Consider the following 112107-nt stretch of genomic DNA (forward strand, 5'->3'; position numbering starts at 1 on the left):
CACTGCCGTGCGCCATGCCCTGAAGGCCCAGAAGATCGGCTGCGATGCGGTGTCTGTGGATGGTTTCGAATGCGGTGGCCACCCTGGCGAGGATGATGTGCCCAACTTCATCCTTCTGCCGCGCGCGATGGATGAGCTGGATATCCCTTTCATCGCCTCGGGCGGCATGGCAGATGGCCGCTCGCTGGTGGCGGCGATGGCGCTCGGCGCAGAAGGCATGAACATGGGCACGCGCTTCATCGCGACGAAAGAAGCCCCGGTGCACGAGAATGTGAAGCAGGCGCTGGTTGCGGCCTCTGAGCTCGACACCCGCCTCGTCATGCGCCCGCTGCGCAATACCGAACGTGTGCTGACGAACCCGGCGGTGGAGCGTCTTCTCCAGAAGGAGAAAGAACTCGGCGCGAACATCAAGTTCGAGGACATCATCGAGGAAGTGGCCGGCGTCTATCCGAAGATCATGAAAGACGGCGACATGGATGCCGGCGCCTGGTCGTGCGGCATGGTGGCGGGCCTTATCTATGACATCCCGACCTGTCAGGAACTGATCGACCGGATCATGGCCGAGGCCGAGGAGATCATCACCAAGCGCCTGGCCGGCTTCGTGAAGGGCTGATCGGCGGACGTGTTTCGTTCCAGCCGGCGTTAACCAGTCCTCCGCAGGCGGCGAAATTCGCCTGCGGAGCACAGTCCGCTCGCCTTGCGGGTGTAGACAGCGGCTAATCGTTCCGATTATGTTCTGGGCTCGATTCCAGAGGGCCTGCCATGACGCCTGTGATCACAATTGGGTCTGCCGGGTTTGACCTGGTACACGTCGTCCTGCTGCTGATTGCAGCGGGGCTCGGCGTGTTTCTCTGGCAATCCCGCCAGCGCGGGGATGTCGAGCGCGAACGCCTGATGACCGAACGCAACGCCGCGCAGGACGAGTTGTCGCGCCTGCGCCAGCGCGAGCAGACGCTTGAGGCGGCACGCCGGGACGCTGAGTTGAAGCTCGCGGCGGCAGAGGCGCGCAGCGCCGAGGATGAGCGCAAATTCGCCGAACTCGCCCAGGGCGTTCTGGCGCGGGCCAATTCGATGTTTCTGGAGCGGGCCGAAGAAACCTTCAAACGCCACCGGGAAGGGGCCCAGGGCGAGCTGAAAGAGCTGATGAAGCCTATCGGCGAGAATTTCGAGACCTTCCGCCAGAAGGTGGAGGCGATTGAAAAGGTGCGCACTGAGGACAAGACCCTCCTCTCCGAGCAGGTGCGCGCGATTGCCGAAAGCCTGCACAGAAATACGGCCGAGACCGGCAAGCTCGTGAACGCGCTGACCGCGCCCAAGGGCGGCGGGCGCTGGGGCGAGATGACGCTTCGCAATGTGATGGAGCAGGCTGGCCTGTCCGCCCATTGCGATTTCAGCGAGCAGGTTCACGATGACACCGAAGAGGGACGGCAGCGCCCGGATGCCATCATTCGCCTGCCGGGCGACCGGCAGATCGTGATCGATTCCAAGGTGTCGCTTGCTTCCTATATGGCCGCCACGAATACCGACGATCCGGCAGAGCGGCAGGCGCATCTGAAACAGCATGCGGCCAGCGTGCAGCGGCATGTCACCACCCTGGCCTCAAAGGACTATCAGTCCAATCTCGGCAACCGGTTTGACTATATTGCCATGTTCATTCCGGGGGAGAACTTCTTCGCCGCCGCGCTCGAACAGTCACCCGATCTGATCGAGAAGGCCATGAACCGCTCCGTGATCGTCACCACACCGACGACACTGATCGCGCTGGCGCGGACGGTGGCCCATCTCTGGCGTCAGCACGAGATGAATGAAAACGCGCAGGCCGCCGCCGAACTGGGCGCAGAACTCTACACCCGGATGGGCGTCCTGCTGGGGCATACCGAGAAGCTCGGAAAATCGCTGAATTCTTCAGTCGATCATTATAACAGCCTGCTCGGCTCCATCGACAAGCGCGTGCTGCCGACGCTGCGCAAGTTCGAAGACATGCAGATTGCCCCGCCCGGCAAAGTGCCTCCGGAGGCAAAGCTGATCGAGGCGCGGGCCAACACGCCCGATACGGGCCAGCTGCCGCTTGAAGCCCCGCCAAAGCTGCCGGCGGAGTGATCTCCCGTTGACGCTGCGGCGAGGGGTGCATATCTGACGGTCATGGCTATTCGCGAAATCCTCACTGTACCCGATCCGCGCCTGAAACAGGTGTCCAAGCCCGTGGAGGGCGGCGTCACCGACGACATCCGGGCGCTCATGGATGACATGCTGGAGACAATGTATGACGCGCCGGGCATTGGCCTGGCCGCCATTCAGATCGGCGTGCCGCTGCGGGTGATCGTGATGGATCTGGCGCGCGAAGGCGAGGAGCCCCAGCCGCGCTATTTCGTGAACCCGGAAATCGTCGAGACCATCGAAGAAACAAAGCCTTATGAAGAAGGCTGTCTCTCAGTGCCGGATATTTTCGACCAGGTGGAGCGGCCGGCCCGGTGCAGGATCCGTTATCTGGACTATGATGGCAATCAGGTCGATGAGTGGGCTGAAGACCTCTATGCGGTCTGCATCCAGCACGAGATGGACCATCTCGAAGGCACGCTATTCATCGACTACCTGTCCCGCCTGAAGCGCGACCGCGCCATCGACAAGGTGAAGAAAGCCAGGATCCGCGCCATCCGCGAAGACGCCAACTGATGCGCTTTTTCCGGGACATGCGGTTCCGGTGGTTGTTGGCAGTATTGGTCGCCGCCGTGATTGTATGGCTGGCGGGTGGAGACGGTCTTCCGGCGCGTTCGGGCCTCTGAGCCTCACGAGCTTGCCATCGCCTGGCTGATGGTGTTCCGGTTCCGCCAAGTCCAAGGAGCCTCAAAATGCCTATCCGTATTGCCTTCATGGGAAGCCCCGGCATTGCGCTTGGCGTGCTCGAGGCGCTGATTGCGGCGGGCCATGAGATTGCCTGCGTCTATTCCCAGCCGCCGCGCCCGGCGGGGCGGGGGCAGAAGCTGACACCGACCCCGGTGCACGCCTTTGCTGAGGCGCGCGGACTTGAGGTGCGCACGCCGAAATCGCTGAAAAAGCCCGAAGAGCAGGCCGCCTTTGCCGCGCTGAACCTCGATGCCGCCGTGGTGGTCGCCTATGGCCTTATCCTGCCGCAACCCATTCTGGATGCGCCGCGCCTTGGCTGCCTCAACATGCACGCCTCCATCCTGCCGCGCTGGCGGGGCGCGGCGCCGATCCAGCGCGCGATCATGGCGGGCGACGCGGAAACCGGCGTGGACGCGATGATGATGGAAGCGGGGCTTGATACCGGCCCGGTGCTTGCTTCCGTCCGTACACCTATTACCCCGCAGGATACGGCCGGGAGTTTGCATGACCGGCTGGCCGCCCTCGCCGCAGAGCTTGCCCCGCGCGCGCTGGCGGGCCTTGCCGATGGCAGCCTGAAGCCCTCGCCGCAGATTGAAGACGGCATGACCTATGCCCAGAAGATCACCGCCGAAGACCAGCGCATCGACTGGACAAGGCCTGCGGCCGAGATCGACTGTCAGATCCGCGGTCTCTCCCCGGCGCCGGGCGCCTGGTGTGAGGCCGATCTCGGGCAGGGGCCGGTTCGGCTGAAGGTTCTCCTCAGTGAGCTGACGGATCATGCGACGGTCGCCGTGCCCGGCGCGTTGATCGATGATCGCCTCAGCGTGGCCTGCGGCGATGGCCGCGCGGTGCGCCTGCTGCGCCTGCAGAAGCCCGGTGGCAAGCCGCTTGCCGCGCGCGACTTTCTGGCGGGGTCTCCGTTGCCGGAAGGAACGCAGCTCGGCTGATGGCGTCCGCGATCCGTCCCGCCCGGCCTGCAGATATGGACGCCATCGCGGCGCTCAATGATGCAGCCTTTGGCGGACCCGATGAGGGGGCCATCGTGCGCGTCCTGCACCGCGATGGAGACAGCCTTCTGTCGCTGGTCGCCGAGGTGGGCGGGGAGATTGCCGGCCATATCGAGTTTTTCCGCATCTGGGTGAGTGGCGCGCCGCTGGCGGCGGGGCTCGGTCCGATGAGTGTCAGGCCGGGCCTTCAGAAGCAGGGCGTGGGCGCGGGGCTCATCCGGCATGGCCTCGCAGCCCTCAAGGAGGCAGGCGAAACGATCATTTTCGTGCTGGGGCATGACACGTACTATCCGAAATTCGGGTTCACCGAGGCGGCCGCCAAGCCCTTCAGCGCGCCCTGGTCAGGCCCGCATTTCATGGCGCTGCGCCTGGCGCCGGGCGGGCCGGAAGCCGGCAAACTGTCCTACCCTCCGGCTTTCGGCGGCTGAATGGCCAGTTGACCCGGCGCCCGGCCTTTGGCAGCGGGCTTTGTCATGCCACGTTACAAGCTCCTCATTGAATATCACGGCGGCGCCTATCAGGGCTGGATGCGCCTGCCCGGCCTGCAGACTGTGCAGGGCGCGCTGGAGGAGGCTGCCGCCAAGCTGGATGGTGGGCCGGTGGAAGTGATCGGCGCGGGCCGGACGGACGCGGGCGTTCACGCCACCGGTCAGGTCGCCCATATGGATCTCCGGCAGGACCGGCCCAACAAGGTCGCCGATGCGATGAACTTCCATCTGCGGCCTCATCCGATTGCGGTGCTGAAAGCCGAAAAGGTGGAGGAGGATTTTCACGCGCGCTTCTCCGCCACGGCGCGGCATTACCGCTACGTGATCCTCAACCGGCGCGCAGACCTGACGGTGGACCGCGGCATCGCCTGGCGCGTTCCCTCGAAACTGGATGCCGAGAAGATGCATGAGGCCGCGCAGTCTTTGATTGGCACACATGATTTCTCGACCTTCCGCGACACCGAATGCCAGGCGCTGAGCCCGGTAAAGACGCTGACGCGGTTAGGCGTGGCGCGCTATGGCGAACGGATCGAATTTACCTGTTCGGCGCCGAGCTTCATTCACCGGCAGGTGCGCTCGATGGTGGGCAGCCTCGTGGAAGTGGGGCGGGGGCACCGGCCCGTAAAATGGGCGCGGGAGATACTGGAAGCAGCCGACCGCACACGCTGCGGCCCGGTGGCGCCGGCCGATGGCCTCTTCCTCGAGCGCGTCGATTACGGCGCCGGCTGACGCGAAGGCAATCCTGTGCAGCCCGGTTTTTCGGGGTTAGCCTTCCTCCAGACAAGATGAGGAGGAATGCCAATGGCCATTGATTTCACGATTCCGGAAGACGCAAAGGAAGTGCGCGAGCGCGTGCGCCGCTGGGTGCAGGAAGAGTGCATTCCCGCCGAAAAGGAGATGGCTGCGGGCAAACCTTACAAGGAAGTTCTCGCCGCGCTGCGCACGAAAGCGCGCGGGCAGGGGCTTTGGCTGCCCTTCATTCCGAAGGAGCATGGCGGGATGGGGCTCGGGCCGCTGGCCAATGCCCTTGTGCAGATGGAACTGGGGCAAAGCCATCTGGGCGCGCTGTCGATGAATTCTCAGGGCCCGGACGATGCGACCATGCTGACGCTGCTGGCGCATGGCACTGATTTCCAGAAAGAGAAGTATCTGAAGCCCATCCTGAATGGCGAAAAGCGCGTCTGCTATTCGATGACCGAGAAGGCGGCTGGCGCCGACGCGACCGGCATGCAAACGGTGGCCGTGAAGGACGGCAAGGGGAATTACGTTCTCAATGGCGAGAAGTGGTTCTCTTCGGCGGCGACGGCGGCTGACATCGCGGTGGTGATGGCCAAGACCAATCCGGACGCGCCGCGCCATCAGCAATTTTCCACCTTCATCGTCGAGTTGCCCAATCCCGGCTACAAGATCATCCGCGACATCCCGACCATGGCGGTGCATGGCAAGCACTATACCGAGATGGGCGGGGGCCATGCCGAGGTGAAGATCGAAAACCTGGTCGTGCCCGAAGCAAACCTGCTGGGCGGGGAAGGGATGGGCTTTGCCATGGGCCAGCACCGGCTTGCCTATGGCCGCCTGCGCCACGGCATGCACAATGTGGCCATGGCCCAGCGCGCGCTTGATCTGGCTACGGAGCAGGTGACAACGCGGTCTACCTTCGGCAAGGGGCTGGAGGATCGTCAGGGCGTGCAGTTCATGCTGGCCGAATGTGCCAGCCAGCTCTACATCGCGCGCCTGATGCTGATTCACATCGCCTACAAGGCAGAGAACGGCATGGACATCCGCCAGGAAAACGGCATCGCCAAGGTGTTCCTCGCCAACATGGTTCACAAGGTGGTCGATACGGCCATCCAGCTTCACGGCGCGCTCGGCTACTCGCTCGATACGCCGCTCGCGGCCTGGTATACGCATATCCGCTCCCAGCGCCTCGTGGATGGGCCCGATGAAGTGCACAAATGGATCACGGGCAAGAATGTCATCCGCGCCTACAAGAAGGATGGCACCACGGCGGCGGCGGCAGGCGGAGATATTCTGTGATCAAACTGACCTTCTGTCTGCGGCGCCTGCCGCATCTCAGCCGGGAGGAGTTTCAGCGCTACTGGCGGGAGCAGCACGCCCCGCTGGTGGCCGCCAGGGCAAAGACGCTGGGGATCGTGCGGTATGAGCAGGTTCATGCAGGTTTTGACGCGATGAGCGAGGCCATCCGTGCCTCCCGCAACGCGCCCGAACCCTATGACGGTATTGCCGAAATCTGGTTCGAGAGCGAAGAGGCCATGCAGGCCGCCGGGCGCAATCCCGGCGTGTCGGAAGCCGCGCGCGAGTTGCTGGAGGATGAGCGCAAGTTCATCGATCTTGAAAACTCACCCCTCTGGTACAACTGCGTTCACACGATAGTCGGGTGATCCTCACCCCTCATTCGTACCCAGAGCATCGGCGAGGTCGGCGAGAATGTCCTCGGCGTCTTCCAGGCCCACGGAGAGGCGCACGAGGCCGTCGCTGATGCCGTGTTCGATGCGTTCCTCGCGGCTGTAGGTGGAATGGGTCATGCTGGCGGGGTGCTGAATCAGGGTTTCGGCATCCCCCAGGCTGACGGCGCAGCGGATCATCCGCAGGCGGTTCATCATGGCAATGCCCGCTTCATAGCCGCCTTTCAGCTCCAGCGCGATCATGCCGCCAAAGCCCGGCATCTGGCGCTTTGCCAGCTCATGCTGCGGATGGCTTTCAAGGCCGGGATAATAGACCGTCTCGACGCCGGGCTGCGCTTCCAGCCACCGGGCCACTCTGAGGCCGCTTTCGCAATGGCGCGCCATGCGCAGCTGCAGGGTCTTGAGGCCCCGCATCACCAGCATGGCGTTGAAGGGCGACATGACCGATCCCGTCATGTCTTTCACGCCCACCATGCGCACTTCCTTGATGGCCTCGGCGCGGCCGAGCACCATGCCCGCGACAAGGTCGCCATGGCCGCCGAGATATTTGGTGGCCGAATGGACGACGAAATCCGCGCCAAGCTCAATCGGCCGGGTCAGCAGGGGGGTGGCATAGGTATTGTCGACGGCAACCAGCGCGCCGGCCTCATGGGCAGTGCGCGCGGCGGCGCGGATGTCGACCAGGCGCATGTTCGGATTGGCCGGCGTCTCGAAATAGACAAGGCGCGTCTTCCCGCTGATCGCGGCGGCCAGGTTTTCCGGTTCCCGCAGGTCTACATGGGTGATCTTGATGCCAAAGCGGGAAAGCCCGTCGCGCATGAAGGCAAAGGTGCAGCCATAGAGCGTCTTGTCGGTGATGATCTCATCGCCCGGCTTCAGCAGGGTCCACATCAGGGATGAGATGGCCCCCATGCCTGAGGCCGTGGCGAGGCCGGCTTCGGCCCCTTCCAGATTGGCAATCCGCGCTTCCAGCAGGGCAACGGTGGGGTTGGAGATGCGCGAATAGATGTGGCCCTCCGCTTCCCCGGCAAACAGGGCGCCGCCCGTTTCTGCATCGGGGAAGGCGAAGGTGGAGGTGAGGTGCAGGGGCGGGGTTAGCGCGAAGTCGTTCTTTGCCGGGTCGTATCCGTGATGGATCGCGCGGGTCGCCGGGCCCAGCGGGCGGGAAGCGTCAAAAGCCATGGCAGTTCCTCCTGATCTAAGGTGATCTTAGCAGGAAACCATCGGCGATACTTGCCATATGCGCCCATTACATGCTCATGAATTAGCATAATATGCCAATGAGGTACATTATGGATGCTATAGATGCCAAGATCGTACGGGCGTTGCAGCGCGATGGGCGGCTGACCAATCTTGAATTGGCAGAGGAGGTGGGCCTCTCGCCCTCACCTTGCCTGCGGCGGGTGAAGAATCTGGAGGCGGCCGGCATCATCCAGGGGTATTCGGCGCTGGTGGACCAGAAGGCCTGCGGCTTCCCGATCACCTGTCTGGTGCGCATACGTCTCGCCAATCACGGGCAGGACACGGTGCGGGCCTTCGAGCAGAAGATTGCCGAAACGGACGCGGTGCTGGACTGCTATCTGATGACGGGCGGGGCCGACTATGAACTTCGCGTCGTTGCCCGCAGCCTGGACGATTATGAACAACTTGTGCGCCAGACCATCCAGACACTGCCCGGCATTGCTTCAATTGAAACCAGTTTCGCCTATGGCGTGGTCAAGAAGTCGCGTATTCTTCCCGTCATTGCCCAAAAGGGTGCATAGCGGCCCGCCATGAAAACCTGCTAAGTAGCCCCTTGATGACGCCTCCGACAAAATCCCCCCCGACGCTCCTGTCTGCTGGCCGCGCGCCCGCTTCCCGCCGTCCCGGCAAATGGCGCATTGCCGACATCATTGATGGCCGCGCGCTGCGGGTGAAGTTGACCGCTGCCGCGCTGGACAATCTCGGCAATGATGCTGCGGCCCGCAAGGCGGCGCTGAACCTGCTGCACGGGGCCATGTTCCGGGGCCGCCTGATCGCGCAGGAACGCCTGCAGCAGGGGGCCGATGGCCTCGACACGGCCCGGCTTCTCGCGGCGGTGCAGGACGAGGTGATCCACGCGCTTTATGATTTCACGGTCACCCATGTGCACCGCGCGTCCAACCCGACCGAGGCCGAGCGTCTCGCCATCCTCGCCACGGGCGGCTATGGTCGCAGCGTGATGGCGCCCTCTTCGGACACAGACCTTTTGTTCCTCCGCGCCTACAAGGCCAGCCCCCACACAGAGAGCGTGATCGAATACATGCTCTATGCCCTGTGGGATATGGGGCTGAAAGTGGGGAACGCCTTCCGTACACCGATAGATTGCGTAAAGCTCGCCGCTGAAGATGTGACCATCAAGACCAGCCTGCTGGACGCGCGGTTTATCTGCGGGGATGAGCTTCTGGCGACCGACATGATGGCGCTTTTCCAGAAGGATGCGATCAAGGGCAAGGATGCCCAGTTCATTGCCGACAAGCTGGCCGAGCGCGACGCGCGCCATACCCGAATGGGCGATGCGCGCTATGTGGTTGAGCCGAATGTGAAGGACGGGAAGGGTGGGTTGCGGGATCTGCAGACGCTCTACTGGATCGTCAAGCACATGTATGGCGGCCGCACGCTGGAAGACGTCATGCGCGCTGGTCCGTTTACGGATCATGAGTATGTCATCTTCATCCGGGCGGCGCGTTTCCTCTGGACGGTGCGCTGCCATATGCACTTCGTGACCGGCCGCGCCGAAGACCGGCTGAGCTTTGACCTTCAGCCCGAGATTGCCGCGCGCATGGGCTACCGGGACCGGGAAGGCCAGCAGGGGGTGGAGCGCTTCATGAAGCGCTACTTCCTGGTGGCCAAGGATGTTGGCGGGCTGACCCGCATCCTGGCGGCAAAGCTGGAGGCTGATCACAAGAAAAAGCCCGAAGGCCTGCGCCGTTTCCTGCCGTCCCGCCCGCCCCAGCCATTGCCGGAGGAGGGGTTCCTGATCGAGGCTGGCCGCATCAACATCGCCGAAGACAAGGTAATGGCGGTTGACCCCCTCAACATGATCCGCCTGTTCACCATTGCCCGGCGCGAGCAGAAGGACATTCACCCCACCGCGCTGACGGCCCTGACCCGGAACCTCCGGGGTCTGAACGAACGTGTGCGCGAAACAGATGAGGCGCGCGCGCTGATCCTGGATGCCATCCTCGGCGGCAAGGAACCTGGCCCGATATTGCGGCGCATGAACGAGGCCGGTGTTCTGGGCCGTGCCATCCCCGAATTTGGCTCCATCGTCGCGCAGACGCAGTTCAACATGTATCATCATTATACGGTGGATGAGCATACGCTGCGCGCGGTCGAGACGATTGCTGATCTCGAATATGGCCGGGGCAACACCGCGCCGCTGGCGACAGAACTGTTCGGCCAGATCGAGAACCGCCGCGCGCTCTATCTTGCCATGCTGCTGCATGACACAGGCAAAGGGAAGGGCGACCAGCAGGAAGCCGGCATGCGCACGGCCCGCAAGGCCTGCGAACGGCTCGGCATTCCGGAGGAGGAAACCGATCTCGTCGTCTGGCTGGTCGGTCACCATCTGGAGATGAGCGAAACCGCGCAGAAACGGGACATCGGCGACCCGCGCACGGTGGCGACCTTTGCGCGCCTCGTCGGCTCGCTGGAGCGGCTGCGCCTTCTCTACATTCTCACGGTCGCCGATATCAAGGCGGTCGGCCCGGCGGTCTGGAACGCCTGGAAGGGCCAGCTTCTGGCTGACCTCTATCACAACACGGCGGCCGCGCTGCGTGGGGGGCGTACGGATGAAGCGGCCGTTCAGGCAGAACTGGAACGGCGCGCGGAGAAACGCCGCGAAGCGCTGGTTGAGCGTATCGGCTCTGTGCCGGCCCTGCTGCTGGAACTGGAAACGGCTTACTGGACAGGCTTTGATCCTGACGACATCGCTTGGCATGCCGCCGCCCTCGCCAAGGGCGGAGATGTCGTCACCTCGCGCATGGCGCCCGAAGGCGGCGCCGTGGCGTTGCTCGTCTCAGGCAAGGACCGCACCGGCCTTTTTGCAGACCTTGCCGGCACGCTGGCGCGTCTGGGCGCCAACATTGTCGCCGCGCAGGTGTTCACCTCCAAGGGCGGGCGCATCGTCGACGTGTTCATGCTGCAGGACGCCCGCGGCCTCCCCTATGGCGAGGGCGACGGGCCGCGCCTTGCCAAACTCGAACACGCCATTCTCGGCGCGCTGGATGGCAAGGTGCCCAGCGGCACGGTCAAATCCCGCGCCGGGCGCCGGGAGGCGGCTTTCCTGGTCCAGCCATCCGTGCAGATCCATGAGGACGTTTCGCTGGAATATACGGTGATCGACGTTGCCGCGCGTGACCGGCCGGGCCTGCTGCACGAAGTGGCCGAGGTGCTGGCAGACATGAAGCTCTCGATCCATTCGGCGCATGTCGGCTCCTATGGCGAGCGCGTGTTCGATGCGTTCTATGTGCGCCCCGATGGCGGGGCGGCGACGCTGTCGAAAGCCCGCAAAGAGGCGCTCCGCGAACGTCTTCTTGCCGTACTTTCCCGCGAAGAACCTGAAGGCCCGCACACCCCGGCCCGCAAGCTCAAACGCTCGCGCGCCGTGGACAGCTTCTGAGAATTGGTTCAACCGGGGAAACCATGAGCCTCGCCCGAAACACTGCCGTTCAGGCATCGCTGACCCTGGCGAGCCGTATCCTGGGCCTCCTGCGGGATGTGATCCTGGCTGCCAAGATCGGGGCAGGGCCGGTGGGGGATGCCTGGGCAACCGCCCAGCAGTTTCCCAATCTCTTCCGGCGCATCTTTGCCGAAGGCGCCTTCGCCTCGGCCTTCGTGCCCTCCTATGCCCGCACGCTGGAGGCCGAAGGGCCTGAAGCCGCGCAGAAGGTGGCGCAGGATGCCCTGCGCGTCCTCTTCGCCATGACGGCGGGGCTGACCGTCCTTGCCCAGATATTCATGCCCTGGGTGCTGCTGCTGATCCATGGCGGGCAGGCGGATGATCCGGAGCATTACAATCTCGCCGTGCTGCTCACCCGCATCACGATGCCCTACCTTACCTTCATGGCCATCGGGGCGCTGCTTTCGGGCGTGCTGAATTCGGCAGAGCGCTTCATCCTTTCCGCCGGCGCCCCGACCGTACTCAATCTCTGCCTCATCCCGGCCGGCCTGCTGGGCACAACGCCGGTCATCACGACCCAGTATGCCGCGATTGCCTTCCTGTTCGCCGGGTTGCTCCAGGCCGCGCTGCTCTGGTGGGGTGTCCGCCGTCAGAAGGTCCGTCTCAGCCTGCTCGGCTGGCCCCGGCTTACCCCGGCTGTGAAGAAGGTGCTGCTGCTGGCCGTGCCGGGCACGATTGCGGCCTCGGGCACGCAGATCAACATCATCGTCAGCCAGTCGCTCGCCAGTTTCGAGGTCAGCGCCAAGAGCTGGCTCTATGCCGCTGACCGGCTCTACCAGCTGCCGCTCGGCCTTGTCGGCGTGGCGGTGGGCGTCGCCATCCTGCCGCGCCTCAGCCGCGCCGCGCGGGCAGGGGACGGGGAAGCAGGAAGCCGCACGATGGATGAAGGCCTCGGCCTTGCGATGGCGCTGACGCTGCCGGCGGCGGCCGCGCTGATGGTCGCGCCTGTCTTTCTGATTGATGCCTTCTTCGTGCGCGGCGCCTTCCTGCCATCGGACGCCGTGGCGGCGGGCGCGGCGCTCTTCCATTTCGCCTGGGGCGTGCCGGCCTTCGTGCTGATCAAGGTGCTCGCCCCGCCTTTCTTTGCGCGGGAAGATACCAAGACCCCGATGCGCTTTGCGCTCGTCTCGGTGGTCATCAATACGCTGCTCGGGGCTGGCCTCTTCTTCTGGCTGAAGCAGTCCGGCCAGTTGGGCTTTACCGGCCTCGCCGTCGCCACCTCCACCGCCTCCTGGGTCAATGCCCTGTTGCTGGCGGCGACGCTGGCCCGGCGCGGCTGGTACGTCCCCGGCCCCCGCGCGGTGTCCGGCCTCGTCCGGGCGCTGCTGGCCACGCTGATCCTGTCGGCAGCCATCTGGCTGATGCTGTGGCAACTCCCGGCAATCCAGGGCGCGCTGGGCGGCTCCAAGGAGATCGCCGCCGCTGTCATCGTGCTGGCCGGGGGCTTCATCTATGCCTTTGCTGCCCTGCTGACCGGGGCCGTGCGGCCAGGCGACATCCGGCAGGCTTTGCGCCGCTGATCAAACGCGCTAAAGGCGCCAGACCATGACAGACCAGACCCCCGCCTATACCGGCCCGCAGCGCGTATTCTCCGGCGTCCAGCCGACCGGCAATCTCCACCTCGGGAACTATCTCGGGGCGCTCAAGAAGTTCGCTGACCTTCAGCGCGAAGGCCATGACTGTATCTTCAGCGTCGTTGACCTGCACGCCATCACCATGCCGGTGGAGAAGGGCGCGCTGATCTCGACGACGCGCCAGATCGCGGCGGCCTTCATTGCTGCGGGCGTTGACCCGTCCAGATCGATCATTTTTGCGCAGTCTTCGGTTCTGGCGCATGTGGAACTCGCCTGGATCTTCAACTGCGTGGCGCGGATGGGCTGGGTTGAGCGGATGACCCAGTTCAAGGACAAGGCCGGCAAGGATGCCGAGCGCGCGTCTGTGGGCCTCTTCACCTATCCGGTGCTGCAGGCGGCAGACATTCTCGTCTACAAGGCAACGCATGTGCCCGTCGGCGAAGACCAGAAACAGCATCTGGAACTCAGCCGCGACATCGCCGAGCGTTTCAACCGCGAATATGATGTGCCGGGTTTCTTCCCCCAGCCTGAGCCGATGATCAAAGGCCCAGGCGCGCGGATCATGAGCCTCAAGGACGGCACCAAGAAGATGTCGAAGTCTGACCCGTCAGACCTCTCCCGCATCAACCTTGTGGACGATGCCGACACGATCGCCAAGAAGATCAAGAAGGCCACCACCGATGCCGGCGTCATTCCGGGTACGGTCAAAGAATTGGAGGGCCGTCCAGAAGTCGAAAACCTCGTCGGCATCTTCGCGGCGCTCTCGGGCCGCACCGCAGAGGATGTGCTGGCCGAGTTCGAAGGCAAGGGCTTTGGCGCGTTCAAGCCGGCCCTCGCCGATGTGACCGTGGCGCATCTTGCTCCGATCACGGCGCGATTCCGCGAGATCCTGGACGACCAGGCCGGCCTCGACCGCATCCTCGCAGACGGAGCCGCGCGGGCCAATGCCGTGGCCGCGCCCATCATGGATGATGTGCGCCGGATCGTCGGTTTCTGGCGCCCCTAGGCCGCTGCCGGCTTCCTGACTGCAGAGACATTGCAGCGCTGCCTTAAAAGCGCCGCAGGCGCTGCGCATTGCTTTCGGCTGTGTGGGGAATCACGCCATCCTGTGCGGAGAGTTCTTCTCGCATGGGTGGCGGGTGTAGATTGGGTAGTGCCTCGTAGGCGAGTTGAGGTAGCGGGTCGGGACACCTGCTGCGGCTGGAATTGGATCAGCAGGCGGTAATTTGGTGCCCGAATTTACCACACCGCCCGGTTTGCTGAAATTTCATGCGTAACTGGCCTGTTAATAACGGTTTAACGGCTTCATAAACGGCACAGGATGGACAAATCCACAGCACCCAGGAAGAAGCGGCGTAAAGTCATGGCGGCAGCGGCGGCAGTGAAACTCCCACGAGCTTACGAGGAGCAGGAACACGTTCCCGCCCCCGCCTCAGACCCCAACCACTTCATCTCGCTTGATTATGCCGAGCCCAGCCCGATCATGATCGGCTTCCAGAAGGGCTGGCGCGCGCTGAAACGTATGCTGAAGATCGGCGCGGTGGTGGCCCTCGTCGGCGCCTATCCGGCCGCCGTGGTTCTTTCCAGCTACATCAACGATCGGCCCGTGGGTATTCCGGCCGAGCAGAGCTGGGCCGTGCCGGGCATTGCGGTTGCCATTCACAAGATTGCCCGGGAACTGGAAGGCGCTGGCTGGGCCAGCAATCGCCCGGTCTGGCACCCGCAGGCACGCCTGACGGCGCTGCCCGCCTGGCAGGCCGGCACCACCGAAGCTCTCTCGCAGCATGTGAAGCTGATTTCGGAACTCTCCCCTTATGAAGGCGCGCCGGACAGCGATCTGGCCGCCGCCTCGCGCCTCCTGATGGAAGTGCCCGGTGAGCCGATGCGTCCGCGCCTGACGGCAGCTGCGGAAGCGCTCAACCGGTTCGACACGCGCGCCTCGCGCGGCCTCGCCATGCGCCCGATGCCGGAAGAGATCATGCCGGAGGAACTGGCCCTCTTCGCCGGCTGGGCGGCGGAAGATCGTTCGGCCCTGTCTGACCGGATCAATGCCATTCAGGGAGGCGGCTGGCCTGCCAGCAAGGAAGACATCGCCGCCTTTTACCGCGCCAAGGCCCGCGCCCATGTCGCCCATGAAATGTTCGCCGCCAATGCCTCCAAGGCTCTGACGCTGACGGATACGGCCGTTCTGGTAGCAGCTGACCGGGTGGAAGCGGCCTGGGAACGCGCCGCAAAGATGAAGCCGCTGCTGGTTTCCAACCAGTCGGATTCAGCGGTTCTCACGCCTAACCATCTGGCAAGCATGGCTTATTTCCTTCTGGAGGCCGAAGTTGCCTCGCGGCATCTGATTGCGCTGATGGAGCCTTCTGCGGACGATGAGGTGATTGAGGAAACCTCCGTGGCCCAGACGGACGGGGATGCAGAGACTGCGCTGCCCTGAGCCGCGCTCCCTTGATCTCACCGCGCGCGCGGGCCATGTCAGGGGCCAGACGTAAAAAGGCCTGCCATGTTTATCCAGACCGAAGCTACCCCGAACCCGGACACGATAAAATTCCTTCCGGGTCAACCCGTTGCCGGAGACCGCGGCCCGTTTGACTTCCCCGACGCGGCCAGCGCGCGCATGAGCCTGCTGGCCCGCGCGCTGTTCCAGGTGGACGGGGTGGAGCGCGTTTTCCTCGGCAGCGATTTTGTCAGCATTAACAAGGTGCAGGCCAAGGATTGGCGGCATGTGAAGCCGATGGTGCTGGCCGCCATCATGGATCATTACATGTCTGGCCTGCCGGTGGTCGAAGAGGGCGCATCCGGCCTCTCCGACGAGACCGAGTATGAAGGCGAGACGGCTGAAATCGTGAACGAGATCAAGGAACTGATCGAAACCCGCGTGCGGCCTGCCGTGGCCCAGGATGGCGGCGACATCACCTTCCAGCGCTTTGATCCGGAGACCGGTATCGTCCACCTTTCCATGCGCGGGGCCTGCGCGGGGTGTCCGTCCTCGACCATGACCCTGAAACAGGGCATCGAGAACATGCTGCGCACCTATGTGCCAGAAGTGACCGCAGTCGAGGCAGCGCTTTAAAAGGCGCGCAAAAAACGCCAACGGTTACTCCAACAAGCCGCCTGAAAACTCTAACGAGTGTGCAGCAAAAAATCCGGTCCTGAGCCCGCCCGTCACCGGTGGTCAGTGCCATCAGCAAGGAAGGAACTGCCTCATGGCCCACCCGGTCAACGATCACGCGCTCGACATCATCTTCCGCGATGCCCGCAGCCAGAATGGCTATCTTGACCGGTCGGTACCGGAGGTTCTGATCCGCGCGGTTTACGATCTCGCCAAGATGGGGCCGACGAGCGCCAACTGCTCGCCCGCCCGTTTCATGTTCGTCACCACGCCGGGAGGGAAGGAGCGCCTTCTGCCCTTCATGAGCGCGGGTAACCGCGAAAAGACTGCGGCCGCGCCCTGGACCGTGATTATCGCCTACGACATGCGCTTTGCCGACAAGATCCCCCAGCTTTTCCCGCACAATCCCGATGCCAAGCACTGGTTTGACAATAACACCGAAGAGACCGCCTTCCGGAATGGCACGCTGCAGGCCGCCTATCTGATGCTGGCCGCGCGCTCCCTCGGCCTCGATTGCGGGCCGATGAGCGGCTTCGACATGGCGGGCGTGAACCGTGAATTTTTCGAGAGCCAGGAAGGCGAAGAACAGCACTGGCGCGCCAATTTCATCTGCAATCTCGGCTATGGCGACAAGACCAAGATCATGGACCGCCTGCCGCGTCTGGAATTTGACGAGGGCTGCCGCATCCTCTAGCGGGATCAGATGCTGATCCTTGCCCTGAACACGGCCTTCACAACGATGGAAGCGGCGCTCGTGCGCGATGGCGAAATCCTCGCCGATGCGCGCGAGACCCTGCCGCGTGGCCAGGAGAAGGCCCTGCCGGGCTTTGTCGAGGCGTTACTGAAGGAAGAGGGCGCCGGTTTCGGGGATGTCGGCCGCCTGGCCGTAGTCACCGGGCCGGGCAGTTTCACCGGCCTGCGCATCGGCGTGGCTTATGTGCGCGGCTTGGCCCTGGTGACCGGCGCGCCGGCCGTTGGCGTTACCAGCCTCGAAGCGGCCATCCCTGCCGGCATGGAAGGGCCAAGCCTTGGTTGCCTGATGGCCCAGCGCCGCCCGCCCGACCAGACCTGGTGGGTGCAGGGTATCAGCGAGGACGCGGGCATCGCCCCGGTGCAGGAGGTGGGCCTGGCCGCGCTTTCCGCCATGCTGGAAGGTTTCCATGCGCCCATCTTCATGGACGGCGCCGAGGCGCTCGGCGATCAGGCCGCCAAGCTCGACATCCGCCCCATGCGGCCGAGCGCGGTGACTGCCGCGCTGAAGGCGGCCCGCTTCGACCCGGCCAGGCATCCGCCCACGCCGGTCTATGCCCGCGAGCCGGACGCGACCCTGCCCACGCCGAAAAACTAGGGCGCGCGCGCCAGCCAGGGCTCCAGATCGTCCTGCTGGGCGATCAGGGATAGTCCGTGGGCGATCGATACGAACTGGCTGCCGGTTTCCACCTTGCCGGCGCCGAACTGATCCTCGAAACTGCGCCGCAGCGCCGGCACGAAGGATGTGCCGCCGGTGAGGAACACCCGGTCGATGCCGCCCGCGCCAAGGCCCGCCCGCTCCAGCGCCAGATCGACCGTGGCACGGATGGCGCTGACATCTTCTGCGATCCAGCCATCAAATTCCGAACGCGGAATATCCCGCTCGATATTCAGGCTGCCGGCCTGAAGGCTGAACCGGGCTGTGTCTGCCTGCGAAAGCTGAGACTTCACCTGCGCCACGGCGCGGTAGAGCAGATAGCTGGCATCTGCCTCCAGAAAGTCGATGAAGGCCTGGATCAGGGCCGGTTCATTGGCTGCCTGCACCAGTTTCTGGAGATCAGCATAGTCGCGCGTGTGGCGCATGATGGAGAGCTGGTTCCATTGCGCAAACCGGCTGTAGAAAGACGAGGGCACTGGCAGGGTTTTCTCCCCGCTGCGGAAGGTGCTGTGTTTGCCAAACAGCGGCGCCACCACATGCTCGATGATCTTCTGGTCGAAGGCGTCGCCCGCAATGCCGATGCCCGAATGGGAGAGCGCCTGGGCGCGCAGCTTTCCGCCCGCGGGATCAAACCGGATGATCGAGAAGTCGCTGGTGCCCCCGCCAAAGTCTGCCACCAGGATGGTCGAGGCCTCCGTCAGGCGCTGGGCATAGAAGAAGGCTGCCGCGACGGGCTCGTACACATGGTGGATCGTCTCGAAGCCAAGCCGCTTCAGCGCCGTTTCATAGCGGGTTTGCGCCAGGGCCTCATCCGGCTGGGCGCCGGCAAAGCGCACGGGGCGCCCCATCACCACCTGGGCCGGCCATGGCGCGCCCGACCGCTCGGCCAGACGCCGCAGATAGGCGGCCAGCAGATCCTCGAACTGCCAGTTCTTGTTATGGATCACGGTGGAGACAAAAAGCGGGCTGGCCGCAAATGTCTTGAACGACTGGATGAACCGGCAATCCCCGCCCAGCTCCAGGAACTGGTCGATGGCCCAGGGGCCGATCTCCATCATCGCGCGCGCTTCATCTTCATCGCGCCAGAAACAGAGCACCGAGCGGCAGGCAGAAAACTCCTCGCCGCCATGGCTGAAGCTCATCGCCTCCGTGCTGCCATCGGGTTTGGCGAGGGAGGCAACGCTGTTGGTCGTACCGAAGTCTAGGCCGAGCGTGGAGGTCGCCTGGGTCATCTTGCAGCCTTGTGCTGGGGCAAAGGGCAGGCGACCTAACAGAGGCGGGCATTGCCAATCAATCCTGATTGTCCTTGATCTGCGATCTTTCTGCCGCTTCCGAAGGCTTTTGCCCGATGACTGACCCCATTCGCCGACTGACGCCTGCCGACGCGGCGGCCGCCGCTGCGCTGCATGCGGCGGGGTTTGCCGATGCGTGGAGCGCGGCTTCGATCGAGGGGCTGATCACCAGCCCGAATGTGCTCGCCCTCGGCTGGGAGGAGGGGGGCAACCTCTTGGCTTTCGCGCTGTTTCAATCCTCTGCCGGAGACTGCGAACTCCTGACCATCGCGACGGATCCCGTCCGGCGCGGGCAGGGGCTTGCCGGCGCGCTGCTGGATGCGGCGATCCCGGTGCTCGTGGCCGGCGGCGACAGCCGGCTGCTGCTGGACGTGGCTGAGGACAACACCTCGGCCCGGCGCCTCTATGCCCGGTTCGGGTTCACCGAGGATGGCCGCCGCAAGCGCTACTACACCGCCGGGCGCCCCGCGCCGGTGGACGCGATCCTGATGTCCCGGCCCATCGGGGCGTAGGGGGCGTCTGAAAAGCTGGCCTCTGCCGCCTGCCGGTCTATAGTTCTCACGAACCCGCGAAGGAGGCACACCATGGCAGACGGAAATCCAGGCAAGATCGACATTCCGCCCGAAGTGTTCCGGCTTTACGACGCCTATTGCCATGGCGACCTTTCGCGCCGGGCCTTCTTCTCGCGGCTGAGCGCCTTCGCCGGGGGCGGTATTACGGTCTCGATGCTGGCGGCATGCGTGATGCCCGATTACAGCCAGGCCCAGACGCTGACAGGCGACACTGACCTCATCGAGGAAGACATCACCTACACCACCCCCAGCAGCGCCGGCACGATGGGCGGCTATCTCGTCCGCCCGGCCAATGCCGCTGGCAAGCTGCCCGCCATTCTGGTGATCCATGAGAACCGGGGCCTGAACCCCTATATCCGGGATGTGACGCGCCGGGCCGCCAAGGCGGGCTATGTCGCGTTCGGGCCGGACGCGCTCTATCCCCTCGGCGGCTATCCCGGAAATGATGATGATGGCCGCGCCCTGCAGGCCCAGCGGACGCGGGAGGACATGTTCGCTGATTTCGTTGCCGCCGCCGAACTCCTGCGCGGGCATGAGGCGGTCAATGGCGCCGTGGGCGTCACCGGCTTCTGCTTTGGCGGGGCGATGGCCAACCAACTCGCGGTGAGCCTGCCCTGGCTCAAGGCATCTGTGCCCTATTATGGCGGCTGGCCGGCGGATGAGGACGCCGCGAAGCTGGAAGTTCCCCTCCAGATCCACCTCGCCAGCGATGACCCGCGCGTGAATGAGGGGTGGGTGGCCTATGAGGCGGCCCTGAAGGCCGCAGGCAAGCCTTACGAGCTGCACTGGTATGAAGGCACGCAGCATGGTTTCCACAATGATACCACGCCGCGCTTCAATCCGGAGGCCGCCGCGCTCGCCTGGTCCCGCACGCTGGCCTTCTTCGCGGCCCATCTGCGCGAAAGCTGACAAGGTTGAACTGGACTTTCCCGCTTCGGAAGGGCATTTAGGGGACCATGGACAGACTAGAAAAACTCTGCATTGAGAAGGGCCTCCGCATGACGGAGCCGCGGCGCATCATTGCCCGTGTGCTTTCGGTCGCGGATGACCATCCGGACGCCGAAGAACTGCACCGCCGGGCCAACTCGCTCGACGCCTCGATTTCGCTCGCCACGGTCTACCGGACCGTGAAGCTGTTCGAGGATGCCGGCATCATCCAGGCGCACGACTTCCGCGATGGCCGCGCGCGCTATGAAGAAGTGCCCGCCGAACACCACGATCACCTGATCGATGTGAAGACGGGCGCCGTGGTGGAGTTCCATTCCGAAGAGATCGAGAAGCTGCAGGAAGAGATCGCCCGCAAGCTCGGCTACCGGCTGGTGGATCACCGGCTGGAGCTTTACGGCGTGCCGATTGCCGAGAAGGACAAGGGCTGAAAACGCCCCTGACCTTTCGCCAAAAGAAAAGCGGCCCCGCCTGATGACGGGGCCGCTTTCTGTTTGGGGAAGGGGGCGCGGGGGGCTATTCCTGCGGAACCACCCGGAAGATGCCGTCGAAATCCTTGCCCGCGACATAGAGATAGCCATCCGGGCCCTGAACCACATCGCGGATCGACAGCTCGCCCTTCAGCAGGTTTTCCTTGCCGGCAACCTTGCCCTCCTGCAGATCGATCCGCACAAGGACGAGGCCGTCCGGGCCATTCATGCCGCCGGAGAAGAGGTCGCCCTCCCAGCCGGGATACTTGTCGCTGGTGACCATGGTGAGCCCCGCCGGCGCGATCGAGGGCACCCAATAGGTTTCCGGCTGCACCATGCCTTCAGCGGCGGTTTCCTTGGTGATGACCGTGCCGTCATAGTTCACGCCATAGGTGATCTTCGGCCAGCCATAATTGTTGCCGGGTTTGACGATGTTGAGCTCATCCCCGCCGCGCGGGCCATGTTCGGTGGCCCAGAGCGTGTCTGTGGCCGAGTCATAGTAGAGCCCCTGCACGTTGCGGTGGCCATAGGACCAGACTTCCGGCTTGCCATTCACCCCGTCCGCAAACGGATTGTCCGCGGGGATCGTGCCATCCGAATTGATCCGCACGATAGTGCCATGCGTGTTCTTCGGGTTCTGGGCGTCGGCCATGTATTTGAAGCCCTCGCCGAGGGAGACAAACAGCGCGCCATCCCCGCCAAAGGCAAGGCGCGAACCATAATGGTAAGCCGTGTCGCGGTCGTCCGCCTTGAAGATTTGCTGCACATTCTCCAGCGCGGCATTGTCATCGCTGAGGCGGCCCCGCACGACGGCGGTGGAGTTGGCCGCCTTGGTGCCGGTGGAGAGCGACACATAGACAAGGCGGTTGCTGGCAAAGTCCGGGTCCAGCGCAATGCCCAGATAGCCGGCCTGGCCTTCGACATAGGCTTCCGGCAGGCCGGACACGGGCGTTGCTTCGCCGGCGGCGGCAAAGAATTTCAGGCCGCCTTCCTTCTCCGTGAACAGAAGGCCGCCCTCGGGCAGGAAGGCTATGCCCCAGGGTTGCTCGGCAGGGGTGATGAGTTCCAGGCTGACGCCCTTGACCGCGCCCGGCTCGGCCGGGGCCGTGACCGGCGCCTGCGGGGGCGCTGCAGGCTCTCCGCACGCAGACAGGATAAGGACAAGCGGGCCGAGAGCGGCGAGGCGGGAAAAGACGGACATACCGGCTCCTGTAGAGTTGTGGGTCTGTAAGTGCGCAGGAAATCTGATTGTGGGCAGAGATAGGCCGTTCCGGTCTCTGCGCCAATGAAAAAGGGGCGGCCCCGAAAGGCCGCCCCTCAAGTTTTCAGGCGTGACGCCCGCTTACCAGGACTTCGTGACAGCGATGCCGTAAGTGCGCGGCTCGTTCAGGAAGATGTTGGTGTAGAGGCCCGACGAGTCATCCGTCAGATAGGCGCCGGTGATGGCGGTCTCGTCGAAGATGTTCTTGCCGAACAGTTCGACGCGCACGCCGCTCGGATCGTTGGTGAACGCCAGCGAGACGTTCATGTTATCCCAGCTCGGCAGCTTGTCGCGCGGGGAGTTGTAGACCCGGCTCATGCTGTCGGACTGGCGGTAGTAGTCGACGCGGCCGGTGAGGCCCCAGTCGCCGAACGAACCTGGCAGCCAGGTGTACTCGGCACCGATGTTGAAGGTCATTTCCGGTGCGCCCGGCATGGAATTGCCCTTCAGGTCTTTCGCGTCGCCTTCGATCGGCTGCAGAGCGGTGGCCGTCTGCGTGTTGCCGTTGGCATCGGTGTAGGTGACGGTCACGCCGGTGAGGCCGAGGAGGGCTTCAAAGCCCGCGCGGCCACCCACAGCGGCCAGGTCGCCGGTGCAGAGGTTACGCGTGATGCCGGTCAGGGCCGGGTTGGCCTGGATGGCGCCCAGAACCGTCGCATAGCCCTGCGCAGAGATCACGCAGTTGCTGTAGCTGGACGTGTTCTTGAGAACCACGAGGTCCGAGCGGCCATTGGTCCGGTCGATCACATCGATCGAGTACAGATCACCCAGCTCGGAATCGAGCAGGCCGAGGTTGGCGTTGACCACGAAGGTCGACACCGGGTTCCAGATCGTCTCGATCTCGAGGCCCTTGAGCTTGGTATCGACGTTGAAGTTCACCGAGGTCCGGTTGATGATCTGGGTAATCTGATAGCCCTGATAATCATAGTAGAAGCCGGTGGCGTTCAGCTGCAGCGAGCCATTTGCCAGGGTGTTCTTCGTACCGACCTCGAACGCATCGATGAATTCGGGATCGAAGAACTGGCTGAACAGGTTGGCACCTGCCGGCTGCGGCGGGTTGATACCACCGCCCTTATAGCCCCGCGAATAGAAGCCATAGAGCAGGGTGTCGTCGGTGAAGCCGACATCCGGGCGCCAGTCGAGACCGGCGCGGCCGGTAACTTCCTCGAAGGAAGCGTCGAAGTAGCCGTCGCCGCCTGCATCCGGGGTCTGTCCGGCCACAGGGCGCGGATTGATCGGGCTGCCGTTCTGCGGGCTGCCGGGGCCATAAACGGCGCCAGGGGTGAAGAGATAGGTCGGCACGTTCGCCTGGGTTTTCTCATCCTTGGTATACCGCAGGCCGAGGGTCGCTTTCAGATTGTCGGTGATGTCGTAGTAGCCTTCACCGAAAACAGCCACGGAGCTGAGTTCATAGGGCGACAGCGAGCGGAAGTATTGACCGCCAAGACCGGTAAACGCCTGCTCTTCGAGCGTGCCGCCCGAGTCGATCGGAACCTGACCACCGAACAGCGCGCCGCCAAGGGCGTTGTTGATCTGGGCCAGTGCCGTCAGCGAGTTCGAGATGACGTAGTAGCCATCGGTATTGCTCGAGGCCGGATCAATTGCCTCGAAGTCCATCGCAATGACGCCGAGGTTGAAGTTGAACGGTCCGTCATAGGACGATTGCAGGCGAAGCTCGTGCGTCGTCTGCTCCGAGGTGCCGCCGGCCACGTCAAACGTGCGGAAGAAGTTGGAGGCACCCAGGATCGGATCGTTGACCACACCGCCAGGGAAGAGGGCCTGATAGATGGCCGCGCCCGTCGGCCCGAGTGTGCCGAACAGCGGCTGGCCATTGGTGTTGAAGGCAATCGTCGGCGACTGCTTGTTATAGTCCTCGATGGAGACCGAGCCGCTCTCGCTGTAGCTGCCCAGATAGGTCAGCTTCAGGGCATCGGTAACATCGAATTCGATCTTGCCGGTGATCAGCGTCTGATCGGCATAGTATTGCGGATCAAAGGCAGATTCGATCTGGCGCAGATTGAGGTTGGCCGGCTGGGTGAACGCGTCGCCGCTGAGCAGGCCGGCCGTGATGCCGAGGCCGCCGCCAAGGGTGGCCACCGAGTTCAGGCGGTCCTTCATGCTGTCCAGAGACGTATCGAGACAGCCTTGCGAGGTAACCGTCTGGTCCAGCGCGCTGACCGGAATGCCGGCGAAGGAAGTTCTCAGCGGGCTCTTGGTGCAGAGCTGTTTGCCAGACCGCAGGCGGTTATCTTCTTCCTCGAAATACTCGTAGGAGAGCCAGCCACGCAGACGCTCGGTCGGTTCGGCCAGGATCGTGGCGCGATAACCATAGAGCTCACGGCCGTCAATCGACTGGCCGGTCACGGTGTTGGTGGCGTAGCCGTCCCGCTCGAGATAGTTGCCGGCCAGACGCACAGCAACCTTCTCCCCGATCGGGATGTTCAGCATGCCCTTGATTTTCTTGGTGCCGTAATTGCCGAGCGTGGCCGAGACATTGCCCTGATACTCTTCCAGCACCGGCTTGGCGGTAATGGCGTTGAACACGCCGCCCGTTGCGTTCCGGCCATAGAGCGTACCCTGAGGACCGCGCAGCACCTCGATCCGTTCCATGTCGAAGAATTCGGCTTCGAACAGGCGGTTGGCGGTCAGCGGCACATCGTTCTGGTGAACGCCGACGCCGGCATCGCCCGACTGGGCCACAAGGTCAGCCCCGATACCGCGGATCTTGAAGTTGAACCCGTTGAAGTTCCCCTTGGTGAAGGAGACGTTCGGGATCGACTTGACGAGGTCCGGTCCCCCGGACAGCTGCATCTTGTTCAGCGCTTCCTCATCGAAGGCCGAAACGGCAATCGGAACGTCCTGAATGGACTGTTCGACCTTCTGTGTGGTGACGGTAACGGTGCCGAGGCGCCGGGAGTCATCCGGAGCGGTTTCTTCCTGGGCATACGCGCTACCGAAGAAGCTGAGGGCAAGGGCGGAGGCCCCAGCCAACAAGACGTACTTCGAGTCTGTGTTTCGGCTCATTTCGATTTTTCCTCCCCTCGGGCCGATTATCCGGTCCCGAAAACATTGATGTGTAACGAGCCATCCTCATTGGCGGGACGGCTTCAAGTCCAACACAATGCCATGGCGTGGCGCGTGTCAATTGTCCTGTCCGCTCCAAAGGCGAAAGTCTTCACTTCGGTGTCAAAAATGTAACGCCTTCCGCAACGTAGCCTTGGCCCGGGCGGGTCTCGCTGGTACAGCGGCGGGCATGACACAGCCCTTTTCTTCCGCGCTCGTCCTGTTTTCCGGAGGCCAGGATTCGGCCACCTGCCTCGCCTGGGCGCTCACCCGGTTTGACCGGGTGGAGACGATCGGCTTCGATTACGGCCAGCGGCATGCGGTCGAACTCGCCTGCCGGCCGAAATTTCTCGATGCGATTCGCCGGAATTTTCCGGCATGGGGCGAGAAATTGGATGGCGATCACATAATAGATGCCTCCGTGCTCAAGGCGCTGGGCGCTACGGCGATGACGCATGATGTCGAAATCACCCTCACGGCGGCGGGCTTGCCGAACACCTTTGTTCCGGGCCGGAACCTTCTGTTCTTCACCCTGGCGGGCGCCCTGGCCGTGCGGCGGGGGCATGGCGTCCTTGTCGGCGGCATGTGCGAGACGGACTATTCGGGCTATCCCGACTGCCGCGCCGATACGCTGAAGGCGCAGGAAGAAACCCTCCGCCTCGGGCTGGACGCCGACATCCGCATCGACACCCCGCTGATGTATCTCGACAAGGCCGCCACCTGGCAGCTCGCCCAGGATCTGGGTGGGGACGCTCTGGTCGATCTGATCGCGGAGGAAACCCACACCTGCTATCTGGGCCAGCGCGGGGCGCGTCACGCCTGGGGCTATGGCTGCGGCGCATGTCCGGCCTGCGAGCTGCGAGCCAATGGCTGGCAGCGCTGGCAGGCAGGGAAGGGGAGCGCGGCATGACCTACTCGGTCAAGGAAGCCTTCTACACCCTGCAGGGCGAAGGCGCGCATACCGGGCGCGCGGCGGTCTTCCTGCGCTTTGCCGGCTGCAATCTGTGGAGCGGGCTGGAGCGCGACCGGGAAAAGGCCGTCTGCCGCTTCTGCGACACCGATTTTGTCGGCACCAATGGCGAAGGGGGCGGCAAGTTCCGCGAGCCGGGCCTGCTTGCCGCGCATGTGAAGGCTATCTGGGAGGCGAACGCCTCCGCCGGCGGCCGGCCCTATGTCGTCTGCACCGGGGGCGAGCCCCTGATGCAGCTGGATGAGCCCCTGATTGATGCCCTTCATGCCGCGGGCTTTGAAATCGCCATTGAGACCAACGGCACGCTGCCGGCGCCCGCCTCGATTGACTGGATCTGCGTCAGCCCCAAGGCGAACGCCCCGCTGGCCCAGACATCGGGTAGTGAATTGAAGCTCGTTTACCCTCAAACCGAGCCGGAAGCGCAACCGGAATGCTTTGAAACACTGGACTTTGAGCACTTTTTCCTCCAACCGAGGGACGACGGACCCGGCGTCAGCCATGTGGCGGCGGTGGCGGCCTATTGCTTGAAGAATCCAAAATGGCGACTGAGCTTGCAAACCCACAAACTGACCGGCCTCCCTTGAACGAGGGCCTGAAGGCCGAAGGTCAGATTTTTGAGATCTCGAAGGCGGTGTTCTTCGAGGCAGCCCATTTCATGGGCGGCAAGCCTGAAGGCCATCCCTACCGCTCCGTGCATGGCCACTCCTTCCGCCTGGAAGCGACCGTGGCCGGCGTTGTGAAGCCCGGCGAGCAATGGGTGGAGGATTTCAGCCACCTCACCGCCACGCTTGAGGCGACCGCTGCCAAGCTCGACCACAAGCTGCTCAACGAGATCGAAGGCCTGGAAGTGCCCACCCTTGAGCGCATCTGCCTCTGGGCCGCCGCCGATCTCGGCAAGACGCTCCCCGGCCTCGCCCGCGTCGCCGTCGCCCGCCCCAGCCTCAACGAACGCTGCGAACTCGTCCTCAAGCGCGTTTGACGCGCATTGCCGGGGTTGCATGGGCAGGGGAGGCCGATAAGGTTTCCTCTTGTCGATTCAATGCCTTTGAGGATTGGCCACAGGGATGAGCCTCGACCTTCTCCAGCCGGAAACGGCCGCTCCGCTGATTGCGCAGATTCAGGAGTCGGTCACCCGGCTGATCGATGCGGCCCGTGATGAGCTGAGCTCGCCCGATACCCTCTGGCAGGTCGGCGCGCTCGTGGCGGCGGCGCTGCTGGGATATCTCCTCTCGCGCATTCCCAAGACGATGCTGATGCAGGCGGCGGAAAAGCGCGGGCGGATCGATTTCGTCCTCTTAACCTATCATTCCCTCTCGCGCATTGTCTGGCCGGTTTTCACCGTCATCCTGCTGGCGGGCGCCACTGCCGCCTTCGAGGCCCTGGGCCTCGGCAACAACACGCTGCACATCGTCACCAGCCTGCTGCTCGCCTGGATCATCGTGCGCATCTTCACCGCCAGCATGCGGCGCGGCTTCTGGTCGAAGGCGATTGCCTATTTCGCCTGGGCGGTCACAGCCCTTTACATCGTCGGCTGGCTGCGCCCGTTCACCAGTTGGCTGAATAGTGTCACCTTTCACCTGGGCGAGAATGACGTCTCGCTGCTGCGCATCCTGGTCAGCCTGGCGCTCGCCTGGTTTGCCATCTGGCTGGGCCGGCTGATCGGCAATGTGGCCCAGTCCCAGCTGCGCGGCTCGCCGGATCTGCCTGCCTCGGTCGGCGGCCTCCTGGGGCAGAGCATCAAGATCGGCGTGATGATCGTGGCCGTGCTGATCGCGCTGAATTTCCTCGGCGTGAACATTGCCGCGCTCACCTTCTTCTCCGGCGCGCTCGGTGTCGGTATCGGCTTCGGCCTGCAGTCGGTTTTCTCCAACTTCATCTCCGGCGTCATCATCCTGATGGAGAAGTCGCTGAAGGTGGGCGACTTCATCGAGCTTCAGTCTGGCCTGTCGGGCGTGGTGAAGGAGATCAACTTCCGCTCCACCGTGGTGATGACGAACGACAATGTCGACATCATCGTGCCCAACGAAGCCTTCATCAAGGCGCAGCTGATCAACTGGACGATGACCGAAGCCCGCCGGCGCATTCATGTGCCGTTCGGGGTGGCCTATGGCACATCAAAAGAGCTGGTGCAGAAGGCAGGCCTCGAGGCAGCCGGCAGCGTGCCCTGGACCTATGACGACCGGGGCGAGCATACCCCGCAGGTCTGGCTGGTGAAATTCGGCGAGTTCCGCCTGGAGTTCGAACTGATCGTCTGGCTGACGGATGAGGCCGTGCTGCGCCCGCAAAAGGTGATGGCAGATTATATCTGGGCCATGCATTCGGCGCTGGAGAAGCATGAGATCCATGTCTCGATGCCGCAACGCGACCTGCACATCAAATCACCCGACACGCTCAGCGTGCGGATCGAATCGGGTGATCTGCAGAAAAGCGGCGATCAGGAAAGCTGATGCCGCTGCCGCCTGGAGGGGTGGCGGCAGCGGCGGGACGGCCCGAGGGGTGCGGGCCTAGTCCAGAGCTTTAGCAAACCGGCGGGCAAACCGGTCAGACGCGCGGCTGGCGTCATGCCAGGTGGTCAGGCCAGCCTGGCGGATATCATTCTCGTACCAGTCGTATTCCAGCTCTCCAGCCGGCGCGCCGGCCGCGTCATACGCCACGGCTTTCAGCTTCATGCCGCCAACGCTGACAGAGCGCATCATGTCGAGGCCCGGCTTGTCACCGGCCTGTTTGAAGGTCGGCCGGGAAGGGCGCGCATCCAGGATGGTCACCTCCACCCGCGCCACATCCACACCGGCTTTCGCCAGCTCCCGCGTCAGATCCCGCTCGATCCGTCCGGCGAGCACGTCGCCTTCCTTCTCGCCGTAATCTTCCTGGAGCTTCTTGGTGAACTCCGGCCCGTAGCCGACCGATATTTCGGCCGCCTGCGCGCCCTGAACCAGAACCGCAGCAAGCGCGGCGGCTGCAAAAAGGCGTTTCATGGTTTCTCTCCGGTATTTGGCGGCCAGTGGTGGGGTCGGCCCTGATCATGTTTTCAATATAGGGCAGGGCGGCGGGCGAAAGAAGTCACACACGCGTGAGGCGCTCGCCGTGCGGGCGCGGGCGCTTCACTTCTTCGCCTTCTCCTTGCCCGCAAAGAGATAGAGATATTCGCCATACCCTTTGGCGGCCATTTCGTTTTTCGGGATGAATTTGAGGCTCGCCGAATTGATGCAATAGCGCTGGCCGCCGGTTTCCTTCGGGCCGTCATCAAAGAGGTGGCCGAGATGCGCGTCCGCCCCGCTGGAGCGCACTTCGGTGCGGCTCATGCCGAGGCTGTCATCCTGGAATTCGGAGATGAGCTGTTCATGGATCGGCTTGGTGAAGCTTGGCCAGCCGGTGCCGGAATCGAACTTGTCGGTGGAGGAAAACAGCGCCTCGCCGGAGATGGCATCGACATAGATGCCTTCTTCCTTGTGGTTCCAGTATTCATTGTCGAAAGGCGGCTCGGTGCCGTCATGCAGGGTGACGTATTTCTGCTGCTCGGTGAGGTGGGACACATCATGGCCGGTGGCGGTGGCCGTCTTCGTTTCGCCCTGCGCCGTGCTGACGCCGCAGGCGGCCACAATCAGTGCAGCCATGGCGGCGGCAAGTCCCGTCTCTCTGTGCATGGCGAAAGCTCCTTCTCCAGACATGACGCGCCCGGCGGGCGCCTCGTTTACCTCATCTAGGTAACAGGCGCCCGCCGGGCAAAGAAAGTCACGAGGGTGTGAGGCGTCACACCGTATCGACCAGCACCAGCTCTGCGGAGTTCACACCTTCGAGAGTGAGCGTCTCGCCGCCGGAAATGGCCGCGCCATCCCGCGCTTTCAGCGTCTGGCCATTGAGCACCACTTCGCCGTCCGCCACCACCAGATAGCCATACCGGCCAGCGGGCAGTTCATAGGTCAGCGTTTCTCCGGCCTTCACGGTTGCGCCCAGAACCTTGGCATCCTGATTGATCTGCAGGCTGTCATTCTCGCCGGTGCCCGAGGCAAACACGGCCCATTGGCCAGACCGGTCGCCCTTGGGAAACTGGCGCGCGCCCCAGCTCGGCTTGCCGCCGCGATTGCGCGGAATGATCCACAGCTGGAAGATCTTGGTCACATCATCCTCGGCATTCCATTCCGAGTGCTGAACACCTGATCCTGCGCTCATCACCTGCACATCGCCCGCTTCGGTGCGGCCATGATTGCCCAGCGAATCCTTGTGGGTAATCGCGCCCTGGCGAACATAGGTGATGATTTCCATCGAGTCATGCCCATGCGGGGGAAAGCCGGTATGGGGCTGGATCTCGTCATCATTCCACACGCGCAGCGCGCCGTGGTGCACGCGGGCCGGATCATGATAGCCGGAGAAGGAAAAGTGATAATGCGCGTTCAGCCAGTCATTGCGAAACCGGCCGAGCTTTTCAAAGGGGCGGAGTTCGATCATGGGATGTCTCCTCTCAGAACGTTACGGTTGAGAGGTATATGGGATGTTCGCCGGGGCAGGGCAGACCCTGCGGGGAGATAGCATTCATGCGCGGCGTGCATGAATTGGGCGATTCACCCTTCCCGTTGCCACAACAGGCCCCCTCTCCATGCAATGGGGAGGGATGGGGTGGGGCTGCAAACGGTGATAAGAGGGCCGGAGATGGAGACAAGAATGGCTGCGCCCTTCCGATGACTGACCAGCCCGGTTTTGACGGACACCTCATCCTCGCCCCGGCGGAAAACACCGGCGCACCCGGAGGCGCAGGTCTCCTGCACGCAAAAACCGCCGTCTATCCCGGCGCCCAGCAGGTCACGCTCTGGCTGCCGGCCGATGGCGGGTCGGGCTATGAAACCCTGCGCATCACCGGCCCCGAAGGCGCCCTGATCGAGGAAGGCCCGCTCACCGGCCGCCTCAATGGCCGCGTCCAGATATTGGTGGATACCTACCCCTGGCCGCCCGGTCAGTACCGGATCGAGATCACCCATTCCGGCGGCTGGGCCCACATGCTCGCCCTCCGGAAACTGGAAGCGGGCGTAATCCCGCCGCCAGACCCCTCCCCGGTGCCGGAGCCCTCCAAAGGCCCCATCGTCTACCGCGACGGCTTCGGCAACATTCTTCCGGATACGGATCTTGAGGTGCGCGAAGCGGCCCTGAAAAGAATCGCCGCCCGCTTCTCCCGCCGCCTCGAATTTGAAGGCAACGCCCGCGCGGGTACCATCATCTATATCGACGGCGACATCCGCCTGCGCTTCTATCATGAAATGTGCATCCGCCCGGTGCATTTCAGCATAGATGTTCCGCCGCCGGACAAATGGGAAGCCGCCACCGGCCAGCCCCTCACCGAACGCGACGACATCCTCAATTTCCTCGCCGAAGAAACCCGCCGCCGCCAGGCCCCCAGCCTCAAAACGCTTATCTACGATAACCGGATCGATTTTGTGGAGTAGCGGCAGGAAAGAGAACACCCCTCCGCCATCGTCACCCTCGACGGGCGTAAGCCCGTCTGAGGGCCCATCTCCCGCCCTCTCGCCTTTGTAAAAACGGAGAATTTGGAAGCTGGGCGCTCAGATGGCCTGACGGCCATCAAGCGTGATGAGGTCTCAAACCGCTGACCAAGGCGGCGCCCGCCGCCAACCCGACCTTCCCTGCGGGCGGGGCGGGTTGAGCCTAGTTCTGCAAGACCGCCAGGTCTCGCCGATAGGCTTCCCCGCAATTCTTGACAACGTACCAGGTGGAAACGTCTGACGTCAGAATATCACCCTCTGAAGCTGTCTTCCCATCCGCGGTCAAGCGAAAATGAAATGTGCCATTGACGGTAACAAAGGCGGCGGCGTCTCCTCCTCTGCGAAGGCGATGTGATAAGGTTGCTCCTTCGCCAAGTGCAAATCCAACATAACAACAATCGGGATTGTTCAGCAGAAACTCGTCCACCGTATCGATGGGTATAACTTGCGACCGCTCGCCGCTGGGGCCCGCGCCCATGGGGTAGCCCATTAACGTTTGGGCGACTGCGCTTCTGACCAATTCGTCACGCGTAAGCTTTCGTCCTGTTTCCGAACAAATGCCATTGAAATTGGCTTCCCGCGTCTCGCGCCATTGATAGGTAAAAGCAGCAGCGGAAAGTAATGCCAAGGCTCCGGCTACCGCCCAAGTTGCCGTCAATAGCGTTTGCTTGCGGCGGAGTTTTTCTAACTGCGGATCAAGGCTGGGCGAGGGCATGTCGCGCGTCTCATCGTGTTGCACAAACCAGTCTGTCACGAACACACGCTTGTGTGACGCTGGATAGATTGAACTGAGGTTATATTACGGCCAGGCGCTTTAAGGAACGCGGCCCCCCCCAACACTTGCAACGTCATGTCGGTCACGTACTCGCGTTTGTTGCTGCGTTCACTCCGCCCCAGCCCCTTGCCCTCGCCCCCGCATCTCCCCAGAACAGGGGCCATGCCGTCTCCGCCCACCCTCACTGACGCCCGCGCGCTCTTGAAGCGCGTCTATGGCTATGACGCCTTCCGGGGGCTTCAGGAAAATGTGATTGCCGACACGCTGGCCGGCCGCGACGGTCTCGCCGTGTTGCCGACCGGCGGGGGCAAGTCGCTCTGCTACCAGATCCCGGCGCTGCTGCGCGAAGGGGTGAGCATCGTCGTCTCGCCGCTGATCGCGCTGATGGCCGATCAGGTCGACGCGCTGAAGCTTGCCGGGGTGCGCGCCGAACGCCTCGACAGCTCGATGGATTTTGCCGCCCGCGCCGCCGCGCTGGACGCCGCCGCGCGCGGCGAGATGGACCTCCTCTATGTCTCGCCTGAAGGGCTCGGCAATGGGCTGGCAGACCGGCTTTCGCGCATGAAGGTCTCGCTGATCGCCGTGGATGAAGCCCACTGCGTCAGCCAGTGGGGCCATGATTTCCGCCCCGATTACCGCGCCCTCGGCCGCCTCAAGGCCCTGTTCAAGGGCGTGCCCCGTCTCGCTGTCACGGCGACCGCCGACGCGCGCACCCGCGACGACATCCTCGCCCAGCTCGACCTGACAGACCCGGCCGTGCATGTGGCGAGCTTCGACCGGCCAAACCTGATCCTCTCGGCTGAGCCCAAGGAAGGCAACCGCACCGCCCGCGTCGTCCAGCTCGTCAAGGCGCGTGCCGGCGTCAGCGGCATCGTCTATGCCGCCACCCGCAACGCCGTCGAGGATCTGGCCGACGCGCTGGAGAAAGCCGGGGTCCCCTCGCTTGCCTATCATGCCGGGCTTGAGGCGGAAGTGCGCGCCGCCCGTCAGCGCCGCTTCCTGCTGGAAGAAGGCCTGGTAATGTGCGCCACGGTTGCGTTCGGGATGGGCGTTGACAAGCCGGATGTCCGCTTCGTCATCCACGCCGATCCGCCCAAGACGCTGGAGGCCTATTGGCAGGAAGTCGGCCGCGGCGGGCGTGATGGCGAGCCGGCCGAAGGCGTTGCCCTGTTCGGCCCGTCAGACATGAACCGCTCCCTGCAATGGACCTACAGCAGCGACGCGCCCGATGAGGTCAAGCGCGTCCAGCTGACCAAGACGCGCCAGCTCTTCGCCTTCCTCAATGGCGATGAATGCCGCCGGGCCGCTGTGCGCCGCTATTTCGGGGAAGAGGCGGTGGAGCCCTGCGGGGTGTGCGATGCCTGCAAGGGCGAGCTTGGGGAACGGTACGATGTGACCCGTTATGCCCAGATGGCGGTCTCCGCCGTGCTGCGCTGCGGCCAGCGCATCGGCCGGGGCCGCCTGGTGCAGCATCTGCTGGGCGAGGCAAAGGACGGGTTTGATACCGATCTCTCCAGTCTTTCCACCTTTGGCATCGGCAAGGAACTCTCCCGCCAGGGCTGGAACCGGGTGTTCGATGCGCTGCTCTATGAAGATCTGGTGGCCGAGGGCGGGGAAGCCATGCGCCCGGTGCTGGTCGTGCCGGATGCTGAGGCGGCCAAGGCCCTCTTCCGAGGGGAACGCACCGTCTCGCTCAAGCAGGACCCCGCTGCGGCCCGCCGCAAGACCCGCTCGAAGGGCGCCGCCAAAGTGGCCGTCATGGCAGACCTCTCCGAGCGGGACTTCTCCCTCTTCGAGGCGCTGCGTACCTGGCGGACGAACCTCGCCAAGGAGCGCGGCGTGCCGCCTTATGTCATCTTCCATGACAGGACGCTGGCCGAAATCGCGCGGGAACGCCCCGCCACCCCGGACGCCCTGCGCGAGATCAGCGGGGTAGGGGAGAAGAAGGCGCAGGCCTATGCCGCCGAGGTCGCGCGGGTCATCTCCGAGGCCGCCTGAGGTTCCGAACTGTCCGGATTTGTCCACGGCCTGTCCGCAACTGTCCGGAATTGTCCGGCCCCTGGCTGGGGAATAGTGAGCCGCGTGCCTTGACCCGGCGCCCCTGGCACCGCACCTATACGACCTGAAATCAAAGAGATTCCTTTCCGGAGCCTGCATGACCCCCTTCCGCCTTGACGATGAAGACGAAAAAGAAGCCACTCCCGTAGCAAATCCCGCTGCGCTGGTGGAAAATGCCCTGTTCAAGTCGCGTACCATCCTGCTGACCGGCGGGATCGACTTCAAACAGGCCCGCATGGTCTGCGAGCGGATGCTGGCCCTGTCTGCCGAAAGCGATGATCCCATCCTGCTGATCCTCTCCTCGCCCGGCGGTCACGTCGAAAGCGGCGACATGATCCATGACATGATCAAATTCGTCACCGCCCCGGTAAAAGTGCTCGGCTCTGGCTGGGTCGCCTCGGCGGGCGCGCTGATCTATGCCGCCGCCCAGAAGGAAAACCGGTATTCGCTGCCCAACACCCGCTACCTGCTGCACGAACCCCGCGGCGGCGTTGGCGGCCAGGCTACGGATGTCGAGATCCAGGCCCGCGAAATCATCAAGATGCGCGAGCGTCTGAACAAGATTTTCGCCGAAGCCACCGGCAAGCCGCTTGAGCAGATCAAGAAGGACACCGACCGGGATTTCTGGATGAGCGCTCAGGAGGCTGTGGATTACGGCCTTGTGAACAAGATCATCCGCAATCGCCGCGAAATCTCCTGATCACAACAGGTCTGGCGTTTGCCGGAAGGTAACACTTGTTACGGATGATCGGGCATTAACCTTAATGCCCGGTCCCCGATGCCCGTACGCCTCCAGGAAATTGCGCTCAGCGTGCCGCCCATTCCGTCCTCCACGACGGGCGCGGCGGCTCTCTCCCTCTTCTTGTCCGACCCGCTGCTGTTTGCGCTCCCGGTCCGGCTGGAGACGGGCGAGGACGGGGCGCCGCGCATTGCGCAGGTCACCCGCGCCCGGCTGACTGAGGCACTCGCCGGGCCCAATGGCCGCGATATCTTCGCCGCCCGCCCGGTACATCACCTGATCACGCAGACCCCCGTTATCGCAGATGGCACCCTGCCCGTCGCCCTGATTGCCAAACAGGCGGCAGAGAAGGGCACCAGCGCGCTGACCGATGGCGTGATCGTGATGGAAGAGGGTGTCTATAAGGGCCTCGTTTCTCCGGCTGCGCTGCTGAAGGCGGTGGCCGAGGAAAACACCGCCCGCGCCCGCAGCCAGCAGGCCAGCCATCGCCGCATCGAAGAGATGAAGGCGAAGATGCTGATGCTGGCGGAAGGCCGCTCCCGCTTCCTGGCCTTCATCGGCCACGAAATCCGCACGCCGCTGACAGGCATTCTCGGGGTGGCCGACCTCATCAAGGATCAGGCCCCCACCAGCGAGACCCGGCGCCTGGCGGAGACCATTTCCAATAGCGGCCAGCATCTGGAGCGCCTGCTCAATGACCTGCTGGACCTTTCCCGGCTGGAAGTGGGCAAGCTGCCGGTAACCATGCAGGCTTTCGAGCTGCGCCAGTTTGCCTCTGAAACGCGCGACCTCTGGCAGCCCAAGCTTGACGCCAAGCGCGTGGGCCTGCGCATCGCCGTGGCCCGCAGCGCCGAAGGCCGTATCGAAAGCGATGCCGGGCGCCTGCGGCAGATCCTGTTCAACCTCGTCAGCAATGCCGTGAAGTTCACCGATCGCGGCCATGTCACCGTTCAGATGTCCACCGTTCCGGCAGGGGAGGGGCTGACCCTCATCATGACCGTTGCCGATACGGGCCGCGGCATTTCCGATGCAGACAAGGCGCGCCTGTTTGAAGAGTTCGAGCAGGCCGACGACACCATCGCCGCCACCCATGGCGGCTCCGGCCTCGGCCTCAGCATCGCGCGCGCCCTGGCGCGGCGTCTTGGCGGGGACATCGCGCTGGCTGACAATGCCGGCGGCGGTTGCCTGTTCACCGTCACTGTGCCGGTGCAGAAAGCCGGCCCGCGCCTGGCGGTGGAGAATGCCGCGCCCACAAGCGCCGGGCGGTTTGATCTTGGCGAGATCCTTGTCGCCGAAGACCATGAGACGACCGCCTTTGTCATCCGCGAGGCGCTTGTTGCCGCCGGCTGGCGGGTAGAATGCGTGCCGGATGCGACCGTTGCTGCCCAGCGCATCGCCGTGCGCCGCTATCAGGCGGTACTCACCGATGTGCATATGCCCGGCGGCGGGGCTGAAGCGGTGCTGAAAGCGGCGCGGTTTGGTCCCGGCCAGAACAGCGCCGTGCCGGTCCTTGCTCTGACGGCGGATGGAACGCCCGAATGCCGCGCGGCGTGCGAGAAGCTTGGCTTCTCCGGCCTGATCGAAAAGCCGGTGCGCCCGCGTGCGCTGGTGGCGGCGCTGGCCGATACGCTGCTCAGCGCGCCGCGGGAAAAGCAGGCGAAAGCGGTGTGATCCGGCTTTCCTAGAAAGACCGGCCGATCACCAGATAAGCTGATTGCCGCCCCCCTTCGGAGCGGCCAAAGGCGAGGTATACCGGCCCGAGCGCGGTATTGGCGCCGACATAGACGCTGCCGCCAAAGCGCACATCATCCAGCGAGAAACTATCAGGCTCCGACCAGACCTCGCCCGCCTCGATTGATCCGCCCACGAACAGGGGAACTCCGAAGAGAACATCGTCGGTATTGACCAGAGAGCGGCGATAGATCAGCCGCCCGGCAAGGAAGTTCTCGCCGGCCAGCTCATCCAGCCGGTAGCCCGAAAGGCTGAACAGGCCGCCAATCCGGTAGAGCGTATCAATCGGCGGAGCGCCGCTGAGGCGCAGGCCGCCGGACACCGAAGTCAGTACGGTGTTCCGCCCGAAGGTAAACGCATGCAGGCCGGAGGCGGACATCGTCTGATAGTCTGCATTGTCGCCCAACCCTTCCAGGCCATGCGTCCAGCGCATCTTGGCGCTCACGCCCCGGCGCGGAAAGAAGGGATCGTTGAGCGTATCGAGACCGGCAGAGGCAAACAGGCGGCCCGTATCGATGTCGACTTCATTGAAGGGGCCGGCGCCTTCGTTCAGCTTGGCGCGCCCCGTGCCGAGTTCTGTACCCACACGGATTTCCCCGAAATTGCCAAACTGGCGGCCCGCATCAATGCCCAGCAGACCATAGGTGAGATCATATCCGGCGGTCTTGAAGCCGCGCTGGGAATAGATGTTCACCGGCCGGTTCTCGATCTCCGCGCGCGCGGCAGCAAACCAGCTTTGTTCGGGTTCCAGCAGGCGGAAATATTCCAGACCGAATTCATTGATGTCGCCGATAGTGACGATTGCGCGGATTTCCGAGCCATAGGCATCCAGCGCCGCGCTGCGATAATCCACCGACACGGCCACATCAGACTCGGTGTTGAAGTCGTTCTCCACGATCATGCCGAGCCGCACCCGGCCGGCATTGCGGCGGGAATCTTCGGCCCGCACGATCAGGCCGGTCAGCCCCTCCTGCTCGGCCATCGTATAGTCCACCCGCTCGAACGGGCCGAGGGCATAGATCCGGTCGAGCGCTTCATTGATCTCATCGGTATCGGCCGGCTTGCCCAGAACGCTTGCCATGCGCGTCTCGAGCAGGGACTGGTTGAGGCGGGATGTGTTCTCGATGCGGACGAAGGAGATGACCGGCGGCGGGGCGTCGCCGATGCCGGCATAGCTGACCGGTGGGCGGTCCTTGGCAATCGGCGCAAACTTGTCCCCCAGGGCCTGAACCGACTTCCGGCCGGCCTCAATCAGATCCTTGCCGCGCGTGAAGGCGGCCGGGCCAATCTTGCCGGTGTCGACCCGCACGAGCACATCGCCGGAATTCATTGAGGCAATTTCAGCGCGTTCATTTGCCAGGATCAGCAGGCTGACGGTCTGCGACAGAACATCGACCACAGAGCCGATCTGCTCCTGCTTCAGCAGCTCGTTGGGGGTCCACACCGCGATCACGATATCGGCGCCCATATCCCGCGCCACGCTGACCGGGATGTTGGCGGAAAGGCCGCCATCCACCAGCAGCTTGCCATCCAGATTGAATGCCGGGAATACGCCGGGCACGGACATGGACGCCCGCATCGCCATCGGCAGCTCGCCCGAGCCGATGATGACGGCCTCGCCCGTGGCAATGTCCGTGGCAACCGCGCGGAAGGGGATCGTCAGATCATCAAAGCTCTGCACATTCATCCGCGCCGGGGTGAGCCGGCGCAGTTCCTTCATCAGCGCCTGATCGGAGATGGCGCCCGTGGGCAGGAGAAGGCCAGCGCCCGATACGCCCAGGCTCGCCGTGCCGGGAAAGTCTACCTGCTGCTGCTTCTGGCGGTAGGTGAGCTTGTCGCGTTCCGGCGCCGGGTTGAACACGCCGCTCCAGTTGACCTTCTGAACGACCTCTTCCAGCTCCGCGCCGCTCATCCCGGCTGCGTAGAGCCCGCCGATAACCGCGCCCATAGATGTGCCCACCACGATGTCAGGCCGGATGCCCATCGCTTCGAGCTCCTGGATGGCGCCGACATGGGAGAGGCCGAGCGCGCCCCCGCCGGAGAGCACCAGCGCGACCGTGGGGCGCCGGGCCTCCGTCGTTTCGGCCGTTTCCTGCGCCAGGCTGGTGGCGGCAAAGGCAAACAGGGCGGTGAGAAGGAGCAGCGGCCGGGACAGCCAGCAAGCCAGAGTGCGGGAGAAGGTCTGCGTCATCAGGCGATCCTCTGGCCAGTTGGCTGGCGGCGCAAGAGGGGTCGCCGGCTGGGCGTGGTGGTTCGGGAGAGACTTGAACTCTCGACCTCGCGATTATGAGTCGCGCGCTCTAACCAACTGAGCTACCGAACCTGAACGCCGCATCAGCGAAGGCGCCTGATACACATGGAAAGGGGGGCGCGCAAGCACCCTATCCTGCAAGCTCTGCCACATGGTCTGCAATTGACAGGGATGAGGTCAGCCCCGGGCTTTCGATGCCCAGAAGGTTAATCAGGCCGGCGCTGCCATGGGTTTCAGACCCCTCGATGCGGAAATCGCCCGATGGGGCGCCTCTGGGCACGATCTTGGGCCGCACGCCGGCATAATCGGGGGTCAACCGGTCGACGGTCAGGCCCGGCCAGTAGCGGCTGACTTCGGCATGGAACACGGCGGCGCGGGCGGGATCGACGCGGTAATCGAAGGGCGGGGAGGCGCCCTCGGGCAGCCATTCAGCGTCGGGCCCCACCTTGCCGCGCCCGCCCAGGTCTATCGTCAGGTGCAGGCCCAGCGTGGCGGTGTTGGGCATGGGATAGATCAGCCGGGAGAAGGGCGTGCGGCCGCTTATCCCGAAATAGCTGCCCTTCACGAAATGGGTTTCCGGCAAGCCGGCCGTGTGGGGGCCTTCTATTGTGGCGGCTATATGGGACGCGTAGTGACCCGCCGCATTGACCACGGTGCGAGCGAGGATTGTGGCCGGATTGTCCCCGCCGGTCTCCAGCCGGATATGGCCTGCCTCCACCGCGCCGGAGAGCACCGGCGTGTTGAAGGCAATCGAGCCGCCTGCGTCTTCCAGCTCGCCTTGAAGGGCCAGGAAATAGGCGTGGCTATCGAAGATGCCGGAGACGGGGGAGTGGATGGCGGCGGCCACTTCGGGGTTGAGCGCAGGCTCCATCGCCAGAGCCCCCGCGCCGTCCAGCAGGCGCAGGTCTTCCACGCCATTGGCCTGCGCCCGCGCCAGGATCGCGCCAAGTTCGCCCGCTTCCCCTTCGCCAATGGCCACCACCAGCTTGCCGCAGCGTTTTACGGCAACGCCATGGGCATCCAGAAAGCTATAGAGCATCCGCCGGCCATTGACGCAGTGGCGCGCCTTGAGGCTGCCGGTGGCATAGTAGAGCCCGGCATGGATCACCTCGGAATTGCGGGACGAGGTGTGCATCGCAATCTGGTCTTCGGCCTCCAGCACGATCACCTCGCGCCCCGCCCGCGCCAGCGCGCGCCCGCAGGCCAGGCCAATCACGCCCGCCCCGATCACCACCACGTCTGCTTCGAAACTGTCTGTCATCGACTCTGGGGTTCTTTGCCGGAGCGGTATTGCGCCGGGTTTTCAGCGGTTACATCTCGCTGATCATGAGCTCGGCGTCGAGGACGATATATCTCTGGCGGCAGAGCTCTGCCCCCGGCCCGGTCTCCGGGCGCAGGTGGCGGGCGCTGATGTGCTGGTTCATGGCGGCGCTTATGTCCTGCTCGGTCAGGCCGTTCTGGCCAATCAGGCCTTTGAGCGTTTCCCCCGCCATTTTGCGCACTTCGATGAGAGATCGCACTTCGGCGTTCAGCACTTCGACCTGGCTGGCCGTGCGCACCTGCTGAACCGGGCTCTGGGTTTTGGAGAGCGCGATCAGCGCTTCAAGCTCGTCGATCTTCGGATCGATGACCGGATCAAGCTCGGCATAACAGGTTGCTGCCACATCCCCGCGCCGGCCAAGGCCGGTAGTGAGATAGACCGGGAAGGCGGCGCCATCGCTGAGAAGGATCGGCTGAGCTGACGGCATCGGCGGGCTCGGTGAGGCAGGGCTCGGCGGCGCAGCGGCAGGGGCCTGAATGGGGGGCGCGGGCGCGGTGGCTTTCAGGCGGGGTGGTTCAACCGCCGCAGGGGCGGTCTCTGGCTGAAGCCGGCTGACCGCAGCGGGCGCGGTGAGCGTATCACCCGCCTCGGCGGCGCGTTGATACCATTTGGCAGCGAGGGCGGTATCCGCAGGCAATCCAGCGGCGCCGTTCTCATAGATACGGCCCAGTTGCAGCATCGAAGGCACATCGCCCGCTTCTGCCGCCTGCCTCATCAGATTGAGCCCGCGTGTCCTGTCCCGTGTGCACCCCTGACCGTAATAGCAGGCCTGTCCCTGAACCCCGAGTGCGGCGGCGTCCCCGGCGCGCGCATGACGCTCGATCACCTGCATCTGGCTGTAATCATCATCCAGCCAGGCATCGATGGCGGAGGAAAGTTCCGGCGGCATGGCAAAGGCGGCGGCTGCAAAGGCAGCGCTGGCGAGCAGAGATATCAGTAATTTGCGTCCCATACGGTTTATCTTACCGGCGAGCCACTGCCTGTCCAGAAGAGGTAGCCGGGCGCCGCCGTGATTCGATTGCGGCTCGCCGAAGACCCTGTTTCGGACTATTATTAATCCAGATGCAGGGACGCAGCTTGATTCTGATTGCTTTGGCCATGCTGGCAGCGATGCCGGCCCATGCAGACTTTCGCGCGGCATCAGAAGCGTTCCGCGCCGGGCAGTATGACGCCGCTTTCGCGCAAGCCGCCCTCGAGCAGACACCCGACGCCTACGCCTTCCGTGCGCGGACCCTTCTGGCAAAAGCCATGAGCGGGGAGGGCGATCCGCCGCGCAGCCTGATCGACCAGGCCCTGGCCGAGGCGGAAAAAGCGCTGAAGCTGGACCCTGAACATGAGGAAGGCCGCCTGCAGAAGGCGATCTCCCTGTCGCTGATCCTGCGGCCCATGAGTATCAGCGAAGCCAGCAGGACCGGCTATGGCGAGCTTTCAAAACAGCTTGCTGAAGGTGTGCTCAAGGACGACCCGGCGAATTTCTATGCGCACGGCTTTCTGGCCGTCTGGCATGTGGAAGTCGAGCGCCGGGGCGGTACGATCGGCGCGGCCATCATGGGCGCCAGCCTGAAGACCGCGCGCCGCCATTATGACGAAGCCGTTCGTCTTGCCCCGGAGGATATCGGCCTGCGCTGGCAATGGGCCCGCGCGCTGGCCGCGCTGGACGCGAAGAAGCACCGCGCCGAGATCGAAACGGCGTTGCAGGCCGCTGTGGCCACTGATCCGGCTACGGATCTTGACCGGGTGATGCAGGAACGCGCCGCCCGGCTGCTCGAAGCCGTCAGCCGCAAGAAACCCCGCGATGTGGAGCGCGTGGCGCTGGCGATGCTATAGGGCTGAAGCCCTATTCTGCAGGAACAGCAGCAGCTTCAGCGTGGGCTTCCTGTTCGGAGAGGAAGCGTTCGGCGTCCAGCGCCGCCATGCAGCCCATGCCGGCGGCGGTGACGGCCTGGCGGTAGGTTTCGTCGGTCACGTCGCCGGCGGCAAACACGCCGGGGATGGCGGTTCGCGGCGAGCCGGGCTCGGTGATCAGATAGCCATTCTCCTTCATCGGCAGCTTGCCAACAAAAAGATCCGTGGACGGAGCGTGTCCGATGGCGACGAAGACGCCATGAACAGGCAGTTCGCGGATATTGCCGGTGGTGAGGTCGCGGATGCGCGCGGCGGTGACGCCGAGAGGCTGCTCATCACCCACAACTTCCTCAAGCGTGTGATTCCAGATCACTTCGACCTTCGGATTCTTGAACAGGCGGTCCTGCAGGATTTTCTCGGCGCGGAAATGGTCGCGGCGGTGAATGACGGTGACCTTGGAGGCGAAGTTCGTCAGGAAGAGGGCCTCTTCCACAGCGGTGTTGCCCCCGCCGATGACCAGCACTTCCTTACCGCGATAGAAGAAGCCATCGCAGGTGGCGCAGGCGGAGACGCCGAAGCCCTTGAACTTCTCCTCGCTGGCAAGGTTCAGCCATTTGGCCTGGGCGCCCGTAGAGATAATGACCGAGTCTGCAGTGTAGGTCGTGCCGCTTTCGCCCACGGCCTTGAAGGGGCGGGTTTCAAAGTCGACCGAGAGAATGTGATCGCTGGCGACCTTGGCGCCCATCTTTTCGGCATGTTCCTGCATCTTCACCATCAGCTCGGGGCCCTGGATCTCGTCAAAGCCCGGATAGTTCTCGACTTCCGTGGTGATGGTGAGCTGGCCGCCGGGCTGCATGCCGGTGACGACGAGTGTATCGCGCAGGGCGCGGGCGGCGTAGATGGCGGCGGTCCAGCCGGCGGGGCCTGATCCGATGATCAGGATTTCGGCATGTTGTGTCTCGGCCATCTTCAGCCTCCTTCGCGGACTCATGGGCGGGCTGGCCCCCATATGGGGCCTGAAGGGGCAGGGTTAAAGCGCTCTTGCGCTGGCCGCAAGGCAGCTATTCAGGGGCGGAGACAACTTCCACGGTGGCGTGGGAAACCTTGAACCGGCTGGCTAGGCGCGCCTTCACATCGCGGCGCAGGGATTCGGGATTGGCGCCCGGCGCGGCGGTGACTTCCAGCGTCACCAGGGGCCGCGATTCGGTCAACGACCAGGCATGGACATGGGCAACCCGGGACACGCCGGGGACATTTCCGGACAGATCATGGACAATTTCGGACACCGAGAGACCCGGAGGGGTCCCTTCCAGCAGGATATGGCCAGACTGGCGCATGATGCGCACGCCCGCCACGATCACCAGCACGGCGACGAGGGCGGAGAGGATCGGGTCGGCCGGGGTCCAGCCTGTCCAGAGGATGATGCCGGCCGCGGCGATGGCAGCGACCGAGCCGAGAAGATCGCCGGCCACATGCCAGAGGGCGCCGCGCAGGTTCAGGTCTTGCCTGTCGCCGCCATGCAGAACAGCGAAAGCGGCGATATTGACCAGCAGGCCGCCGGCCGCGACGATCATCATCAGGCCGCCCATCACCTCGACCGGGGCGAGGAGGCGGTGGACCGCTTCCCAGATGATCCAGAGGCCGAGCAGGATCAGCAGCACGCCATTGGTAAAGGCGGCAAGGATTTTCATCCGCGCGAAGCCATAGGAGCGGGCAGGATCGGCCGGGCGCTCGGCGAGTTTGTAACCGATCCAGGCGAGCAGCAGCGAGCCGGCATCGGTGAACATGTGGGCGGCGTCTGCCAGGAGGGCGAGGGAGCCGGAGATGAGGCCGCCGGCCACTTCGGCAAACATGAAGGCGGCTGTCAGCACGGCGGCAATGGCCACGCGGCGGCGGGAGTCGGCGCTGGTCATGTCAGCATGATGGTCATGGGAATGGCCGGCATGGCTGTGATCGTGGCCATGGCCGTGATCGTGGGCATGCGCGCCGGGATCGGCCGGGCAGTCTAGCCCGGTGGCGCTGCTGTGGCCGTGACCATGGGCGTGGTCATGATCATGGCCGGGATCATGATCCTTGACGGCGGGGCTGCCATGCCCCGGGGGATTTGCATGCGGTTTGGTCATCTTGCCCGAGCCAGTGGCGCCTTCCGGCGGGGAAAGCAATCCGTGCGTAATAGCATAACCTTGTTTACCTTGCGTCGTTGTTGCGGCGTTTGTTCTGCTCGTTAGGGTCTTCTCAAAAGAAAATACCTCCGGGGAGAACCACAACCATGACCCTGCCGCGTCTCCGACAATTGGTGATTGCCGCCCGAAGCCTGAGCACCGCTGATCAGCTGGCCGAACTGCTGGGCCTGGGCGAGCCGTTCATCGACCCCGGCGTGGAGGAGTTTGGTCTCGTCAACCGCGTGTTCCCGATCGGGGACCAGTTCCTGGAAGTCGTCGTGCCGACAAGCGGCAAGGCGCCGGCGGCCCGCTTCATCGAGCGGGGTGGGGAAGGGGGCTATATGGCGATCTTCCAGACCGAGGATCTGGCGGCCGCCCGCGCGCGGGTGGACCAGCTGGGCGTGCGCCGCGTGTGGAACATGGACCTCGACGACATTGCCGCGAGCCATCTTCACCCCGCCGATGTGGGCGGGGCGATTGTCTCCATCGACGAGGCGCGCCCGGCGGCAAGCTGGCGCTGGGCGGGGCCGGGCTGGCAGAAGCGGGCAAAGCCGGGCGCCCTGCGCGGCGCGGTGCTGGCGGGGCCGGACCCCGAAGGCATGGCGGCGCACTGGGCCGATATCCTGGCCGTGCCCAAGGGGCGGCGTTACCTGCGCGTGGCAGACGAGGCGGGGATTGAATTCCGTCAGGGGCCGGAGGAAAGGCTGATCCAGTTCCAGATCGCCGTGAAGGAACCGCGCGTGGCGCTGCAGCGGGCGCGCGGCATGAACCTCTGCGTGGTGGACCGCGTGGTGAAGATTGCCGGCGTGGGGCTGGAGCTGGAAGCGGTTTAGAGGGGGCGGGATGCCCGCTGACATCCTTCGACTTCGCTCAGGATGAGCTTCTCGGACGCAGCCTGTCGGAGCTCATCCTGAGCGAAGTCGAAGGATGGCGGGCGCGTGCAGGTTTCAGCCAGCAGATTTGCCCGGACGCAGCGTGGGCTGGCCGGTGTTTGGGGCTGAATTCGGGGTTGGTTAGGCGCTAGGATGTGTCGGTGATGGGCGAGAGGGTGCAGGCGCCCTTCATTCCTTCTCGGGGCATTTGCAGTGCAAACGCTTTTCCCTCAAAGCCCCCGCTTGCGCAGGGGAAGATTACAGCGCGTGCTTCGGCGTTGAGGAAAGCGGGAACGGCGGTTGACCAGATGGGATCATCCCATGCTGCGCGCAGGGGCGTGACTGGTCTGTAGGCAGACGGGTCCGGCGTGCGGTCGCCGAGATAGGCTATCGTGATGCCGCCCCACCAGTGGACGCGGACAAGGGACGGGCCCCGGCCCATGGCGGCGAGCTGTTTGGAAGCGCGGACGAGTTGCCAGGCCAGCATCGGCCAGAACAGCGGGAACACCAGGTCAAAGAACCCGGCGAAATCGGGATGTCTGCGGAGGGCGGCGAGCATCGTCATGAGGCGGAGCATACGCCGGGACGCGGAGGGGGTGGGGAAGGTTTTGGGAAGAAATTTGTAGGGCTTTGTAGGGATTGAGAATTCTGTTCGCAGCAGGGGCGGGAAGTGTTGGATAGGGCGGAAGACCCTCACCTCCCATTGCTTTGCAATGGCCTGCTACGGACGTTTGCAGGGCAAACGCTTTCCCTGCGCAGCCTCTCCCATTTTATGGGAGAGGGGTAAGAGGCGTTGCGCTACCTTAACCCCTCTCCCGCGTTCGGGAGAGGAGGGGCCCGCGCCCGAAGGGCGTGGGAGGTGAGGGCTCTGCCCGTGAAGCCTAGCCTTTCCGTTCCGGGATCTTGTCGTGCTTGGTGGAGGCCATGTCTTCGAGTTCCTTCTCGGTCATGGTCTCGTACATCTCTTTCGAAGCGCCCTGGAGTTTGGATTTGGGCGTCTCGCCGCGCTTGGCACTGAGGGCCGCGCCGGCGGCTTTCTGCTGGGCTTCAGATTGGGCTTTCATGGGGCTCGCTCCTTGCGTTGGCGTGCGTCCCCCCACGGAGGATTTAACGCGCAAGGGCGGGGATGGTTGCGAAGCTATAGTATTGTGAGCGCTTCGTCGTCAGGTGTCATTGCGGCTCGGGGAAAACTTCATCACATTCTTCCATGGCGCTGATTGGCCAATCCGAGTCCATCAAAACTTTTTCCTGAGCATCATTTAGATAAATCAGGTAGTCCGCATAAATTCTTTCTCTGAAATTGTCCAAAGATGCTCGATCATTGAAAGGGATTTCGTCGGGAGCTGGGGTGGATGTAAACGTGACATACACAATGCTGCCTATTCTGTTCGATGCATGCGCCGCTGTTGTGAGGCGCCCCTCAGCTGCAACCCAATAAGCTGCTGTGCATTTGACGCTTGCAGAGTATTTCACCGGGGCAACATCAATCATTGGTTTTATAGTTGCGGCGCTTTCTTTTGACCGAATTTCTATATCTCCGCCTGACGCAATAAAGTCGCTTGCATCGCTTTCAGCGCGCTCTTTCTGCTGTTCCGTCAGCATTTCCCCAAATGGGTCCATGTACTTCCATGCCCAAGCATCTTCGCTCGAGTCGTCGGCGATGACTGGTGTGGGCGCTGGGGGCTCGATTGCTGCTTGTTGTGCGGAACAGCTCACCCCGCAGAGCGCTATGAGGGGTAAGCCAGCAAAAAGAGAAAACTCACGCATCACAGGTGAGGCCGATCACGTTTCACAGAGCCAAAAATGGAGAATGCATTAGACATCCACCTCTGCCTCAAGCGCAAACTCTTCGATGAATTCGCGGCGGGGTTCGACCACGTCGCCCATCAACTTCGTGAAGAGTTCGTCGGCTTCGTCGGCGTGTTCGACCTTGACCTGCAGCAATGTGCGGGCGTTGGCGTCCAGTGTGGTTTCCCAGAGCTGGCTGGCGTTCATTTCGCCGAGGCCCTTATAGCGCTGGATCTTCAGGCCCTTCCGGCCAGATTCCAGCACCGCGCCGAGCAGGGTCGATGGTCCGTTCACGGCAATTTCGCCGCCTTTCTCATGCCGCAGGATGGCAGGCTCGGCATAAAGCTCGCGCAGGCCATTGGCGCGCTCGGTGAGGCGCATGGCGTCCTGGCTGGCGAGGAGGGCGGGGGGCAGGACGGCGGTTTCGTCCACGCCGCGCACCGTGCGCTGCAGGACGAGCGCGCCTTCCACGAAGCGGCCGGCCCATGTGTCTTCGCCTTCTTCGGCGAGGCGGTTGAGGCGGGCGGCGGTCGCGTCTGCCTCCTCCTGGCCCGCGCCGGGTTTCATCGCGCCGGTGAGGGCGGCGTGTTCGATCAGGTCTGCCGGCGCGCGCAGGGCGAGACGGCGCAGGCTGGCGCGGAAGCTCGCTGCCTGGTGGACCTGCTCGCGCAGGTCAGCGCCGGCAATCTGCGTGCCATCGGCAAGGATCAGGGTTTCCCCGCTCGTGCCTTCCTCAATCAGGTAGGCTTCGAGCTCTCCATCATCCTTCACATAGCGCTCGGAGCGCCCGCGCGTGACTTTGTAGAGCGGGGGCTGGGCGATGTAGAGGAAGCCGCGCTCGATAATCTCCGGCATCTGACGATAGAAGAAGGTGAGCAGCAGGGTGCGGATGTGGGCGCCGTCGACGTCAGCATCGGTCATGATGATGATCTTGTGATAGCGCAGCTTGTTGATGTCGAACTCATCCCGCCCGATGCCGGCGCCGAGCGCCATGATCAGTGTGCCGACCTGATCGGAGGAGAGCATCTTGTCAAAGCGCGCGCGCTCCACGTTGAGGATCTTGCCGCGCAGGGGCAGGATGGCCTGATTGTCTCGGCTGCGGCCCTGTTTGGCAGAGCCGCCGGCGGAGTCACCCTCGACGATGAAGAGTTCGGATTTGGCCGGGTCTTTTTCCTGGCAGTCTGCCAGTTTCCCCGGAAGGGAGGTAATGTCGAGCGCGGATTTGCGGCGGGTGAGCTCGCGCGCCTTGCGGGCGGCCTCGCGCGCGGCGGCGGCCTCGACGATCTTCTCCATGATGATCTGGGCTTTTTTGGGGTTCTCTTCGAACCACTCGCCCAGCTTCTCGTTGATCAGGCTTTCGACGACCGGGCGGACCTCGGAGGAGACGAGCTTGTCTTTCGTCTGTGAGCTGAACTTCGGGTCCGGCACCTTGACCGACAGCACGCAGGTCATCCCCTCGCGGGCGTCATCGCCGGAAATTTCGACCTTGGATTTCTTCGCCACGCCGGTTTCGTTGGCGTATTTGTTGATGATGCGCGTCAGCGCGCCGCGGAAGCCGGCAAGGTGGGTGCCGCCATCGCGCTGGGGGATGTTGTTGGTGAAGCAGAGGACCGATTCGTGATAGCTGTCGGTCCATTCCATCGCGGCTTCGACGGTGATGCCGTCTTTCTCGCCGATGACATAGATCGGCTCGCCGATCAGGGATTGTTTCTGACGGTCGACATGCTGGACGAAGGCCTTCACGCCGCCTTCATATTCCAGGACGGTCTCATAGGGCTCTGCCTCCCGCTCGTCGCGGAAGATGATCCGTACGCCGCTGTTGAGGAAGGCGAGCTCCCGCAGGCGGTGTTCCAGGGTCTTGCGGTCGTAATCGGTCATCGTGAAGGTGGCAGGCGAGGACAGGAAGCGCACGGCGGTGCCGGTATAGGGCTTGCCATTCTCCCGCTTCGGGGAAGGCCCGCGCGTTTCCAGCGGCGCCTCGACCCGGCCGCCCTCGACGAAGCGGACGAAGTGTTCCTTGCCTTCGCGGTGGATGGTCAGTTCCAGCCAGTCAGACAGGGCGTTGACGACCGAGACGCCCACGCCGTGCAGGCCGCCGGAGACCTTGTAGGAGTTGGAATCGAACTTACCGCCCGCGTGCAGCTGGGTCATGATCACCTCGGCGGCGGAGACGCCTTCGGTGGGGTGCATGCCGACGGGGATGCCGCGGCCGTTATCCGTGATCTCGGCTGAGCCATCAGGGTAGAGCGTGACGGTGACGCGGTCGGCATGGCCGGCGAGGGCCTCGTCGATGGCGTTGTCGACGACCTCGTAGATCATGTGGTGGAGACCGGAGCCGTCATCGGTGTCGCCGATATACATGCCGGGGCGCTTGCGCACGGCATCCAGGCCCTTCAGGACCTTGATGGAGCCCGCGCCATATTCGCCTTCGCCGCCCTGTTCGGGGGCTTCGGGATGGATGTCTTCGGCCATGGGAATTGCTTTCTCGATGATTCTTCGAAATTCCCCTTAAATATAGGGGATTTACGCTCCGCTGGGAACCGGAGCGGCAATCATTTTGCAGTGCCTCGGGGGCGGCAAAAAAGTATTTGGAATCAGGGGATTGCCGAGGGTTTTCGGGGCGGCGGGGCCGCCCCGGCGGCGGCTTACGCGCGCGGCTTCTTCAGACCCTGGAAACTCTTGCCTTTTGGTCCCTTGGGTGGGCCGGATTTACCGCCCGGTTTGCCCTTGCCGGCCGGCTTGCCCGAGGGCTTTCCGGCAGACTTTCCGGGGCCCTTGGTGAAGGACGGCTTGTCCTTGTTGCCGGCCCAGGCGGGCTTGGCGGGACGCTCGCTGCGGCCTTCCTCGCGGGGGCCGTCATACCGCTTTCCGGCGGGCTTCTCAGCGCGGCTGGAGCGGTCTTTCCAGTCGGGGCGCTCGCTGCTGCTGCGGGCGGGACGTTCGGCGGGGTTCCAGTCGCTCTTGCGCTCACGCGGCTCGCGGCGTTCCGGGCGTTCGGCCCGGTCGAAGCGGGGCGGGCGATCCTCGCTGCGGCTTTCGCTGCGCCCTTCCGGGCGGCGTTCGCGGCGGGGCGGGGGGGCGGCATCCTCGATCTCGGGCACGCCATCGAGCGGGAAGGCCTGCAGGCTGCCCTCAAGGCGGCCATTCTCGGCGTGCTCGAACAGGCGCTCGGCGCCTTCGGGGGTCAGCTCGACATGGGTGTTGCCGGAATTGATCCGGATCTGGCCGATCTGGTCGCGGTCGATGCCGCCGGCCTTGCAGAGCATCGGCAGCAGCCATTTGGGATCGGCATTCTTCTTGCGGCCGACATTGATGGCGATCCAGACGGCGCCGTCGATGCTGGCACGTTCACGCCGGGCGCGGGGTTCGCGCGGCTCACGTGGTTCGCGGTCCGACCAGTCGCGGCGCTCACGCGGGGCGCGCTCGGGGCGGTCCTGCCACTCGCGCTCGCCGCGATCCTCGCGGGGTTTGCGGGCCGGGCGGTCGTCCACTTCGCGCAGGTCTTCGGGCGCCGAGCGGCCAGCGCGGGCCTTGCGGATGAAAGCGGCGGCGATCTGCTCTGGCGTATGTTCCGCCATCAGACGGGAGACGAGGTCTTCTTCCTTCTCCACCATCGGATTGGTGAGGGCGGTATCGGCCAGAAGGCGGGCGTCATCACGCGCGGTGACATCATCGGCAGACGGCGGGCGGGCCCAGCGGGCCTCAACCTTGGCATCCTGCAGGAGGCGCTCGACCCTGCGGCGGGCCTTGGGCGCAACGATCAGTGTGCTGATACCCTTGCGGCCGGCGCGGCCTGTGCGGCCCGAACGGTGGAGCAGGGTGGCCGGATCACGCGGCAGGTCAGCATGGATCACGAGGTCGAGCTTTGGCAGGTCCAGGCCGCGGGCGGCGACATCGGTGGCGATGCAGACGCGGGCACGGCCAGAGCGCAGCGAGGAGAGGGCGTTGGCGCGCTCTTTCTGGCTGAACTCGCCCGAGAGGGCCACAACGCTGAAACCGCGATTGCCGAGGCGCGTGACGAGATGGTTCACGGCGGCGCGGGTGGAGCAGAAGACGATGGCGCTTTCCGTGTCGGAATGGCGCACGATGTTGACGATGGCGTTTTCTTCGTCGCCTGGGGCAACCATCAGCGCTTCATAAGCGATGTCGGCATGGGCGGTGGTGTCGCTGGCCGTGGTGATGCGCAAGGCATCTTTCTGGTAGCGAGAGGCGAGCGCGGCGATACCTTTCGGCACGGTGGCCGAAAACATCAGGGTACGGCGATCCGCAGGCGTATCTTCGAGGATGTGCTCAAGCTCTTCGCGGAAGCCCATGTCGAGCATCTCGTCAGCTTCGTCGAGCACCACGGCGCGGATTTCGGAGGTGTCGAGCGAGCCGCGATTGATATGGTCTGACAGGCGGCCCGGCGTGCCGACAACGATATGGGCGCCGCGTTCCAGCGCCCGGCGCTCGTCGCGCATGTCCATGCCGCCGACACAGGTGGCGATTTCGGCATTGGCGTTGGCGTAGAGCCAGCGCAGCTCGCGGGCGACCTGCAGGGCAAGCTCGCGCGTGGGCGCGATGATCAGGCCGAGGGGGGCGGACGCGCGGATGAGGAAGGTTTCCTCCCCGGCGAGGAGCTCATTCGCGATGGCGAGGCCGAAGGCAACCGTTTTGCCTGAACCGGTGCGCGCGGAGACCAGAAGGTCGCGTCCTTCCAGTTCCGGCGCGGTGGCGGCGGACTGGACTTCGGTGAGGTTTTCGTAGCCACGCTCAAGGATGGCTGCGCGGAGGGCGGCAGGCAGGGTTTCAGGCAGATTCATGGAGGAGACAAGACTTTCAGGCGTCACAATCGGTGCCCAATGACACAGAACGGGGGCGGGCGCCATGGCAGGACGCCACATAAGGGAGAATACTTACAGTGAACATCCTTAAGCGGTGGTATCTCCCCGGCCATGAAAGACGCCTGGATCCCCTACGCGACGCGCGCTGTGCCCCGCTATACCAGCTATCCGACGGCGGCGGATTTTACGCCTGAGACGGGCGTGGCCGCAGCCATGGCCTGGTCGGCGGCCACACGCGCCGATGAGGCGATCTCCGCCTATCTGCACATTCCCTTCTGCGACAAGCTCTGCTGGTATTGCGGCTGTGCCACCAGCGTGCCCAATGGTTACCGGCGGGTGGCAGAGTATGTGGGCCTTCTGCTGAAGGAGGTTTCGCTGCGCGGGCGGGCGATGGGGCCGCATGGCGGGATCGGCCATCTGCACTTTGGCGGCGGCTCTCCCAACATTCTGAACCCGAATGATTTCCTGGAACTGATGGACGCATTGCAGCGCCATTTCGGCCTCCGCACGGGCGCGGAAATTGCCGTGGAACTGGACCCGCGCACGATGAAGCCGGGGCAGGTGCCCACTTTTGCGCGCGCCGGGGTCAACCGGGTGAGCCTCGGGGTGCAGACACTCGCGGAGGATGTGCAGCATGCGATCAACCGCATCCAGCCGCGCGACATGGTGGTGGCGCTGATCGAGGATCTGCGCGGGGCGGGTATCGATGCCGTCAACATGGACCTGATGTATGGCCTGCCTTACCAGACCACGCAGCATGTGGTGGAGGCCGCCCGCTTTGCCGCCGAGATGGGCGCGGCGCGTGTCTCCGTGTTCGGCTATGCGCATGTGCCTTGGTTTGCCAAACATCAGCGCGCGATTGATGAGAACGCCCTGGCGGGCCTCCATGAGCGGTTCACGCAGGCCCGTGTGGCGGCGATGACCCTGGAAGGGGCCGGGTATGTGGCCATCGGGCTGGACCATTATGCCCGGGCCGATGACACGCTGGCGATTGCCGCGCGCGAAGGCCGCCTGCACCGGAATTTCCAGGGGTATACGGATGACCCGTGCGAGACCCTGATCGGCATGGGCGCCACGGCCATTTCGCAGTTCCGCGAGGGCTTCAGCCAGAACCTCAAGGACCGCAAGGCGTGGGGCGAAGCGGTCACCGCAGGCCATCTGCCGGCCGAGCGCGGCATTGCGCTGACGCCGGATGACCGCCTGCGCGCCCGGGCGCTGGAGACGCTGATGTGCCGGCTGGAGGTGGATGCGGCCGAAATTTGCGCCGAAATGGACGTGCCCGACGACCGGCTGGATGGCGCGCTGGACGCAGCGCGGGAGCTGGAGCGGGTAGGGCTCTGCCATGTTTCCGGAACGGTGGTGACCGTGCCGGAAGAGGCGCGCATCATGCTGCGCACGGTGGCCCAGTGTTTTGACGCGCGCTCACCCGCCGCCGCGCCGCAGCGCCACGCAAAGGCGGTCTAGCCTTTCAGGGCCTTGGCGTGATGGGCAATGTGTTCGTCCATGAAGGTGGCGATGAAATAATAGTCGTGGCCGTAGCCTTCGCGCAGGCGGTAATCGAGCCGCTGGCCGTCCTTCTCGCACGCCTTGATGAAGATTTCGGGTTTGAGCTGGGTTTCGAGGAAACTGTCTGCCGTGCCCGTATCGATCAGGATCAGGGCTTTGGACTGGCGCTCTTTCACCAGCTCTGTGGCGTCATACTGTTCCCAGGCAACGGAGAGGGGGCCGAGATAGGCGGTGAACGCCTTTTCGCCCCAGGGCACGCGGCAGGGGGATGTGATGGGCGAGAAGGCCGAGCAGGATTTGTAGGTGCCCTGATTTTTCAGGTGCAGCGTGATGGCGCCGTGACCGCCCATGGAATGGCCGAAGATGCCCTGGCGCGACATATCCGCTGACGGAACATTCGCGGCGATGAGGGCGGGCAGTTCATCGGTGATATACTGGTCCATCTTGTAGTTTTTCGCCCAGGGTTCCTGCGTGGCGGTGAGGTAAAAGCCTGCGCCCTGGCCGAGATCATAGGCGTCGTCATTGGGGACGTGTTCGCCGCGGGGGGAAGTGTCTGGCGCGATGATGATGAGGCCGTGACGGGCGGCATGTTCCTGCACGCCGGACTTTTCCATCATGTTGGCCCAGGTGCAGGTGAGGCCGGAGAGATACCAGAGCACCGGCACGGGGCCATGGGCGGCCTGGGGCGGAACATAGACGGCAAAGCGCATGGTGCAGCCGAGTAGCGGACTCTCATGATCATAGACCGAAAGCGTGCCGCCAAAGGATTTCCAGGCGGAGACTTGGGTAAGCTGGGTCATGGGCATACTCTCTGGCTGGCAGGCAAACGGGGATAGGGCCCTTCTGGCCTCTTGCCGCCCGTCTCGTCAAGGAAAGCGGGGCGGGGGCTTGCCTGATCTATTGGCATTTGAGATGGCAATACAAAGCAAGAGACGTCAAAGGGACAGGCATGGGCGGATATACGCTGTATGGGGCTGAGGTCAGCTATTTCACCGGCAAGGCGCGGGCCTATCTGCGTTGGCGGGGCGTGGACTTTCGCGAGGAGTTGGCCACGCAGGCGGTTTACCGCGATGTGATCCTGCCGAAGGTCGGCTGGCCGGTGATCCCGGTGATGGTGACGCCGGAGGGCGAGGCAGTGCAGGACTCCGCCGACATCATCGAGACGGTGGAAGCGCGCGAGGGGCTTTCCCCGCCCGCGATACCGCAGACGCCGCTGCAGCGGTTCGTGGCGCAGCTGCTCCATCTCTATGCGGATGAATGGCTGACCCTGCCGGCGATGCATTACCGGTGGAGCTATAACGAGGATTGGGCTTATGCCGAGTTTGGCGCTCTGTCTGCGCCGCAGGCGAGCCGGGGCGAGCAGTATGAGATCGGCAAGAAGAATGGCCAGCGCTTCAAGGGCGCGCTGCCGATCCTGGGCGTGCATCCCGAAACCATTCCGGGGATCGAGGCGTCTTATGAGGCGTTTCTAGGAGAGTTTTCGGCGCATCTCGAGCAGCATCCCTATCTGCTGGGCGGGCGGCCGTGCCTGGCGGACTTTGCCTTTATCGGGCCGCTCTATGCGCATCTTTACCGCGATCCCACCTCTGGCGAATTGATGAAGCGGCTGGCCCCGCGCGTGGCCGACTGGGTGGAGCGGGCGCATGCGGGCGGGAAGGGCGCGGGTGATCTGCTGGCGGAGGACACGGTCCCCGAGACGCTCGAGCCGATCCTGGCGCGGCAGATGCGCGAGCAGTTTCCGGCGCTGGTGGAGACGGCGCGGCTGTTTGAAGGCTGGGCCAGCGAAGCGGCGGCGGGCGCATTCCTGCCGCGCGGGCTGGGGGAAATCTGGATCGACATTGAAGGCACGCGCGGCCCGGCGCAGGCGCGGACCTTTCCGCTCTACCGGCTGCAGGCGGTGACCGACGCTTATGACGCGATGGACGAGGCCGCGAAGGCGCGGGCAGATGCGCTGCTGGAGCGCGTGCGCGGGGCGCCGCTGAAGGATTTCCGGCTGTCAAAGCGCCTTGTGCGGACGAACTACCGGCTGGCGCTGGCGTAAGGCGGCTCAGCGGGGGCGGGGGAAGGAGATGGCGAAGCCGTTTTCGATATAGCCTTCGTCGGGCGCGTTATGCGGGCTTCCGGCGTCGGAATAATATTCGAGGGCGGGCCAGCGGGCGGCGATTTCTGCCTTCAGGGCGGGGGTGAGGCCATCGCGCATATGGGCGACGACGGCTTTGGTCCAGTCTGCAAGGGAGACGACTTTGTTGCCGCTGGCGATGGCCAGTTCGGCGATGGCGCGGATGGCGCCGGATTTTATGCGCGACAGGTCGGGAGTATCCGGGCGGGGATAGACCATGGCCGGATACTCCCCGCTGTCATCAGCCGCGCATCATGGCGCAGATCTTGTTGCCATCCGGATCGCGCAGATAGGCCAGGTAGAGCTTCATGCCGCCGCCTTCACGCCAGCCCGGCGGGTCTTCAATGGCGGTGCCGCCGGCTTCCACGCCGGCCTTGTGCCAGGCATCGGCCTGCTCGGTGGAAGCCGCCGCAAAGCCGATGGTGCCGCCATTGGCGTGGCAGGCTGGCTGGCCATCGATCGGTGCCGTCACCAGGAACATGCTGCCATTGTGGATATAGATCAGGCGGCCTTTCGGGTCCTGGATCGCCGGCTTGCCGCCGAGCGCGCCGAACAGGGCGTCATAGAATTTCTTGGATTTGCCGATGTCGTTAGACCCGACCATTACGTGACTGAACATTTGTGTTTCCTCCGTTTGAGTTGTTACTTATCAGAAGGCAGCGCATTGATGTAAACTGCCATTCTGGCTTCTTGGGGATGGCGCAATGTCTCAAGCACTATTGTTGGTTCTCGGCGCGATTCTGGCGCTTTTAGGTACCATGGTCCAATCGATAATCAGTTGGGGCCAGTCGAGGGTCGACAAAAGAAGAGATTTGCTGATTGAGGCGTATTCAGAATACCTCACAGGGCTCGCGCAGAGAGCGTCAATTCTGCATCCGCACTCAGAACGAACCGAGCAAGCAACAGCTCTTATGGTGGCCGGTAAACAGAAGATCTCCGGATTCGCTCCAGCCAATGTGGTAAAAGCTCTCGCTGCGCTTGAGGCATCACCTATGCTGCTTTCGCACAGCGACACTCAAGAAGGTATGGTTGGGTTAGTGCAAGCAATGAGGGTTAGTGTAGGAGTTGGAAAGCAGCAGCTGAACAAAGAGATCAGAGATATTTTGTTCAGCGCTGTCCGATCTGGCAATTGATTTTTCAATACACCACCACACTCCGGATCGACTTGCCTTCGTGCATCAGGTCGAAGGCGTCGTTGATCTTGTCGAGGGTCATGACGTGGGTGATCATCGGGTCGATTTCGATCTTGCCGTTCATGTACCAGTCGACGATCTTGGGAACGTCCGTGCGGCCCTTGGCGCCGCCGAAGGCGGTGCCGCGCCAGTTGCGGCCGGTGACGAGCTGGAAGGGACGTGTACTGATTTCCTTGCCCGCTTCGGCCACGCCGATGATGACCGAAGTGCCCCAGCCGCGATGGCAGCATTCGAGGGCCTGGCGCATCACGGTGGTGTTGCCGGTGCAGTCGAAGGAATAGTCTGCGCCGCCGCCGGTCAGCTCGACAATGTGCGCGACGACATCGGAGACGTTTTTCGGATTGACGAAATGCGTCATGCCGAATTTGCGGCCCCATTCTTCCTTGCTGTCATTGATATCGACGCCGACGATCATGTCGGCGCCCGCCATGCGCGCGCCCTGGATGACGTTGAGGCCGATACCGCCGAGGCCGAAGACGACGACATTCTCGCCCACCTGAACCTTGGCCGTATTGACGACCGCGCCCACGCCAGTGGTGACGCCGCAGCCGACATAGCAGGCTTTGTCGAACGGCGCATCTTCGCGGATTTTCGCCACGGCGATTTCGGGCAGGACGGTGAAGTTCGAGAAGGTGGAGCAGCCCATATAGTGGAAGACGGTCTGGCCTTTATAGCTGAAGCGGCTGGTGCCGTCCGGCATCAGACCCTTGCCTTGGGTGGCGCGGATGGCCGTACACAGATTGGTCTTGCCCGAGAGGCAGCTTTTGCACTGGCGGCATTCGGGTGTGTAGAGCGGGATGACGTGATCGCCCGGCTTCACGCTGGTGACGCCTGCGCCGACTTCGCGCACGATGCCGGCGCCCTCATGGCCCAGCACGCTGGGGAAAATGCCTTCACTGTCCAGCCCGTCGAGCGTGTAGGCGTCGGTGTGGCAGATGCCGGTCGCCATGATCTCGACCAGAACTTCGCCGGCCTTGGGGCCTTCCAGGTCAAGCTCGACAATCTCGAGCGGTTTCTTGGCTTCAAAGGCGACGGCGGCGCGGGTTTTCATGGGGCGGGCTCCTTATTTCGAACCCTTACCTAATCTGCTGCGGGGCCGGGGTCCACTGCCTGCTGGGGGTCTATTCGGAGAGGGCGGCCGTGCCCTCGTCCACGCGGATGCGCTGGGCGCGGTCGCCGAAGGCTTCGAAGAGGAAGGCTTCGGTGCCTGTCAGCCAGGCCTGGCCGCCGAGGGCGGAGAGCTCGTCGAAGAGGGCGGCGCGGCGGTCTGGATCAAGATGGGCGGCGGCTTCATCGAGCAGCAGCAGGGGCGAGGGGCCCGAGCCGCCCGCAGACAGGGCGGTGGCGGAGGCGAGGATGAGCCCGATCAGCAGGGCTTTCTGCTGGCCGGTAGAGGCTTCCCCCGCAGGAGCGGCCGTGGGCCTGTGGATCACGGCGAGGTCTGTGCGGTGGGGGCCTGAGAGCGTGCGCCCGGCGGCGATGTCGCGGCGGCGGCCGTTCCGGTAGGCGTCTACCAGCAGGTCGAAAATGGTGCGGAAGTCTTCGCCCCTCAGCGCGGCGGCTTCGGCCTCGCCTTCCAGGGTCAGATCCGCCTTTGGGAAATGACCTTCGGGGCGCGCGTCGATGGCGAGTTGGAGGGCTTCGAGCACGATGGCGCGGTTGATGGCCATCTCGGTGCCCGCTTCGGCAAGGCGGGCCTCGATCGCGTCGGCCCAGGCGGGGTCGACATGGCCGCGCTCGATCAGGGCATTGCGTTCGGCAAGGGCTTTTTCATAGCGCGCGGAGGCTTTGCCATGGGCGGGCAGGTGGGCGAGCACCAGCCGGTCAAAGAAGCGGCGCCGGTCGGACGCGCCGCCCCGGAATACGCCGTCCATCGCGGGGGTGAGCCAGACGATGCGGATACGCTCGGCGAGGTCGCCGGGGGAGGCGGGGGCGCCATCAATCCGTACACTGCGTTTGGCGGTGCCGGCGCCTTCCAGATGGATCGATATCTTCTGCTCGTCATCCAGCGTGGCGGCGAGCGCCCAGCCGCCGGGCGCGTCGCGGCGGGTCATCTCGGAAAGCTGGGCGCTGCGCAGGCCGCGGCCGGGGCCGAACTGGCTGACTGCTTCGAGAAGGTTTGTCTTGCCCGCGCCATTGGAGCCATAGAGGCAGACATGGCGCCCATCGAGGCGCAGGGTCAGGCCCGCATAGTTGCGGAAGTCTGTCAGGCTGAGACGGGTAAGGGCGGTCATGCCGGCTCAGCCGCCGGAGGTAAGGCCGTGCCCGCCTTGCGGCTGTGTCTCGGCGATCTGTTCCATGCCGGCGATCAGCGGGCGCGCTTTCTGGATGGCCGCCTGAACCTGGGGCAGGGCAAGGGACGCCTTGTGGCTATCGGCATCGCGCCAGGCTTCGGTGACCCAGATGGCGTTGGCGTCGGCTGGGTCGCTGGCCACGATATAGCTGAGACAGCCGGGCATATCGCGCAGGCCTTCGAGCAGGTAGCCGATCAACTCGTCGCGCGTGCCATCGGCGGCAATGAACTTTCCGATCAGGCCGTACATGCCGGTCTCCGTGGTTTGGGCACCTGCAGGCAGGGCTGACAGCGCCGCGAAGGCGAGGGAGCCGCCGAGGAATATCCGGCGGTCCACACTCATACCCTACACCCGCAGCGGCATCACCACATAGCGTGCAGATCCGTCTGACGGGTCGAGCACAAGCGCGGGCGAGGCCGGGTCGTTGAACATGAACTCCACATCGGGCGATTCAATCTGGCTGGCGATGTCGAGCAGGTATTTGGCGTTGAAGCCGATTTCCATCGGATCGGCTTCATACTCGGCCTCGATTTCCTCATTGCCCGCGCCGGTTTCGGCGTGGTTCACCGCCAACGTCAGGCGGCCATTGGCAACAGACAGCTTCACCGAGCGCGACCGCTCTGCCGAGACGGTGGAGACGCGGTCCACGGCGGCCTCGAAGGATTTGTTGTCGACGGTCATCTTCTTGTCATTGCCTTTCGGGATGACGCGGGCGTAATCGGGGAAGGAGCCGTCGATCAGTTTCGAGGTCAGCACAGCGCGGCCAGCGCGCAGGATGATCTTGGTGTCGGAGACTTCGATCTCGACATCCTCGTCGAGCCCATCGACCAGGCGGCGGGCTTCGCCGACCGTCTTGCGGGGCACGATCACGCCGGTGAGTTTTTCGGCGCCATTGGGGGCTTTCAGTTCAGCCAGTGCCAGACGGTGGCCATCGGTGGCTACTGTGCGCAGTACGGCGCTGCCATCATCGGATTTGGCGGCGTGCAGGTAGATGCCGTTGAGATAATAGCGCGTCTCCTCGGTGGAGATGGCGAAACGGGTCTTGTCGATCAGGCGCGCAAACTCCTTGGCGGGGAGCTTGAAGCTGACGGCGCCTTCATCCGGCGTCATCGTCTGGAAATCGGAGGCGGGCAGGGTGGGCAGCTCGAACCGCGAGCGGCCGGCGGCGATCGTCAGGCGCTGGGATTCCGGGTTGAGCTCCAGTTCGACCTCGGCGCCCGAGGGCAGCTTGCGGACAACGTCAAACAGCGTACCGGCCGGGGCGGTGATGGCGCCGGGCTTGGAGACTTTCGCATCGGCAGAGTCGACCGCTTCGATGTCGAGGTCGGTCGCGGTGAGCTTCAGCGCGCCTTGCGAGGCTTCGAGCAGGACGTTGGAGAGGATCGGAATCGTCGTCCGGCGCTCGACAATGTTCTGGACATGGCTGAGGGCGTCCAGAAGGTCTCCGCGTTCGATCGTCAGTTTCATCGTGTCATCCGTCCATCAGGGAGCCGGCCAGGGCTCCGTTTCCTAGTCTTGCGCCGGGTTTTCATTAAGCTCTGTTCCGCCGGGGCCGGCAAGAATCAGCCCGCTCCGGGCAGGAGCGGGCTGCAGAGCCTTAACGAACTTCCGGAAAAAGCCAAGCGCTGGCGCTGAACGGGCGCGGAAAAGGGGTCAGTTTTGACCGCTTTCCATCAGCTCGTGGATCACCGCCTGTACCTTGGCGATATCGGAGGCAAGCTCCTGATCTTTTCCGAGATCCCCCTCCATGCGCCGGAACGCATAGAGAACAGTTGTGTGGTCGCGTTTGCCGAAGGCGCGGCCGATCTGGGGGAAGGATTTCCGGGTCAGGGTGCGGCAGAGATACATCGCGATCTGACGCGGATAGACGAAACCGCGCATCTTGCTGGGGCCTTCAAGGTCCGACTTCGCAATCGGGAAGACTTTCAGCGTCGCGCGCTTGATCACGTCGATCGAAGGCTCGCGCTGCTCGCCCGCATGACGGCGGATGATCTTCTCGAGCATCTCCATCGTCGGGGCGCGCTCGCCAAAGCCGGCCTCGGTGTAGAGGCTCCACACGGCGCCGGTCAGCTCGCGGCCGGGGCCGCGGATGCCGTTATTGAGGCGCTGCATCATCTCTTCGGTCAGCACGAAAGCCGGATGGTTCTCGGCGATGTGACCGGCGAGGCGCACGAGGATTTCGCGGCGCATGTCTGCGTCGGGCAGGGCGACCTCAACGGCGGTAGCGCCCTTGATTTCGCTGCGCATCCGCTGGCCGAAGCCGTTGGCTTCGCCCGGCGCGGAGTCGCCCACCAGAACAACCTGGCCACCATTGGAGGTGACTTCGCGGATGTTCTGATAGAGCTCGGCCTCGGTGCCCGGCTTGCCGGCGATCCGGTGCAGGTCGTCGATCAGCAGGATCGAGGCGGCCCGCAGGCGTTTCTTCAGGTCGCTCGTGTCACGGGCTTTGACGCCGTCGAGATAGGCCGACATGAATTCCTCAGCCGTCAGATAGACAATCCGGCGCCCGGTATCCCGGCGGGCCGTTTCCTGGCGGAGGGCCTGCATCAGGTGGGTCTTGCCGGTGCCCGGAGGGCCATAGATCAGCGTGGTGGCGGTGCCGGCCGGAAGGCCAGCCGCGATGCGCTTTGCCAGCGTCACGGCAATCTCGTTCGACGGGCCGGTGACCAGCGTATCGAAGGTCATGGCCGGGCCAGCTCCAGACGATGTGGCAGGCGCTTCCGGCTCAACCGGCGCGGCCGGTGCCTCAATTGCCCAGGGGTCGTCGACCAGATCGCGCAGATCCGCCGGAGCATTCCGCCAACAGATCAATTTGAACGTGCGCTCTGCCGGGTCAGCGGCGGCCCACAGTTTCTCGATCACGCGCAGATACTGGCTGGTTACCCGATCAAAGGCCAGCGGATCCCGCGCAGCCACGATCATTTCGCCTTCATGATCTGCGACGAGGCGCAGATCTTCAATCCAGCGGTCAAATTCAGATTCCGCGATCTTGTCCCGCAGGACATCGCGAACGCCGTTCCAGATCCTTTGACCTGTCGCTTCAAAAGCATCGTTGTTATCGACCGCCTCTGATCCAAAAGGCGAGACAGTCATTCCGTTTCGGTCCATCACCGAGCCCCGTTTCTAATTATCTTCGCTCATCCCAGCGAGCACACGACACTACCCGGCAGGCCCCCGCCTGAAACACAAAAAACTCTGTACCGGGACTAAATTCGCTGGTATGGAGAAATTATTCCCGGGGGATTTTTCTGGCAAGTACTAACTTTTTTTGACAGCCGCATTTCGCGTGTTGACACCCCGGTCTCCGAAAAAAAATCAGCAGAGATTCATGCAACTGACGTCTCAAAAAAAGTTTGAAGTGATCGCCCGCTTACTTTTGTTCGCTTCTGTTCTGTCAATACGGAAAGCATTCTCAGGCCTGTGGAATACAGTTTTTTTGACCTTGCCTTTGCTGGGGTGCAACATCGCCGTGCAGCAAGGTTGATCCCATAGAAAAAGTGCCCCGATCCATCGCGATGGGGCGTTCAAGGGCCTGCCGGAGAACCATCTCCCGCGCCTGCCATTCGGAGGGGGTAGAAAAGGAAAACCCGCCGGGCGCTTACCTGGCGGGCCATCTTTTCAGCTACCGTTCAAAGGCTGGTAGCGAGCCTGCGCGCTGCCTCAGGCCATTGCCTTGACGCGGGCCGAAAGGCGCGAAACCTTGCGGGAAGCCGTGTTCTTGTGGGTCACGCCTTTGGTCACAGAGCGCATGATTTCCGGCTGGGCAGCTTTCAGGGCTTCCTGAGCGGCCGACTTGTCGCCGGATGCGATCGCTTCTTCGACCTTGCGAACATAGGTGCGCACGCGAGAGCGGCGAGCTTTGTTGACCTCGGTGCGCGCTTCGATCTTGCGCACCATTTTCTTGGCTGAGCGGGTATTCGCCATAACAAACTCCTGGCGCCCGGCGGGAACTCCCTCGGGCAGAAGGCGCGGAGATACATAAACGGCCCTGTGGCGTCAACCGCCATCGTGACGGAAAAGCAGCCTTTTCGCCGCTGCCCTCAGCGGTCCCGGAAATGCGCGGACCGCTTCTCCACATAGGCTTTCATGCCTTCTTTCTGGTCATCGGTGGCAAAAAGCGACTGGAAGAGGCGGCGTTCGAACTGGATTCCCTGCGATAGCGGGGTTTCGAAGGCCGCATTGATGGCTTCCTTGGTCATCATGGCGGCAGCCCGGGGCATGGCGGCGATGGTGGTGGCCAGGGTCCGGGCTTCTTCCATCAGTTCATCGGCGGGCACGATCCGGGCGACAAGGCCGCAGCGTTCTGCCTCGTCGGCCTCCATCATCCGCCCGGTCAGGCAGAGTTCCATGGCCTTCGACTTGCCGATGGCGCGGGTGAGGCGCTGGGTGGCCCCGGCGCCGGGCATCACGCCGAGGCGGATTTCCGGCTGGCCGAAACGGGCATTGTCGGCGGCCAGGATGATGTCGCACATCATGGCGAGCTCGCAGCCCCCGCCGATGGCATAGCCCCCGACCGCCGCGATGATCGGCTTGCGGGCCCGGGCGGCGCGTTCCCAGTTCCGGGTGATGAAATCCTCATAATAGGACTGGGGGAAGGTCTTGCCCTGGATTTCCTTGACATCGGCGCCGCCGGAGAAGGCCCGTTTGGAGCCGGTAAGGATCACGCAGAGGATGGTGTCGTCCGCCTCGAACCGGTCCAGCGCCTGGGTGAGTTCCGACATCATCTCCTCGCTGAGGGCGTTCAGGCTCTCGGCGCGGTTCATCTGGATAACGGCGTACCCGTCTTCTGTGTTCACTTCGGTGATGAGGGTCTTGTAGGCCATGATGGGTCCTTGAGGGGAGGGCGGCGTCTGGGCTGCCGGTGTTGTCTTTGGGATGCAGGCGCTGCGGGGTCGCGTCGTTCTGGGTTCAGGTCTCAGGAGGGCTGATCAGGAAAACGGGCGTGGATGGTGCAGGGCGGGGCCTCAGTAATTGTGGCGATCTGGAGGCGGCGTATACGCCTACATGAACAGTTTGTCACCCCGGTCACCTGCCGCCTGTCCATCCCGGGACAGGGCTTCTATATCTTGGGCATGAGCCCGCCCCCTTCCGACACCTCCGATCCTGAACGCAACCGCCTGTCCGGCCGCATCGCCCGCACCGCGAAGGTGGGGGCCAACCTGTCTGGCGCAGGGCTGACCTTTGCGGCCCAGTCGCTGTTTGGCGGGGACAAGGGCGATGAGCGGGTGGCCAGGGCGATGGCGGCGGCGCTGGGCAAGTCCAAGGGGCCGCTGATGAAGGTGGCGCAGATGGTGTCCACCGTACCGGACCTCTTGCCGCCGGAATACGCCGCCGAATTTGCCAAGCTGCAGGCCGAGGCCCCGGCCATGGGCTGGCCCTTCGTGAAGCGGCGGATGCGGGCCGAGCTGGGCGCGGACTGGGAGGGCAAGTTTGCGGCATTTGGCAAGGAGGCGAGCCATGCCGCCTCGCTGGGGCAGGTGCACGAAGCCACCCTGCATGATGGCCGCAGGGCTGCCTGCAAGCTGCAATATCCGGACATGGCGAGCGCGGTGGAGTCCGATATCGGACAACTCCGGACACTTCTGGGCCTCTTCAAGCGCATGGACGGCTCGATTGATGCCGACGAGATGGTCGAGGAGATCACCGACCGGCTGCGCGAGGAACTCGATTACGCCCGTGAGGCCAAACACATGGCCCTCTACCGGGACATGCTGGCCGACAAGGCGTTCATCACCTGCCCGAAGCCGGTGACGGAGCTGTCGACGGCCCGGCTCATCACCATGACCTGGCTGGAGGGCGAGCGGCTCGACGCCTTTCAGACCGCGCCGCAGGAAGTGCGCAACCAGATCGCCGAGATGCTGTTCTGGACCTGGTGGGCGCCGATGAACTCCTACGCCGTGATCCATGGCGATCCGCATCTTGGCAATTATCAGGTGACCGGCGGCGGGGAGGGGATCAACCTGCTCGACTTTGGCTGTGTGCGCATCTTCCCGCCGGCCTTTGTGGCGGGCGTCGTCGATCTCTACCGGGCGATGCTGCATGATGATTTCGATGCCGCTTATGCCGCCTATGAGGCCTGGGGGTTCCAGAACCTGTCGCGGGAGCTGGTGGAGGTGCTGAACGTCTGGGCGCGCTTCATCTATGGGCCGATCATCGATGACCGGGTGCGCACGGTGGCCGATGGGGTTTCGGCGGGCGAGTATGGCCGCAAGGAAGCGTTCCGGGTGCGCCAGCTGCTGAAGGAAAAGGGACCGGTGAAGATCCCCCGCGAGTTTGTGTTCATGGACCGCGCTGCCATTGGCCTTGGCGCCGCCTATCTGCGGCTGGGGGCGGAGCTGAACTTCCACCAGCTGTTTGAGGAGAGCCTTGAGGGCTTCTCGGTGGAGACGGTGGCGGCACGGCAGGCAGAAGCGCTTGGCCGGGCGGGGTTGGCATGACGCGCGCAGATCGCTGGCCCCTCGCGCTGATTGCCCTTGGCGTGCTGGGGTTTGCAAGTCTTGCCGGGCTGGTGTCTGCCGGCGCCGCGCATGGCTTCGATCATGGAGTGCTGAGCTGGTTCCGGGTGCCCGGTGACCTCTCCCAGCCGGTGTTCAGCGCCTGGCTGACGCACCCGATGGCGGACATCACAGCGCTTGGCGGGTACACGGCCCTCACTCTGCTGACCCTCGGAGCGGCGCTTTATTACGCCTTGCTGAGAAACTACGTCACGGCGATCATTTTATCATTGGCCATCGGGTCGAGCGGCCTGCTGACCCACCTGCTGAAACAGGGGATCGACAGGCTGCGCCCCGACCTTGTGGATCATCTGACCCATACGGCGCATTCGAGTTTTCCCAGCGGCCACGCCCTGCAGGCAACGGTTGCCTTTCTGATCATCGGCGCATTGCTGGCCAGCGGGCAGCCGGCCCGGCCCATCAGGACGCTGATCTTTGCCGGCGCGATCCTGCTGACCTTTCTTGTCGGGATCAGCAGGATCTATCTTGGCGTTCACTGGCCAACCGATGTGCTGGCAGGCTGGTGCCTGGGCACCGCCTGGGCAGCCTTGTGGTGGCTGGTGCTGCGCCGCGTGGCTGCGCGCTGACCGCCCGGCTTCTCAGTTCATCTTGAAGCGGATCGGCACGGTTTTCGGGCCGCTGACGAAGTTTGCCTGCGTGCGTGAAGGCTTCCCGGCCAGTTCCACCGATTTGAGGCGCGGCAGGAGTTCTTCCCACAGGACGCGCATTTCCATCCGGGCAAGGTGCTGGCCCAGGCACACATGCGCGCCATAGCCGAAGGCGACATGCTTGTTGGGCGAGCGGTCGACCTTGAAGCTGTAAGGGTCTTCGAACACGGCTTCGTCCCGGTTGCCGGAAGGATAGGCCAGGAACAGCCAGTCATTCCTGGCGATCTTCCGCCCGGCGATTTCGGTGTCGTCAGTGGCGGTGCGCATGAAGTGTTTCACCGGCGTTTCCCAGCGGATGGATTCCTCCACCATGGACGGGATCAGCGAGAGATCGTCTTTCACCTTGCGGAACTGGTCGGGATTTTCGGCCAGCGCCCACATGGCCCCGGCGGTGGTGTTGGAGGTGGTGTCGTGGCCGGCGGTGGCGGCGATGATGTAATAGCTCATGGCTTCGAGATGGCCGAGCGGCTGGCCATAGACGGCGCCATTGGCGATCACGCTGGCAAGGTCTTCGCGCGGGTTCTGGCGGCGGTCTTCGGTCATGGCGTTGAAATAGGTCATGAAGTCGAAGATCGTTTCATTGATCATCTTCAGCGTGTCTTCGGTGCCGCCGACTTCCTTGCCGGCCCGGTTCACGTCCGGGTCCTGGGTGCCGAAGAGTTCCTGCGTCAGCTTCAGCATGCGCGGCTCGTCAATCGGCGGCACGCCCAGAACTTCCATGACGACATGCAGCGGATAGAGGAAGGCGACATCGCGGGCGAAGTCGCATTCGGTGCCTTTTTCCGCCATCTGGTCGATGAAGCCGCGCGCAATCTCGCGCACCCGGTCTTCCAGCTTGCGCAGGTTCTGCGGCATGAACCAGGCCTGCGTCAGGCGGCGGTACTGCATGTGGTCCGGGTTATCCATCTGCACCAGCGAGCGCAGGATGTTCGGCTTGCCGCCCATCATCTCGCGTACGCGCTTGTCGCTTTCGATGGTGGTCAGCGTGGCCGAGCGGTCTTCATTGTGGAACAGATCGTTCTGTCTTTCGATGTTGAGAATGTCGGCATGACGGGTCACGACCCAGAAGGGGTCAAAGCCTTCCAACTCAGCCACATCCAGCGGCGCGTTGGCGCGCAGCCAGCGGAAGGCCTCATCGACGCGCTTGCCATCAGCATAGGCTTTGGGGTCAACAACATCACGGGCAATGTGTTCAGGTATGGTCATGCTTTTAGTCCTCCCACTTCCGGGTTTTGCGATTACCGGGGTCCAGATTGCTCTACATCAAACTTGCTATACAGCCAACAAGTATGTTACGGGGTGCGTATGTCTGACACAGGCACGAGATCATCTGCAGCGGCGGGCCGGCTGACTCAGGCCGAAAGGCGTGACCGGTCGGAGCGTGAGTTGCTCAGCGCGGCCATCCGGGTTGTGGGCGAGCAGGGCGTGTCTGCCGCAACCTTTGACGCGATCGGCAAGGAGGCGGGCTTCTCCCGGGGGCTGGTCACGCAGCGGTTCGGGTCCAAGGAAGGGCTGATCCGGGCCGTGATCGCCCGCCTGCATGAGGGGCAGGGCGAATACCTCGATGCGGCGAGGGTTTCGGATATGGACGGGCTGAGCGCGCTATGCGCCTTCGTCGACCTCCATTGCCTGGCCATGCGGGAATCCGAAGAGGCAGACACCTATTTCATGCTGCTGGCCGCCGCGGTGGCTGACCGGCTGGAAACGCGCGAAGCGTTTCGCGACTCCCACGAGATCGAGCGGGCGCTGATCCGCGGCTTCATCGAGCGCGGCACGGCCAATGGCCATATCAGCGCAGATATAGACGCAGATGCCGAAGCGCTGCTGGTGGGCTGCTCGCTTCTGGGAATGCGCATCCAGGCGCTGGTCGATCCCGCTTTCGACCCGGTTCCGGTACATGGCGCGCTGATCACATCAATCAAGGCCCGGCTGCGCAGGCCGGACGGGGAGGACACATGAGCGACGGGTTCAAGACATGGCAGTGCCGCACCTGCGGCTACATCTATGACGAGAAGGAGGGCGACCCGAATGAGGGCCTCGCCCCCGGAACGCGCTGGAGCGATATTCCGGCCGACTGGATCTGCCCGCTCTGTGGCACGCCGAAATCCGATTTCGACATGGTCGAGATCTAGGGCGCCACTCTCTGACAGGCTCCGCTGGCCGTCTCGCAATCCATCCGGTCGAGGCTGACAAGATCGCCGAACGGGTTGATTGAGGCGGGGTCATCTGCCTTCAGCGTCACGGCATAAACCGGACCCATATTCTGCGCGCTGCGGAAGAAGGAGAGCGCGGTGCCTGCGCAAAGCCGGCGCGTCTCGCCTGGCTGCAGCGCGGCTGACTTCAGAGCCGGGGCGGTGGCGATCCACTGACCCTTGGCATCATGCAGGGTGAGGTAATAGCGCAGCTTGCGATTGGCGGTGTTGGTCACCTCACTGCAGGCTTCCAGATGCGGCGTGCCGCCATGGCCGGTCACGCGCTGGGTGATCTCGCCAAGCTGTCCTTCGGTACGGCCGCCCGGATAGAGCAGGGCGCCGAAGCGGGAATTGACCGCCTTGTAATAGGTGGCTGCTGCTACCCGGCAAGTTGCGTTCTGCGCGCCCGCTTTGCTGAGAGGGTATTCCGCATCGCAGGCAGTCTGCATGTCGGTGAGGAAGTCTGCGTCGCAGCGGCCCTGATCCAGCGCGCCGGAGCGGTAGCAGGCGTCGTGAAACTTGCAGGCCTCCAGGAACGGGCCATCGGGCACGATCTTGTCGAGCAGCTTGCGCCCGCCGCAGGCGTCCAGCGGTTCCTGCGCCGCAAGGATCGATGCGCTGGCGAGCATGTCATCCCGTGCTCTCGGCTCTGCCGTCACCGGCTGAGCAACAAGGCCAAGGAATACGAGAACGAAAGCCACCACGCGCGTCATGGGAAAAATCGTTTGCGGAACGTTGCGGCAATTTGAAGGCAGGTCTTGCAGGGAAGGCGCGGCCGGGTTTAGGAGCCTGCCCATGACCGACGATTTCAACCGCTATCAGACCACAGAGCTCCCGCCCGGCTATACCCAGCTGGCCTGGCATCGCGGCTTTGGCCGCCAGATTGGCCCGCTGTTCGAGAAGCGCGAAGACGGCACGCTGATGCGCGCCTTCCGGGTGGAGGAATACCACACCAACGGCATGATGAACGCCCATGGCGGGATGCTGATGACCTTCGCCGATATGGCCTGGGGCGCCGCCGTGGAAAAGGATGACGATACCTGGTGGGTGACCGTCCGCCTGATGTGCGACTTCGTCTCCGGCGCGCCGCTGGGCAGCTTTGTCGAGGGCAAGGGCGTGATCGTCGGCCGGCAGGATGATGTGTTCACGGTTGAAGGCCGCATCTGGACGGGCGACAAGCTGCTGATGCGGGGCACCGGCATCTTCAAGGTGATCCCGCGCCGGGAAGAGGGAAAACCCTTCGTCAGGACCACTGCGGGCGCCTGACGAAGGGCGTTCATTGTCAGCTGCCTGCGTGAGGCTTATCGGCGCTCGTCTTCCACAGCGAGAAGAGGATCGCCCCGCCCAGCAGCGCGATGGTCAGCATCAGCGACCAGTGCGGCTCAAGGTAAGGCACGATGTGGAGTTCCTTGTAGAGCAGGAAGTTCCAGAAGATCTTGATGCCGATCAGCACCAGTACGGCGGCAAGGCCGTATTTGAGGTATTTGAACCGCTCCACGGCTGCTGACAGCATGAAATACATCGAACGCAGGCCGAGGATGGCGAAGATGTTGGATGTGTAAACGATGAACGGATCGCGGGTGACGGCAAAGATGGCCGGCACCGAGTCCACTGCAAAGATGATGTCGACCGTCTCGACCATGAACAGCGCCAGCAGCAGCGGCGTGGCATAGCGGGTCATCTTGCCGGTGTCGGGGTCGATCTTCCTGATGAAGAAGTTGTGGTTGGTGATCTCGTCGGTCACCCGCAGGCGTTTCTTCAGGAAACGGAAGATCGGGTTCTTCTCCAGATTGAGCTCTTCCTCTTCGGGGCCTTCGCCGGGGATCAGCATCTTGCCGCCCGTGTAGAGCAGGAAGGCGGCGAAGATAAACAATACCCAGGTGAACTCGTTGACCACCGCCGCGCCCAGCGAGATGAAAATCCCCCGGAACACGATGGCGCCCAGGATGCCCCAGAACAGCACCCGGTGCTGATATTCCCGGGGCACGGCAAAGAAGGTGAACACCATGCCGATGACGAAGATGTTGTCGAAGGCAAGCGCGGTCTCAAGCAGATAGCCGGTGGCGAACTGGACCGCAGCCTGCTGGTTGAGGTTTTCCGGGCTGTTGTAGAATTGTGGGTCCGGCTCGTAGCCGAAATAGATGTAGAAGCCGAAGGCCACGGCGAGCGAAGCAAAGCAGGACCACATGATGGCGCTTTTCTTCGGGGAGATGACCTCGTCTTTCTTGTTCAGCAGGCCAAGATCGACCCAGAGCAGAAAACAGATGAGGGAGAGAAAAGCGGTCCACAGCCATAAGGGCTGCGCCGCATATTCCACGGTCAGGAAATCTGGCATGATTGGGGTGCCGTCAAAGCAGTGCGCCGCGTCCGCGCGTGTTGCTTCAAGGTTCCGACATCGCGCTTGCCGCCGCAAACACCAGAGGGGCCCGGACCCGGTTGACGCCGCGCAGGGTAGATCAAGCACCAGCGCCGTCAAGCCTCGCCGCGCCGCTGTCAGTCTACATCCAAAGGCTGAGCAACCCTGCCAGCGCGCAGCCCAGGACGACCAGAACGATGTTCACCTTGTAGCGGATCAGGGCAATTGCAGCGCCGGCCGCAATAACCATGGCCAGCAGATCCGGCTGCGTAAGGTCTGGCAGGGAGAGGTGGCTACCCCAGGGCAGGGGCGTGTTGATCGCGCCCCGGAACAACACCGCCATCCCGAACACGGCTGCCACCTTGGCTATGATCCCGAACACAGCGGCAGTAATCGCCTGCAATATGCCGGCCGCCGCCCGGCTGCGCCGCAACCCCTCCGAAAAGGGAGCGCCGGCAAAGATCCACACGAAGGAGGGGGCAAAGGTGCACCAGCTAGCCATGAGCGCTGCGGCGGCGGCCAACCACAGCCCGCCGCCTTCCGTCTGCCAACCGGCCATGAAGCCGACGAACTGGTTGACCAGCACCAGCGGTCCTGGTGTCGTTTCGGCAAGGCCGAGGCCATCGATCATCTGCGGCGCCGTGAGCCAGCCTTCAGCTTCCACCGCCTGCTGCTGCAGATAGGCCAGAACGGTATAAGCCCCGCCAAAGGTCAGCACCGCCAGCTTGGAAAAGAAGACGCCGACCTTGGTAAGCACATGATCCGGCCCGAGCATCACCATGGCGGCGATCAGCGGGGCAAACCAGAGCGCCCCCCAACTGGCCGCAGCCTTCAATGCTCTTGCGGCGCTGGCCTTTTCCGCAGGGATGGGGAGCGCTGCTGTGGCAGGCCTTGGCTGCGAGAGGCTGCGTATGAGGCCAATCGCTGCCGCCAGGCCGATCACCAGCGGGAAGGGCATCTGGAACAGGAAGAGGCCGAGGAAAGCCGCCGCAGCCAGGGCAATATCCTGGGGGCCTTTGAGCGCCCGGCGGCCGACCTTGACCAGCGCTTCCAGAATAAAGCCGATCACCGCCGCCTTCACGCCGTAGAAAAGGGCGGCCACCACGGGCAGCGTGCCCCAGGCGGCATAAAGCCAGGTCAGCGCGAACACGATCAGGGCGCCGGGCAGCACGAACAGCAGTCCGGCAATCACCCCGCCGGTCACGCTGCGCAGGCGCCATCCGGCATAGGTGGCCAGCTGCTGCGCCTCTGGGCCGGGCAGCAACATGCAGTAGTTAAGCGCGTGCAGGTATTCGGCCTCACCGATCCACCGCTTCTCCTCCACGAAGACGCGGTGCATCAGGGCGATCTGCCCCGCCGGGCCGCCAAAGCCGAGACAGCCGACGCGAAAGCTGGCCGAGGCGAGCTCCTTCAGGCTGGGCGAGGGGGCAGCGGCTTCCGTCACGGGTGTGTGGTTTCGCAGAAGCTGCCGCAAAGACAAGCCACGAAATCTGGCGATATTGTTGACTTTTCATGCCTGGCTGCGTATCGGCCCCGGCAATGAACACAGGCATGCACCACCATCATCACCCCGCATGACGCGCCGCTGAGGCGCGAACCGGTCCGGCTGCGCCTCTGAAACGTGTTCCTCCCCCCCGAGAACCAGACCAGATGCGGCAGGCCGAACGGGCCCGCCTCACGGCCTTTGTGCCGCCTTTCCAATCGGGCTGCCTGCGGTTATTGCGGGGCCAGCCGGCAAACAGGATCTGAAGACCCATGAGCACCAAGGACGCCCGCCCCCTCTCTGGCAAGGATCTCGCCCGCAAGCCGCGCGGCTTTCCCGACAAGCGCGAGGCCCTGATCCATGCCCAGGCGAAGCTCGTGGAGACGGTGACCGGGGTTTACCGGCAATGGGGCTTTGAGGCGCTCGATACCGGGGCGTTTGAATATGCTGACGCGCTCGGCAAGTTCCTGCCCGATTCTGATCGTCCCAATGCCGGCGTGTTCTCCCTGCAGGATGATGACGAGCAGTGGATGGCGCTGCGCTATGATCTGACAGCGCCGCTTGCCCGTTTCGTGGCCGAGCAGGGGCAGGGGCTTGGCCGCCCGTTCCGCCGCTATGCTGCTGGGCCTGTCTGGCGCAATGAGAAGCCCGGCCCTGGCCGGTTCCGCGAATTCTGGCAGTGCGACGCCGATACGGTCGGCGCGCCCGGCCTGCATGCCGATGCCGAGATGATCGCCATGGGCGCCGAAGCGCTCCGCGCGCTGGGCATGAAGCCCGGAGAGTTCGTCATCCGCGTCAACACGCGGCGGCTGCTCAACGGTGTGCTGGACGGGGTGGGCGCGACCTCTGGCGACACCCGCCTCGCCATCCTGCGCGCGCTCGACAAGCTCGACCGTCTCGGCGCTTCGGGCGTGGCGGACCTCCTCGGCGCAGGCCGCAAGGACGAGAGCGGCGACTTCACCAAGGGCGCCGGGCTCGGAGCGGAAGAAGTCAAACGCGTGCTCGCCTTTGCCGAGGCGGGCGCTGAGACCCGCGCCATGACGCTGGCCAATCTCGCCAAGGCGGCCGGCAGCACGGAAGAGGGCAAGGCAGGCCTCGGAGAGCTGGAAGCCATCGCGCTGGCGCTTGAGGCGCTCGGCGCGCCTGAGGACGATGTCAAGATCGATCCCTCCGTGGTCAGAGGGTTGGAATATTATACCGGGCCTGTGTTCGAGGCAGAATTGCTGCGTGAGGTGACCGGCGAAGACGGCAAGAAATACCGCATCGGCTCCATCGGGGGCGGCGGGCGGTATGATGATCTCGTCGCGCGCTTTACGGGCGAGACCGTGCCCGCCACCGGCTTTTCCATCGGCATCTCGCGGCTGGCGGCGGCCCTCGCCATCCTCGGCGAAACCGGAAAGCTGGATGGTCCGGTGGTCGTGCTCAATCTGGACAAGGATAATCCCGGCATCGCGCTTGGTCTTGCCGCAGAGCTGCGCCGCGGCGGCATCCGGGCGGAAGCCTATATGGGCGCCTCGGGCATGCGCCCGCAGATGAAATATGCTGACCGGCGGTCTTCACCCGCTGTCGTGATCGTCGGTACTGACGAGATCGAGAAGGGCACGGTTACCATCAAGGATCTGGAGATCGGCGCGCAGAAGGCCAAGGCGATTTTCTCCAATGAGGAATACCGCGAAGCGCGCCCCGGCCAGATAGAAGTGCCGCGCGCCGAAATGGTCGAGACTGTCCGCCGTATCGTCGAGGCCCACGCATGAAACACGACGCTCTTGTGGCGGTTGCCCGCGCGGTCGTGGAGACGGCTGGCGGCACGCCGATTGACCCTGACTATGTTCTGCCAGCGGACATTCCGCTGGAGCTTTCCGGCGAAGCTGTCCGCGCCCGGCTCTGCGTGTTCCAGGATTATCGCGGCGCCGACATGGCGATGCGGCCAGACCTGACGCTGCCTGTCGCCCAGCGGGAAGCGGCCCGGCGCGCAGCCGGCGAGGGCGGCGCGAAGACCTATACCTATGCCGCGCGCGCCTTCCGCATACCCGTTGCGCCGGACGATCAGCTGGAATTCACCCAAGTGGGCCTCGAACGCTTCGGCCATGAGGCGAGCGCAGAGGCCGATGCCGAACTCTTCGCGCTGATCCACCGCGCGGTGGAAGCCTGCGGCGTGGCGCCTTCCGGCGTCATCATGGGCGATCTGGCAATCTTTCCGGCCTTCATTGATGCGCTTGGCCTGCCCGGCGTGACGGCGGATCTGCTGAAGCGCGCCTTCCGGCAGGAGGGCGGCGTGCGCGCGGTGCTGGACGCGGCCTCCCGCCCGCTGGAGCCTGATGTGGCAGCAGTGCTGAGCGCGGCCGACCCGGTCGCTGCGCTTGGCAATCTGCTCTCTGAGCGGAATATTCCGATGGCCGGGGGGCGAAGCCTCGCCGAGATCGTCGAGGGCCTGAAAGCACGCTGCGCGGCCATTGAGGCAGGGGGCCTCAGCCAGGCCGCGCGCGATGTGCTGCTTGCCCTGCGTGAGGTCGATTGCCCGCTGGGAGAGGCGGCCGGAACGCTTTCCGCACTTGCCGAGACCCATGGGCTTGGCGCCGTGCCCGGCGCCATTGCGGCGCTCAAGGCGCGGGCCGAGGCGATCCTCGCGCGGGTGCCGGCTGCCGCGCAGACCGCGCGCTTCCGCACGGGCTTTGGCCGCCGTTTCACCTATTATGATGGGTTTGTATTTGAAATCCTCGCGCCGGGTCTGGAACTCACCCAGCCGGTTGCCGCAGGCGGACGGTATGACGGCCTGCTGACGGGGCTTTCCGGCGGCAAGGTGTCGGCAACCGGGATCGGCGGCGTGGTGCGGCCGGACCGTATGGTGCGTGTGCGGAGGGCAGGAGCATGAGCCGGATCACGATTGCGGTTCCCTCCAAGGGGCGTCTCAAGGAACAGACTGAAGACTGGCTCGCCAGCATTGGCCACACCGTTCGCCAGATTGGCGGGGAGCGGGGGTACACGGCAGAGATTGAAGGCATCGATGCCGAAGTGCGTCTTCTCTCGGCCAGCGAGATCGCGCAGGGCCTGATCGAGGGCAGCCTGCATCTGGGCGTAACCGGGGAAGACCTGCTGCATGATCTGTCGCCGGATGGTCCGGTGGATTTCGAAGTGCTCAAGCGCCTCGGATTTGGCGGGGCTGATGTTGTGGTTGCCGTGCCCCAGGCCTGGTTTGATGTTGACACGATGGCAGATCTGGAAGCCGCCGGCGCCGCCTTTCGCAAGGCGCATAACCGCCGCCTGCGGGTCGCCACCAAATATCTGCGCATCACCCGGCGATATTTTGCCCAGAAATCGGTGGGCGAATATCGCCTCGTCGAAAGCGCTGGCGCCACAGAGGCCGCCCCTGCCACCGGCACGGCGGATGTGGTGGTCGATATCACCACAACCGGCGCCACCTTGCGGGCCAATGGTCTCAAGGTGCTTGATGATGGGGTAATCCTGAAAAGTCAGGCTTCGCTTACGCGCTCAATCCGGGCGCCCTGGAGCGAGGAGGCGAACAGTATCGTACAATCCCTTATGCGTCAGCCGGGCACAGGGACAAAACGCCCCCTTTAAATTTTTTTTGGACACATTCTTGACACATCCCCGAAAACGTTGCCGTATGGGTAGGCAAGTTTCTGGGAGGAAACGCTGCAAACGGTGGAGGGGCGTAGCGACCGGGGACGGGGCTACGCCTCTTTTTCATTTCAGGGGCCGTTTTCACGATTTGAGGGAGAAGACCGGGACCAGCAACCGCGATGGTTCAGGGGGAGTCGAGGGGCGTTGTCACCGCGCCGCCGGTCCCGGCTTCATGAATAACAATATGCACTTATCGATAAACGTCAAGCGATATTATCGTTTTTCGATTAAATCGCTGTAATCCTTCCCCCTGTGTTGACTCGCCCAGCGCCGCGCCCCATGCGTGGCGCCTTAACCAGCCCCGCCCCCGGATCATCGCCGCGTCAAAGGAGACCAAGATGGAAGATCCCCGCCAGCACATCCTTCCCGTTTACCGCCCGCCGGAGGAAGTGTTCGTGCAGGGCGAAGGCGCCTACATGTTCACCGAGGACGGGCGACGTTATCTCGATTTCATCGCGGGCATCGCGGTCAACGCGCTGGGCCATGCGCATCCGGCCATGATTGACGCCCTGCGCGATCAGGCTGGCAAGCTTTGGCACACCTCCAACATGTTCCGGATCAAGGGGCAGGAGGAACTCGCCGACAAGATCTGCCGCGATACCTTTGCTGACCGGGTGTTCTTCACCAATTCGGGCACCGAAGCGATCGAGTGTGCCATCAAGGCGGCGCGCAAGTATCACTGGGCTGCCGGAGACCCGGACCGGATCGACATCATCACCTTCACCGGTGCCTTCCATGGCCGCTCCATCGGGGCGATCAATGCGGGCGGCAACCCGAAATACCTGGAAGGCTTCGGCCCGAAACTGCCGGGCTTCGTGCATCTGGAATGGGGCGATCATGACGCCCTGAAGGCTGCGCTGGCCGCCTCGACTACGGCCGCTGTGCTGGTAGAGCCGGTGCAGGGCGAGGGCGGCGTGCGCGCCATGCCCGAGCAATGCCTCAAAGGCCTGCGCGAGCTGTGCGACCAGCATGGCGTGCTGCTGATGTTCGATGAGGTCCAGTGCGGCATGGGCCGTACGGGCAAGCTCTGGGGCTATCAGTGGGCCGCCGATGTGGAGCCTGATGTGATCGCCGCGGCCAAGGGCATCGGCGGGGGCTTCCCCTTCGGCGCATGTCTTATGACCGAAGCTGTTGCCGAACCGATGCAGCCGGGCAGCCATGGCTCGACCTATGGCGGCAACCCGCTGGCGATGGCGGTCGGCAATGCGGTGTGGGACATCATCTCGAATGAGGAATTCCTGGCCAATGTCCGCCGCGTTTCCGGTACGTTGGCGCAGGGCCTGAAAAGCCTCGCTGACAGCCATCCGGACAAGGTCGAAGGCGTTACCGGCAAGGGCCTGCTCACCGGCCTGCGCCTCAAGGCAGACCCGAAAAACCTGCAGACCCTCTGCCGGGAAGAGGGCCTTCTGGCGGGCGTGGCAGGGAACAATGTCCTGCGCCTCGCCCCGCCGCTGATCATCGACGACGCCCAGGTACGCGACGCCGTCAGCATGATCGACGCCGCCCTGACCGAATGGGCGCCGTAAGCGCCCGCCGGCTTTGATTTCTGCCGCTCCTTGGCGCCTGCCTTTTTCGGCGGGCGCCATCCGGCGGTAAGTACCCTCATGCGCCAAGACCACCGACACTGCTTCATCCTCACCGGCGGCCCCGGCGCGGGCAAGACGACGCTGCTGGCGCATCTGGCCGGGCAGGGGATCGCCATGATGCCCGAGGCGGGGCGGGGGATCATCCGTTCCCAGATGGCCATTGGCGGCCGCGCGCTGCCCTGGAAAGATCGCGCGCTGTTTGCCGAACTGATGCTCGGCTGGGAACTGCGTTCCCTCAGCGAGTCGGCGACACGGCCGGGCCCCATCCTGTTTGACCGGGGCGTGCCGGATGTGGCGGGCTATCTGACGCTGGAAGGGCTGGAGGTGCCCGCGCATATCCGGCAAGCCGCCAAAATCCACCGGTACAATTCGCTCGTCTTTCTGGCGCCGCCCTGGGAGGAGATCTTTCACACCGATCCCGAGCGCCGTCAGGACTTTGAGACCGCCCGGCGTACCTGTGAGACGATGCGGCGTGTGTATACGGAGCTCGGATACAACCTGGTCGAGCTTCCGTGCGCGTCTGTTCCTGAGCGCGCCGATTTCGTGCGGGCCAATATCGGCGCTTAATCCTTGTTTTCGCTTAAAGAAAAGGGACAGGCTGAGAGAGCATAGCCTGTCCCCTGCAAATGCGCACGTGCGGTCCCCCCACACTTGCTGCTGCTGAATTAGCAAATCTGAGTACTGCTCGCGTCCGTGCAGATACCTAAATTTCGGCGGGCTTTGCTCCAATTTGAGCTTTCATGTGCGTGGGCCCCGGTTAAGCTCATCTTCTGGCTGGCTTTGGGGAGAGCAGGCTGGAAGGGGAGCGGTCTGTAGTGCTGGTAGAGCGTGAACGGGATTTCGAGCGGCTGGATGTCCTGATTGCGGCGGCGAGCCGGGGCCAGGGGAGTGTGGCGCTGGTCTGCGGGGAGGCCGGTATCGGCAAGACTTCGCTGATCCGCGGCCTGTTTGCCCGCCTGCCCAGAGGCTGGCGTGCGGCTGCGGGCGGCTGCGACGCGCTTTACACCCCCCGCCCGCTCGGCCCCGTGCGCGATATGGCGGAGATGCTGGGGCCAAAGGTCCGTGCCCTGCTGGAAAACGGCGACCGGCAGCGCCTCTTCGCAGCAATCCTTGACACGATCGGCCGTTCCAACAGCCCGATCCTGATGGTCTGGGAAGACATGCACTGGGCTGATCATGCCACGCTGGACCTGCTGCGCTATCTTGGCCGCCGAATTGCCTTCCTGCCGCTGGTCCTTGTGCTGACCTACCGGGATGACGAAACCGGCGCGCAACATCCTCTGACCCAGGTGCTGGAGGAGTTGCCCCCCACCGTGCGCGAGGCTGTGCCCCTCCGCCGTCTCTCCCCGAAAGCCGTCAGCGCCATGGCGCGCAAGGCGGGTCTGCCGGGAGACTGGCTCTATCAGAAAACATCCGGAAACCCTTTTCTCGTCACCGAGATGCTGGCGGCCGGGCAGGGCGCGGCCGACAATCTGCCCGGCTCCATCCGCGAGGCCGTTACCGTCCGCCAGGCACAGCTCTCCGGCGGCGCGCGCGAACTGCTGGAACTGATCAGCGTTATCCCTGCTGCTGTCCCGCCTGCGCTGCTGGTCCGGCTTGGCGGCGAGGAGGCGGTGACGCTGGCCGGAGAGCTGACTGCCAGTGGCATCCTTCAGGCCTCCACCGCCGGTGACATCCGCTTCCGGCACGAGATCGCGCGGACCGCCACGCTGGAGCGTATTCCCGCCAAGGTCCGGCGCAGCCATCATGTTCGTATACTGGCAGCCCTTCGCGCGCTGGGGGCTGAGGCGCCGCTGGACCAGATGGTGCACCATGCGGCTGGCGCGCTTGACGGCGCGGCCGTGCTGGCAATTGCGCCGGAAGCGGCAGAGCGGGCCGCCGCCAGCGGTGCCCACCGCGAAGCCGCCGCCCATCTGGGTACGGCGCTTCGCTTCGTTGAAGAGGCAGACCCCGAAACCGCCGCGCTGCTGCATGAACGCTGGGCTTATGAGAGCGCCCTTGCCGCACCGATTGATGAGGATGTGCTCGACGCCCGCCGCCATGCGATTACGCTCTGGCGAGTGCTCGGCCGGCAGGACAAGGTTGGCGAGAACCTCCGCTGGCTCTCGCGAATGCACTGGTATCGCGGCGAGGCGCTGGAGGCTGCGCGCCTTGCAGACCAGGCGATCCAGGTTCTGGAAAGCATTCCGCCTTCCGCCGAGCAGGCCATGGCCTATTCCCTGCGGTCTCAGTTGCACATGCTGAACGATCAGATGGAAGATGCTGTCTATTGGGGCGAGCGTGCCCTGGCGCTGGAAGCAGATTTCCCCCGGCCGGATCTGCGTGCCCACGCCCTCAACAATATCGGCACGGCGCTGGCTTTCCGGGGACGGACGGAGGGTGAAGCCCTGCTGCAGGAGAGCCTCGACATATCGCTGGCCCACAACCTGCATGAACATGCGGCCCGGGCCTACACAAACCTTGCCGAATATGCCGTCGAGTTCCGCAAGTTCGAACTTGCCGAAAAGGTGATCGCCGATGGCATCACGTTTGACATCGATCATGATCTCGACGCCTGGACGCTTTACCTCTCGGGCCGCCTTGCGCTTTTGCGGATGGAGCAGGGGCGGCTGAAAGACGCCGTCAGGCTGGCCGCCTCCGTCACTGATCGCGAGCGGTTGACCCTTGTCGTTCGCTTGCCGGCCCTGCTGGTGCAGGCGCGGGCAGCCATGCGCCTGACTGCGCCCGAAGCGCCCCGCCTGATGGAGCAGGCCTATGCCGATGCCATGGCGACCGATGAGTTGCAGCATATCGTGCCCGCGCGGCTGACGCTGATCGAACATGCCTGGCTTTCCGGCAATCCCGGACTTGCGGGGGAGCATCTCGACGCCCTGTTCACCCTCGCCGATGGCGACCGCCATCCCTGGAATATCGGGGAACGGGCCGTCTGGGCGCGGCGCCTTCGCCGGCAGGTGCCTGGCCTCACCCCCGAAACATTGCCCGAACCCTTCCAGCTTGAATTGGCTGGTAAGATTGAGCAGGCGTCAGATGCCTGGAGGGCGCTGGGTATGCCCTATGCCTCGGCTATTGTCCGTCTGCAGAGTGATGACGTGGAGCTGCTCGGCCAGGCGGTGCATGATCTACAGGCCATGGGCGCAGAAGCTGGCGCGGCCTTCGCGCGGCGGCGCGCGGCAGAGCTTGGCGTCACCCGCGGTCTGCCGCGGCCCCGCCGGGGCACGTACAGCGCGGCCCGCGATCATCCCCTCGGCCTGACCCGCCGCGAGCAGGATGTGCTGCGCCTGATTGTCAGAGGCTGTTCCAACCGCGAGATTTCCGAAGAACTCGGCCGTTCGCCGCGCACGGTGGAGCATCATGTTTCATCGGTCCTCTCCAAGCTCAACGCCCAGAACCGGATGGCCGTCATGCTGCGGGTGCAGAACGATCCCTGGTTGCTCGGTAGCGGGTGATCATCTGGGGCAGACCTTCGGCGCGGGCGTTCCGTCAAACCGGGCCTGGGTCCATTTTACCAGGATCGGCCCGGTTGGCGCATCGGGCGCCACGATGGACACATGGTCCAGCGTGTCGAATAGCTGATAGTCGATGATTTCCCCCGCCGCGCACCGCTCGCGCGCATAGCCGGCCTGCATCTTCGCGCTCACCACGTCGTCGCGCCTGCCCTGCAGGATCAGCACTGGCGCGCCGAGCTTTCCGTTGGGGATGTTTTCGGCCAGTTTCCGCCGGAAACTTGTGCCCGTCTCTCCGCCCCGGAAAATGGTGCCTTCAGTGAACCTTTCTGCCAGCAGCAACGGCACAACCACCCGCGCATCGGCAAAGCAGCGCTCTGCAATCTCCTTGGCCTGCCAGCGTGCCTGCGGCCGGACGATGCCGCTGAAATAGAGGTCGGGATAGGTATCGGCATAGGCGCGTGCCGCAAAGGACGAGAAGATCCGGCCTACCGGGGTTGCTTCGGTTTCTGCCACGATGGCAGGAAGGTCTGTAGCCGGAGCAAGCGCTGCAATCCCCTTCACCTGAAGCTCTGGGGCATAGCTGCGCGCCAGGATGCCGCTCCAGAGCGCGGCGTGCCCGCCCTGGGAGTGGCCCCAGATCACGGTTTCCAGCGACAGGGTCAGCTCTGAGAGGTCATGCGCTGCCCGCGCCGCATCCAGCACGGAGCGCGCTTCCCCATCGCCGATCAGATAGGGGTGGGGCCCTTGCGTCGTCAGCCCGGCATAATCGCTGGCCACATAGATCCAGCCTTCTTCCAGCAGCGCGCTGAGGGCCGGCACATCGGCAAAGGGGTTTGCCTGCATCGAGGCGCCACAGCCGGGCGCGGCGCCCAGCGTGCCATGCGCCCAGAGGATCACCCGCCGGGGGAGCGCGATGTTTTCCTGCGGCTTCCACATTACGAGGGCGCTGGCCGTTGCCGGGGCGCCGCCGCTCAGCGTTGTGGTATAAAGAATGCGGCGCGCAACCGCGCCTTTGGGCACGCCGCGCTTGTAAGGCTCAGATTTCAGCAGATGCCCCGGCCCGGTGGCAGCCGCCACGTCCGCCTTGAAGAACTTGCCCGGCGCGGGCGGGTAGGACCAGAGCCACACACCGAGCACAAACAACAGGACAAGGAGGATCAGCCCCCCGACCACCATGCGCGCGAGTTTCACCCAGCCGGGCATTGCCTGTCCCCCAAAGGCTCCACCCTGTGCAGCCTGCCTGCAAACTACCAGAAGCCTCTGCGCCTCGCCAGCGCCGCTTTGGCGCGAGAGGCGCTGGCGGCAAGGCTTCTGGCGCGCTAGTCTGCTGCCCATGAAACTCACCGCCGCCTGCATCCAGATGCGCTCGGGCACCGAGCCTGCCGCAAACCTCGCCGCTGCCACTGCCCTCATCCGGCAGGCCGCCGGGCAGGGCGCGCGCTTCATCGCCACGCCGGAAATGACAAACCTTCTGGATATTCGCCCCGGCATGGCCCGGCCGAAAGTGCGCACGGAGACGGAGGACGAAAGCCTGCCCGCTTTCCGCGCGCTCGCCGCAGAGCTGGGCATCACGCTGCTGATCGGCTCTTTGGCGATTGCGCTGGAAGATGGCGCGGACGACCGCTTCGCCAATCGCTCCTTCCTTATCGGGCCCGATGGCGGTGTCATCGCCCGCTATGACAAGATCCATATGTTCGATGTCGAAGTTGGCGACGGCCAGAATTACCGCGAAAGCCGCGCCTACCGCCCCGGCGAAACGGCCGTGCTGGCGCAGACGCCTGCAGGCAGGATCGGCCTCACCATTTGCTATGATGTCCGCTTTCCGCATCTCCATCGTGCGCTGGCCATGGCGGGCGCCGACATTCTCGCCATTCCGGCTGCTTTTACCAAGGTCACCGGTGAGGCGCACTGGCATGTCCTGGTGCGCGCCCGCGCCATTGAGACGGGGTGCTTCGTCATTGCGCCGGCTCAGGCGGGCAAGCATGAAGATGGCCGGGAAACTTTCGGGCATTCGCTGATCGTCTCGCCCTGGGGCGACGTGCTTGCCGAAGGTGGCGCCGCCGAGCCCGGCGTCGTGATGGCAGAGCTTGACCTCGCAGAGGTTGCCAGGGCGCGCGGGCGGATTCCTGCGCTGAGCAATGAGCAGGTGTTCCGTGTAGAGAAATTCGGTGTTTAGAAACGCCCACCGCGCCCCCTACACTCATCCTGAGCGAAGTCGAAGGATGGCCAAAAGCTCCGCGCACTCCGGCTCACCCTTCGACTTCGCTCAGGGTGAGCCGTTCTCCCGTTCTGCCTAACGCCCCAGCCGCCGGCGGAACTCGCCATAACCAAAGTCGGAGATCTGCTCCACGCGGCCGTCTTCCCAGCGGATGGCGAGGTTGGCGAGCGGGGTTCCGTTGAAGGTGTTGGTCTTGACGAAGCTGTAATGCATCTGGTCGGTGAAGATGATCTGATCGCCCGGTTCCAGCGGCTTTTCGAAGGAATAATCGCCAATCACATCGCCGGTCATGCAGGTCTTGCCGCCAAAACGATACGTGTGCGGAAATTGCCCCGGCTGGCCCGCGCCGATCACGTCCGGGCGGTAGGGCACTTCCAGAACGTCCGGCATGTGGGTCGAGGCGGAGGCATCTAGGATCGCCAGGTCCATCTCGTTCCAGTGCAGGGCCAGCACGGTCGAATGCAGCTCGCCGGTATTCACGACAAGCCCGGCGCCCGGCTCAAGGATCACCTCGATGCCGAACCGCGCCTTGAACTTTCTAATCGCCGCGATCAGCGCATCGACATCATAGCCCGGCTTGTTGAGAAAATGCCCGCCGCCGAAGTTCACCGCCGAAACCTGCTCCAGATAAGGCGCAAAATGCTCCGACACATATTCGATGAGGCCAACCGAGCCTTCGTGAAGGCTCTCGCAGAGGGCATGGACGTGGAAAATATCGACGCCGCTCCAGTTCACCTGCGCCAGCTTTGACGGGACTTCGCCAAAGCGGCTCGTGGGGGCGGTGGGGTTGTAGAGATCGCCGCCCAGCGTCGCATTGGAATAGCCGGGGTTCACGCGCAGGCCGACATGGCAGCCCGCGTCGCGCGCAATATCGCCAAACCGGCCAAGCTGCTCAGCCGAATTGAAATAGATATGCTGGGCCACCTTCGTCAGACGGCGGACTTCATCTTCGGTGTAGGCAGGCGAATAGACGTGGACTTCCTTGCCGAATTCCTCCGCGCCCATGATCGCCTCATGCTCGCCGCTGGCCGTCGTCCCGTCGAGATAGTCCTTCATCAGAGGGAAGGCGGCAGGCATGGCGAAGGATTTCGTCGCGAGCAGGATCTTGCACCCAGCCTCCTCCCGCACACGCTTTGCCGTTTCGAGATTCTTCCGGAGACGGGCGGTATCGAGGACGAAGCAGGGGGTTTGGATGTCAGGTGGGCTCACGGGATTCATCTTTGTCTTTTTTCGCAGTTTGCCTGTTTGCGAGGACTACACTCAACACGAAGTTTGCCACCGTCACGATCGGGAGCATTCCAACGAATAATATTCCTACTCCTTGCCATTTCCCCAAAACGGCACTGGGGCCATCAACCAGTGCTGCCAAGATACCGAAAACAAGTATCAATATTCCCAGCAACCACGCAGAATATATCGCTGAACTAAACAACTGCGCCCATAACCATTTTGTCGTGGGCGATAGCGCCATCAGGTCACCACCTCAAACAGCGGATCCTGGTCGCCCGGCTTGATGTCGATGATCGTTGTCGGCAGGCCGCGCTTGGCCACGTCTTCGAGGAAAGGCGCAGAGGGGAATTCTTCCACGTTGAACACGCCGGGGCCTTTCCAGATGCCGCGGAAGAACATCGCCGCGCCGGAGACCGGGGGTACGCCCGTGGTGTAGCTCACCGCCTGCGCGCCGACTTCCTTGTTGGTCTCGGCATGGTCGCAGACATTGTACAGCATCTTGGCGATCTTCTCGCCATCCTTCTTGCCACGGATGATCACGCCGATGCTCGTCTTGCCGGAATAGCCTTCGGCAAGGGAGGAGGGCGGCGGCAGCAGGTCGCGCAGGAATTCCATCGGAATGATGTCCATGCCCTTGTGCTTGATCGGCTCCAGGCTGATCAGGCCGATGGATTTGAACACTTCCAGGTGCTTGATGTAGGCGTCGCCAAAGGTCATCCAGAAGCGGATCTGTTTCAGGCCGCGGATGTTCTTTACAAGGCTTTCCTCTTCCTCATGATAGATGAGGTAAGAGGCGCGCGGGCCGACTTCGGGATAGTCCACCATCGTCTTTATGCTGAGCGCCGGGATCTCGATCCACTCGCCATTCTTCCAGTATTTGCCGTCCTGCGTCACTTCCCGGAGGTTGATCTCCGGGTTGAAGTTGGTGGCGAAGGTCTTGCCATGGTCGCCGGCATTGCAGTCCACGATATCGATATACTCGATCTCGTCGAACAGGTGTTCCTGCGCATAGGCGCACCAGATGTTGGACACGCCGGGATCAAACCCGCAGCCGAGAATGGCGGTGAGGCCTGCTGCCTTGAACTTGTCCTGATAGGCCCACTGCCAGGAATATTCGAACTTTGCGACTTCGCGCGGCTCGTAATTGGCCGTGTCGAGATAGTTCGTGCCCGCCTCGAGGCAGGCATCCATGATCGGCAGGTCCTGATAGGGCAGGGCCATGTTGATCACGAGGTCGGGCTTTACCTTCTTGATGAGCGCCACCGTGGCGGCCACGTCATCGGCGTCGACCTGCGCAATCTCGATGGGCGTCACGCACTCCTTCGCCACCTTCTCGCAGCTCTCAATGCGGCGCGAGGCGAGGGTGATGTGTTTGAACGTGTCGCGGTCCATCGCGCACTTTTTGGCGACGACTGAACCGGCTGCGCCGGCGCCGATGATGAGAACTCTGTCCATATCTGGGCTAACTCCCGGAAAGGGTTGAAACTGTGCGCCTCCCTTAGGGCACTTTGCCGCCGGACGCTAGCTGGCGGGGCGCGGGGAGGGGGCTAGATAGGGCCGCCTATGACGTGTCACAATGACAGGCCTGTGACGGGGCCAAAAGAGGGGGAGCCGCCATGATCGCCACCACGCCCGAGGCGCCCTATTGGGCCGTCATCTTCACGGCCATATTCTCCGGCCGGGAGGAGGCGGAATATGCCGAAACCGCCGAAGCGATGGTCACCCTTGCCCATACGATGCCGGGCTTCCTCGGCTATGAGTCCGCGCAAGGCGAGGGCGGGCTGGAGATCACCGTCTCCTACTGGGAGAGCGAAGACGCCATCCGCGCGTGGAAACGCCAGGCCGATCATATCGCCGCCCAGAAACGGGGCCGCGAAGCCTTCTATTCGGCCTACACGATCCGCGTCGCCAGGGTGGAGCGCGCCTACGGGTTCCGAGCGTAGGAAGGGCGCGCGGGCGCCTCTAGATGCGCGAAAGCGCGCGTAGAAACTCGTCAATCGTCATCCAGGCATTCGCCGTCCGCTCGGGCGGCACGGACAGGAGGATGCGCCGGGATTGGGCTCCAAACCGGCCGCGGAGAAAGGTCTCGAAGGTGGCCATCAGCCCCCTGGGTGTACGCAACGTCTCCTGCGTCACCGGAAGTGTCAGCAATTCCTGCAGGAAGTTCTCGACGAGGCTGTCTCCCTCGCTCAGCGACCCGCAAAACAGCCGGGCGCAGGCGCGCAGACTGGGCACACAATGCTCGGCGCAGTCCGCGACAGTCGGAAACATCCGGCAATTGTGCCGTAGATTGTTCCACTTTAGATTTATTGTTGGTGTGGTGCGAGAATAAGGATCCGTCATTGCAATCGGCCTTGCAATCGCCACATTCCATATTTGAGAATGCGTAGCAAATACGCTAGAAAATGAGCTTCATTCACGTTTGAATTTCCTATGGTTTCGAGTGCGGAGGCAGAGCCTATAAAACTGATAAATATAAGGCGCGTTCCGGTAATTTTGCAGTTTTCGATTGAACGCACTGTAAGTGTGATCGGGAGGGCACACTCGTCCGAGGCGAATTTTTGCTTCCCGCGCGGCCCGGATCAGTCCTATCCTTTCCCTAAGGGCAGCCACGAGACTGCCCCGTCAGGCTCTCTGCGGCCACCCGGCCGCTGCACACTGAGGCCTGCATAACGGGAAGGAGACCCAGAATGACCCTTGAAAGTATTCTGATATTTCTGCTGATCGGCGCGGTTGCCGGCTGGCTCGCCGGGCTGATCGTGAAAGGTTTCGGCTTTGGGCTTATCGGCAATATCGTTGTCGGCATCCTCGGCGCATTCATTGCGGGCTATGTCTTTCCCGCCATCGGGGTCAGCCTCGGCGCTGGCATCCTGGGAGCAATCCTCCATGCCACGATAGGCGCAGTGATCCTGCTTCTGGTCGTCCGCGTCATTAAGCGGGCCTGACGCGCCCCAAGCTGGCCTTCTGCCCGCCCGCGCTGCCGGGCGGGTAGTTCCTGCCGGTGATTTCACCAACAAACACTGGCGATCCTCCGAAAAACACGCTATGCGGCGCCCTTTCTTTTGCGGGGGCAGCGCCCATGACGATCCGCCATTTCCTTGATATCTGGCCCATTGAGCGCGCTGAACTCCGCGCGATCCTCGATGAGGCCCACCGCATGAAGAAGGCCCGCATTGGCTGGCCGAAGGGTAAGGTGGATGACGGCGCCCCGCTGGACGGCCACACGCTGGCGATGATTTTCGAGAAATCATCCACCCGCACGCGCTTCTCCTTTGATATGGCCATGCGCCAGCTGGGCGGATCCTCGATCACCGCCACTTCGTCCGACATGCAGCTCGGCCGGGGCGAAACGATCGACGACACCGCCAAGGTGCTCTCCCGCTATGTCGATGCGGTGATGATCCGCGCCAATGATCATACCGATGTGGAAGTCTTTGCCGAAGCGGCCACCGTCCCGGTCATCAATGGCCTCACGGACCGCTCCCATCCCTGCCAGATCATGGCAGACCTGCTGACGCTGGAAGAACACGGGCTCACCCTGCAGGGCGCGCGCATCGCCTGGGTGGGGGATGGCAACAATGTCTGCGCCAGTTTCATTCATGCCGCGCCGAAATTCGGCTTTTCCCTCGCCATCGGCACGCCGAAGCGGTTTGCTCCGGATGAAGACGATCTGGAGATCGCGGCCGAGCTTCAGGGCCGGATCGAGCTTTTCGAGACTGCTGAGGAAGCCGTTGCCGGCGCCGACGTCGTGATCGCTGACACCTTCGTCTCGATGGGGGATACCGACGCCGAACGCCGCCTGCAGATCCTTGAGCCTTATGCGGTGACCGAGGAGCTGATGGCGCTGGCGGCCGGCGGGGCGAAATTCCTTCACTGCCTGCCGGCCCACCGGGGCGAGGAAGTCGACGCCGAAGTCATCGACGGCCCGGCCAGCCTCGTCTTCGACGAAGCCGAAAACCGCCTCCACGCCCAGAAAGCCATCCTGCGCTGGTGCCTCGGGAAATAGGCCAGGGCAGGGCGCCCCCTTGCGATCAGGGCCCCTCGCTGCCACATGGGGCGCCTTGACCGCCCCATTGCCCCGAACGGGATATGCCCATGACCCTGCCTGCCTTCCAGACCGGTGATTTCACCGCCAGTTTCCAGATTGAGGATCGCCCCATCCGCGGGCGCGCCGTGCGCATGGGCGCGGGCAGCCTCACCCCGATCCTGGCCCGGCATGATTACCCTGAAAACCTCGCCCGCATCCTCGGCGAAGCCGTCGCGCTGGCGGCCCTTGTCGGCTCCTCGCTGAAGTTTGACGGGCGCATCCTGGTTCAGGCCGAAGGCGATGGTCCCGTGCGCATGCTGGTGGGAGAATACACCACCAATGGCGGCGTGCGCGGCTATGCCCGCTATGATGAAGAGGCCTGGGCAAATCTTGACCGCCTCAACAAGGGCAAGCCACCGCATATGCCCCAGCTTTTCGGGCGCGCTGGCCGGCTTGGCCTGATCCTCTTGCAGGACAATCCCAACCTGCAGCCCTATCAGGGCATCGTTCCGCTCAACAAGGGCACGCTTGCCCAGTGTGCGGAGGATTATTACAGCATGTCCGAGCAGGTGCCCTCGCGTATCCGGCTGTCGGTGGAGCCTACCGAAGGCGGAGACTGGATCTGCGGCGGCATGATGATCCAGCGCATCGCCGGTGACGAGACCCGCGGCGATACGCAGGAAGCCTGGCGCGAAGCTGAGGCCCTGTTCGCAACGCTGACGCCTGCCGAACTGTCAGATCCTGGCCTTCCGATGACGGATCTTCTTTTCCGCCTGTTCCATGAACAGGGCGTGCGCCTGGAAGACAGCCGCGCGGTCGATGACCGGTGCACCTGCAATGAGGAGCGCCTGCTGCAGACGCTGCGCGGCATGCCCGAAGAGTCGCTGCGTGATCTGGTTGAGCCCGATGGCACCCTCGCCATCGACTGTCAATTCTGCAACCGCCACTATGTGCTGCCCATCGAAAGCGTCACCGGCCCGGCCAATTGACGGGGGTAGTTCGCCGGACCGGCCTGGCCTACTTTCCGTTTACCCCCAGAGCGCTGCTCCCGGCGGCGCCACAACACCGTCCGTAAATGTTAGCCCGTCTTCAATATCGCCCGCCAGCCAGAGCGGCCCGTCCAGATCTGCCGCATCTGCCAGCTGCGCCAGCAGCACTGCCGGCGCCATCGACAGCGAGCCTGCCACCATACAGCCCACCATCACGCCCATGCCGGCCCCGCGCGCGGCGCGCGCCATGGCGATCGCTTCGGTTAGCCCGCCCGCCTTGTCGAGCTTGATATTCACCGCGTCATAGCAGCGGGCGAGGGTCTGGATGTCGGCGCTGGTGTGGGCGCTCTCATCGGCGCAGAGGGCCACCGCGCCGGGCCGCTTCAGCAGCGCCTCATCCTGGCCGGCGGGCAGGGGCTGCTCGATCAGCACCACACCCAGCTCCGCCGCCGCCTTCATCAGGGCCGGCAGATCAGCCGGGGAGAGGCCCTCATTGGCGTCGGCGATCAGGCGCGCATCGGGCCGCGCTTCATGCACTGCCTGCAGCCGGGCAATGTCGCCCACCCCGCCAAGTTTCAGCTTCAGCAGCTTGCCCGGCGCTGCGCGCGCGGCGTCCGCCATGGCGGCAGGCGCGTCCAGCGTAATCGTCCTCGCCGTCTCCACCGGCCTGGGCTCCGGCAGCCCCGCCAGCTGCCAGACCGGCTTGCCCGCTTTCTTCGCTTCCAGATCCCACAGCGCGCAGTCCACCGCGCAGCGTGCCGCGCCTGGCTTCATCAGGCTCTGCAGGGCCTCAAGGCTGATCCCGGCCTCGATCTCTGCGCGCGCCGCTTCGATCTCCGCCAGGACAGTGTCGACCGTCTCCCCATACCGGCCATAGGGAACGCTTTCCCCCCGTCCGGAGTTATCCCCATCCGTGAGGCGCACGCGCACGGTCTCGGCGCTCGTCTTGGCGCCGCGGGAAATCGCGAACGCCGCGTTCAGAGGGGTGGAAATATGAGCAGCTTCAAGCCGGAAATGACCCATGGGTTAATCCTCACAGACGAATTGTCTTGGTTTGGCACACGCCGTCCTTAAGCATGTTTTGTTATTGAGGTCAGTCAGGACCCGAAGAATGCTGAACTCTACCGCCCCCAGCTTCACGCTTGAAGAGAGCGATGAAGGCCGCGTCCTCCGCCTCAGCGGAGACTGGACGGTGGCGACGATTAACCAGCTGGATGCCCAGCTGCGCGCCGTGTCCGGAGATGTCCCGGAATGTCTGGACGTGTCCGCGCTGGGCCGCCTCGATACTTCCGGCGCGTTTCTGATTGACCGCACCCTGCGCGAAAAGGGCGCTGCCTGGCCACCCCGTATCCTGGGTGAACATGCTTCCGTGGAGAGCCTGCTCGAGCAGGTTCACGCGCATGCCGAGCCGGCCCCGCCGGCTGAAAAGCGCGATACCGGCCTCCTCGCCCTGCTGGAGCGGACGGGCAAGGGCAGCGTTGATTTCATAAAGGAAACCCAGGCAAGCTTGGCATTCCTTGGCGAAACCCTGGTTACCGTTGCCCGCCTCGCTGTCCAGCCCTGGAAGCTGCGTTGGACCTCCATCGTCTCGGTGATGGAAGAAGCCGGCCTCAACGCGATGCCGATCATCGCTTTCCTTTCCTTCTTTGTCGGCCTCGTCATCGCTTTCATCGGCGCCACCCTGCTCAGCGATTTCGGGCTCGAAGTCTTCACCGTCCAGCTCATCGGCTTTGCCGTGCTGCGCGAATTCGGCGTGGTGCTGACCGGCATCGTGCTGGCCGGCCGCACGAACTCCTCCTTCACCGCCCAGATCGGCTCGATGAAGATGCGTCAGGAAATCGACGCGATGCAGACCCTCGGCCTCAAGCCGATGGATGTCATCGTCGCGCCGCGTGTCCTTGCGATGCTGGTGATGACGCCGGTGCTGACCTTCGTGGCCACCGTCTCCGGCATTGCCGGCGGCATGGCCGTCTGCTGGGGCACGCTGGATATCGCTCCGGCAGTGTTTCTGGAGCAGATGCGGGAAGCTGTGACACTCGACCAGTTCTGGGTCGGCATGTCGAAGTCACCGGTGTTCGGCCTCGTCGTTGCCTTGATCGCCTGCCGCCAGGGCCTGCAGGTGGGCGGCTCGGTCCAGTCGCTGGGCAAGGCGACCACCACCTCCGTGGTTCAGGCCATCTTCGCCATCATCGTCATCGATGCGCTGTTTGCCATCTTCTACATGGAGATGGGCATATGAGCGCCGACCCCGTCATCAAGATCCGCGACATGAAAGTCGCCTATGGCCGCAATGTCGTGCTCGATGAGTTTGATCTCGACATCGAGCGCGGCGAAGTCATCGGCATCATCGGTCCGTCCGGGGGCGGTAAATCCGTCACGCTGCGGGCCATCGTCGGTCTCAAGCAGCCCGAATCCGGCACGGTCGAAGTCTTTGGCGAACAGCTCGGCCTGCTGAACCGGGAAGAGCGCACCGCGCTGGAGCGCCGCTGGGGCATCATGTTCCAGGATGGGGCCCTGTTCTCAAACCTCACCGTGCGGGAAAACGTCATGGTGCCGATGCGCGAGCATACCGATCTCAATCCGACCCTGCGCGCCCAGCTGGCCGACATGAAGATCCAGATGGCGGGTCTTTCCCCCAGCGCCGGTGACAAATACCCCGCAGACCTTTCTGGCGGCATGCGCAAGCGTGCTGCGCTCGCCCGCGCCCTCGCGCTCGATCCGGAACTTCTGTTCCTGGACGAGCCGACCGCCGGTCTTGACCCCATCACCGCGGCAGCCTTCGACAAGCTGATCCGCGATCTGCAGCAGGCGCTTGGCCTCACTGTCTTCCTCGTCACCCACGATCTCGACACGCTGCACGCGGTCTGTGACCGGATCGCCGTGATCGGTGAAAAGCGCGTGCTGGCCGTCGGCACGATGGACGAGCTGCGGCGCGTCGATCACCCCTGGATACAGCAATACTTTGGCGGGCCGCGCGGACGTGCGGCCTCGGCTGGCTATTAGGAGAGTTTGGACCCATGGAAACCCGGGCAAACTATGCATTGATTGGCGGTCTGGTGATCCTCGCCGCCGCGCTGGTCGCTGGCTTTGTTCTCTGGCTCGGCCAGTCGGAGTTCAGCCGCGATTACAAAGCCTACGACATCGTGTTCGATGGGCCGGTCTCCCTGGAGGAGGGGGCCGCCGTGCGCTATATTGGCATCAAGGTGGGTGAGGTTGCGACGGTCCGTGTAGACCGGGGTGACTCCTCCAAGGTGCGCGCCCGGGTCCGGGTTTCGCGCGAAACGCCGGTACGCGAAGATTCCAGCGCCTCGATCCAGCTCGCCGGCATCACCGGCACAACCTTCATCCAGATCACCGCCGGCACAGGCCGTCCGCTTGAAGCGCGCGCGGGCGAACCTGTGCCCGTCATCCGGTCGGAGCGTACACTGGTCGACCAGATCGTTGCTGGCGGCGCCCAGGCGCTCGGCCGCGCCAACCTCACCTTCGACAATATCAACAAGATGCTGACCGACGAGAACATCGCCTCGGTCAATGCCACGCTGAAGAATATCGAGATCGCCACCGGAAAGCTCGCCGCAGACGATGGCCTCATCGACAAGGCCACCGCCGCTGTGGACGATGTCTCCCGCGCCGCCGTCGCCTTCGAGAAGGCGTCGGTCGAGTTCCAGGAGTTCGGCGACTCGGCCGATACCAGCCTGGCGGCGGCTGCCGAAGATCTCAAAATCCTCGTCGCGGATCTGCGCACCGTTGCCAAATCGGCCAGCGGCACGCTCGACCGCAGCGCAGAGGCCGTCGCTGCCGCGACTGCCATCATCGAGGGCCCGGCCACCGAAACCTTCCAGAATGCCGGTGTTGCCAGCAAGGAGCTGCGCATCATGCTTAACCGGTTTGACCGCTTCCTGAGAGAGCTGGAAAGCAATCCCCAGTCGCTGCTGGTCGGCGAAGCTGTGCCCTATGAGGAGAAACGCTGATGTTCCGCCCCCTGATCCTGGCCGCTGCCGCACTGTCGCTGGGCGCCTGCGCAAGCGTCATCCCGCAACGTGATCCGGCAGATGCCCTCTACCGGCTGAGCCCGCTCGATCCGGCTTATGAGCTGGCGGCCTCCGTCACCGTGCGTGAGCCGGAAGCCTCCCGCCTGCTGGCTGGCCGCTCCATTGCCGCCGAAGATGAAACCGGCGCGATGCGCTATGTGCGTTCTGTTCAGTGGACGGACCGCGCCACCAGCCTGATGCAGGAAGCCCTGCTCGACCTGCTGAGCGGGGAGGGCGCCAATGTGGCCCTGCCGGCGCAGGCGGGCGCTTTCACCGATTTCGAATTTTCCTGGCGCATTTCCGACCTCACCCTGAAGGGGGATGCGGCCCGCTGCCGCCTTGAAGGCACGATCCTTCGCGGCAAGGAGCGCAGCGTCTTCCGCCAGACCTCGATTGCCACCTCGGCCACTGCGCGGGGCCGCACCGACGCGGCGCGCGCCGAAGCGCTGGTGCAGGCCGGGCAGGCCTGCGCGCGGGAAGCGGCCGCGTTCATTGCCGACGCCACCCGCCAGCCCTGAGGAGCCTTCTCCGGAAAAGAAAACGCCGGCCGCGTCTGACGCGGCCGGCGTTTCTGTTTCCTGAAGCGGTGGCCGATCAGCCGGACTTCATTTCGTCGAAGGCCAGATCCTTGTCGACGCGCACATCCTGGGGCAGGCCCAGCACGCGCTCGGCGATGATGTTCTTCAGGATCTCGTCGGTGCCCCCGGCGATCCGCAGGCCCGGCGCCCACATGAAGCTCTGCTGGAAGATCGCATCGGCCGGCATCCGGTCGGCTTCGGTGATGATGCCGTAATGGTCCTGCATCTCGATGGCCGAGTTGCAGATGTCCTGCAGATGGTTGGCGGTGATGATCTTGCCGATCGAGTTTTCCGGGCCGGGCGTCTGGCCACGGGACAGAGCCGTCTGGGTGCGGAACTTCGTCAGCTTGTAGCCCTGCGCGGCGACATACCAGTCAGCGAGTTTCTCGCGGAAGGCCTGGTCGTCCATCGTGCCGGCGGTCTTGGCATAGGCCATGATCTCACCCCAGTCGGGACCGGGCGAGCCACCCACAGCAAGGCGCTCGTTCATCAGCGTCACGAGGGCCACTTTCCAGCCCGCGCCGACTTCGCCGAGACGGTCAGAGTCCGGAATGCGCACATCGGTGAAATACACCTCGTTGAACTCGCGGCCACCGGAAGCCTGGTGGATCGGGCGGACTTCCACGCCGGGCTGTTTCATGTTCACGATGAACATGGTCAGGCCTTTGTGCTTGGGCACTTTCGGATCGGTACGGACCAAGAGAATGCCGTAGTCGGAATAGTGCGCGCCTGAGGTCCAGACCTTCTGGCCGTTGATCACCCACTCGTCGCCATCCTTCACCGCGCGGGTCTTGAGGCCTGCCACGTCCGAACCGGCCGAAGGCTCGGAGAAGAGCTGGCACCAGATTTCCTCGCCGAAGAGGGCTTTCTGGACATATTTCTTCTTATGCTCGTCAGAGCCGAACGCGATCACGGTCGGGATGCACATGCCAAGGCCAATGGCGAACGGGCCGGTCGGCGCGTCATACTTGGACTCCTCCTGGCCCCAGATAACGGCTTCCATCGAGGTGCCGCCGCGGCCGCCCCATTCCTTGGGCCAGGTGATCTGGGCAAACTTGTTCTCGGCCTTGGTCTTCTGCCAGGCTTTCGCGCGGGCGAGTGCGGACTCGCCGGATGCGCGTGGCTTGGCACCGTTCTTCAGCTCCAGATGTTTGGAGAGGAAGTCGTTGGCCTCTTTGCGGAAGGCGGCTTCTTCGGGGGTATCATTGAAGTCCATGGGGCACTCCGTTCGTTATCGTCTGTGTTTGCTGTTTTTGATTATCGGGTGGGGTAGGGCGGGAAGGCTCTGTCCCCGGATTTTTTTGCCGTGTGCGGATGCTGCCAGCGTGTTGCCATATTCCATCCGGAATTGCGTCGTCCTATGACACGCAGGCGCCGGGGCGATTCCGCCGGGGGCGTCAAAAGAAAAAGGGACGGATACTCATGTCGCAAGTCGTTACGAAATCTCGCAGGTTCATCGGTGCCGCAGCGGCCTCTCTGCTGATCGCTGGGCTTGCCCATGCCGGTATCGAGATTGATGTCGGCGGTACCAAGATTCCTGCCACCAACCTGACCTTCAGCGTCTCGCAGCAGCCGGTCTATGATCCGGAAACCTACATGCCGGTCGAGCCAAAGCGGTCCGAACTCTACACCGGCTCGCTTTACGTCACGCGCAGCTTCGACACCTCGTCCGTCAAGGTTCTGAGCCATGTCATCAACGGCACGAGCGTTCCGTCTCTGCAGATCACGATGACCACCGATGGCGCACCGGGCCGTCAGGTCTGGAAGCTGACGAACGCCACGCTCAACAACTACTCGACCTATTCGGGCGAGGGGAATGCCGTGATCGAGAACTTCGACATCTCCTACGACACCGCCACGCTGCAGGTCTTCACCGGCCCCGGCAACACCCCGGCAGATACGCTCACCTGGAAGTCGGCCGGCACGAACAACTATCCGGGCGTTCCTGCCGCCGCTGCCGAGGCAGAATAATCCGGGCGCCGGGCGGCGGGACTTCTCCTGCCGCCCGGTCCTTCTGTAAGAGGCTGGTGCCTCAGGCCGCATTCTTGGCCTCAAGCGCACGCACCAGCTTTTCCTTCCACACCTTCGGCGCGCCGGCCTGAACGTTCAGCAGCTTGGCGCGGCGATAGAAGAGGTGGCAGTCGACTTCCCAGGTGAAGCCCATGCCGCCATGCGTCTGGATGTTTTCCTTCGAGGCAAACCAGTAGGCTTCCGACGCGGCGACGCGGGCGGCAGCGGCGGCTTCCGGCAGTTCGGCGGCGCCCGTGGAAAGCGCCCAGGCGCCGTAATAGCAGTTGGACCGGGCCACTTCGTTCTTCACATACATGTCGGCCAGCTTGTGCTTGATCGCCTGGTTGCCCCCGATCGGGCGGCCGAAGGCATAGCGGTTCTTGGCATAGTCATTGGCCATTTCGAGGCAGACCGAAGCCCCGCCAAGCTGTTCGAAAGCCAGCAGAACGGCCACGCGGTTGAGCAGCTCGTCATTCAGCGTCTCGCCTTCGCCCTTGCCGCCGAGGCGCTCGGCCGGGGTGCCGGAGAAGGTGATCTCGGCATGGCTGCGCGTCGGGTCCAGCGTCTGCACGCTCTTGCGGGTAACGCCGGCGCCGGAGAGGTCCACCAGCACCAGCGAGGCGCCGGAACCTTCCTTGGCCAGAACAATGGCATGGGTGGCGATGTCGCCATCGGTTACCGGGATCTTGGTGCCCGAAAGGGTCTTGCCATCGAACGTGGTCTTCAGGCTTGCGGCGTCGGGATGGCCGGGGCCTTCGCTGGCGGCATAGGCGCCGATCACTTCGCCGGCGGCAATCTTCGGCAGCAGGGCAGCTTTCTGGCCGTCATTGCCGGCGAGCTTCACCGCTTCGGTCAGGTAATAGGCGGTGGAGGCGAAGGGCACCGGTGCAATCGCGCGGCCCATTTCTTCTGCCAGCACGCACATTTCCAGCATGCCGAGGCCCAGGCCGCCATGCTCTTCCGGAATGGCCGCGCCCAGCCAGCCCATCTCGCCGATCTTGCCCCAGAGCTCCTTGTGGTAGGCTTTCTTGTCGTCATTCAGAACCGTGCGCACGACAGCCGTGGTGCATTCCTGCGAAAGGAATTTCCGGGCCTCATTGGCAAGGAACTTTTGGTCTTCGGAAAAATCGAAATTCATGGCGCGTCAGGCTCCCAATCGCCCTTGCGGGCGTGTCTCGTTTATCGCTGATGAGGAACCATAGCGCGCTTTACGCGCACGGAAAGCCGTGACCCAAGGGAAACAAATTCGCCCGTGACTTCGGGGAAATTTGATCGATTGTGCTTACCTCGGCGACATACTCCTCTGGCATGTATGCGGGTTGATCGAGGTGGGGTCATCCGTCATGGCAAAGGCGCTGTTTCACAAGTCTCAGCGGGTTTACGTAAAGCCGGTGGGCACCTGGGTGCCGATCGAGCGGGTGGTGCCCCACTGGGTGAAGGGTGTCGATGAGCCCCTGCGTATCACCTATGATTGCGGCCTCGGCCGGCTGTTTCAGGCGCATGAACTTGTGTCTGAAGAGGCCATGCACCGCCAAGAACGCAACGAAGAAGATGACGAGGACGACACGCTGATCGAGCAGTGGCGGGTCGTCCGGCGCCTGATGAAATGGCGTTCCGGAGACGGGCAGGTGGCGCTCGGTGTCACGCCGGGCACCTATCCGGCAGTTGCTACCGATGACGGGCCCAATAGCGGCTGGCGGGTGCCGGCCACGGAATATGACCGCGATCCGGCCCGTGTCGAACATCAGGCCCGGATGATTGCCCACACGCCCGATCTTTTCCGCGTCGCCCGCAAGATTGCGGAGTTCGCTGGTGCCAATCCGAAGAATGTGCCCGAGGAGCTGCGCCCGGTGGCGGCGCGGTGCGCCAAGATCCTGCGGGCTGTTTATCGCCTGGAAGAAGACACAGCCGCTGCGGCCGAGTGATCAGGGCCGCACGCCCGCGCTGAAGCGGATCAGCGCTGCGCCGGCCAGGGCGCCCAGAAAGTTTGCCAGCGCGTCGAGCACCGATCCTTCGCGGCCGGCATCCCCCATCGCCTGGGCAAATTCCAACCCGATCCCGTAAACCGTGGCCACGATCACCGCGCTCAGCCAGCGCTTGGGATGCAAGGCGAGTGTCAGAGGGGCGGCAAGCCCGGCATAGGCCAGGAAATGGTTCACCTTGTCGGAAAAGACGGGGGCCGGACCCTCATCCACCGGCATCAGCGACAGATAGGCAACGACGATGGCGACCATCAGGGCGGCAAAGGCAGCCAGCCTGCGGATCAGCCGCAAAGAGGGAGGAGAACGCATGGCCCCCCTTTGCCAGAGGGCTACCGTATGGGCAACGGGCCTCGACGGCGCAGGCCCGCTCCGGTATCCCTGCAGGCCTGTCACCCCTCCCGGAGACCCGATTGATGCGAACTGAAACTCCCGTCGCCGTCCGCCTTGCCGATTATACGCCCTATCCCTTCTCGATTGATGAGGTCCGCCTGGAGTTCCGGCTGGACCCCGCCGCCACGCAGGTGCGCGCCACAATGAAGGTGACCCCGGCAGGCAGCGGCCCGATGCGGCTCGACGGGGAGGCCCTGACGCTGAAATCGATCCGGCTGGCTGCCGAGGGGAGCGCACTCTCGATCCTGCCGCCTTCGGACTATGCGCTGGATGATCACGGGCTGACACTGACGGCGCCGCCGTCGGGGCCGTTCACCCTTGAAACGGTGGTGGAGATTTCGCCGGAGAAGAACACCGCCCTTTCGGGGCTCTACATCTCTGGCGGGCGCTTCTGCACCCAGTGTGAAGCCATCGGCTTCCGCCGCATCACTTATTATCCCGACCGCCCGGATGTCATGAGCAGCTTCCGTGTGCGGATTGAAGCGGAGAAGGCGAAATATCCTCACCTCCTTTCCAACGGCACGCCGGGGGAGGCGGGCGACCTGGAGAGTGGCTGGCATTTTGCCGAATGGGATGATCCCCATAAGAAACCTGCCTATCTCTTCGCCCTCTGCGCCGGCGAGTATGATGTGCTGCGCGACAGCTTCACCACGGCCAGCGGCGCGCCTGTCGATCTCGGCATCTATGTCGACAAGGGCGAGGCCGCCCGCGCCGCCTGGGCGATGGACAGCCTCAAACGCTCCATGCGCTGGGACGAGGAAGCCTATGGCCGCGAATACGATCTCGGCGTGTTCAACATCGTGGCGGTGCGCGACTTCAATTTCGGCGCCATGGAAAACAAGGGCCTCAACATCTTCAACTCCGCCTATGTGCTGGCAGATGAAGCCACGGCCACTGATCTTGATTTTGAAGCCATCGAATCCATCGTGGCGCATGAATATTTCCACAACTGGACCGGCAACCGCATCACCTGCCGCGACTGGTTCCAGCTCTGCCTGAAGGAAGGGCTCACGGTCTTCCGGGATCAGAACTTCTCCGCCGACATGCGCTCGCGCCCGGTTCAGCGCATCAAGGATGTGATCAAGCTGCGCGCCCGCCAGTTTGCCGAAGATGCCGGCCCGCTGGCCCATTCGGTGCGCCCGGACAATTACGCCGCCATCGACAATCTCTACACGGCAACCGTGTATGAGAAAGGCTCCGAGCTGATCGGAATGCTCCGCAGGCAGATCGGTTCGCAGGATTTCCGAAAAGGCATGGATCTCTATTTTGAGCGCCATGATGGCCAGGCGGTCACGATCGAAGACTTTTACGCCTGCTTTGAAGCGGCAACAGGGCAGGACTTTGCCCAGTTCCGCCGCTGGTATGCCCAGGCCGGCACGCCGGAAATCACGGTGGAGGAAAGCTGGGACGCGGCGAGTTCGACCCTGACAGTGAAGCTCTCCCAATACACCCGCCCCACCCATGGCCAGCCGGTGAAGAAGCCGGTGCCGGTGCCGTTGCTTTCCGCGCTGCTGGACGGGAAGGGTGGGCATGTCGCCGCTACTGACCGCGCCGCCGAGCCGTTCCTCTATGTGCTGGATACCGAGCAGGCCGAAATGGTGTTCCGCCTGCCGGCCGGCAGCGCGCGCCCGCTTGTGTCGCTCAACCGCGATTTCTCCGCTCCGGTGCGCCTCAAGCGCGCGCTCAGCCGGGATGAACGGCTCGCCCTCGTCCGGGCCGAGACCGACCCCTTCAACACCTGGGACGGTCTGCAGACGCTGATCAAGGAGGAAATTCTCACCCTGGCAGACGGTTCGCAGACCTCGCCGGATACTGCCCTCGTTGGCGCTATCGGCCAGGCGGTTCGCGGCGCGATGGGCGACCCGGCCTTTGCCGCGCTGCTGACGCGCCTGCCGGATGTGGGCGAGCTGTTTCTGGAGCGCGAGCCTGCCGATCCGGTCGCCCTCTCGGCCGCCCGCCGCAAGCTGCAGGCCGCGATTGCCGCCGAGCTTGCCCCGGAAATTTCCGAGACCCTCGCGAAAGCTTCGCCTGCGCCCTACAATCCGGGCGCAGAGCAGGCGTCGATCCGCGCGCTGCGGTCAGCCTTCATCATGCTGCTGGGCGGGCGCGGTGACGCGGCCGGCACCCTGCTCGATCTCTACCGCAATGCGCCCAACATGACCGAGCAGCTCTCGGCGCTGCGCGCGCTGACGGTTTCGGCAGGGGCGGGTAAGGAAGAGGCACTGGCGGATTTTGAAGCCAGATGGAAGCAGAACGCCCTCGTCATGGACAAATGGTTCTCGGTTCAGGCTGGCCTGGGCACGGCAGAGGATGTCCGCCGCCTGATTGCCCATCCGGATTTTGATCTGCGCAATCCCAACCGGGTGCGTTCGGTGGTCGCCGCCTTTGCGATGCAGAACCTCGCCGCCTTCCACGCCCCCGATGGCTCCGGCTACCGGGCGGTAGAAGAGACGATCCTGGCCGCCGACAAGGCCAACCCCGCCCTGGGCGCGCGCCTGATGACGGCATTCGAACAGTGGCGCCTGCTGGAACCCAAGGCGGGCGCAGAGGCGGAAGGGTGCCTCAAGCGCCTTGTTGCAGCAGGTCTTTCTCCCAATGCGATGGACATTGCCAGCCGCGCCCTCGACGGGGACGCGAAAGGTTAATTCCACAGCTAACTTTGTTAACGAGCGGTCAATGTTTCAGGCGGAAAAGGTAGGCTGACTGTTTCCCGGAAGTAGCAGGCGTCAGGCTCCACCTTGGCAAGATCGCAGGCCCGTTCTCAGCTTACACCAGCTGCTGCCGCTGACACGGCTGCAGCAAAGGCGGAGGCACGCCGGCTGCGCGTTCTGGTTCCGCTGATCCTCGGGCTCCTCGCGCTTGCGCTCGGTCTCAAGGCCTGGGACGAGCGCCAGTCCGCCGAAGCCAGCCGCCTCATCCAGATCGAGAGCGAAGCCCGCCATCTGGCCGCGCGGATCGAAGCTGCGGGCAATGTTGCCATAACCGCCATTTCGATTGCCGAGGGCGGCAGTGTTCCGCGGGCTGAAACCGCCAGCCTCACGCCGGGCATTGATGCCATCGTTTCCCTGCGCGACGCGTCTCAATCGCCCGAAACCTCACGCCTTGGCGCGGGCGTGGCGGCCGCCAACCGGATGATGGAAGAAGGCGCCCTGATCGGCCTCTCGGCGCAGGGAGATATCGTCTTCCTGGCGGCGCTGGACGAGCGCAATCCCGTCATGGCGCTGACGCAGGCTTCCCAACTGATTGGCCAGCCGGGGGAGGGGGGCCGGATCACCCTGCTGGGCGAGGGGAACACGTTCGGAACCGGTGATGCGTCTCTGGCGGCTGCAGCGGCGGCGGGCGCGCCCCGTCCCCGGATCATCTCTGCGGGCGGCACACGCGCGGCAATCGCCTGCGCCCCGGCAGGCAGCGGCGCGCTGTCAGTCTGTGTCGCGGTCAGGCAGCCCCTCCTGACGCGGGCTGATCTTCTCAGCTTCGCGATCTTCGCCCTCCTGGTGGCCGCGCCCACCTTCACGCTGTTCGGCCTGTCGCGGCGGCTTTCCCTGCGCCAGCGGGAGATCGCGATCCAGGAAACCCGCAACGAGGAGTCCGACCGTATTCTCGGCCTCGTGATGCGCGGCGCGCGGGCGGGCTATTGGGAATGGTATCAGGGGCCGGGCGCCCTCTTCCTCAGTGAAGGGGCGGCAGATCTGGTCGGCATCGCCAGTTCAGGCCGCGTGGCGCTCGAGGAACTGCTCGACCGCGTGCCGGTGGAAAGCCGCAGCTATGTGAAGGAGGGCTTCTCCAAGGCTCGCAGCATCGGCTGGGTACATCTCACTTTCATTGCCCAGACCAGCCCGCTGCGCTGGATCGAAATGCGCGGCAGCGTCTCCACCGATCCTGTCACCGGCACGACTGTTTTCGGCGGCATCATGATGGACGCGACCGAGCGCAAGCAGGCCGAAGACCGGGTGAAGACGGCAGAGCGCCGTCTGCGCAACGCCATTGAAGGCTTCAACGGCCCCTTTGCTCTCTGGGATACGCGCAAGCGCCTGCTCTACTGGAACCGTGCCTTCGCGCTGGATTTCGGGCTGCAGGATACGCTGCGGCCGGGCATGAGCCATGACACGGTGGTGATCGCGCGGGCAGGGGCGGTGGCCAATGAACGCCGGTCCGAGGAAGACATGCGCACGACGATGCTCGCCCTGCGCAATGGCCGCTGGCTGAAGATGGTAGAGCGCGCCACGCCGGATGGCGGGCTGATCACGGTCGGCATCGATGTGACCGAGAATGTCCGCAATGAGGACGAGTTGAAGAAGCAGAAGGAAAAGCTGCGCCGCGCCGCGCTGGACCTTGAGCGTTCCGAAGGCCGCTCCAATGAACTCACCCGGAAATATTCCGAAGAAAAGGAAAAGGCCGAGCGCGCCGCGCTCGCCAAATCCGCCTTCCTGGCCAATATGAGTCATGAGCTGCGCACGCCGCTGAATGCCGTGATCGGCTTTTCGGAAATCATGACGAACGAGCTTGCCGGCCCGCTGGGCGATCCGTCGTACAAGGAATATGCCAAGGATATTCTCATGTCCGGCCAGCACCTGCTCGACATGATCAACGACATCCTCGATATGGCCAAGATCGAAGCGGGCAAGATGACCATCAGCCCACAGCCGATTGATCCGATCGATCCGGTGGACGCCGCCATGCGCATGATCCGCCGCAAGGCCGAGGAAAAGGCGATCCATCTTGTGCTCGAGGCCGAAGACAACCTGCCTGATATCGACGCCGATCACCGCGCCATCCGGCAGATGATGCTGAACCTGCTTTCCAACGCGGTCAAATTCACTGACAATGCCGGCACCATCACCGTACGCGTCGAGCAGCGGGGCACCGATATCTATTTCGGCGTCACCGATACCGGGATCGGTATTCCGCCCGAAGACCTGCCGCGCCTGGCCCAGCCTTTCGAGCAGGTGGCCAAGACCAAGGACCGCAACCATGAGGGCACGGGCCTCGGCCTCGCCCTCACCAAATCCTTTGCCGAGATGCATGGGGGGCGGATGCTGCTGTCTTCCATCTATGGTGAGGGAACAACGGTCGCCTTTGTGTTGCCGATCGGCGGGCCGTCAGCGCTCCGCTTCGATATCCAGCGGGATGTGGCCTGAGGATCAGGGGCGCTGGTTCCAGCTGAGCAGCTCGCTGCGGGCCGGTGTTACGATCAGTTCGCCCCAGGCCCCGGTCTTGAGTTTCCGGTCAAGCCCGGCGGGCATTTCGTCCACCACATCGGGCAGGAAGCGAGCGATGCCGTTGGAGGTAACGATCAATGCGTTGGCGTCTTCCGGCAACTTTGCCGCCCGCGCGAGCAGGGCACGCCAGCCGACGCGGAGGACGCCGGGGTCAACCTTCCAGCCCGGCGGGGGCGTGCCGTCGCGGTCCCAGGCTTCCAGCGCCGGGCCAAGCCGCGCAGCAACCACGTCTTCCGGCTGGTTTTCATCCGGGCCATAGTCGATTTCGGTCAGGAACGGCGCGATCAGCAGGGCCGGGCTGTCGCTCCGCTGGCTGAGGATCGCGCGGGCTGTCTGCCGGGTGCGCACCAGCGTGGAACACAGGGCAGCGGTGAAGCGCGTCCCGGCAAAGTGCGCCGCCAGATGGCGGGCCTGCTCGCGGCCAGAGACGGAGAGCGGCAGGTCCGTGCGCGCGCCGACACGGGTGACGGTATCGCCCTTGTCGAAGGTGTTGCCATGGCGGACGATAAACAGGCGGGCCATGGCTCAGGCTGCGTCCGGTTCGCCCAGTTCGGCCACGAGCCGCTCGGCAAGGGCAATATCCTCGGCCGTATCAATGCCGGGAATGGCGATCCGGCCGGGCTTTACCTCGACGGCCTGAACCGTGAACCCGTTCTCGATCAGGCGCAGCTGTTCCAGCCCTTCCAGCCGCTCATAATAGCTTTCAGGCAGGGCGCAGTAGCGCCGCAGCGTATCGAGACGGAAGCCGTAAAGGCCGACATGCTGGCAGACCGGCGAGAGATCGTTCAGCTTGCGGAGCTCAGGTTCCTTGCGGATGGCAGGCAGGATATTCTTGGAAAACCAGATCGCCTGGCCCTTGGGGTTTCTTACCAGCGTCGTACCGGAGAAGGCCGTTTCGGCCTTGTGGGCGCGCAGCTGGTCGAGCGCGGCCCAGCTCAGCTGGATATAGGGCGTGGCCGCGTCGGCGCCGGATTTCTCAAGCGCTTTGACGACAGCCACAACATGGGCCACGGGCGTGAAAGGCGCATCGCCCTGCAGGTTCACCACGAAGTCCGGGCTCATGCCAAGACCATCAACCGCGGCGAGAGCCCGGTCAGACCCCGAGGGCAGGGCCGGGTCGGTCATCACGACACTGATGTTATTGTCGCGGCAGTATTCGAGGATACGCGTGTCATCGGTGGCGACCACGCATTCGGTGCCCTTGCCGAGCTGGGCCGCAGCGCGCCGGGCAAGATCAGCCACGCGGCTTACCATCGTCTTGCCGGCGATCTTGGCCAGCGGTTTGCCCGGCAGCCGGGTGGAGCCATAGCGGGCGGGAACAACGATCAGGGTCTGCATGTCCGTATTCCCCGATCAGAGGCGGGGGGAGGATTGCAGCTGCCCGTCATTCTGCATGACCTGGACAAGCGCCAGGATCGGGCCGACCCATTGCAGCGAGGCTTCCGGCACGCCTTCATTGCGCAGGAACTGGGTGAAGGCCGGCACAAAATTCTCATGCCGCCCGCATTGCGCTATGGCTGAATTCAGTTCCGGCACCACAACGGTTTCAAAGCTGCGGGCAAAGCGCTGGATGTCTTCGGCCTTGGCCGCGAGGATCACGCTCTGCACCGGATCAACCCGGCCATCTTCGCGCGTCAGCCGGCGCAGATCATTGACGAGGCCGCGATTCTCCATGGCGAATTTGCCGAGGATACGGTCAGTGCGGTACTGCACCCATTCGGTGGTGCAGGGCTCGGGCTGGGTAGCGCAGGCGCCGAGTGAGGCAAGCGCCATGGCGGCCAGGGCAAAGCGGATCATCATGCAGGAGGGCCTCCGGGCGGTGAGCTTTTGCTCGACCCTAGCCGCAACTGCCGGGCGCGGGAAGCGCTGGTTCAAGCCGCGCCGCAGCTCTCCTCATTAAGGCGCAAGGCCGGGGAGAAGGGGAAGAGGCTCGTATGCTTCTCCTCACCCAGCAGATCCGCAGGAATTTCAGCAGGGGCCGGGGGCGCGGGTACGGCCTGCTTTTTGTCGCTGCTGGTTTTGGTGGAGAAGGTGAAGGTATGCTTGTTGCTGGCGGACGATTGCTGGCGGAATTTGGCTTTCTCCTGCTCGCTGAGGCCATCATTCGAATTGATGAACCCGATCGTCTTTTCCGTGCGCAGCACGTCCTTGCCTCCGGCAGCGCAGGCAATCTTCACGCTGTAGCCATCATCGGTCTTGCGCTCGACGATCCGGGTTTCACCTTCGGCCAGGTTGAGGGCGACGCACTCCTGGACCAGATCGGGGATCACCGAGGTGCGCGCTTCGACCCGGGCTTCGAAGTCCTTGCCGTAATAGCGCTCGACTTCGGCTTCGATGCGGGCCGCTTCAGCCTCGATCCGCGCGGCATTGGCTTCTATTTGGCGCTCAAGTGCCTCGGCGCGAACCTCGTTGGCCTTGTCCATACGGGCTTCAAGCCGGGCAGAGCGGGCTTCGATCTGAGCTTCCATCTCTGCGGCGCGCGCTTCGATCTGGGCAGCTTTAGCTTCCATGCGAGCTTCAAACTCCTCGGCCCAGGCATCGATTTCATCTTCGGACATGCCGGCGAAGTTCATCGAAATGCCTTCAAAGGCCGCTTGGGTGCCGAGGCTTGCGCCCATCATTGCGAGCTCGGTGCTGAGACGGGTGATCTCCAGGAAGTCCGGGTCCTTGCTCATGTCGGCGACGGCGCCGAGCACTTCCGGACCGGTGAGCTCGGCCACATCTCGTGCGATGCTGGCCGACAGGTCCTTGACCTCCGGCGGCACCGGCGGTTTGGGCAGGATGCCCTGCACCGGGTCGGTCAGGAGGACCACCTGGCGGTTGTCGATCTTTTCGCCGTCGAGCCAGAGCGTGCCATTCTGGATTTTGAGATCCTTGCGGTGGTTTTCTCCAGCTGCGGCCACGGAAGCCGTGCCTACCAGCGCCGTGGTGCCGAGGAGAACGGCGGCGCCAAATCCGATCCAGCGGCGGCGCGAGTCAGGGGCGGGATAGGACATCAGCTTCAGCCTTTCCTTGAGGGCGTGGGTGAGGGGCAGGCTGGTGGTCAGCGCAATGCGGGCTGGCATCTGCATCCGCACGGCTTTCACCAGCGTCGAGCCATAGGCATGGGGGCTGGCATGGCCGCGGCGCAGCACATCGGCGTCACAAGCCGCTTCCTGATCGGTGCGGAATGCCTGGCGGGCGATATAGGCCAGCGGGTTGAACCACATCAGGGCAAGGAAGATTTCGGATGCCTGCAGGGCCCAGAGGTCGCCGCGTTTCACATGGGTCAACTCATGCGCAATGGCGGCGCGGGCTTCGGTGCGGGAATAGTCTTCGGCAAACCAGGCGGGCAGGACCACAGCGGGGCGGAAGAGGCCGGTGACGAAGGGGCCGCTGGAGATCAGGCTGGTGACGATCCGCGGCAGCCGCTTGAGGCCAGCTTCTCGCGCCACTTCGATCGAGAGCGCTTCCAGGTGACCGGTCACCGGCTGGCCTTCGCGCTCTACCACAGCCATGAACTGCATGTGGGTGTAGAGGCTGCGGGCGAGCACATAGGCAACCCCGGCGAGCCAGACGGCAAGGACCGTCATGCCGGCATAGGCCAGAAGGTCTGGTGTTTCGAGGAGGCCCTGCAAGGGGGCGGGCGCGGCCAGGTTGACCGGTGCCTCGGTGATGACTGGTTGGGCAGCCGGGAGAATTTCGGCCGGGATGGCCGGCGCGGCGCTGCTGGCCATGGCCGAGGCGGCGGTTACCGTTTCATGCGCGGTGCTGGTGCTGGCGGTGACGGCGCCGCCATCGCTGGTCGCGGGAAGGCGGAACCAGCTGAAAAGGGAGGCCTGCACGTCATGCGGCAACGGCGGCAGGACCAGCCGGGCCACCGGCAGCAGCCAGAGGGCGTAGGCTATGCCGGCGCCGAAATGCCGGGCTACCGGCTTGCGGACCACAAGCACCAGGATGATCAGGAGCGTAACGGCCAGAGCCGCTTCAAGCGCATGAGCCAGATAGGTATCGGGAAGCTGGATAATCATTTCTTCAGCTCCCCCAGAAGCTTTTCGAGTTCGGCGATATCATCATGAGTAAGGCCGCGCGTGTCGGCGAGATGGGCGACCAGCGGAGCGGCGCGGCCGGAGAACACCCGGTCCACGAACTGGCCGGCCGCCTTGGCCTTGTATTCAGCCTCGTCGATGGCGGGGAAATAGAGATAGCGGCGGCCATCCTCACGGGTGGTGAGGGCGCCTTTCTCGACCAGGCGGGCGAGGAAGGTTTTAACCGTGCGGACATTCCAGTCTTTCCCGTCGCCCAGCTTCTCATGGACATCGGACGCGGCGAGACCGGGTTCCTCCCAGAGGACCCCCATGACTTCAAGTTCGGCGGCTGAGATCTGCATCATGGTAGGAAACCCCTGTCGACTACACACGTGGTCAATACGATTGACTACAAGCGTGGTCAATAGGGGGAATATGAAATCGGCGTAAGCTGCTTCCTGTCTGGGCGGCGCGGCTTCCCGTCCCTTCATTTCCGGGAAACGCTCTTGTAGAGTTTCTCCAGTCCGGTGTGTGCTGCTGGCGAGTCGTGTGGAGTAGAGTAACGTGAAGAAACCCGGCCAGGTGGTTGCGTCCTCCGCAGATATGCGGAAAGTCTGCAGGGGAGTGGCCGCAGGACACGGTCCATCGGTAAAGAGAGAAGAGAACCGGGAGGCGCGGGTGCTGGAGAATTTTGAAGCGGCGGCGCGCGGCGGAGATCGCAGCTGATGCGCCGGTTCCGCGAAGAGATGAAATCCGGCGGCGAGATGACCGGGATCGAGTTTGGCGATCCGATCAAGCCGTTTGCCGCCATCTGGATCCATGCGACCGGCTTCAACGCGATGACCTATCAGTCCCTTCTGGCGCCACTTGGCCTGCGCGCCCGGATCGGCGCGCTGGACATGCGCGGCCATGGCCGCACGACCATTCCGACCAAGGGCGGCCTGACGAGCTGGAACCGTTACCGCGATGACGTGATCGAGTTCCTGGAGAAGGAAGCGCCCCAGGGCGTAGTGCTGGGCGGGCATTCGATGGGCGGATGCGTGGCCCTGCTGGTGGCGGGCAAGCGGCCGGACCTGGTGAAAGGCCTCGTGCTGGCAGACCCGGTGATCCTTTCACGGAAGACCTATTTCTGGAACCATGTGTTTCCTCCCTTCAACTGGCTGTTTGCGCGCAACAAGATGGCCTCGCGCGCGAAGAAGCGCCGGGGCGAGTTCGGATCCTTCCCCGAGGCGCTGAAGTCTTACACCGGACGGGGCGCGTTCCAGTCATGGCGCGAACCTTTCCTGGCGGACTATCTGCTCGACGGGATCGACCGCGTGGACACCGGCCCGCAGGACGCTGATACCCAGCGCTGGGCGCTGACCTGCACGCCGAAATGGGAAGCCAGGACTTTTGGCGCGCAACGCCATGCGCCGTGGGCCGCGCTGAAGAAGGTGCGCAAGAACAAGATTCCCATCGTCATCATGCGGCCGACAAGGGATTCGGTGATTTCCGACAAGGTGCGTGCCCAGATCATCCAGCAGAACCCATCGCTGATGATGCGGGCGGTGCGCGGCACATCCCATTTCCTGCCGATGGAAGCGCCGTATGAAGTGCGCGACCAGCTGTCGGCCTTCATCGCCCGCCTGGTGGAGCGGCTGACCTTGGAGGAAGATGCGCCCGTGGCGCGCGGCCTGCGCCAGAGACGGCGCCGGGCAGGGTAGGCGGGCTTTTTCCGGCACACAGGGCCGGAGCGCGGTCCTTTGGGGCGGCCGGTTTTGCGTGACGCCGTTCTTCCGGCCGAGGGGCGCGAGCCCATCTGGTGACCGAGATCAGCAGGGTACGGAGTTCGATGTCCTGACATTGCGCGTTTGCTGCAGGTTTGGGCGTCACCAGAGGTCGCGGTCGGGGGAGGCGGTTTGGGCGAGTTTGATCATCAGGCGGGTGAGTTCGGCCTGTTCGGCCTCTGACAGCGCGGCGACGAGGCGGGCCTCTTCGGCTTTGGCGAGGGGAACGATCAGCTTGTAGACCTCGGCGCCGGCGGGGGTGAGGTAGAGGTTAGCGCGGCGGGCGTCATCTTCGGAGGGGCGGCGTTCGAGATACCCCATCTCGATCAGGCCGGCGACGGCGCGGCTGACGGCGACCTTGTCCATCTGGGTACGCTGGCCGATCTCGGTGGCGGAGATGCCGGGCGTGTCGGCGGTGACCGCCATGACGCGCCATTGCCAGATGGAGAGGCCGAACTCGCGGTCGTAAAGCTCCGCGATCCGCTGGGAGATGGCGTTGGAGAGCACCGACAGCCGGAAGGGCAGGAAGGTGGACAGGCGGAGCGGGGGAACTTCGGACATCGGAAACCCTGTTTGATCCATCACTTGCGGCGCGCGGCGATATTAGTTACATATGAAACTATATATTCCACACACGCAATATGGAGCCTTTTGCCATGGCTGATCTATTCGACAATCCCGCAGGTCTCGATGGATTCGAGTTCATCGAGTTTTCCGCCCCCAAGAAAGGTATTCTGGAGCCGGTATTCGAGACGATGGGGTTCACGAAGATCGCCCGGCACCGCTCCAAGGACGTGGAGCTGTGGCGCCAGGGCGGGATCAACCTGATCACCAATTATGAGCCCAAATCCGCCGCCTGGTATTTCGCGCGCGAGCATGGCCCGTCGGCCTGCGGTATGGGCTTCCGCGTGCGGGATGCCCGGAAGGCTTATGATCACCTTCTGGCACAGGGGGCAGAGCCCGTGCAGGTCGAAACGGGCCCGATGGAGCTGCACATTCCCGGCATCCGCGGCATCGGCAATTCGATCATCTACCTGATCGACCGGTATGACACCGGGGCGAACGAACTCTCCATCTATGACATCGACTTTGAATACCTGCCGGGCGTGGACAAGCGCCCCGTTGGCGCGGGCTTCAAGCTGATCGATCACCTGACGCACAATGTGTATGGCGGGCGGATGAAGTATTGGGCGGACTTCTATGAGAAGCTCTTCAACTTCCAGGAAATCCGCTATTTCGACATCAAGGGCGAATATACCGGCCTCACCTCCAAGGCGCTGACGGCGCCGGACGGGAAGATCCGTATACCGCTCAATGAAGAGGGCAAGGGCGGCGGCGGCCAGATCGAGGAATTTCTGCGGGAGTTCAATGGCGAGGGCATCCAGCATATCGCGCTGATCTGTGATGATCTTTATGCCTGCTATGACAAGCTGAAGACGATGGGCGTGCCCTTCATGACGGCGCCGCCGGCGGCCTATTACGAAATGCTCGATGGCCGCCTGCCGGGGCATGGCGAGGACGTAAAGGGGCTGCAATCGCGCGGCCTTCTTCTGGACGGGACGACCGAGGGCGGCAGCCCGCGCCTCCTGCTGCAGATCTTTGCGCAGGCGCAGGTTGGCCCGGTGTTCTTCGAATTCATCCAGCGCAAGGGCGACTATAAGGACGGCTTTGGCGAGGGGAACTTCAAGGCGTTGTTTGAATCGATGGAGCGCGACCAGATACAGCGCGGTGTCCTGAAGACGGAAGAAAAAGTATAATCCAGCCCTGAGCGCTCACCCTGAGCGAAGTCGAAGGGCGAGCGCGGGCTCACCAGTGTTCCGCCTGGCGGCCCACCCTTCGACTTCGCTCAGGGTGAGCCTCCGGGAGGACGGAGAAAGAAGATGACCACACCTAAACTTCGCGGCGTTCATCATGTCGCCTATCGCTGTAAGGATGCGAAGGAGACTGTGGAGTTCTACAAGAAGACGCTGGGCATGGAGTTCCAGCTGGCGATCGCGGAGGACCATGTGCCCTCCACCGGGGCATATGATCCGTACATGCACATTTTCCTCGATGCGGGGAATGGCAATGTGCTTGCCTTTTTCGAGCTGCCCGAGCAGCCCGAAATGGGGCGAGACGAGAACACGCCGGTCTGGGTGCAGCATATTGCGCTGCGGCTGGGCAGCCTTGAGGAGTTGCATGCGGCCAAGGCGCACCTTGAGTCGCTGGGCATCGATGTTCTGGGGCCGACGCATCATGGTATCTTCAAGTCGATCTATTTCTTTGATCCCAACGGGCACCGGCTGGAGCTGGCCGCAGACATCGGCACGCCGGAGCAGATGGCGCAGTTGAAATCGGTCGCCGAGCCGATGATCGAGGAGTGGAGCCAAACGAAGAAGGCGCCGAGGCATGCGGCCTGGCTGCATGAGAAGATCGCGGAAGAGACGAAGTAGGGCGCGCTTCCCCCCTGGGGGGCGCTCCGCTTCCCCGCTTGCAAAGATTTGAGAGGGCGCGCACCCTCACTCCCAACCCCCTCTCCCAGGGGAGAGGGGGGCTTAGAAGATTTGAGAGGAAACATTCCAGATGAAACTTGCCACATTGAAAAACGGCACCCGGGATGGGCGCCTTGTTGTTGTTTCCAGGGATTTGACGCGGGCGACGGACGCGGCGCGGATTGCGCCGACGCTGCAGGCGGCGCTCGACAAGTG

Annotated in this window: 106 protein-coding genes and 1 tRNA gene (2 of these 107 only partly in view); 60 read left to right on the forward strand and 47 right to left on the reverse strand. The window is 63.8% G+C overall.

Annotated elements, in window-relative coordinates:
- From HPO_RS02165 to HPO_RS02200, 8 genes are all read left to right on the forward strand, one after another.
- On the forward strand, positions 1-613 hold the 3' portion of the coding sequence (locus HPO_RS02165) for an NAD(P)H-dependent flavin oxidoreductase (protein ID WP_035593937.1). Its footprint begins 365 nt before the window's first position; 613 of the gene's 978 nt are visible here — the last part of the coding sequence; its start codon lies off the left edge, out of view; the stop codon is at positions 611-613.
- A gap of 149 nt (positions 614-762) precedes the next feature.
- Positions 763-2100: a DNA recombination protein RmuC gene (locus tag HPO_RS02170; protein ID WP_035593939.1), complete on the forward strand. Its 1338-nt coding sequence runs from the start codon at positions 763-765 to the stop codon at positions 2098-2100.
- Between the two features lie 42 nt (positions 2101-2142).
- Positions 2143-2673: a peptide deformylase gene (gene def, locus HPO_RS02175; RefSeq protein ID WP_035593941.1), complete on the forward strand. Its 531-nt coding sequence runs from the start codon at positions 2143-2145 to the stop codon at positions 2671-2673.
- Positions 2674-2855: 182 nt separating this feature from the next.
- A complete protein-coding gene (gene fmt / locus HPO_RS02180) occupies positions 2856-3791 on the forward strand; it encodes a methionyl-tRNA formyltransferase (RefSeq protein WP_035594236.1) in 936 nt (311 codons plus the stop codon).
- Complete coding sequence (locus tag HPO_RS02185; protein ID WP_035593943.1) at positions 3791-4279, forward strand: GNAT family N-acetyltransferase; 489 nt, start codon at positions 3791-3793, stop codon at positions 4277-4279. The genes fmt and HPO_RS02185 overlap by 1 nt, the downstream gene beginning before the upstream one ends.
- 45 nt (positions 4280-4324) lie before the next feature.
- Positions 4325-5068 carry a tRNA pseudouridine(38-40) synthase TruA gene (gene truA / locus HPO_RS02190; RefSeq protein WP_035593945.1) on the forward strand — a complete coding sequence of 248 codons (744 nt, stop codon included), beginning with the start codon at positions 4325-4327 and terminating at the stop codon, positions 5066-5068.
- Positions 5069-5140: 72 nt separating this feature from the next.
- Positions 5141-6376 carry an acyl-CoA dehydrogenase family protein gene (locus HPO_RS02195; protein ID WP_035593947.1) on the forward strand — a complete coding sequence of 412 codons (1236 nt, stop codon included), beginning with the start codon at positions 5141-5143 and terminating at the stop codon, positions 6374-6376.
- Complete coding sequence (locus tag HPO_RS02200; RefSeq protein WP_035593948.1) at positions 6373-6741, forward strand: EthD domain-containing protein; 369 nt, start codon at positions 6373-6375, stop codon at positions 6739-6741. The genes HPO_RS02195 and HPO_RS02200 overlap by 4 nt, the downstream gene beginning before the upstream one ends.
- A gap of 3 nt (positions 6742-6744) precedes the next feature.
- Here HPO_RS02200 and HPO_RS02205 read toward each other — a convergent pair whose 3' ends face one another.
- The gene (locus HPO_RS02205) at positions 6745-7947 is read right to left on the reverse strand and encodes a methionine gamma-lyase (protein ID WP_035593950.1); all 1203 of its coding nucleotides are present in this window, start codon (positions 7945-7947) and stop codon (positions 6745-6747) included.
- Positions 7948-8057: 110 nt separating this feature from the next.
- Between HPO_RS02205 and HPO_RS02210 the strand changes: the two genes are divergently transcribed.
- From HPO_RS02210 to tsaB, 8 genes are all read left to right on the forward strand, one after another.
- A complete protein-coding gene (locus tag HPO_RS02210; protein WP_035593952.1) occupies positions 8058-8528 on the forward strand; it encodes an Lrp/AsnC family transcriptional regulator in 471 nt (156 codons plus the stop codon).
- Positions 8529-8563: 35 nt separating this feature from the next.
- Positions 8564-11407: a [protein-PII] uridylyltransferase gene (locus HPO_RS02215; protein ID WP_114104786.1), complete on the forward strand. Its 2844-nt coding sequence runs from the start codon at positions 8564-8566 to the stop codon at positions 11405-11407.
- Positions 11408-11430: 23 nt separating this feature from the next.
- Positions 11431-12987, forward strand: coding sequence for a murein biosynthesis integral membrane protein MurJ (gene murJ, locus HPO_RS02220; RefSeq protein ID WP_035593954.1), 1557 nt, complete (start codon positions 11431-11433; stop codon positions 12985-12987).
- Between the two features lie 25 nt (positions 12988-13012).
- The gene (gene trpS, locus HPO_RS02225; protein WP_035593956.1) at positions 13013-14047 is read left to right on the forward strand and encodes a tryptophan--tRNA ligase; all 1035 of its coding nucleotides are present in this window, start codon (positions 13013-13015) and stop codon (positions 14045-14047) included.
- Positions 14048-14422: 375 nt separating this feature from the next.
- Entirely contained in the window at positions 14423-15481 is a 1059-nt protein-coding gene (locus tag HPO_RS02230) for a hypothetical protein (RefSeq protein WP_157532625.1), read from the forward strand.
- Between the two features lie 66 nt (positions 15482-15547).
- A complete protein-coding gene (locus HPO_RS21160; RefSeq protein ID WP_035593960.1) occupies positions 15548-16117 on the forward strand; it encodes a NifU family protein in 570 nt (189 codons plus the stop codon).
- A gap of 133 nt (positions 16118-16250) precedes the next feature.
- Entirely contained in the window at positions 16251-16850 is a 600-nt protein-coding gene (locus HPO_RS02240; protein WP_035593962.1) for a malonic semialdehyde reductase, read from the forward strand.
- 9 nt (positions 16851-16859) lie between these two features.
- The gene (tsaB, locus tag HPO_RS19505) at positions 16860-17504 is read left to right on the forward strand and encodes a tRNA (adenosine(37)-N6)-threonylcarbamoyltransferase complex dimerization subunit type 1 TsaB (RefSeq protein ID WP_051612184.1); all 645 of its coding nucleotides are present in this window, start codon (positions 16860-16862) and stop codon (positions 17502-17504) included.
- On the opposite strand, the gene HPO_RS02250 is transcribed toward tsaB, so the two are convergent.
- Positions 17501-18796: an Hsp70 family protein gene (locus tag HPO_RS02250; RefSeq protein WP_035593964.1), complete on the reverse strand. Its 1296-nt coding sequence runs from the start codon at positions 18794-18796 to the stop codon at positions 17501-17503. The two genes, tsaB and HPO_RS02250, sit on opposite strands and share 4 nt — an antisense overlap.
- Before the next feature lie 116 nt (positions 18797-18912).
- Between HPO_RS02250 and HPO_RS02255 the strand changes: the two genes are divergently transcribed.
- The 3 genes from HPO_RS02255 (at position 18913) to HPO_RS02265 (ending at position 20804) form a co-directional block, all read left to right on the forward strand.
- A complete protein-coding gene (locus HPO_RS02255; protein WP_035594242.1) occupies positions 18913-19368 on the forward strand; it encodes a GNAT family N-acetyltransferase in 456 nt (151 codons plus the stop codon).
- Between the two features lie 72 nt (positions 19369-19440).
- Positions 19441-20337 carry a dienelactone hydrolase family protein gene (locus HPO_RS02260; RefSeq protein WP_035593966.1) on the forward strand — a complete coding sequence of 299 codons (897 nt, stop codon included), beginning with the start codon at positions 19441-19443 and terminating at the stop codon, positions 20335-20337.
- 47 nt (positions 20338-20384) lie between these two features.
- Positions 20385-20804, forward strand: a complete 420-nt coding sequence (locus HPO_RS02265; RefSeq protein WP_035593968.1) for a Fur family transcriptional regulator — start codon at positions 20385-20387, stop codon at positions 20802-20804.
- 85 nt (positions 20805-20889) lie between these two features.
- On the opposite strand, the gene HPO_RS02270 is transcribed toward HPO_RS02265, so the two are convergent.
- A complete protein-coding gene (locus tag HPO_RS02270) occupies positions 20890-22044 on the reverse strand; it encodes a PQQ-dependent sugar dehydrogenase (RefSeq protein ID WP_035593970.1) in 1155 nt (384 codons plus the stop codon).
- A 141-nt stretch (positions 22045-22185) separates the two neighbouring features.
- Complete coding sequence (locus HPO_RS02275; RefSeq protein WP_035593972.1) at positions 22186-25128, reverse strand: TonB-dependent receptor; 2943 nt, start codon at positions 25126-25128, stop codon at positions 22186-22188.
- Positions 25129-25357: 229 nt separating this feature from the next.
- On the opposite strand from HPO_RS02275, the gene queC reads away from it, so the two are divergent.
- The 4 genes from queC to HPO_RS19510 all read left to right on the forward strand — a co-directional run bounded on the left by queC (position 25358) and on the right by HPO_RS19510 (position 28584).
- A complete protein-coding gene (queC, locus tag HPO_RS02280) occupies positions 25358-26077 on the forward strand; it encodes a 7-cyano-7-deazaguanine synthase QueC (protein WP_035593974.1) in 720 nt (239 codons plus the stop codon).
- The gene (gene queE, locus HPO_RS02285; protein ID WP_035593976.1) at positions 26074-26721 is read left to right on the forward strand and encodes a 7-carboxy-7-deazaguanine synthase; all 648 of its coding nucleotides are present in this window, start codon (positions 26074-26076) and stop codon (positions 26719-26721) included. The genes queC and queE overlap by 4 nt, the downstream gene beginning before the upstream one ends.
- Positions 26718-27116 carry a 6-carboxytetrahydropterin synthase gene (locus HPO_RS02290; protein WP_233349234.1) on the forward strand — a complete coding sequence of 133 codons (399 nt, stop codon included), beginning with the start codon at positions 26718-26720 and terminating at the stop codon, positions 27114-27116. The genes queE and HPO_RS02290 overlap by 4 nt, the downstream gene beginning before the upstream one ends.
- Positions 27117-27201: 85 nt before the next feature.
- A complete protein-coding gene (locus HPO_RS19510) occupies positions 27202-28584 on the forward strand; it encodes a mechanosensitive ion channel family protein (protein ID WP_051612185.1) in 1383 nt (460 codons plus the stop codon).
- 57 nt (positions 28585-28641) lie between these two features.
- Here the strand turns inward: HPO_RS19510 and HPO_RS02300 are convergent, their stop codons facing one another.
- The 3 genes from HPO_RS02300 to HPO_RS02310 form a co-directional block, all read right to left on the reverse strand.
- A complete protein-coding gene (locus HPO_RS02300) occupies positions 28642-29112 on the reverse strand; it encodes a hypothetical protein (protein WP_035593978.1) in 471 nt (156 codons plus the stop codon).
- Positions 29113-29238: 126 nt separating this feature from the next.
- Positions 29239-29781 carry a peptide-methionine (R)-S-oxide reductase MsrB gene (gene msrB / locus HPO_RS02305; protein ID WP_233349235.1) on the reverse strand — a complete coding sequence of 181 codons (543 nt, stop codon included), beginning with the start codon at positions 29779-29781 and terminating at the stop codon, positions 29239-29241.
- 106 nt (positions 29782-29887) lie between these two features.
- On the reverse strand, positions 29888-30583 hold the full coding sequence (locus HPO_RS02310; protein ID WP_035593981.1) for a pirin family protein: 696 nt from the start codon (positions 30581-30583) through the stop codon (positions 29888-29890).
- A gap of 230 nt (positions 30584-30813) precedes the next feature.
- On the opposite strand from HPO_RS02310, the gene HPO_RS02315 reads away from it, so the two are divergent.
- Positions 30814-31572: a hypothetical protein gene (locus HPO_RS02315; protein ID WP_035593983.1), complete on the forward strand. Its 759-nt coding sequence runs from the start codon at positions 30814-30816 to the stop codon at positions 31570-31572.
- Between the two features lie 220 nt (positions 31573-31792).
- Here HPO_RS02315 and HPO_RS02320 read toward each other — a convergent pair whose 3' ends face one another.
- Entirely contained in the window at positions 31793-32383 is a 591-nt protein-coding gene (locus tag HPO_RS02320) for a hypothetical protein (RefSeq protein WP_157532627.1), read from the reverse strand.
- 183 nt (positions 32384-32566) lie between these two features.
- Here HPO_RS02320 and recQ point away from each other — a divergent pair, with 183 nt between their 5' ends.
- The 3 genes from recQ to HPO_RS02340 all read left to right on the forward strand — a co-directional run bounded on the left by recQ (position 32567) and on the right by HPO_RS02340 (position 36872).
- Entirely contained in the window at positions 32567-34402 is a 1836-nt protein-coding gene (gene recQ / locus HPO_RS02325; RefSeq protein ID WP_035593987.1) for a DNA helicase RecQ, read from the forward strand.
- A 157-nt stretch (positions 34403-34559) separates the two neighbouring features.
- A complete protein-coding gene (locus HPO_RS02330; protein WP_035593989.1) occupies positions 34560-35162 on the forward strand; it encodes an ATP-dependent Clp protease proteolytic subunit in 603 nt (200 codons plus the stop codon).
- A 78-nt stretch (positions 35163-35240) separates the two neighbouring features.
- A complete protein-coding gene (locus HPO_RS02340; protein ID WP_051612186.1) occupies positions 35241-36872 on the forward strand; it encodes an ATP-binding response regulator in 1632 nt (543 codons plus the stop codon).
- A gap of 10 nt (positions 36873-36882) precedes the next feature.
- Here the strand turns inward: HPO_RS02340 and HPO_RS02345 are convergent, their stop codons facing one another.
- The 4 genes from HPO_RS02345 to HPO_RS19515 all read right to left on the reverse strand — a co-directional run bounded on the left by HPO_RS02345 (position 36883) and on the right by HPO_RS19515 (position 41456).
- Positions 36883-39123, reverse strand: a complete 2241-nt coding sequence (locus HPO_RS02345) for a patatin-like phospholipase family protein (protein WP_035593996.1) — start codon at positions 39121-39123, stop codon at positions 36883-36885.
- A gap of 55 nt (positions 39124-39178) precedes the next feature.
- Positions 39179-39255 (reverse strand) — tRNA-Met (locus HPO_RS02350).
- A 58-nt stretch (positions 39256-39313) separates the two neighbouring features.
- Positions 39314-40444, reverse strand: coding sequence for an NAD(P)/FAD-dependent oxidoreductase (locus HPO_RS02355; RefSeq protein ID WP_035593998.1), 1131 nt, complete (start codon positions 40442-40444; stop codon positions 39314-39316).
- 49 nt (positions 40445-40493) lie between these two features.
- Positions 40494-41456 (reverse strand): tetratricopeptide repeat protein, encoded by a 963-nt coding sequence (locus tag HPO_RS19515; RefSeq protein WP_051612187.1) that lies wholly within the window; start codon positions 41454-41456, stop codon positions 40494-40496.
- A gap of 125 nt (positions 41457-41581) precedes the next feature.
- On the opposite strand from HPO_RS19515, the gene HPO_RS02365 reads away from it, so the two are divergent.
- Positions 41582-42331: a tetratricopeptide repeat protein gene (locus HPO_RS02365; RefSeq protein ID WP_162173995.1), complete on the forward strand. Its 750-nt coding sequence runs from the start codon at positions 41582-41584 to the stop codon at positions 42329-42331.
- Positions 42332-42341: 10 nt separating this feature from the next.
- Here HPO_RS02365 and trxB read toward each other — a convergent pair whose 3' ends face one another.
- Together trxB and HPO_RS02375 are read right to left on the reverse strand one after the other, a co-directional pair.
- Positions 42342-43316, reverse strand: a complete 975-nt coding sequence (trxB, locus tag HPO_RS02370; protein WP_035594002.1) for a thioredoxin-disulfide reductase — start codon at positions 43314-43316, stop codon at positions 42342-42344.
- 94 nt (positions 43317-43410) lie between these two features.
- A complete protein-coding gene (locus HPO_RS02375) occupies positions 43411-44472 on the reverse strand; it encodes a cation diffusion facilitator family transporter (protein WP_084324118.1) in 1062 nt (353 codons plus the stop codon).
- A 146-nt stretch (positions 44473-44618) separates the two neighbouring features.
- Between HPO_RS02375 and HPO_RS19520 the strand changes: the two genes are divergently transcribed.
- Positions 44619-45344 (forward strand): VOC family protein, encoded by a 726-nt coding sequence (locus HPO_RS19520; protein WP_084324105.1) that lies wholly within the window; start codon positions 44619-44621, stop codon positions 45342-45344.
- A gap of 187 nt (positions 45345-45531) precedes the next feature.
- Here HPO_RS19520 and HPO_RS02385 read toward each other — a convergent pair whose 3' ends face one another.
- The 5 genes from HPO_RS02385 to HPO_RS02405 form a co-directional block, all read right to left on the reverse strand.
- Positions 45532-45960: a hypothetical protein gene (locus HPO_RS02385; RefSeq protein ID WP_035594004.1), complete on the reverse strand. Its 429-nt coding sequence runs from the start codon at positions 45958-45960 to the stop codon at positions 45532-45534.
- Positions 45961-46264: 304 nt separating this feature from the next.
- A complete protein-coding gene (locus tag HPO_RS02390) occupies positions 46265-46447 on the reverse strand; it encodes a DUF3008 family protein (protein ID WP_035594007.1) in 183 nt (60 codons plus the stop codon).
- A gap of 106 nt (positions 46448-46553) precedes the next feature.
- Positions 46554-47150, reverse strand: coding sequence for a hypothetical protein (locus tag HPO_RS02395; protein ID WP_157532630.1), 597 nt, complete (start codon positions 47148-47150; stop codon positions 46554-46556).
- 48 nt (positions 47151-47198) lie between these two features.
- Positions 47199-49643, reverse strand: a complete 2445-nt coding sequence (gene gyrB, locus HPO_RS02400; protein WP_035594011.1) for a DNA topoisomerase (ATP-hydrolyzing) subunit B — start codon at positions 49641-49643, stop codon at positions 47199-47201.
- 173 nt (positions 49644-49816) lie between these two features.
- Positions 49817-51973, reverse strand: a complete 2157-nt coding sequence (locus HPO_RS02405; RefSeq protein ID WP_035594012.1) for a DEAD/DEAH box helicase — start codon at positions 51971-51973, stop codon at positions 49817-49819.
- 132 nt (positions 51974-52105) lie between these two features.
- On the opposite strand from HPO_RS02405, the gene hemN reads away from it, so the two are divergent.
- Positions 52106-53458: an oxygen-independent coproporphyrinogen III oxidase gene (gene hemN, locus HPO_RS02410; RefSeq protein ID WP_035594014.1), complete on the forward strand. Its 1353-nt coding sequence runs from the start codon at positions 52106-52108 to the stop codon at positions 53456-53458.
- On the opposite strand, the gene fghA is transcribed toward hemN, so the two are convergent.
- Positions 53455-54300, reverse strand: a complete 846-nt coding sequence (fghA, locus tag HPO_RS02415) for an S-formylglutathione hydrolase (RefSeq protein WP_035594016.1) — start codon at positions 54298-54300, stop codon at positions 53455-53457. The genes hemN and fghA overlap by 4 nt on opposite strands.
- Before the next feature lie 149 nt (positions 54301-54449).
- On the opposite strand from fghA, the gene HPO_RS02420 reads away from it, so the two are divergent.
- Positions 54450-55541: a glutathione S-transferase gene (locus HPO_RS02420; protein ID WP_035594018.1), complete on the forward strand. Its 1092-nt coding sequence runs from the start codon at positions 54450-54452 to the stop codon at positions 55539-55541.
- 6 nt (positions 55542-55547) lie between these two features.
- On the opposite strand, the gene HPO_RS02425 is transcribed toward HPO_RS02420, so the two are convergent.
- Both HPO_RS02425 and HPO_RS02430 read right to left on the reverse strand, forming a co-directional pair.
- Positions 55548-55838 carry a hypothetical protein gene (locus tag HPO_RS02425; protein WP_035594020.1) on the reverse strand — a complete coding sequence of 97 codons (291 nt, stop codon included), beginning with the start codon at positions 55836-55838 and terminating at the stop codon, positions 55548-55550.
- A gap of 22 nt (positions 55839-55860) precedes the next feature.
- Positions 55861-56238, reverse strand: a complete 378-nt coding sequence (locus HPO_RS02430) for a VOC family protein (RefSeq protein WP_035594022.1) — start codon at positions 56236-56238, stop codon at positions 55861-55863.
- 85 nt (positions 56239-56323) lie between these two features.
- Here HPO_RS02430 and HPO_RS02435 point away from each other — a divergent pair, with 85 nt between their 5' ends.
- On the forward strand, positions 56324-56752 hold the full coding sequence (locus HPO_RS02435) for a hypothetical protein (protein WP_035594024.1): 429 nt from the start codon (positions 56324-56326) through the stop codon (positions 56750-56752).
- 4 nt (positions 56753-56756) lie between these two features.
- Here HPO_RS02435 and HPO_RS02440 read toward each other — a convergent pair whose 3' ends face one another.
- The 7 genes from HPO_RS02440 to HPO_RS02470 form a co-directional block, all read right to left on the reverse strand.
- Positions 56757-57863 carry an S-(hydroxymethyl)glutathione dehydrogenase/class III alcohol dehydrogenase gene (locus HPO_RS02440; protein ID WP_035594026.1) on the reverse strand — a complete coding sequence of 369 codons (1107 nt, stop codon included), beginning with the start codon at positions 57861-57863 and terminating at the stop codon, positions 56757-56759.
- Between the two features lie 70 nt (positions 57864-57933).
- Positions 57934-59046: a DNA replication/repair protein RecF gene (gene recF / locus HPO_RS02445; protein WP_035594028.1), complete on the reverse strand. Its 1113-nt coding sequence runs from the start codon at positions 59044-59046 to the stop codon at positions 57934-57936.
- A gap of 6 nt (positions 59047-59052) precedes the next feature.
- The gene (locus HPO_RS02450) at positions 59053-59448 is read right to left on the reverse strand and encodes a putative quinol monooxygenase (protein WP_035594030.1); all 396 of its coding nucleotides are present in this window, start codon (positions 59446-59448) and stop codon (positions 59053-59055) included.
- 3 nt (positions 59449-59451) lie between these two features.
- The gene (gene dnaN / locus HPO_RS02455) at positions 59452-60573 is read right to left on the reverse strand and encodes a DNA polymerase III subunit beta (protein WP_035594033.1); all 1122 of its coding nucleotides are present in this window, start codon (positions 60571-60573) and stop codon (positions 59452-59454) included.
- Positions 60574-60759: 186 nt separating this feature from the next.
- Positions 60760-62199 carry a chromosomal replication initiator protein DnaA gene (gene dnaA, locus HPO_RS02460; RefSeq protein WP_035594034.1) on the reverse strand — a complete coding sequence of 480 codons (1440 nt, stop codon included), beginning with the start codon at positions 62197-62199 and terminating at the stop codon, positions 60760-60762.
- Positions 62200-62766: 567 nt separating this feature from the next.
- Positions 62767-63030, reverse strand: a complete 264-nt coding sequence (rpsT, locus tag HPO_RS02465; RefSeq protein WP_035594036.1) for a 30S ribosomal protein S20 — start codon at positions 63028-63030, stop codon at positions 62767-62769.
- 116 nt (positions 63031-63146) lie between these two features.
- The gene (locus HPO_RS02470) at positions 63147-63929 is read right to left on the reverse strand and encodes an enoyl-CoA hydratase-related protein (RefSeq protein ID WP_035594038.1); all 783 of its coding nucleotides are present in this window, start codon (positions 63927-63929) and stop codon (positions 63147-63149) included.
- 249 nt (positions 63930-64178) lie between these two features.
- Between HPO_RS02470 and HPO_RS02475 the strand changes: the two genes are divergently transcribed.
- Together HPO_RS02475 and HPO_RS02480 are read left to right on the forward strand one after the other, a co-directional pair.
- Positions 64179-65543 carry an ABC1 kinase family protein gene (locus HPO_RS02475; RefSeq protein WP_035594258.1) on the forward strand — a complete coding sequence of 455 codons (1365 nt, stop codon included), beginning with the start codon at positions 64179-64181 and terminating at the stop codon, positions 65541-65543.
- Positions 65540-66187 carry a phosphatase PAP2 family protein gene (locus HPO_RS02480; protein WP_035594040.1) on the forward strand — a complete coding sequence of 216 codons (648 nt, stop codon included), beginning with the start codon at positions 65540-65542 and terminating at the stop codon, positions 66185-66187. The genes HPO_RS02475 and HPO_RS02480 overlap by 4 nt, the downstream gene beginning before the upstream one ends.
- A 12-nt stretch (positions 66188-66199) precedes the next feature.
- Here HPO_RS02480 and HPO_RS02485 read toward each other — a convergent pair whose 3' ends face one another.
- Positions 66200-67474 carry a cytochrome P450 gene (locus tag HPO_RS02485; RefSeq protein ID WP_035594042.1) on the reverse strand — a complete coding sequence of 425 codons (1275 nt, stop codon included), beginning with the start codon at positions 67472-67474 and terminating at the stop codon, positions 66200-66202.
- A 99-nt stretch (positions 67475-67573) separates the two neighbouring features.
- On the opposite strand from HPO_RS02485, the gene HPO_RS02490 reads away from it, so the two are divergent.
- Both HPO_RS02490 and HPO_RS02495 read left to right on the forward strand, forming a co-directional pair.
- Positions 67574-68227 (forward strand): TetR/AcrR family transcriptional regulator, encoded by a 654-nt coding sequence (locus HPO_RS02490; protein WP_084324107.1) that lies wholly within the window; start codon positions 67574-67576, stop codon positions 68225-68227.
- Complete coding sequence (locus HPO_RS02495; RefSeq protein ID WP_035594044.1) at positions 68224-68400, forward strand: rubredoxin; 177 nt, start codon at positions 68224-68226, stop codon at positions 68398-68400. The genes HPO_RS02490 and HPO_RS02495 overlap by 4 nt, the downstream gene beginning before the upstream one ends.
- Here the strand turns inward: HPO_RS02495 and HPO_RS02500 are convergent.
- Positions 68397-69173: a hypothetical protein gene (locus HPO_RS02500; protein ID WP_157532632.1), complete on the reverse strand. Its 777-nt coding sequence runs from the start codon at positions 69171-69173 to the stop codon at positions 68397-68399. The genes HPO_RS02495 and HPO_RS02500 overlap by 4 nt on opposite strands.
- Positions 69174-69255: 82 nt before the next feature.
- Here HPO_RS02500 and HPO_RS02505 point away from each other — a divergent pair, with 82 nt between their 5' ends.
- Positions 69256-69726 (forward strand): PaaI family thioesterase, encoded by a 471-nt coding sequence (locus HPO_RS02505; RefSeq protein ID WP_035594048.1) that lies wholly within the window; start codon positions 69256-69258, stop codon positions 69724-69726.
- A 16-nt stretch (positions 69727-69742) separates the two neighbouring features.
- Here the strand turns inward: HPO_RS02505 and HPO_RS02510 are convergent, their stop codons facing one another.
- Positions 69743-70795 (reverse strand): TerC family protein, encoded by a 1053-nt coding sequence (locus tag HPO_RS02510; protein WP_035594050.1) that lies wholly within the window; start codon positions 70793-70795, stop codon positions 69743-69745.
- A 163-nt stretch (positions 70796-70958) separates the two neighbouring features.
- Entirely contained in the window at positions 70959-72260 is a 1302-nt protein-coding gene (gene chrA, locus HPO_RS02515; RefSeq protein WP_084324120.1) for a chromate efflux transporter, read from the reverse strand.
- A 311-nt stretch (positions 72261-72571) separates the two neighbouring features.
- Between chrA and hisS the strand changes: the two genes are divergently transcribed.
- The 6 genes from hisS to HPO_RS02545 all read left to right on the forward strand — a co-directional run bounded on the left by hisS (position 72572) and on the right by HPO_RS02545 (position 80973).
- Complete coding sequence (hisS, locus tag HPO_RS02520) at positions 72572-74053, forward strand: histidine--tRNA ligase (RefSeq protein ID WP_035594052.1); 1482 nt, start codon at positions 72572-72574, stop codon at positions 74051-74053.
- Positions 74050-75171, forward strand: coding sequence for an ATP phosphoribosyltransferase regulatory subunit (locus tag HPO_RS02525; RefSeq protein ID WP_084324108.1), 1122 nt, complete (start codon positions 74050-74052; stop codon positions 75169-75171). Before hisS ends, HPO_RS02525 begins: the two co-directional genes overlap by 4 nt.
- Positions 75168-75878 carry an ATP phosphoribosyltransferase gene (hisG, locus tag HPO_RS02530; RefSeq protein ID WP_035594056.1) on the forward strand — a complete coding sequence of 237 codons (711 nt, stop codon included), beginning with the start codon at positions 75168-75170 and terminating at the stop codon, positions 75876-75878. The genes HPO_RS02525 and hisG overlap by 4 nt, the downstream gene beginning before the upstream one ends.
- Positions 75879-76279: 401 nt before the next feature.
- Complete coding sequence (locus tag HPO_RS02535) at positions 76280-77467, forward strand: aspartate aminotransferase family protein (RefSeq protein ID WP_035594057.1); 1188 nt, start codon at positions 76280-76282, stop codon at positions 77465-77467.
- A gap of 78 nt (positions 77468-77545) precedes the next feature.
- On the forward strand, positions 77546-78094 hold the full coding sequence (locus tag HPO_RS02540; protein ID WP_035594058.1) for an AAA family ATPase: 549 nt from the start codon (positions 77546-77548) through the stop codon (positions 78092-78094).
- 248 nt (positions 78095-78342) lie between these two features.
- Positions 78343-80973, forward strand: a complete 2631-nt coding sequence (locus tag HPO_RS02545) for an ATP-binding protein (RefSeq protein ID WP_035594059.1) — start codon at positions 78343-78345, stop codon at positions 80971-80973.
- On the opposite strand, the gene HPO_RS02550 is transcribed toward HPO_RS02545, so the two are convergent.
- Entirely contained in the window at positions 80974-82176 is a 1203-nt protein-coding gene (locus tag HPO_RS02550; RefSeq protein ID WP_051612191.1) for a lipase family protein, read from the reverse strand. It lies immediately after the preceding gene.
- 130 nt (positions 82177-82306) lie between these two features.
- Here HPO_RS02550 and HPO_RS02555 point away from each other — a divergent pair, with 130 nt between their 5' ends.
- Positions 82307-83149 (forward strand): carbon-nitrogen hydrolase family protein, encoded by an 843-nt coding sequence (locus HPO_RS02555; RefSeq protein WP_035594060.1) that lies wholly within the window; start codon positions 82307-82309, stop codon positions 83147-83149.
- Between the two features lie 117 nt (positions 83150-83266).
- Here the strand turns inward: HPO_RS02555 and nspC are convergent, their stop codons facing one another.
- Both nspC and HPO_RS02565 read right to left on the reverse strand, forming a co-directional pair.
- Positions 83267-84409: a carboxynorspermidine decarboxylase gene (gene nspC / locus HPO_RS02560; protein WP_035594061.1), complete on the reverse strand. Its 1143-nt coding sequence runs from the start codon at positions 84407-84409 to the stop codon at positions 83267-83269.
- A gap of 252 nt (positions 84410-84661) precedes the next feature.
- The gene (locus HPO_RS02565) at positions 84662-85876 is read right to left on the reverse strand and encodes a saccharopine dehydrogenase family protein (protein WP_035594062.1); all 1215 of its coding nucleotides are present in this window, start codon (positions 85874-85876) and stop codon (positions 84662-84664) included.
- A 161-nt stretch (positions 85877-86037) separates the two neighbouring features.
- On the opposite strand from HPO_RS02565, the gene HPO_RS02570 reads away from it, so the two are divergent.
- Positions 86038-86364 carry an antibiotic biosynthesis monooxygenase family protein gene (locus HPO_RS02570; protein WP_035594063.1) on the forward strand — a complete coding sequence of 109 codons (327 nt, stop codon included), beginning with the start codon at positions 86038-86040 and terminating at the stop codon, positions 86362-86364.
- 19 nt (positions 86365-86383) lie between these two features.
- Here HPO_RS02570 and HPO_RS02575 read toward each other — a convergent pair whose 3' ends face one another.
- Positions 86384-86692, reverse strand: a complete 309-nt coding sequence (locus tag HPO_RS02575) for a hypothetical protein (protein ID WP_035594064.1) — start codon at positions 86690-86692, stop codon at positions 86384-86386.
- A 419-nt stretch (positions 86693-87111) separates the two neighbouring features.
- Between HPO_RS02575 and HPO_RS02580 the strand changes: the two genes are divergently transcribed.
- From HPO_RS02580 to hslO, 3 genes are all read left to right on the forward strand, one after another.
- Positions 87112-87366, forward strand: coding sequence for a GlsB/YeaQ/YmgE family stress response membrane protein (locus HPO_RS02580; protein ID WP_035594066.1), 255 nt, complete (start codon positions 87112-87114; stop codon positions 87364-87366).
- Between the two features lie 134 nt (positions 87367-87500).
- Complete coding sequence (gene argF / locus HPO_RS02585) at positions 87501-88427, forward strand: ornithine carbamoyltransferase (RefSeq protein ID WP_035594068.1); 927 nt, start codon at positions 87501-87503, stop codon at positions 88425-88427.
- A gap of 89 nt (positions 88428-88516) precedes the next feature.
- Positions 88517-89437: an Hsp33 family molecular chaperone HslO gene (gene hslO, locus HPO_RS02590; RefSeq protein ID WP_035594070.1), complete on the forward strand. Its 921-nt coding sequence runs from the start codon at positions 88517-88519 to the stop codon at positions 89435-89437.
- Positions 89438-89476: 39 nt separating this feature from the next.
- Here the strand turns inward: hslO and dgcA are convergent, their stop codons facing one another.
- Positions 89477-90460 carry an N-acetyl-D-Glu racemase DgcA gene (gene dgcA, locus HPO_RS02595; protein ID WP_051612193.1) on the reverse strand — a complete coding sequence of 328 codons (984 nt, stop codon included), beginning with the start codon at positions 90458-90460 and terminating at the stop codon, positions 89477-89479.
- An 88-nt stretch (positions 90461-90548) separates the two neighbouring features.
- Between dgcA and HPO_RS02600 the strand changes: the two genes are divergently transcribed.
- The 4 genes from HPO_RS02600 to HPO_RS02615 are packed head-to-tail and all read left to right on the forward strand — an operon-like array spanning position 90549 to position 93986.
- The gene (locus HPO_RS02600) at positions 90549-91676 is read left to right on the forward strand and encodes an ABC transporter permease (protein ID WP_035594072.1); all 1128 of its coding nucleotides are present in this window, start codon (positions 90549-90551) and stop codon (positions 91674-91676) included.
- Entirely contained in the window at positions 91673-92440 is a 768-nt protein-coding gene (locus tag HPO_RS02605; RefSeq protein WP_035594074.1) for an ABC transporter ATP-binding protein, read from the forward strand. The genes HPO_RS02600 and HPO_RS02605 overlap by 4 nt, the downstream gene beginning before the upstream one ends.
- A gap of 14 nt (positions 92441-92454) precedes the next feature.
- Positions 92455-93408: an MlaD family protein gene (locus HPO_RS19525; RefSeq protein WP_051612194.1), complete on the forward strand. Its 954-nt coding sequence runs from the start codon at positions 92455-92457 to the stop codon at positions 93406-93408.
- A complete protein-coding gene (locus HPO_RS02615) occupies positions 93408-93986 on the forward strand; it encodes an ABC-type transport auxiliary lipoprotein family protein (RefSeq protein WP_035594076.1) in 579 nt (192 codons plus the stop codon). Before HPO_RS19525 ends, HPO_RS02615 begins: the two co-directional genes overlap by 1 nt.
- A gap of 76 nt (positions 93987-94062) precedes the next feature.
- Here HPO_RS02615 and HPO_RS02620 read toward each other — a convergent pair whose 3' ends face one another.
- The gene (locus HPO_RS02620; RefSeq protein ID WP_035594078.1) at positions 94063-95262 is read right to left on the reverse strand and encodes an acyl-CoA dehydrogenase family protein; all 1200 of its coding nucleotides are present in this window, start codon (positions 95260-95262) and stop codon (positions 94063-94065) included.
- 206 nt (positions 95263-95468) lie between these two features.
- On the opposite strand from HPO_RS02620, the gene HPO_RS02625 reads away from it, so the two are divergent.
- Entirely contained in the window at positions 95469-96017 is a 549-nt protein-coding gene (locus tag HPO_RS02625) for a type VI secretion system tube protein Hcp (protein ID WP_035594080.1), read from the forward strand.
- Between the two features lie 61 nt (positions 96018-96078).
- Here the strand turns inward: HPO_RS02625 and HPO_RS02630 are convergent, their stop codons facing one another.
- A complete protein-coding gene (locus HPO_RS02630) occupies positions 96079-97194 on the reverse strand; it encodes an acyl-CoA dehydrogenase family protein (protein ID WP_035594082.1) in 1116 nt (371 codons plus the stop codon).
- A 205-nt stretch (positions 97195-97399) separates the two neighbouring features.
- On the opposite strand from HPO_RS02630, the gene HPO_RS02635 reads away from it, so the two are divergent.
- Positions 97400-97981 (forward strand): hypothetical protein, encoded by a 582-nt coding sequence (locus HPO_RS02635; protein WP_035594084.1) that lies wholly within the window; start codon positions 97400-97402, stop codon positions 97979-97981.
- On the opposite strand, the gene HPO_RS02640 is transcribed toward HPO_RS02635, so the two are convergent.
- Positions 97982-98347, reverse strand: a complete 366-nt coding sequence (locus tag HPO_RS02640; RefSeq protein WP_035594086.1) for a VanZ family protein — start codon at positions 98345-98347, stop codon at positions 97982-97984.
- A gap of 104 nt (positions 98348-98451) precedes the next feature.
- Between HPO_RS02640 and pepN the strand changes: the two genes are divergently transcribed.
- Both pepN and HPO_RS02650 read left to right on the forward strand, forming a co-directional pair.
- On the forward strand, positions 98452-101073 hold the full coding sequence (gene pepN / locus HPO_RS02645; RefSeq protein WP_035594089.1) for an aminopeptidase N: 2622 nt from the start codon (positions 98452-98454) through the stop codon (positions 101071-101073).
- Positions 101074-101166: 93 nt separating this feature from the next.
- Positions 101167-103566: a sensor histidine kinase gene (locus HPO_RS02650; RefSeq protein ID WP_051612195.1), complete on the forward strand. Its 2400-nt coding sequence runs from the start codon at positions 101167-101169 to the stop codon at positions 103564-103566.
- A 3-nt stretch (positions 103567-103569) separates the two neighbouring features.
- On the opposite strand, the gene HPO_RS02655 is transcribed toward HPO_RS02650, so the two are convergent.
- The 5 genes from HPO_RS02655 to HPO_RS02675 all read right to left on the reverse strand — a co-directional run bounded on the left by HPO_RS02655 (position 103570) and on the right by HPO_RS02675 (position 108019).
- A complete protein-coding gene (locus tag HPO_RS02655; protein WP_035594091.1) occupies positions 103570-104169 on the reverse strand; it encodes a histidine phosphatase family protein in 600 nt (199 codons plus the stop codon).
- Positions 104170-104172: 3 nt separating this feature from the next.
- A complete protein-coding gene (locus tag HPO_RS02660) occupies positions 104173-104985 on the reverse strand; it encodes a 3-deoxy-manno-octulosonate cytidylyltransferase family protein (protein WP_035594093.1) in 813 nt (270 codons plus the stop codon).
- 15 nt (positions 104986-105000) lie between these two features.
- Positions 105001-105447 (reverse strand): hypothetical protein, encoded by a 447-nt coding sequence (locus tag HPO_RS02665; protein ID WP_035594094.1) that lies wholly within the window; start codon positions 105445-105447, stop codon positions 105001-105003.
- A 71-nt stretch (positions 105448-105518) separates the two neighbouring features.
- Positions 105519-107657, reverse strand: a complete 2139-nt coding sequence (locus tag HPO_RS02670) for a M56 family metallopeptidase (protein WP_035594097.1) — start codon at positions 107655-107657, stop codon at positions 105519-105521.
- Complete coding sequence (locus HPO_RS02675) at positions 107654-108019, reverse strand: BlaI/MecI/CopY family transcriptional regulator (protein WP_035594099.1); 366 nt, start codon at positions 108017-108019, stop codon at positions 107654-107656. The genes HPO_RS02670 and HPO_RS02675 overlap by 4 nt, the downstream gene beginning before the upstream one ends.
- 360 nt (positions 108020-108379) lie before the next feature.
- Between HPO_RS02675 and HPO_RS02680 the strand changes: the two genes are divergently transcribed.
- On the forward strand, positions 108380-109357 hold the full coding sequence (locus HPO_RS02680; protein ID WP_233349237.1) for an alpha/beta fold hydrolase: 978 nt from the start codon (positions 108380-108382) through the stop codon (positions 109355-109357).
- 165 nt (positions 109358-109522) lie between these two features.
- Here HPO_RS02680 and HPO_RS02685 read toward each other — a convergent pair whose 3' ends face one another.
- Positions 109523-109981 carry a MarR family winged helix-turn-helix transcriptional regulator gene (locus HPO_RS02685; protein WP_035594102.1) on the reverse strand — a complete coding sequence of 153 codons (459 nt, stop codon included), beginning with the start codon at positions 109979-109981 and terminating at the stop codon, positions 109523-109525.
- A 95-nt stretch (positions 109982-110076) separates the two neighbouring features.
- On the opposite strand from HPO_RS02685, the gene hppD reads away from it, so the two are divergent.
- From hppD to HPO_RS02700, 3 genes are all read left to right on the forward strand, one after another.
- On the forward strand, positions 110077-111177 hold the full coding sequence (hppD, locus tag HPO_RS02690; RefSeq protein ID WP_157532636.1) for a 4-hydroxyphenylpyruvate dioxygenase: 1101 nt from the start codon (positions 110077-110079) through the stop codon (positions 111175-111177).
- Positions 111178-111300: 123 nt separating this feature from the next.
- Positions 111301-111852, forward strand: coding sequence for a VOC family protein (locus HPO_RS02695; RefSeq protein WP_035594106.1), 552 nt, complete (start codon positions 111301-111303; stop codon positions 111850-111852).
- A gap of 130 nt (positions 111853-111982) precedes the next feature.
- Positions 111983-112107: the start of a fumarylacetoacetate hydrolase family protein gene (locus HPO_RS02700; RefSeq protein ID WP_035594108.1), read on the forward strand. 886 nt of this gene lie beyond the right edge of the window; 125 of the gene's 1011 nt are visible here — the first part of the coding sequence; its start codon is at positions 111983-111985; its stop codon lies off the right edge, out of view.

Origin of the sequence: Hyphomonas polymorpha PS728 (genome assembly GCF_000685315.1) — a bacterium.
In the GTDB taxonomy this organism is placed as follows: Bacteria; Pseudomonadota; Alphaproteobacteria; order Caulobacterales; family Hyphomonadaceae; genus Hyphomonas; species Hyphomonas polymorpha.

Bases quoted from the DNA above. Each gene is read 5' to 3' on its own strand.
- HPO_RS02310 (WP_035593981.1), bottom strand. From the start codon at position 30,583: ATGATCGAACTCCGCCCCTTTGAAAAGCTCGGCCGGTTTCGCAATGAC.
- HPO_RS02660 (WP_035594093.1), bottom strand. From the start codon at position 104,985: ATGCAGACCCTGATCGTTGTTCCCGCCCGCTATGGCTCCACCCGGCTG.
- recQ (WP_035593987.1), top strand. From the start codon at position 32,567: ATGCCGTCTCCGCCCACCCTCACTGACGCCCGCGCGCTCTTGAAGCGC.
- HPO_RS02685 (WP_035594102.1), bottom strand. From the start codon at position 109,981: ATGTCCGAAGTTCCCCCGCTCCGCCTGTCCACCTTCCTGCCCTTCCGG.
- HPO_RS02555 (WP_035594060.1), top strand. From the start codon at position 82,307: ATGAAACTCACCGCCGCCTGCATCCAGATGCGCTCGGGCACCGAGCCT.
- HPO_RS02375 (WP_084324118.1), bottom strand. From the start codon at position 44,472: ATGACCAAACCGCATGCAAATCCCCCGGGGCATGGCAGCCCCGCCGTC.
- nspC (WP_035594061.1), bottom strand. From the start codon at position 84,409: ATGAATCCCGTGAGCCCACCTGACATCCAAACCCCCTGCTTCGTCCTC.
- HPO_RS02330 (WP_035593989.1), top strand. From the start codon at position 34,560: ATGACCCCCTTCCGCCTTGACGATGAAGACGAAAAAGAAGCCACTCCC.
- HPO_RS02540 (WP_035594058.1), top strand. From the start codon at position 77,546: ATGCGCCAAGACCACCGACACTGCTTCATCCTCACCGGCGGCCCCGGC.
- truA (WP_035593945.1), top strand. From the start codon at position 4,325: ATGCCACGTTACAAGCTCCTCATTGAATATCACGGCGGCGCCTATCAG.
- HPO_RS02620 (WP_035594078.1), bottom strand. From the start codon at position 95,262: ATGGACTTCAATGATACCCCCGAAGAAGCCGCCTTCCGCAAAGAGGCC.
- trpS (WP_035593956.1), top strand. From the start codon at position 13,013: ATGACAGACCAGACCCCCGCCTATACCGGCCCGCAGCGCGTATTCTCC.
- pepN (WP_035594089.1), top strand. From the start codon at position 98,452: ATGCGAACTGAAACTCCCGTCGCCGTCCGCCTTGCCGATTATACGCCC.
- trxB (WP_035594002.1), bottom strand. From the start codon at position 43,316: ATGGCCGAGACACAACATGCCGAAATCCTGATCATCGGATCAGGCCCC.
- HPO_RS02425 (WP_035594020.1), bottom strand. From the start codon at position 55,838: ATGGTCTATCCCCGCCCGGATACTCCCGACCTGTCGCGCATAAAATCC.
- HPO_RS02580 (WP_035594066.1), top strand. From the start codon at position 87,112: ATGACCCTTGAAAGTATTCTGATATTTCTGCTGATCGGCGCGGTTGCC.
- HPO_RS02255 (WP_035594242.1), top strand. From the start codon at position 18,913: ATGACTGACCCCATTCGCCGACTGACGCCTGCCGACGCGGCGGCCGCC.
- HPO_RS02640 (WP_035594086.1), bottom strand. From the start codon at position 98,347: ATGCGTTCTCCTCCCTCTTTGCGGCTGATCCGCAGGCTGGCTGCCTTT.
- HPO_RS02185 (WP_035593943.1), top strand. From the start codon at position 3,791: ATGGCGTCCGCGATCCGTCCCGCCCGGCCTGCAGATATGGACGCCATC.
- HPO_RS02345 (WP_035593996.1), bottom strand. From the start codon at position 39,123: ATGACGCAGACCTTCTCCCGCACTCTGGCTTGCTGGCTGTCCCGGCCG.
- hisG (WP_035594056.1), top strand. From the start codon at position 75,168: ATGAGCCGGATCACGATTGCGGTTCCCTCCAAGGGGCGTCTCAAGGAA.
- HPO_RS02570 (WP_035594063.1), top strand. From the start codon at position 86,038: ATGATCGCCACCACGCCCGAGGCGCCCTATTGGGCCGTCATCTTCACG.
- HPO_RS02450 (WP_035594030.1), bottom strand. From the start codon at position 59,448: ATGAGTGTGGACCGCCGGATATTCCTCGGCGGCTCCCTCGCCTTCGCG.
- HPO_RS02680 (WP_233349237.1), top strand. From the start codon at position 108,380: ATGCGCCGGTTCCGCGAAGAGATGAAATCCGGCGGCGAGATGACCGGG.
- HPO_RS02510 (WP_035594050.1), bottom strand. From the start codon at position 70,795: ATGCCAGATTTCCTGACCGTGGAATATGCGGCGCAGCCCTTATGGCTG.
- HPO_RS02390 (WP_035594007.1), bottom strand. From the start codon at position 46,447: ATGAAAGCCCAATCTGAAGCCCAGCAGAAAGCCGCCGGCGCGGCCCTC.
- HPO_RS02420 (WP_035594018.1), top strand. From the start codon at position 54,450: ATGGGCGGATATACGCTGTATGGGGCTGAGGTCAGCTATTTCACCGGC.
- murJ (WP_035593954.1), top strand. From the start codon at position 11,431: ATGAGCCTCGCCCGAAACACTGCCGTTCAGGCATCGCTGACCCTGGCG.
- hslO (WP_035594070.1), top strand. From the start codon at position 88,517: ATGACCCTGCCTGCCTTCCAGACCGGTGATTTCACCGCCAGTTTCCAG.
- HPO_RS02615 (WP_035594076.1), top strand. From the start codon at position 93,408: ATGTTCCGCCCCCTGATCCTGGCCGCTGCCGCACTGTCGCTGGGCGCC.
- HPO_RS02340 (WP_051612186.1), top strand. From the start codon at position 35,241: ATGCCCGTACGCCTCCAGGAAATTGCGCTCAGCGTGCCGCCCATTCCG.
- HPO_RS02205 (WP_035593950.1), bottom strand. From the start codon at position 7,947: ATGGCTTTTGACGCTTCCCGCCCGCTGGGCCCGGCGACCCGCGCGATC.
- HPO_RS02260 (WP_035593966.1), top strand. From the start codon at position 19,441: ATGGCAGACGGAAATCCAGGCAAGATCGACATTCCGCCCGAAGTGTTC.
- HPO_RS02505 (WP_035594048.1), top strand. From the start codon at position 69,256: ATGACCGACGATTTCAACCGCTATCAGACCACAGAGCTCCCGCCCGGC.
- HPO_RS02625 (WP_035594080.1), top strand. From the start codon at position 95,469: ATGTCGCAAGTCGTTACGAAATCTCGCAGGTTCATCGGTGCCGCAGCG.
- queE (WP_035593976.1), top strand. From the start codon at position 26,074: ATGACCTACTCGGTCAAGGAAGCCTTCTACACCCTGCAGGGCGAAGGC.
- HPO_RS02635 (WP_035594084.1), top strand. From the start codon at position 97,400: ATGGCAAAGGCGCTGTTTCACAAGTCTCAGCGGGTTTACGTAAAGCCG.
- HPO_RS02575 (WP_035594064.1), bottom strand. From the start codon at position 86,692: ATGTTTCCGACTGTCGCGGACTGCGCCGAGCATTGTGTGCCCAGTCTG.
- HPO_RS02435 (WP_035594024.1), top strand. From the start codon at position 56,324: ATGTCTCAAGCACTATTGTTGGTTCTCGGCGCGATTCTGGCGCTTTTA.
- dnaA (WP_035594034.1), bottom strand. From the start codon at position 62,199: ATGACTGTCTCGCCTTTTGGATCAGAGGCGGTCGATAACAACGATGCT.
- HPO_RS02430 (WP_035594022.1), bottom strand. From the start codon at position 56,238: ATGTTCAGTCACGTAATGGTCGGGTCTAACGACATCGGCAAATCCAAG.
- hisS (WP_035594052.1), top strand. From the start codon at position 72,572: ATGAGCACCAAGGACGCCCGCCCCCTCTCTGGCAAGGATCTCGCCCGC.
- HPO_RS02490 (WP_084324107.1), top strand. From the start codon at position 67,574: ATGTCTGACACAGGCACGAGATCATCTGCAGCGGCGGGCCGGCTGACT.
- HPO_RS19515 (WP_051612187.1), bottom strand. From the start codon at position 41,456: ATGGGACGCAAATTACTGATATCTCTGCTCGCCAGCGCTGCCTTTGCA.
- HPO_RS02470 (WP_035594038.1), bottom strand. From the start codon at position 63,929: ATGGCCTACAAGACCCTCATCACCGAAGTGAACACAGAAGACGGGTAC.
- HPO_RS02495 (WP_035594044.1), top strand. From the start codon at position 68,224: ATGAGCGACGGGTTCAAGACATGGCAGTGCCGCACCTGCGGCTACATC.
- dnaN (WP_035594033.1), bottom strand. From the start codon at position 60,573: ATGAAACTGACGATCGAACGCGGAGACCTTCTGGACGCCCTCAGCCAT.
- HPO_RS02270 (WP_035593970.1), bottom strand. From the start codon at position 22,044: ATGTCCGTCTTTTCCCGCCTCGCCGCTCTCGGCCCGCTTGTCCTTATC.
- HPO_RS02535 (WP_035594057.1), top strand. From the start codon at position 76,280: ATGGAAGATCCCCGCCAGCACATCCTTCCCGTTTACCGCCCGCCGGAG.
- HPO_RS02670 (WP_035594097.1), bottom strand. From the start codon at position 107,657: ATGATTATCCAGCTTCCCGATACCTATCTGGCTCATGCGCTTGAAGCG.
- HPO_RS02550 (WP_051612191.1), bottom strand. From the start codon at position 82,176: ATGCCCGGCTGGGTGAAACTCGCGCGCATGGTGGTCGGGGGGCTGATC.
- HPO_RS02170 (WP_035593939.1), top strand. From the start codon at position 763: ATGACGCCTGTGATCACAATTGGGTCTGCCGGGTTTGACCTGGTACAC.
- HPO_RS02630 (WP_035594082.1), bottom strand. From the start codon at position 97,194: ATGAATTTCGATTTTTCCGAAGACCAAAAGTTCCTTGCCAATGAGGCC.
- HPO_RS02480 (WP_035594040.1), top strand. From the start codon at position 65,540: ATGACGCGCGCAGATCGCTGGCCCCTCGCGCTGATTGCCCTTGGCGTG.
- HPO_RS02655 (WP_035594091.1), bottom strand. From the start codon at position 104,169: ATGGCCCGCCTGTTTATCGTCCGCCATGGCAACACCTTCGACAAGGGC.
- HPO_RS02475 (WP_035594258.1), top strand. From the start codon at position 64,179: ATGAGCCCGCCCCCTTCCGACACCTCCGATCCTGAACGCAACCGCCTG.
- gyrB (WP_035594011.1), bottom strand. From the start codon at position 49,643: ATGGCCGAAGACATCCATCCCGAAGCCCCCGAACAGGGCGGCGAAGGC.
- HPO_RS02355 (WP_035593998.1), bottom strand. From the start codon at position 40,444: ATGACAGACAGTTTCGAAGCAGACGTGGTGGTGATCGGGGCGGGCGTG.
- HPO_RS02525 (WP_084324108.1), top strand. From the start codon at position 74,050: ATGAAACACGACGCTCTTGTGGCGGTTGCCCGCGCGGTCGTGGAGACG.
- HPO_RS02275 (WP_035593972.1), bottom strand. From the start codon at position 25,128: ATGAGCCGAAACACAGACTCGAAGTACGTCTTGTTGGCTGGGGCCTCC.
- HPO_RS02240 (WP_035593962.1), top strand. From the start codon at position 16,251: ATGGCCCACCCGGTCAACGATCACGCGCTCGACATCATCTTCCGCGAT.
- HPO_RS02265 (WP_035593968.1), top strand. From the start codon at position 20,385: ATGGACAGACTAGAAAAACTCTGCATTGAGAAGGGCCTCCGCATGACG.
- HPO_RS02605 (WP_035594074.1), top strand. From the start codon at position 91,673: ATGAGCGCCGACCCCGTCATCAAGATCCGCGACATGAAAGTCGCCTAT.
- HPO_RS02215 (WP_114104786.1), top strand. From the start codon at position 8,564: ATGACGCCTCCGACAAAATCCCCCCCGACGCTCCTGTCTGCTGGCCGC.
- HPO_RS02405 (WP_035594012.1), bottom strand. From the start codon at position 51,973: ATGAATCTGCCTGAAACCCTGCCTGCCGCCCTCCGCGCAGCCATCCTT.
- fghA (WP_035594016.1), bottom strand. From the start codon at position 54,300: ATGACCCAGCTTACCCAAGTCTCCGCCTGGAAATCCTTTGGCGGCACG.
- hppD (WP_157532636.1), top strand. From the start codon at position 110,077: ATGGCTGATCTATTCGACAATCCCGCAGGTCTCGATGGATTCGAGTTC.
- dgcA (WP_051612193.1), bottom strand. From the start codon at position 90,460: ATGGGTCATTTCCGGCTTGAAGCTGCTCATATTTCCACCCCTCTGAAC.
- msrB (WP_233349235.1), bottom strand. From the start codon at position 29,781: ATGCACAGAGAGACGGGACTTGCCGCCGCCATGGCTGCACTGATTGTG.
- HPO_RS19525 (WP_051612194.1), top strand. From the start codon at position 92,455: ATGGAAACCCGGGCAAACTATGCATTGATTGGCGGTCTGGTGATCCTC.
- rpsT (WP_035594036.1), bottom strand. From the start codon at position 63,030: ATGGCGAATACCCGCTCAGCCAAGAAAATGGTGCGCAAGATCGAAGCG.
- HPO_RS19510 (WP_051612185.1), top strand. From the start codon at position 27,202: ATGAGCCTCGACCTTCTCCAGCCGGAAACGGCCGCTCCGCTGATTGCG.
- queC (WP_035593974.1), top strand. From the start codon at position 25,358: ATGACACAGCCCTTTTCTTCCGCGCTCGTCCTGTTTTCCGGAGGCCAG.
- HPO_RS02395 (WP_157532630.1), bottom strand. From the start codon at position 47,150: ATGCGTGAGTTTTCTCTTTTTGCTGGCTTACCCCTCATAGCGCTCTGC.
- HPO_RS02385 (WP_035594004.1), bottom strand. From the start codon at position 45,960: ATGCTCCGCCTCATGACGATGCTCGCCGCCCTCCGCAGACATCCCGAT.
- recF (WP_035594028.1), bottom strand. From the start codon at position 59,046: ATGACCGCCCTTACCCGTCTCAGCCTGACAGACTTCCGCAACTATGCG.
- HPO_RS02315 (WP_035593983.1), top strand. From the start codon at position 30,814: ATGACTGACCAGCCCGGTTTTGACGGACACCTCATCCTCGCCCCGGCG.
- HPO_RS21160 (WP_035593960.1), top strand. From the start codon at position 15,548: ATGTTTATCCAGACCGAAGCTACCCCGAACCCGGACACGATAAAATTC.
- HPO_RS02440 (WP_035594026.1), bottom strand. From the start codon at position 57,863: ATGAAAACCCGCGCCGCCGTCGCCTTTGAAGCCAAGAAACCGCTCGAG.
- HPO_RS02675 (WP_035594099.1), bottom strand. From the start codon at position 108,019: ATGATGCAGATCTCAGCCGCCGAACTTGAAGTCATGGGGGTCCTCTGG.
- HPO_RS02500 (WP_157532632.1), bottom strand. From the start codon at position 69,173: ATGACGCGCGTGGTGGCTTTCGTTCTCGTATTCCTTGGCCTTGTTGCT.
- HPO_RS02250 (WP_035593964.1), bottom strand. From the start codon at position 18,796: ATGACCCAGGCGACCTCCACGCTCGGCCTAGACTTCGGTACGACCAAC.
- HPO_RS19520 (WP_084324105.1), top strand. From the start codon at position 44,619: ATGACCCTGCCGCGTCTCCGACAATTGGTGATTGCCGCCCGAAGCCTG.
- HPO_RS02665 (WP_035594094.1), bottom strand. From the start codon at position 105,447: ATGATGATCCGCTTTGCCCTGGCCGCCATGGCGCTTGCCTCACTCGGC.
- argF (WP_035594068.1), top strand. From the start codon at position 87,501: ATGACGATCCGCCATTTCCTTGATATCTGGCCCATTGAGCGCGCTGAA.
- HPO_RS02600 (WP_035594072.1), top strand. From the start codon at position 90,549: ATGCTGAACTCTACCGCCCCCAGCTTCACGCTTGAAGAGAGCGATGAA.
- HPO_RS02695 (WP_035594106.1), top strand. From the start codon at position 111,301: ATGACCACACCTAAACTTCGCGGCGTTCATCATGTCGCCTATCGCTGT.
- hemN (WP_035594014.1), top strand. From the start codon at position 52,106: ATGAAAGACGCCTGGATCCCCTACGCGACGCGCGCTGTGCCCCGCTAT.
- HPO_RS02485 (WP_035594042.1), bottom strand. From the start codon at position 67,474: ATGACCATACCTGAACACATTGCCCGTGATGTTGTTGACCCCAAAGCC.
- HPO_RS02300 (WP_035593978.1), bottom strand. From the start codon at position 29,112: ATGAAACGCCTTTTTGCAGCCGCCGCGCTTGCTGCGGTTCTGGTTCAG.
- HPO_RS02565 (WP_035594062.1), bottom strand. From the start codon at position 85,876: ATGGACAGAGTTCTCATCATCGGCGCCGGCGCAGCCGGTTCAGTCGTC.
- HPO_RS02210 (WP_035593952.1), top strand. From the start codon at position 8,058: ATGGATGCTATAGATGCCAAGATCGTACGGGCGTTGCAGCGCGATGGG.
- tsaB (WP_051612184.1), top strand. From the start codon at position 16,860: ATGCTGATCCTTGCCCTGAACACGGCCTTCACAACGATGGAAGCGGCG.
- HPO_RS02195 (WP_035593947.1), top strand. From the start codon at position 5,141: ATGGCCATTGATTTCACGATTCCGGAAGACGCAAAGGAAGTGCGCGAG.
- def (WP_035593941.1), top strand. From the start codon at position 2,143: ATGGCTATTCGCGAAATCCTCACTGTACCCGATCCGCGCCTGAAACAG.